General features: G+C 65.5%; 109 protein-coding genes, 1 tRNA gene, 1 pseudogene and 1 riboswitch (2 of these 112 cut by a window edge). Of the genes and pseudogenes, 48 read left to right on the plus strand and 63 right to left on the minus strand.

Annotated elements, in window-relative coordinates:
* The 5 genes from MUG94_RS16355 to gcvP all read right to left on the minus strand — a co-directional run.
* On the minus strand, window positions 1-246 hold the 5' portion of the coding sequence (locus MUG94_RS16355; protein WP_227907175.1) for an L-serine ammonia-lyase. Its footprint begins 1170 nt before the window's first position; the window shows 246 of its 1416 coding nt (coding positions 1-246); it begins with the start codon at window positions 244-246; its stop codon lies off the left edge, out of view.
* A 9-nt stretch (window positions 247-255) separates the two neighbouring features.
* Window positions 256-1557: a serine hydroxymethyltransferase gene (gene glyA, locus MUG94_RS16360; RefSeq protein WP_279324696.1), complete on the minus strand. Its 1302-nt coding sequence runs from the start codon at window positions 1555-1557 to the stop codon at window positions 256-258.
* Window positions 1554-1931 (minus strand): glycine cleavage system protein GcvH, encoded by a 378-nt coding sequence (gcvH, locus tag MUG94_RS16365; protein ID WP_227907176.1) that lies wholly within the window; start codon window positions 1929-1931, stop codon window positions 1554-1556. Before gcvH ends, glyA begins: the two co-directional genes overlap by 4 nt.
* A 118-nt stretch (window positions 1932-2049) precedes the next feature.
* The gene (gene gcvT / locus MUG94_RS16370) at window positions 2050-3171 is read right to left on the minus strand and encodes a glycine cleavage system aminomethyltransferase GcvT (RefSeq protein ID WP_227907177.1); all 1122 of its coding nucleotides are present in this window, start codon (window positions 3169-3171) and stop codon (window positions 2050-2052) included.
* A gap of 19 nt (window positions 3172-3190) precedes the next feature.
* Window positions 3191-6100 (minus strand): aminomethyl-transferring glycine dehydrogenase, encoded by a 2910-nt coding sequence (gene gcvP, locus MUG94_RS16375; protein ID WP_227907178.1) that lies wholly within the window; start codon window positions 6098-6100, stop codon window positions 3191-3193.
* Window positions 6101-6250: 150 nt separating this feature from the next.
* A riboswitch (glycine riboswitch) is annotated at window positions 6251-6370 on the minus strand.
* Window positions 6371-6650: 280 nt separating this feature from the next.
* Between gcvP and cycA the strand changes: the two genes are divergently transcribed.
* Window positions 6651-8147 (plus strand): D-serine/D-alanine/glycine transporter, encoded by a 1497-nt coding sequence (cycA, locus tag MUG94_RS16380; protein ID WP_227907179.1) that lies wholly within the window; start codon window positions 6651-6653, stop codon window positions 8145-8147.
* Window positions 8148-8239: 92 nt separating this feature from the next.
* On the opposite strand, the gene MUG94_RS16385 is transcribed toward cycA, so the two are convergent.
* From MUG94_RS16385 to MUG94_RS16420, 8 genes are all read right to left on the minus strand, one after another.
* On the minus strand, window positions 8240-8755 hold the full coding sequence (locus MUG94_RS16385; protein WP_227890792.1) for a DUF805 domain-containing protein: 516 nt from the start codon (window positions 8753-8755) through the stop codon (window positions 8240-8242).
* A 96-nt stretch (window positions 8756-8851) separates the two neighbouring features.
* Window positions 8852-10219: an MFS transporter gene (locus MUG94_RS16390; protein WP_227907180.1), complete on the minus strand. Its 1368-nt coding sequence runs from the start codon at window positions 10217-10219 to the stop codon at window positions 8852-8854.
* On the minus strand, window positions 10212-11036 hold the full coding sequence (locus MUG94_RS16395) for an MBL fold metallo-hydrolase (RefSeq protein ID WP_227907181.1): 825 nt from the start codon (window positions 11034-11036) through the stop codon (window positions 10212-10214). Before MUG94_RS16395 ends, MUG94_RS16390 begins: the two co-directional genes overlap by 8 nt.
* A 4-nt stretch (window positions 11037-11040) precedes the next feature.
* Window positions 11041-11640, minus strand: a complete 600-nt coding sequence (locus tag MUG94_RS16400) for an alkaline shock response membrane anchor protein AmaP (RefSeq protein ID WP_227890795.1) — start codon at window positions 11638-11640, stop codon at window positions 11041-11043.
* 60 nt (window positions 11641-11700) lie between these two features.
* Complete coding sequence (locus tag MUG94_RS16405) at window positions 11701-12267, minus strand: DUF6286 domain-containing protein (protein WP_227907182.1); 567 nt, start codon at window positions 12265-12267, stop codon at window positions 11701-11703.
* Window positions 12264-12683: an Asp23/Gls24 family envelope stress response protein gene (locus MUG94_RS16410; RefSeq protein WP_227890797.1), complete on the minus strand. Its 420-nt coding sequence runs from the start codon at window positions 12681-12683 to the stop codon at window positions 12264-12266. Before MUG94_RS16410 ends, MUG94_RS16405 begins: the two co-directional genes overlap by 4 nt.
* On the minus strand, window positions 12680-12859 hold the full coding sequence (locus MUG94_RS16415) for a hypothetical protein (protein WP_227890798.1): 180 nt from the start codon (window positions 12857-12859) through the stop codon (window positions 12680-12682). The genes MUG94_RS16410 and MUG94_RS16415 overlap by 4 nt, the downstream gene beginning before the upstream one ends.
* A 70-nt stretch (window positions 12860-12929) precedes the next feature.
* Window positions 12930-13496, minus strand: a complete 567-nt coding sequence (locus MUG94_RS16420; protein ID WP_227890799.1) for an Asp23/Gls24 family envelope stress response protein — start codon at window positions 13494-13496, stop codon at window positions 12930-12932.
* Window positions 13497-13700: 204 nt separating this feature from the next.
* Between MUG94_RS16420 and MUG94_RS16425 the strand changes: the two genes are divergently transcribed.
* From MUG94_RS16425 to aceB, 5 genes are all read left to right on the plus strand, one after another.
* Entirely contained in the window at window positions 13701-14336 is a 636-nt protein-coding gene (locus MUG94_RS16425; protein WP_227890800.1) for an RNA polymerase sigma factor, read from the plus strand.
* Window positions 14327-14887: an Asp23/Gls24 family envelope stress response protein gene (locus tag MUG94_RS16430; RefSeq protein ID WP_227907183.1), complete on the plus strand. Its 561-nt coding sequence runs from the start codon at window positions 14327-14329 to the stop codon at window positions 14885-14887. The genes MUG94_RS16425 and MUG94_RS16430 overlap by 10 nt, the downstream gene beginning before the upstream one ends.
* On the plus strand, window positions 14880-15284 hold the full coding sequence (locus MUG94_RS16435; RefSeq protein ID WP_227890802.1) for an Asp23/Gls24 family envelope stress response protein: 405 nt from the start codon (window positions 14880-14882) through the stop codon (window positions 15282-15284). The genes MUG94_RS16430 and MUG94_RS16435 overlap by 8 nt, the downstream gene beginning before the upstream one ends.
* A 67-nt stretch (window positions 15285-15351) precedes the next feature.
* On the plus strand, window positions 15352-15933 hold the full coding sequence (locus tag MUG94_RS16440; protein WP_227890803.1) for a hypothetical protein: 582 nt from the start codon (window positions 15352-15354) through the stop codon (window positions 15931-15933).
* A 133-nt stretch (window positions 15934-16066) separates the two neighbouring features.
* Window positions 16067-17665: a malate synthase A gene (aceB, locus tag MUG94_RS16445; protein ID WP_227907184.1), complete on the plus strand. Its 1599-nt coding sequence runs from the start codon at window positions 16067-16069 to the stop codon at window positions 17663-17665.
* On the opposite strand, the gene MUG94_RS16450 is transcribed toward aceB, so the two are convergent.
* Complete coding sequence (locus MUG94_RS16450; RefSeq protein WP_227907185.1) at window positions 17647-18711, minus strand: alpha/beta hydrolase; 1065 nt, start codon at window positions 18709-18711, stop codon at window positions 17647-17649. The genes aceB and MUG94_RS16450 overlap by 19 nt on opposite strands.
* A gap of 186 nt (window positions 18712-18897) precedes the next feature.
* Between MUG94_RS16450 and MUG94_RS16455 the strand changes: the two genes are divergently transcribed.
* Both MUG94_RS16455 and ald read left to right on the plus strand, forming a co-directional pair.
* The gene (locus MUG94_RS16455; RefSeq protein ID WP_227890806.1) at window positions 18898-19398 is read left to right on the plus strand and encodes a helix-turn-helix domain-containing protein; all 501 of its coding nucleotides are present in this window, start codon (window positions 18898-18900) and stop codon (window positions 19396-19398) included.
* Window positions 19399-19470: 72 nt separating this feature from the next.
* On the plus strand, window positions 19471-20589 hold the full coding sequence (gene ald / locus MUG94_RS16460; RefSeq protein ID WP_227890807.1) for an alanine dehydrogenase: 1119 nt from the start codon (window positions 19471-19473) through the stop codon (window positions 20587-20589).
* 48 nt (window positions 20590-20637) lie between these two features.
* On the opposite strand, the gene MUG94_RS16465 is transcribed toward ald, so the two are convergent.
* Window positions 20638-21375 (minus strand): GAF and ANTAR domain-containing protein, encoded by a 738-nt coding sequence (locus MUG94_RS16465; RefSeq protein ID WP_227890808.1) that lies wholly within the window; start codon window positions 21373-21375, stop codon window positions 20638-20640.
* 348 nt (window positions 21376-21723) lie between these two features.
* On the opposite strand from MUG94_RS16465, the gene MUG94_RS16470 reads away from it, so the two are divergent.
* Window positions 21724-22128 (plus strand): hypothetical protein, encoded by a 405-nt coding sequence (locus MUG94_RS16470; RefSeq protein WP_227907186.1) that lies wholly within the window; start codon window positions 21724-21726, stop codon window positions 22126-22128.
* A 97-nt stretch (window positions 22129-22225) separates the two neighbouring features.
* Here the strand turns inward: MUG94_RS16470 and MUG94_RS16475 are convergent, their stop codons facing one another.
* Window positions 22226-24445, minus strand: coding sequence for a catalase (locus tag MUG94_RS16475; RefSeq protein WP_227907187.1), 2220 nt, complete (start codon window positions 24443-24445; stop codon window positions 22226-22228).
* Between the two features lie 76 nt (window positions 24446-24521).
* The gene (locus MUG94_RS16480; RefSeq protein WP_227890811.1) at window positions 24522-25127 is read right to left on the minus strand and encodes a TetR/AcrR family transcriptional regulator; all 606 of its coding nucleotides are present in this window, start codon (window positions 25125-25127) and stop codon (window positions 24522-24524) included.
* A gap of 105 nt (window positions 25128-25232) precedes the next feature.
* Here MUG94_RS16480 and MUG94_RS16485 point away from each other — a divergent pair, with 105 nt between their 5' ends.
* Window positions 25233-25793: an NAD(P)H-dependent oxidoreductase gene (locus MUG94_RS16485; protein ID WP_227890812.1), complete on the plus strand. Its 561-nt coding sequence runs from the start codon at window positions 25233-25235 to the stop codon at window positions 25791-25793.
* 100 nt (window positions 25794-25893) lie between these two features.
* On the opposite strand, the gene MUG94_RS16490 is transcribed toward MUG94_RS16485, so the two are convergent.
* Window positions 25894-26085, minus strand: a complete 192-nt coding sequence (locus MUG94_RS16490) for a hypothetical protein (protein ID WP_227890813.1) — start codon at window positions 26083-26085, stop codon at window positions 25894-25896.
* 32 nt (window positions 26086-26117) lie between these two features.
* On the minus strand, window positions 26118-27077 hold the full coding sequence (locus MUG94_RS16495) for a lantibiotic dehydratase C-terminal domain-containing protein (RefSeq protein ID WP_227907188.1): 960 nt from the start codon (window positions 27075-27077) through the stop codon (window positions 26118-26120).
* Window positions 27078-27548: 471 nt separating this feature from the next.
* Between MUG94_RS16495 and MUG94_RS16500 the strand changes: the two genes are divergently transcribed.
* A complete protein-coding gene (locus tag MUG94_RS16500) occupies window positions 27549-28514 on the plus strand; it encodes a helix-turn-helix transcriptional regulator (RefSeq protein WP_227907189.1) in 966 nt (321 codons plus the stop codon).
* 47 nt (window positions 28515-28561) lie between these two features.
* Window positions 28562-29854 (plus strand): aminotransferase-like domain-containing protein, encoded by a 1293-nt coding sequence (locus tag MUG94_RS16505; protein WP_227907190.1) that lies wholly within the window; start codon window positions 28562-28564, stop codon window positions 29852-29854.
* Here the strand turns inward: MUG94_RS16505 and MUG94_RS16510 are convergent.
* From MUG94_RS16510 to MUG94_RS16530, 5 genes are all read right to left on the minus strand, one after another.
* Entirely contained in the window at window positions 29851-30060 is a 210-nt protein-coding gene (locus MUG94_RS16510) for a hypothetical protein (protein ID WP_227890817.1), read from the minus strand. The two genes, MUG94_RS16505 and MUG94_RS16510, sit on opposite strands and share 4 nt — an antisense overlap.
* 69 nt (window positions 30061-30129) lie before the next feature.
* On the minus strand, window positions 30130-31587 hold the full coding sequence (locus MUG94_RS16515; RefSeq protein ID WP_227907191.1) for a dihydrolipoamide acetyltransferase family protein: 1458 nt from the start codon (window positions 31585-31587) through the stop codon (window positions 30130-30132).
* Window positions 31588-31632: 45 nt separating this feature from the next.
* Entirely contained in the window at window positions 31633-32607 is a 975-nt protein-coding gene (locus tag MUG94_RS16520) for an alpha-ketoacid dehydrogenase subunit beta (RefSeq protein ID WP_227907192.1), read from the minus strand.
* Entirely contained in the window at window positions 32604-33809 is a 1206-nt protein-coding gene (gene pdhA, locus MUG94_RS16525) for a pyruvate dehydrogenase (acetyl-transferring) E1 component subunit alpha (protein ID WP_227907193.1), read from the minus strand. The genes MUG94_RS16520 and pdhA overlap by 4 nt, the downstream gene beginning before the upstream one ends.
* Window positions 33810-33951: 142 nt before the next feature.
* Window positions 33952-35091, minus strand: coding sequence for a histidinol-phosphate transaminase (locus MUG94_RS16530; RefSeq protein WP_227907194.1), 1140 nt, complete (start codon window positions 35089-35091; stop codon window positions 33952-33954).
* 106 nt (window positions 35092-35197) lie between these two features.
* Here MUG94_RS16530 and MUG94_RS16535 point away from each other — a divergent pair, with 106 nt between their 5' ends.
* On the plus strand, window positions 35198-35596 hold the full coding sequence (locus MUG94_RS16535; protein ID WP_227907195.1) for a phage holin family protein: 399 nt from the start codon (window positions 35198-35200) through the stop codon (window positions 35594-35596).
* On the opposite strand, the gene MUG94_RS16540 is transcribed toward MUG94_RS16535, so the two are convergent.
* Both MUG94_RS16540 and MUG94_RS16545 read right to left on the minus strand, forming a co-directional pair.
* Entirely contained in the window at window positions 35593-36927 is a 1335-nt protein-coding gene (locus MUG94_RS16540; protein ID WP_227907196.1) for an alpha/beta hydrolase, read from the minus strand. The genes MUG94_RS16535 and MUG94_RS16540 overlap by 4 nt on opposite strands.
* Complete coding sequence (locus MUG94_RS16545) at window positions 36928-37278, minus strand: hypothetical protein (RefSeq protein WP_227907197.1); 351 nt, start codon at window positions 37276-37278, stop codon at window positions 36928-36930.
* 186 nt (window positions 37279-37464) lie between these two features.
* On the opposite strand from MUG94_RS16545, the gene purB reads away from it, so the two are divergent.
* Together purB and MUG94_RS16555 are read left to right on the plus strand one after the other, a co-directional pair.
* On the plus strand, window positions 37465-38886 hold the full coding sequence (gene purB, locus MUG94_RS16550; RefSeq protein WP_227907198.1) for an adenylosuccinate lyase: 1422 nt from the start codon (window positions 37465-37467) through the stop codon (window positions 38884-38886).
* Window positions 38887-38979: 93 nt separating this feature from the next.
* Window positions 38980-39393, plus strand: coding sequence for a VOC family protein (locus tag MUG94_RS16555; protein ID WP_227907199.1), 414 nt, complete (start codon window positions 38980-38982; stop codon window positions 39391-39393).
* Between the two features lie 270 nt (window positions 39394-39663).
* On the opposite strand, the gene rlmN is transcribed toward MUG94_RS16555, so the two are convergent.
* Complete coding sequence (gene rlmN / locus MUG94_RS16560; RefSeq protein ID WP_227890827.1) at window positions 39664-40917, minus strand: dual-specificity RNA methyltransferase RlmN; 1254 nt, start codon at window positions 40915-40917, stop codon at window positions 39664-39666.
* 135 nt (window positions 40918-41052) lie between these two features.
* Here rlmN and MUG94_RS16565 point away from each other — a divergent pair, with 135 nt between their 5' ends.
* Window positions 41053-41583 carry a GNAT family N-acetyltransferase gene (locus MUG94_RS16565; protein WP_227890828.1) on the plus strand — a complete coding sequence of 177 codons (531 nt, stop codon included), beginning with the start codon at window positions 41053-41055 and terminating at the stop codon, window positions 41581-41583.
* 56 nt (window positions 41584-41639) lie between these two features.
* On the opposite strand, the gene MUG94_RS16570 is transcribed toward MUG94_RS16565, so the two are convergent.
* Window positions 41640-42125, minus strand: a complete 486-nt coding sequence (locus tag MUG94_RS16570) for a nucleoside deaminase (RefSeq protein WP_423724314.1) — start codon at window positions 42123-42125, stop codon at window positions 41640-41642.
* 210 nt (window positions 42126-42335) lie between these two features.
* On the opposite strand from MUG94_RS16570, the gene MUG94_RS16575 reads away from it, so the two are divergent.
* The 3 genes from MUG94_RS16575 to MUG94_RS16585 are packed head-to-tail and all read left to right on the plus strand — an operon-like array spanning window position 42336 to window position 45581.
* Complete coding sequence (locus tag MUG94_RS16575) at window positions 42336-42737, plus strand: VOC family protein (protein WP_231704927.1); 402 nt, start codon at window positions 42336-42338, stop codon at window positions 42735-42737.
* A gap of 29 nt (window positions 42738-42766) precedes the next feature.
* Window positions 42767-43138, plus strand: a complete 372-nt coding sequence (locus MUG94_RS16580) for a VOC family protein (RefSeq protein ID WP_227907202.1) — start codon at window positions 42767-42769, stop codon at window positions 43136-43138.
* 43 nt (window positions 43139-43181) lie between these two features.
* A complete protein-coding gene (locus MUG94_RS16585; RefSeq protein WP_227907203.1) occupies window positions 43182-45581 on the plus strand; it encodes an ATP-binding cassette domain-containing protein in 2400 nt (799 codons plus the stop codon).
* A 6-nt stretch (window positions 45582-45587) separates the two neighbouring features.
* On the opposite strand, the gene MUG94_RS16590 is transcribed toward MUG94_RS16585, so the two are convergent.
* Window positions 45588-46469: an alanyl-tRNA editing protein gene (locus MUG94_RS16590; protein ID WP_227907204.1), complete on the minus strand. Its 882-nt coding sequence runs from the start codon at window positions 46467-46469 to the stop codon at window positions 45588-45590.
* Between the two features lie 98 nt (window positions 46470-46567).
* On the opposite strand from MUG94_RS16590, the gene MUG94_RS16595 reads away from it, so the two are divergent.
* The 5 genes from MUG94_RS16595 (at window position 46568) to MUG94_RS16615 (ending at window position 51171) form a co-directional block, all read left to right on the plus strand.
* A tRNA-Met gene (locus MUG94_RS16595) sits at window positions 46568-46644 on the plus strand.
* A gap of 132 nt (window positions 46645-46776) precedes the next feature.
* Entirely contained in the window at window positions 46777-47394 is a 618-nt protein-coding gene (locus tag MUG94_RS16600; RefSeq protein WP_227907205.1) for a (2Fe-2S)-binding protein, read from the plus strand.
* Complete coding sequence (locus MUG94_RS16605; RefSeq protein ID WP_227907206.1) at window positions 47391-48398, plus strand: FAD binding domain-containing protein; 1008 nt, start codon at window positions 47391-47393, stop codon at window positions 48396-48398. The genes MUG94_RS16600 and MUG94_RS16605 overlap by 4 nt, the downstream gene beginning before the upstream one ends.
* On the plus strand, window positions 48395-50479 hold the full coding sequence (locus tag MUG94_RS16610) for a xanthine dehydrogenase family protein molybdopterin-binding subunit (RefSeq protein WP_227907207.1): 2085 nt from the start codon (window positions 48395-48397) through the stop codon (window positions 50477-50479). Before MUG94_RS16605 ends, MUG94_RS16610 begins: the two co-directional genes overlap by 4 nt.
* Window positions 50480-50529: 50 nt before the next feature.
* Window positions 50530-51171: a GNAT family N-acetyltransferase gene (locus MUG94_RS16615; RefSeq protein ID WP_227907208.1), complete on the plus strand. Its 642-nt coding sequence runs from the start codon at window positions 50530-50532 to the stop codon at window positions 51169-51171.
* A 157-nt stretch (window positions 51172-51328) separates the two neighbouring features.
* Here MUG94_RS16615 and MUG94_RS16620 read toward each other — a convergent pair whose 3' ends face one another.
* Together MUG94_RS16620 and MUG94_RS16625 are read right to left on the minus strand one after the other, a co-directional pair.
* Window positions 51329-51955 carry a TetR/AcrR family transcriptional regulator gene (locus tag MUG94_RS16620; protein WP_227907209.1) on the minus strand — a complete coding sequence of 209 codons (627 nt, stop codon included), beginning with the start codon at window positions 51953-51955 and terminating at the stop codon, window positions 51329-51331.
* Between the two features lie 199 nt (window positions 51956-52154).
* Window positions 52155-52979, minus strand: a complete 825-nt coding sequence (locus MUG94_RS16625) for a DUF1295 domain-containing protein (protein WP_227907210.1) — start codon at window positions 52977-52979, stop codon at window positions 52155-52157.
* A gap of 118 nt (window positions 52980-53097) precedes the next feature.
* Here MUG94_RS16625 and MUG94_RS16630 point away from each other — a divergent pair, with 118 nt between their 5' ends.
* A complete protein-coding gene (locus MUG94_RS16630; RefSeq protein WP_227907211.1) occupies window positions 53098-53640 on the plus strand; it encodes a GNAT family N-acetyltransferase in 543 nt (180 codons plus the stop codon).
* 148 nt (window positions 53641-53788) lie between these two features.
* A complete protein-coding gene (locus MUG94_RS16635; RefSeq protein ID WP_227907213.1) occupies window positions 53789-55237 on the plus strand; it encodes a Cpe/LpqF family protein in 1449 nt (482 codons plus the stop codon).
* A 32-nt stretch (window positions 55238-55269) separates the two neighbouring features.
* Here MUG94_RS16635 and MUG94_RS16640 read toward each other — a convergent pair whose 3' ends face one another.
* From MUG94_RS16640 to MUG94_RS16650, 3 genes are read right to left on the minus strand one after another with little or no spacing between them, the layout of a single operon-like run.
* On the minus strand, window positions 55270-55743 hold the full coding sequence (locus MUG94_RS16640; RefSeq protein ID WP_227907216.1) for a hypothetical protein: 474 nt from the start codon (window positions 55741-55743) through the stop codon (window positions 55270-55272).
* A gap of 52 nt (window positions 55744-55795) precedes the next feature.
* Entirely contained in the window at window positions 55796-56659 is an 864-nt protein-coding gene (locus MUG94_RS16645) for a phosphotransferase (protein ID WP_227907218.1), read from the minus strand.
* A gap of 58 nt (window positions 56660-56717) precedes the next feature.
* Window positions 56718-57623 carry a Rieske (2Fe-2S) protein gene (locus MUG94_RS16650; protein WP_227890844.1) on the minus strand — a complete coding sequence of 302 codons (906 nt, stop codon included), beginning with the start codon at window positions 57621-57623 and terminating at the stop codon, window positions 56718-56720.
* 106 nt (window positions 57624-57729) lie between these two features.
* Here MUG94_RS16650 and MUG94_RS16655 point away from each other — a divergent pair, with 106 nt between their 5' ends.
* Together MUG94_RS16655 and MUG94_RS16660 are read left to right on the plus strand one after the other, a co-directional pair.
* Entirely contained in the window at window positions 57730-58224 is a 495-nt protein-coding gene (locus MUG94_RS16655) for an NUDIX domain-containing protein (protein WP_227907220.1), read from the plus strand.
* Between the two features lie 70 nt (window positions 58225-58294).
* Window positions 58295-58789, plus strand: coding sequence for a hypothetical protein (locus MUG94_RS16660; RefSeq protein WP_227907222.1), 495 nt, complete (start codon window positions 58295-58297; stop codon window positions 58787-58789).
* Here MUG94_RS16660 and MUG94_RS16665 read toward each other — a convergent pair.
* From MUG94_RS16665 to MUG94_RS16685, 5 genes are all read right to left on the minus strand, one after another.
* Window positions 58786-59763: an aldo/keto reductase gene (locus MUG94_RS16665; protein WP_227907224.1), complete on the minus strand. Its 978-nt coding sequence runs from the start codon at window positions 59761-59763 to the stop codon at window positions 58786-58788. The two genes, MUG94_RS16660 and MUG94_RS16665, sit on opposite strands and share 4 nt — an antisense overlap.
* Window positions 59764-59958: 195 nt before the next feature.
* A complete protein-coding gene (locus MUG94_RS16670; protein ID WP_227907225.1) occupies window positions 59959-62535 on the minus strand; it encodes an MMPL family transporter in 2577 nt (858 codons plus the stop codon).
* A gap of 40 nt (window positions 62536-62575) precedes the next feature.
* Window positions 62576-63253: a TetR/AcrR family transcriptional regulator gene (locus MUG94_RS16675; RefSeq protein ID WP_227907226.1), complete on the minus strand. Its 678-nt coding sequence runs from the start codon at window positions 63251-63253 to the stop codon at window positions 62576-62578.
* 165 nt (window positions 63254-63418) lie between these two features.
* A complete protein-coding gene (locus MUG94_RS16680) occupies window positions 63419-64999 on the minus strand; it encodes a bifunctional 3-(3-hydroxy-phenyl)propionate/3-hydroxycinnamic acid hydroxylase (RefSeq protein ID WP_227890850.1) in 1581 nt (526 codons plus the stop codon).
* A 38-nt stretch (window positions 65000-65037) separates the two neighbouring features.
* On the minus strand, window positions 65038-65901 hold the full coding sequence (locus MUG94_RS16685) for a fumarylacetoacetate hydrolase family protein (protein WP_227907227.1): 864 nt from the start codon (window positions 65899-65901) through the stop codon (window positions 65038-65040).
* A gap of 205 nt (window positions 65902-66106) precedes the next feature.
* On the opposite strand from MUG94_RS16685, the gene MUG94_RS16690 reads away from it, so the two are divergent.
* On the plus strand, window positions 66107-66787 hold the full coding sequence (locus tag MUG94_RS16690; RefSeq protein WP_227890852.1) for a GntR family transcriptional regulator: 681 nt from the start codon (window positions 66107-66109) through the stop codon (window positions 66785-66787).
* A gap of 64 nt (window positions 66788-66851) precedes the next feature.
* Here MUG94_RS16690 and MUG94_RS16695 read toward each other — a convergent pair whose 3' ends face one another.
* From MUG94_RS16695 to MUG94_RS16715, 5 genes are all read right to left on the minus strand, one after another.
* Window positions 66852-68000 carry a flavin reductase gene (locus MUG94_RS16695; RefSeq protein ID WP_227890853.1) on the minus strand — a complete coding sequence of 383 codons (1149 nt, stop codon included), beginning with the start codon at window positions 67998-68000 and terminating at the stop codon, window positions 66852-66854.
* A gap of 45 nt (window positions 68001-68045) precedes the next feature.
* The gene (locus MUG94_RS16700) at window positions 68046-69449 is read right to left on the minus strand and encodes an MmgE/PrpD family protein (RefSeq protein ID WP_227907228.1); all 1404 of its coding nucleotides are present in this window, start codon (window positions 69447-69449) and stop codon (window positions 68046-68048) included.
* Between the two features lie 7 nt (window positions 69450-69456).
* On the minus strand, window positions 69457-70959 hold the full coding sequence (locus MUG94_RS16705) for a 4-hydroxyphenylacetate 3-hydroxylase N-terminal domain-containing protein (protein WP_227907229.1): 1503 nt from the start codon (window positions 70957-70959) through the stop codon (window positions 69457-69459).
* A gap of 270 nt (window positions 70960-71229) precedes the next feature.
* Window positions 71230-72675: a carboxylesterase family protein gene (locus MUG94_RS16710; RefSeq protein ID WP_227907230.1), complete on the minus strand. Its 1446-nt coding sequence runs from the start codon at window positions 72673-72675 to the stop codon at window positions 71230-71232.
* Window positions 72675-74660 carry a flavin-containing monooxygenase gene (locus MUG94_RS16715; RefSeq protein WP_227907231.1) on the minus strand — a complete coding sequence of 662 codons (1986 nt, stop codon included), beginning with the start codon at window positions 74658-74660 and terminating at the stop codon, window positions 72675-72677. The genes MUG94_RS16710 and MUG94_RS16715 overlap by 1 nt, the downstream gene beginning before the upstream one ends.
* A gap of 181 nt (window positions 74661-74841) precedes the next feature.
* Between MUG94_RS16715 and MUG94_RS16720 the strand changes: the two genes are divergently transcribed.
* The gene (locus MUG94_RS16720) at window positions 74842-75564 is read left to right on the plus strand and encodes a GntR family transcriptional regulator (protein WP_227907234.1); all 723 of its coding nucleotides are present in this window, start codon (window positions 74842-74844) and stop codon (window positions 75562-75564) included.
* A gap of 96 nt (window positions 75565-75660) precedes the next feature.
* On the opposite strand, the gene MUG94_RS16725 is transcribed toward MUG94_RS16720, so the two are convergent.
* Window positions 75661-77232, minus strand: a complete 1572-nt coding sequence (locus tag MUG94_RS16725; RefSeq protein ID WP_227907235.1) for an FAD-binding oxidoreductase — start codon at window positions 77230-77232, stop codon at window positions 75661-75663.
* 134 nt (window positions 77233-77366) lie between these two features.
* On the opposite strand from MUG94_RS16725, the gene MUG94_RS16730 reads away from it, so the two are divergent.
* Window positions 77367-78293, plus strand: a complete 927-nt coding sequence (locus MUG94_RS16730) for a LysR family transcriptional regulator (protein WP_227890860.1) — start codon at window positions 77367-77369, stop codon at window positions 78291-78293.
* 36 nt (window positions 78294-78329) lie between these two features.
* Here the strand turns inward: MUG94_RS16730 and MUG94_RS16735 are convergent, their stop codons facing one another.
* The 5 genes from MUG94_RS16735 to MUG94_RS16755 all read right to left on the minus strand — a co-directional run bounded on the left by MUG94_RS16735 (window position 78330) and on the right by MUG94_RS16755 (window position 83703).
* Window positions 78330-79643 carry an LLM class flavin-dependent oxidoreductase gene (locus MUG94_RS16735; RefSeq protein ID WP_227907236.1) on the minus strand — a complete coding sequence of 438 codons (1314 nt, stop codon included), beginning with the start codon at window positions 79641-79643 and terminating at the stop codon, window positions 78330-78332.
* 201 nt (window positions 79644-79844) lie between these two features.
* Window positions 79845-81212 carry an MFS transporter gene (locus MUG94_RS16740; RefSeq protein ID WP_227907238.1) on the minus strand — a complete coding sequence of 456 codons (1368 nt, stop codon included), beginning with the start codon at window positions 81210-81212 and terminating at the stop codon, window positions 79845-79847.
* Between the two features lie 76 nt (window positions 81213-81288).
* A complete protein-coding gene (locus MUG94_RS16745; protein ID WP_227890863.1) occupies window positions 81289-82131 on the minus strand; it encodes a VOC family protein in 843 nt (280 codons plus the stop codon).
* 198 nt (window positions 82132-82329) lie between these two features.
* Window positions 82330-83214 (minus strand): alpha/beta hydrolase, encoded by an 885-nt coding sequence (locus tag MUG94_RS16750; RefSeq protein ID WP_227907239.1) that lies wholly within the window; start codon window positions 83212-83214, stop codon window positions 82330-82332.
* A 78-nt stretch (window positions 83215-83292) separates the two neighbouring features.
* Complete coding sequence (locus MUG94_RS16755) at window positions 83293-83703, minus strand: ClpX C4-type zinc finger protein (RefSeq protein ID WP_349292298.1); 411 nt, start codon at window positions 83701-83703, stop codon at window positions 83293-83295.
* 88 nt (window positions 83704-83791) lie between these two features.
* Between MUG94_RS16755 and MUG94_RS16760 the strand changes: the two genes are divergently transcribed.
* The 4 genes from MUG94_RS16760 (at window position 83792) to MUG94_RS16775 (ending at window position 86708) form a co-directional block, all read left to right on the plus strand.
* Window positions 83792-85042 (plus strand): MFS transporter, encoded by a 1251-nt coding sequence (locus MUG94_RS16760; protein ID WP_227907241.1) that lies wholly within the window; start codon window positions 83792-83794, stop codon window positions 85040-85042.
* Between the two features lie 88 nt (window positions 85043-85130).
* A complete protein-coding gene (locus MUG94_RS16765; protein ID WP_227907242.1) occupies window positions 85131-85388 on the plus strand; it encodes a hypothetical protein in 258 nt (85 codons plus the stop codon).
* Window positions 85389-85537: 149 nt separating this feature from the next.
* Window positions 85538-86182, plus strand: a complete 645-nt coding sequence (locus MUG94_RS16770; protein WP_227907243.1) for a TIGR04086 family membrane protein — start codon at window positions 85538-85540, stop codon at window positions 86180-86182.
* Window positions 86183-86231: 49 nt separating this feature from the next.
* Window positions 86232-86708: a PGPGW domain-containing protein gene (locus tag MUG94_RS16775; protein WP_227890869.1), complete on the plus strand. Its 477-nt coding sequence runs from the start codon at window positions 86232-86234 to the stop codon at window positions 86706-86708.
* Here MUG94_RS16775 and MUG94_RS16780 read toward each other — a convergent pair.
* Entirely contained in the window at window positions 86701-87183 is a 483-nt protein-coding gene (locus tag MUG94_RS16780; RefSeq protein ID WP_227890870.1) for a MarR family winged helix-turn-helix transcriptional regulator, read from the minus strand. The genes MUG94_RS16775 and MUG94_RS16780 overlap by 8 nt on opposite strands.
* Window positions 87184-87268: 85 nt before the next feature.
* Here MUG94_RS16780 and MUG94_RS16785 point away from each other — a divergent pair, with 85 nt between their 5' ends.
* Complete coding sequence (locus MUG94_RS16785) at window positions 87269-88540, plus strand: multidrug effflux MFS transporter (RefSeq protein ID WP_227907244.1); 1272 nt, start codon at window positions 87269-87271, stop codon at window positions 88538-88540.
* A 47-nt stretch (window positions 88541-88587) separates the two neighbouring features.
* Here MUG94_RS16785 and MUG94_RS16790 read toward each other — a convergent pair whose 3' ends face one another.
* A complete protein-coding gene (locus tag MUG94_RS16790; protein ID WP_227907248.1) occupies window positions 88588-89103 on the minus strand; it encodes a hypothetical protein in 516 nt (171 codons plus the stop codon).
* A 673-nt stretch (window positions 89104-89776) separates the two neighbouring features.
* Here MUG94_RS16790 and MUG94_RS16795 point away from each other — a divergent pair.
* The gene (locus tag MUG94_RS16795) at window positions 89777-90730 is read left to right on the plus strand and encodes a lantibiotic dehydratase C-terminal domain-containing protein (RefSeq protein ID WP_227890873.1); all 954 of its coding nucleotides are present in this window, start codon (window positions 89777-89779) and stop codon (window positions 90728-90730) included.
* 230 nt (window positions 90731-90960) lie between these two features.
* Window positions 90961-91140: a hypothetical protein gene (locus MUG94_RS16800; RefSeq protein WP_227907250.1), complete on the plus strand. Its 180-nt coding sequence runs from the start codon at window positions 90961-90963 to the stop codon at window positions 91138-91140.
* Between the two features lie 19 nt (window positions 91141-91159).
* Here MUG94_RS16800 and MUG94_RS16805 read toward each other — a convergent pair whose 3' ends face one another.
* The 3 genes from MUG94_RS16805 to pstS all read right to left on the minus strand — a co-directional run bounded on the left by MUG94_RS16805 (window position 91160) and on the right by pstS (window position 93883).
* Window positions 91160-92425: an AI-2E family transporter gene (locus MUG94_RS16805; RefSeq protein WP_227907253.1), complete on the minus strand. Its 1266-nt coding sequence runs from the start codon at window positions 92423-92425 to the stop codon at window positions 91160-91162.
* Between the two features lie 31 nt (window positions 92426-92456).
* Window positions 92457-92657: a hypothetical protein gene (locus MUG94_RS16810; RefSeq protein WP_227890875.1), complete on the minus strand. Its 201-nt coding sequence runs from the start codon at window positions 92655-92657 to the stop codon at window positions 92457-92459.
* Between the two features lie 110 nt (window positions 92658-92767).
* Entirely contained in the window at window positions 92768-93883 is a 1116-nt protein-coding gene (gene pstS, locus MUG94_RS16815) for a phosphate ABC transporter substrate-binding protein PstS (RefSeq protein WP_227907254.1), read from the minus strand.
* Between the two features lie 249 nt (window positions 93884-94132).
* On the opposite strand from pstS, the gene MUG94_RS16820 reads away from it, so the two are divergent.
* On the plus strand, window positions 94133-94519 hold the full coding sequence (locus tag MUG94_RS16820; RefSeq protein WP_227907559.1) for a DUF1304 domain-containing protein: 387 nt from the start codon (window positions 94133-94135) through the stop codon (window positions 94517-94519).
* 13 nt (window positions 94520-94532) lie between these two features.
* Here the strand turns inward: MUG94_RS16820 and MUG94_RS16825 are convergent, their stop codons facing one another.
* The 6 genes and pseudogenes from MUG94_RS16825 to MUG94_RS16845 all read right to left on the minus strand — a co-directional run bounded on the left by MUG94_RS16825 (window position 94533) and on the right by MUG94_RS16845 (window position 99149).
* Window positions 94533-95000 carry a DNA-3-methyladenine glycosylase family protein gene (locus MUG94_RS16825; RefSeq protein WP_423724315.1) on the minus strand — a complete coding sequence of 156 codons (468 nt, stop codon included), beginning with the start codon at window positions 94998-95000 and terminating at the stop codon, window positions 94533-94535.
* Between the two features lie 91 nt (window positions 95001-95091).
* Window positions 95092-95445, minus strand: a pseudogene (locus MUG94_RS17370) (AlkA N-terminal domain-containing protein); the annotation flags it as partial.
* Window positions 95445-96137 carry an alpha-ketoglutarate-dependent dioxygenase AlkB family protein gene (locus MUG94_RS16830; RefSeq protein WP_227907258.1) on the minus strand — a complete coding sequence of 231 codons (693 nt, stop codon included), beginning with the start codon at window positions 96135-96137 and terminating at the stop codon, window positions 95445-95447. The gene MUG94_RS16830 and the pseudogene MUG94_RS17370, both read right to left, overlap by 1 nt.
* Window positions 96134-96739 (minus strand): methylated-DNA--[protein]-cysteine S-methyltransferase, encoded by a 606-nt coding sequence (locus tag MUG94_RS16835; RefSeq protein WP_423724316.1) that lies wholly within the window; start codon window positions 96737-96739, stop codon window positions 96134-96136. Before MUG94_RS16835 ends, MUG94_RS16830 begins: the two co-directional genes overlap by 4 nt.
* A 47-nt stretch (window positions 96740-96786) precedes the next feature.
* The gene (locus MUG94_RS16840; protein WP_423724297.1) at window positions 96787-97299 is read right to left on the minus strand and encodes an RNA polymerase sigma factor; all 513 of its coding nucleotides are present in this window, start codon (window positions 97297-97299) and stop codon (window positions 96787-96789) included.
* Window positions 97300-97655: 356 nt separating this feature from the next.
* Window positions 97656-99149: a SulP family inorganic anion transporter gene (locus MUG94_RS16845; protein WP_227907265.1), complete on the minus strand. Its 1494-nt coding sequence runs from the start codon at window positions 99147-99149 to the stop codon at window positions 97656-97658.
* Between the two features lie 216 nt (window positions 99150-99365).
* Between MUG94_RS16845 and MUG94_RS16850 the strand changes: the two genes are divergently transcribed.
* The 5 genes from MUG94_RS16850 (at window position 99366) to MUG94_RS16870 (ending at window position 105114) form a co-directional block, all read left to right on the plus strand.
* Window positions 99366-100481, plus strand: a complete 1116-nt coding sequence (locus tag MUG94_RS16850; protein ID WP_227907267.1) for a glycosyltransferase family protein — start codon at window positions 99366-99368, stop codon at window positions 100479-100481.
* Window positions 100478-101545: a glycosyltransferase gene (locus MUG94_RS16855; protein ID WP_227907270.1), complete on the plus strand. Its 1068-nt coding sequence runs from the start codon at window positions 100478-100480 to the stop codon at window positions 101543-101545. Before MUG94_RS16850 ends, MUG94_RS16855 begins: the two co-directional genes overlap by 4 nt.
* Window positions 101542-102561 carry a glycosyltransferase gene (locus MUG94_RS16860; RefSeq protein WP_227907272.1) on the plus strand — a complete coding sequence of 340 codons (1020 nt, stop codon included), beginning with the start codon at window positions 101542-101544 and terminating at the stop codon, window positions 102559-102561. The genes MUG94_RS16855 and MUG94_RS16860 overlap by 4 nt, the downstream gene beginning before the upstream one ends.
* The gene (locus MUG94_RS16865; RefSeq protein WP_227907273.1) at window positions 102558-103406 is read left to right on the plus strand and encodes a glycosyltransferase family 2 protein; all 849 of its coding nucleotides are present in this window, start codon (window positions 102558-102560) and stop codon (window positions 103404-103406) included. The genes MUG94_RS16860 and MUG94_RS16865 overlap by 4 nt, the downstream gene beginning before the upstream one ends.
* A gap of 154 nt (window positions 103407-103560) precedes the next feature.
* Entirely contained in the window at window positions 103561-105114 is a 1554-nt protein-coding gene (locus tag MUG94_RS16870) for a long-chain-fatty-acid--CoA ligase (RefSeq protein WP_227907275.1), read from the plus strand.
* 41 nt (window positions 105115-105155) lie between these two features.
* Here the strand turns inward: MUG94_RS16870 and MUG94_RS16875 are convergent, their stop codons facing one another.
* Window positions 105156-106124, minus strand: coding sequence for an EamA family transporter (locus tag MUG94_RS16875; RefSeq protein ID WP_423724317.1), 969 nt, complete (start codon window positions 106122-106124; stop codon window positions 105156-105158).
* Between the two features lie 143 nt (window positions 106125-106267).
* Here MUG94_RS16875 and MUG94_RS16880 point away from each other — a divergent pair, with 143 nt between their 5' ends.
* From MUG94_RS16880 to MUG94_RS16895, 4 genes are all read left to right on the plus strand, one after another.
* The gene (locus tag MUG94_RS16880; protein WP_227907277.1) at window positions 106268-106825 is read left to right on the plus strand and encodes a CGNR zinc finger domain-containing protein; all 558 of its coding nucleotides are present in this window, start codon (window positions 106268-106270) and stop codon (window positions 106823-106825) included.
* Window positions 106826-107039: 214 nt separating this feature from the next.
* Window positions 107040-109700 (plus strand): VCBS domain-containing protein, encoded by a 2661-nt coding sequence (locus MUG94_RS16885; protein ID WP_227907279.1) that lies wholly within the window; start codon window positions 107040-107042, stop codon window positions 109698-109700.
* A gap of 92 nt (window positions 109701-109792) precedes the next feature.
* A complete protein-coding gene (locus MUG94_RS16890) occupies window positions 109793-110470 on the plus strand; it encodes a hypothetical protein (RefSeq protein WP_227907281.1) in 678 nt (225 codons plus the stop codon).
* Window positions 110471-110561: 91 nt separating this feature from the next.
* Window positions 110562-110972: a hypothetical protein gene (locus MUG94_RS16895; protein WP_227907283.1), complete on the plus strand. Its 411-nt coding sequence runs from the start codon at window positions 110562-110564 to the stop codon at window positions 110970-110972.
* A 10-nt stretch (window positions 110973-110982) separates the two neighbouring features.
* On the opposite strand, the gene MUG94_RS16900 is transcribed toward MUG94_RS16895, so the two are convergent.
* A protein-coding gene (locus tag MUG94_RS16900; RefSeq protein ID WP_227907285.1) for a hypothetical protein crosses the window boundary here: on the minus strand, window positions 110983-111220 show its 3' portion. Its footprint extends 128 nt past the window's final position; only the last 238 of its 366 coding nucleotides appear in the window; its start codon lies off the right edge, out of view — the gene reads right to left on this strand; the stop codon is at window positions 110983-110985.

Here is a 111220-nt window from a genome sequence, read left to right on the forward strand (position 1 = left end):
TTCGGGCAGGATCTTTTCCGGAGCGAAGCCTTCAAGTCCCAGCAGCACCGCGGTCATGGTGCCGTGGCCGCGGCCGGTCGCCGCGAGTGACCCGTACAGGTCAACGCGGAGACCGGCCACGGACCCCAGGATGCCGGCGTCGACCAGTTCCTCCGCAAACACGGCAGCGGCACGCATCGGGCCGACTGTGTGTGAGCTCGACGGGCCGATGCCCACGGAGAAAAGGTCAAAAACGCCAACAGCCATGTGGATTCCTTAGACGTGCGCAGGTGAGGAGGCCAGGTCGGCCACCTCGGTGTACAGCGGATGCGCTTCGGCCAGCGCGGTAACGCGTGCCTTCAGCTCCGAGAGGTCGTCCTCGGCACCGGCAATCAGTGCCAGCGCAATGATGTCCGCGACTTCACGGAACGCGTCTTCATCGAAGCCGCGCGTGGCCAGGGCCGGGGTGCCGATCCGCAGGCCGGAGGTCACCATCGGCGGCCGCGGGTCGAACGGAACGGCGTTGCGGTTCACGGTGATGTCGATCTGCGCCAGCCGGTCTTCGGCTTCCTGCCCGTTGAGCTCGGCATTGCGCAGGTCCACCAGCACCAGGTGCACGTCGGTGCCGCCGGAGATCACGGAGATGCCCTTGGCGGTGACGTCGTCGGCCAGCAGCCGCTCCGCGAGGAGGCGGGCACCGGCCAGGGTGCGCTCCTGGCGCTCCTTGAACTCAGGCGTGCCGGCGATCTTCAGCGCGGTGGCCTTCCCTGCGATCACGTGTTCCAGCGGGCCTCCCTGCTGCCCGGGGAACACTGCGGAGTTGATCTTCTTGGCAATGTCGGCGTCGTTGGAGAGGATGATGCCGCCGCGCGGACCGGCGAGGGTCTTGTGCGTGGTGGAGGTGACCACATGCGCGTGCGGAACCGGGCTGGGGTGCAGTCCGGCGGCCACCAGGCCGGCGAAGTGGGCCATGTCCACCATCAGATAGGCGCCCACCTCATCGGCGATGCGGCGGAATTCGGCGAAGTCCAGCTGGCGGGCGTACGCGGACCAGCCGGCCACGATCAGCTTGGGCTGGTGCTCGCGGGCCAGGCGCTCCACCTCGGCCATGTCCACCTGGTGGGTGTCTTCGGCAACGTTGTACGGCACCACGTTGTACAGCCGGCCGGAGAAGTTGATCTTCATGCCGTGCGTGAGGTGGCCGCCGTGTGCCAGGGACAGGCCCAGGATGGTGTCGCCCGGACGGATCAGGGCGTGCATCACCGAGGCGTTGGCCTGGGCGCCGGAGTGCGGCTGCACGTTGGCGAAGCCTGCGCCGAAGAGGTTCTTGGCGCGGTCGATGGCCAGCTGCTCAATGACGTCCACGTACTCGCAGCCGCCGTAGTAGCGGCGTCCCGGGTAGCCTTCGGCGTACTTGTTGGTCAGCACGGAGCCCTGGGCTTCCATGATGGCCACGGAGGTGTGGTTTTCCGAGGCGATCATTTCCAGGCCGGACTGCTGGCGGCGGCGCTCGTTGTCGATCTGCTCCGCCACCTCCGGATCAATCTGCGCGAGGTGGGAGTTCAGGTAATCGGTCACAGCTCGCCGCCGTTCTTTTCTGCGTACTCCTCGGCGCTGAGCAGTTCACCCTCGGACGTGGTGTTGACCGTGAAGAGCCAGCCTGCGCCGTACGGGTCCTCGTTCAGCAGGGCCGGGTTGTCGATGGCTTCCTGGTTGATCTCCATGATTTCGCCGGAAACCGGTGCGTACAGGTCTGACACGGACTTGGTGGACTCCACCTCGCCGCATGTCTCGCCGGCGGTGATGACGGCGCCAACCTCGGGCAGGTCAACGTAGACCACGTCGCCCAGCGCGTCGGCGGCGACGGCGGAAATGCCAACCTTCACGGGGCTGGAGCCGTCCACCCACTCGTGTTCGGCCGAGTAGCGGAGTCCTGCGTTCACTTTGCTCATGGGGTTGCCTTTCGGTGCATCTGAAGTCCTGCGGGTTAGTTCAAAGTCTAGGCCGCGCGAGATGGCAGTAAGTGCGCGTCTCAGGGCTGAGACGAGCACTTACTGCCATCTCGGCGGATCAGGAGGGGCGCTTGTAGAACGGCAGCCCGACGACGGTGAACGGTTCGGGCTTGCCGCGAAGATCCACCTGCACTTCGGTGCCGGGCTCCGCGAAGGCGGTATCCACATAGGCCAGGGCGATCGGGTAGCCGAGGGTGGGGCTGGGCGCACCGGAGGTGACATCACCGATCACGGCGCCGTCGGAGAGGACCGGGTAGTGCGAGCGGCCGGCGCGGCGGCCGGCACCTTTCAGCCCTACGAGGCGGCGGGCCGGAGCCTGCTGCTTTTTGGCTTCCAAGGCCGTGCGTCCCACAAAGTCCCCCTCCTTGGAGAGCGCGACGACGGGGCCCAGGCCTGCGGCGTAGGGATCCAGGTCCAGGGAGAGTTCATTGCCGTACAGCGGCATGCCCGCTTCCAGGCGCAGCGAGTCACGGCAGGCCAGGCCGGCGGGGATCAGGCCCCGGTCCGTTCCGGCGTCGAGCAGTGCAGCCCAGAGGATGGGGGCCGCGTCGTTGGGCACGTAGATCTCAAAGCCGTCCTCGCCCGTGTACCCGGTGCGGGCCACCAGCAGTTCCGCGCTCCAGGCACCCAGCGCCATCGGCACCTTGGCTGCGGCGTAGTACTTCATCCCCGTCACAGCGTCCCGGTGTTCGGCGGGAACCAGGGCCAGCAGGATGGCCTCGGCGTTCGGACCCTGCACGGCCACCAGGGACGTGTCGTCGGAGATGTTGTTGACGGTGACGTCAAAACCCTCGGCCCGCGCTGCCAGTTCGGCGGCGACCACCGGTGCGTTGCCGGCGTTGGGCACCACCAGGTAGGTCTCGTCGTCGAGCCGGTAGCTGATCAGGTCATCGATGATCCCGCCGTCGGCATTGGTGATCAGCGAGTACTTGGCCTTGCCCACCTTGACGGCGGACAGCTTGCCCACCAGCGCGTAATCCAGGAAGGCACCGGCGTCCGGGCCGGTGACCTTTATTTCGCCCATGTGGGAAAGATCGAACAGGCCCGCAGCTTTGCGGACGGCGTGGTGTTCGGCCAGCTCGGAGCTGTACTTCAGCGGCATCTGCCAGCCGCCAAAGTCGGTGAAGGAGGCGCCGAGGCGTTTGTGCTCTTCGTAGAGCGCGGTGTATTTCTCAGTCATTGTTCTTAGCCTTTGCGCTCTAGTTTTCGAAGTCTTCGATGGGCGGGCAGGAGCAGATGAGGTTCCGGTCCCCGGCTGCGCCGTCGATCCGTCCCACCGGCGGGAAGTACTTGTCCATCCGCTGGCTGCGCATCGGGAAGGCGGCCTGTTCCCGCGGGTAGGCGCGGTCCCAATCGTTGCCGGCCACCACGACGGCGGTGTGCGGCGCGTTGCGCAGCGGGCTGCCCTCGAGCGTGAAGTCGCCGGCGGCCACCTGGTCGATTTCGGCGCGGATGGCGATCATGGCGTCGATGAAGCGGTCAATTTCGCCCAGGTCCTCGGACTCGGTGGGCTCCACCATCAGGGTGCCGGCCACTGGGAAGGACAGCGTGGGGGCGTGGAAGCCGTAATCCACCAGGCGCTTCGCAACGTCTTCGGCGGTGACGCCGGTTTTCGCGGTCAGGTCCCTCAGGTCCAGGATGCACTCGTGCGCCACGAGTCCACCCTTGCCCGTGTAGAGCACCGGGAAGTAGTCGTTGAGCCGGGCCGCCACGTAGTTGGCGGCCAGCAGCGCGCTCTTGGTGGCTTCGGTCAGGCCTTCGCCGCCCATGAGGTTCACGTAGGCCCAGGAAATGGGCAGCACTCCGGCGGAGCCGAAGCGCGACGCGGACACGGGAATGTCCTCGCCGTCGGTCCAGGTGGCGGCGTCGCCGGGCAGGAACGGTGCCAGGTGGGACTTTACGGCCACCGGGCCGACGCCCGGACCGCCGCCGCCGTGCGGGATGCAGAAGGTCTTGTGCAGGTTCAGGTGCGAGACGTCGCCGCCGAATTCGCCGGGCTGGGCCAGCCCCACCAGGGCGTTAAGGTTGGCGCCGTCAATGTAGACCTGGCCGCCCGCTTCGTGCACCGCGTCGCAGACGTCGCGGACGTCGTCGTCGAACACACCGTGGGTGGAGGGGTAGGTGATCATGATGGCGGCGAGGTTTTCACGGTGCGCGTCGATCTTGGCGCGCAGGTCCGCGTGGTCAATGGCACCGTCGCCGGCGGTGGCCACCACCACCACCTTCATCCCGGCCAGGACGGCGGAGGCGGCATTGGTGCCGTGCGCGGACGCCGGGATGAGGCAGACGGTGCGCTGGTCATCGCCGCGGGAGTGGTGGTAGCCGCGGATGGCCAGCAGGCCGGCCAGTTCGCCCTGCGAGCCGGCGTTGGGCTGGATGGAGACCCGGTCGTAGCCGGTGATGACCGCGAGCTTCGCTTCGAGATCCGCGATCAGTTCGCGCCAGCCCTCGGTCTGGGAATCGGGGGCGAAGGGGTGGATGGAGGCGAACTCGGGCCAGGTCATGGCCTGCATTTCGGCCGTGGCGTTGAGCTTCATGGTGCAGGAGCCCAGCGGAATCATGGTCCGGTCCAGGGCCAGATCACGGTCCGAGAGGCGGCGCAGGTAGCGCAGCATCTGCGTTTCGGAGCGGTAGGAGGAGAACACCGGGTGGGTCATGAAGTCCGAGGTGCGCCGGATGGCCTCCGGCAGTTCGAAGCCTTCGGGCTGGCTGCCCGCTGCATCAACAGAGGCGCCAAAGGCGGCGGCGACGTCGGCGAGGACGGCCGGCGTCGTCGTCTCATCGCAGGAGATGCCCACGGTGTCCGCGTCGATGCTGCGCAGGTTGATGCCGCGGGCTTCGGCGGCGGCAACGATTTCGGCGGCGCGGCCCGGGACGCGGGCGGTGACGGTGTCGAAGAAGCTCTCGTGCATCAGTTCGATGCCGGCTTCCTGCAGGGCGGCGGCCAGGGTGCGGGCGGAGTCGTGCGCACGGCGGGCGATCCGCTTCAGGCCCTCGGGGCCGTGATAGACGGCGTACATGGACGCCACGATGGCCAGCAGCGCCTGGGCGGTGCAGATGTTGGAGGTGGCCTTCTCGCGGCGGATGTGCTGCTCGCGGGTCTGCAGCGCCAGCCGGTACGCCGGGGTTCCGGCGGAATCCTTGGAGACGCCCACCAGGCGGCCCGGCAGCGACCGTTCCAGGCCCTTGCGGACGGCCATGTACGCGGCGTGCGGGCCGCCGAAGAACAGCGGAACCCCGAAACGCTGCACAGAGCCAACGGCAATATCGGCACCCTGCTCGCCGGGAGGAGTGATCAGGGTCAGGGCCAGCAGGTCCGCGGCCACAGTGACGAGCGCGCCGCGTTCCTTGGCCCCGGCAATCAGGGCTGCAGCGTTGCGGACCACGCCGGAAACGCCCGGCTGCTGCAGAACCAGGCCGGTGATCTCGCCGTCGGGCAGTCCGTTGCCCAGATCCGCCACAATCACGTCGAAGCCCAATGCCTTGGCGCGGCCCTTCACCACGGCGATGGTCTGCGGCAGGATCTCCGAGTCCAGCACAATGGCGCCGTTCGCCTTGGACTTGTTGGAGCGGCGCATGAGCAGCACGGCTTCGGCCACTGCGGTGGCTTCATCCAGCAGCGAGGCGTTGGCGATGGGCAGGGCGGTGAGGTCCTGGACCATGGTCTGGAAGTTCAGGAGAGCTTCGAGCCGACCCTGGGAGATCTCGGGCTGGTAAGGGGTGTACGCCGTGTACCAGGCGGGGTCCTCCACGACGTTGCGGAGGATCACCGGCGGGGTGTGCGTGCCGTAGTAGCCCTGGCCGATCATCTGCACGGCCGTCTTGTTCTTTCCGGCGATGGCACGCAGCTGCGCCAGAGTCTCCTCTTCCGAGCGGGCGGGATTCAGCACCAAGGGGCTTCCCTGCCGAATGGCTGCGGGAACAGCCATGTCCGCCAGTGCATCCAGGGAGTCATATCCCACGGCCCGGAGCATGGCTTCGGCTGAGCCGGCGCGCGCACCAATGTGGCGGTCAACAAAACCCTCGGCGACGGGTGCGGCTTCGGCGGACCCAAGGGAGTTCGCGGCGGACGTGGCGGGGGTTTCAGCAGTGGACAGATCAGCAGTCATTCAGGGCTCCTGGAAGGCAGACGGGGTACGCCAACTAACGTTGGGTCCTCCCCGCTCTGTATTGGACCTGAGAGATTCCGCGGGGGTGGCCCCGCTTGCACCGTCGGTGAGTTCCGCACGCAATGGGCGGAAGCTGCTTTCCAGAGTTGCCTCGCTGTGGCGGTACAGGGGCCTGAGAGATTCCCGGGGAGGGTTTGCTCCTACGGCGCCCGCCGGTGCTGGCCCACGAAAAGGAGGCTGCAAAAAGCGGGACTCTCCCGCCACGGCTGATAAAGGCATATTCACTTGTGTATATCCACCTGTGACCCTACCCTCCCGCCGGTACCTCATCAAGACTGTGACGCCTGCCGCATCCTGTTTGACGCAGGTGTGCGGCGTCACGCCGTCTTTTTGCCCGCCGGCGGGCGCCAAATTGACATGGTGCGGGAGCGACTTCCACACTGGAATGTCGGCGGTGGCGCCAACGTCTTTCTTACGGCCCGGGTACGAGCCTTCCGTGCGCGTGGCGGCGTCACGCGCGCCGGCGGGTGCCTAAATAAGAAAGATCCCCATGTCTGACCGCCTGACCCGCCCCACCCCCGCGGAGACTTCTCCCGGGGTAACACGTTCCGCCGAGCCGGAACTCTCCCGCTCCCTCTCCAGCCGCCACATCCAGCTTCTGGCCATCGGCGGTGCCATCGGAACCGGCCTGTTCATGGGCTCCGGCAAAACCATTTCGGTGGCCGGACCGTCGGTGATTTTTGTCTACATGGTCATCGGTTTCATGCTGTTCTTCGTCATGCGGGCCATGGGCGAACTGCTGCTGTCCAACCTCCGGTACAAGTCCTTCACCGACTTCTCCGCTGACCTCCTGGGCCCCTGGGCCGGGTTCTTCACCGGTTGGACCTACTGGTTCTGCTGGGTGGTTACCGGGATTGCCGACGTGGTGGCCATTTCGCACTACGTCACCTTCTGGTGGGCGGACGCGCCGCTGTGGATTCCGGCCCTGGCCTGCATCCTCGTACTGCTGGCGCTGAACCTGCCCACGGTGAAGGCCTTCGGTGAGACCGAGTTCTGGTTTGCCCTGATCAAGATCCTGGCGATCGTCACCCTCATTGTGGTGGGCCTGGTGATGATCTTCACCCGCTTCAGCTCCGGCGACGGCAACGTGGCCGGTTTCAACAACCTCTGGGAGCACGGCGGGCTGTTCCCCACCGGCCCGATGGGCTTTGTGGCCGGGTTCCAGATTGCCGTGTTCGCGTTTGTGGGCATTGAACTGGTGGGCACGGCCGCAGCCGAAACCAAGGATCCGGAAAAGAACCTTCCCCGCGCCATCAATTCCATCCCGCTGCGCATCATGCTCTTCTACGTGGGCGCCCTGGTCGTCCTGATTTCAGTGGTTCCCTGGGACGAGTTCAGTGCGGACGAAAGCCCGTTCGTGGGCATGTTTGCCCTGGCCGGGCTCGGAGCCGCGGCCGCCGTGGTGAATTTTGTGGTCCTGACCTCCGCCGCCAGCTCGGCAAACTCCGGGATATATTCCACGTCGCGCATGGTTTTTGGCCTGGCGCACGACGGCGACGCCCCCAAGGCGTTCGGCCGCCTGTCACGGCGCAAGGTGCCCCAGAACGCACTGTTCTTCTCCTGCACCTTCCTGCTGGCCGGCGTCGTTCTCTTGTACGCCGGCGAATCGGTCAGCGCAGCTTTCACCCTGGTCACCACCATCTCCGCGCTGTGCTTCATGTTTGTCTGGACGATCATCCTGCTCAGCTATTTGGTGTTCCGCAAACGCCGGCCGCAGCTGCACAACGCCTCGACCTTTAAGCTGCCCGGCGGCGTGGTGATGGTCTACGTGGTGCTGGCGTTCTTCGCCTTCATCCTCTGGGCGCTGACCACCCAAGCCGATACCCTGCATGCCCTGCTGGTCACGCCCATCTGGTTTGCCTTGCTCGGCGTTGTCTATGCGTTCCTGCGCCGGACTCCGCTGCACCAGGCCCGGGTGGCGGAGTACAAGGCCATGGCCGCTGCCGAGCGGGCCGCACTGACGACGCACCCGGAAGCGGCCAAGTAACCGGAACCGAAGTCCTTATCCCCCGCTTAAAGCAGCAACGCCGCTGCGCAGTGATGCGCAGCGGCGTTACTAATGACAGGTCTTACCCCGAACTATGCCTGCGGGTAAGGAACGTACTGCCCCTGCCCGGCGCCGGCGTCGAAGCGAGCTCCCTCGGGGTTGCTGGGCATCAGGGCGAACACCAGGAACGCAATCGAGCCCACAAACGGGATCAGGCCAAGCAGAAGGAACCAGGCGCTGAAACCGCCGTCGTGCAGGCGGCGGACCAGCAGCGCCAGCCCCGGCACCAGGATTGCCAGCCCATACAACGACAGCAGGGCATACGGAAGAATGAACGAGTTGCCGGTCAGCTCATTGGTCCAGGGGTCGATGCTGTTGACCAAGGCGGTGAACGCCCAGAACGACAGGAGACCCGTGATGACTCCGTTAAAAAGCATCACCCACCAGTATTCACTGCGGCTCGCACGCCCGGAAAAGGTGGCGTACTTCTTAAAGAACCGCTGAAGAGCCTGACCGAAGCTTGCACCGGGGAGCGGCTGGGCCAAGCCCCCGGAGCTAGCGGGATCCTGGTAGGCGTGCTGCGGATACTGGGCATACTGATTAGACATTGGTCCCCCCATGGGTCGAGTAAAAAACACAAGCCTACTTCCTGATCCGCCGCCGTCCCGACCAAGCTGCGTCGGCGGGTTGCCGAGCAGGAGTTCTCAGGCCTCAACCTGCTGCTGGTCCTCTATCCGCGCGCTCCAAAACCGTGACGCCAGCAGCCCGAGGCCGGCCAGCAGCAGGACACCTCCCGAACACCAAAGGGCCGGGCCAACGCCCCAGGCCGTGGCGAGGTAACCGCCCAGCGGTGCTCCGAGAACGATCATCCCCCGGTTTATTGAACGGAGGGTTGCGCTCATCCGACCCAGCAACCGGTCCGGCGTGACGGCCTGGCGGTACCCCATTTCCAGCGGGCCCTCGATGCCCATTCCCAGCCCGAGCACCAGCTGTCCCGAACACACCAGTGCCATGGCTCCGGCCGCTGACGGCCAGGCACCGAGGCCGTCCAGTCCTTGGTGGTCCGGGGCGCCCATCGCTGCGAGCGCCAGCAGAGCCACAGCAAACGGCTGGAGCAGGCGGGCACCCGTCACTGCACGGCCGGTGCCCCACCGGTCCCCCAGGCGGGCGGACAGCATGGTGCCGAGCACAGCTCCTACACCGGCACAGGCCAGCACCACGCCAAGTCCCGCCGGACCGGCATGCAGGTTGTGCAGCACCAGGGCCGGCAGAACTGCTCCGAGAGCGGAGAATCCCACGAACCAGAGGTGGGTGCTCCAGGCCAACGGCGCCAGCTGCGGATGCCCATAGACCCAGCGCAGGCCTTCTCCGATCTTTTCGCGGAGCTTCAACTCCGGGTTCGGACCGGCAGCTCCCGGGGTTTCAGCGGACTGTCCGGGAAAGCGCCCCAGGGTCAGGAGCACTGCCGCTGAGAGGAGGTAGGAAGCAGCATCCAGAAGGAGTGCGAAAGGTGCCGAGATGAGCGCCACCAGGCCTCCCGCCACGGCTCCGCCTGCTGTCTGCGCCACCGTGTCGCTTTGCTGGAGCCGGGCATTCGCCCGAACGAGCAGAGGTCTGGGTACCAGCTGCGGGAGGTAGCTTTGGTAGGCTGCGTCACCGGTGAGTGCCAGGGCGCCGAACGCGAACAGCAAAACCGCCAAAACCGGCAGGGAAAGCGGTCCCAGGATAGCCGCCGAGCAGATCACAGCGAGGATCAGGGCTCGGCCCAGGTCCGCACCAACCATCACTGCCCGGCGCGGGAACCGGTCGATCCACACTCCGGCAAGCAGCCCGAACACCAAATACGGTGCCCAACGTGCCGCGTTGGCGATGCCCTGGTCCAGGGGCGTTCCCTGCATCGTGACGAGGATGAGGACGGAGAGCGCCACCGTGGTGACGTAGGTGCCAAAATCGGACACGGTGGATGCCAGCCAGAACCGGATAAAGGCCGGCCGGCGACGGAGCCTGTCTGCAGCGGAAGCCGATTCCGCGGCGTCGATCCCCATGGCCCCCTGCACCGTGGGGCTATCCACGGGTGAAGGCAAGGTATCGCCGAGCGGATTCCTGCACAATGCTGTCTGCGCCGTGTGGAATGATCCGGTCCCACCAGCCTCCGTACAACCGGTCATAGCGCAGCGGCTCCAGCCGGGCGGCGGCACGCTCCACCACCTCGGGCCGTTCGGGAATCTGGTTGGGATAGCTGTAGAGAAAGGACACGTGCGTCCGGTCCGGGATGACATTGATGATGTCCGAGCTGAACAATGCTCCGCCGCCGGCCGGATCGCCGGCCCAGTGCAGGACCGTGCCGCCGGGAAAGTGGATCCCTGCGCGGTGAAGGGTCACGTCCTCGGCCAGCTCAAAGCTGTCCCCGCTCCAAAACTCCAGCGCCGGATCGGGCCGTCCCACCCACTGCCGGTCCGCGTCGTGCAGGTACACCGGTGCATTGAATTCGTGCGCCCACTCCACCATGGTGGTGTAGAAGTGCGGGTGGCTGACGGCAATGGCGGATATTCCGCCCTCGGCACGGATCAAGGCGGCAAGCTCGTCGTCCAGATAGGCCTGGCAGTCCCAGAGCACGTTACCGGTGGAGGCCTTGATCAGCAGTGCGCGTTGTCCAATCCCGAAGGACGGTTCACAGCCGATCCCCAGGACACCCGGACCCTGCGCATGGATTGTTCCGCGGTGGGAGGGTCCGCGCAACCGGTCGAGCGTGGTCCAGGCCTGCCCCGTCAGCGGCACGTACTGGCGTTCGTCGTCGCAAATGGGGCAGTCCCGGCGCGCCACACCGTACTGGGTGCCGCAGGTGACGCAGAGGGGAAGGTCTGTTGCGGATGCAGACGCGGAGGGCATGGTGCTAATAAACCACGGTTCCGCTGGAACTGACAGGGCCGCCGGAGAGGGCTTGTTTGTTGCTGGCCTCGAGCTGGACTCCCAGGCTGTGCAGCGGATTCTCCAGGGCCATGGCCAGGTGAGGAACAACGGCACCCTCAATCTGGTCCATGACCTCCCGGATGTCAGCCCAGGAGTTGACCGTGACCTTCAGGGTCAGGTCCGGTTCCTCTGCTGTTCCGCGCAGCAGCGCCGTTGAGCCGACCACACCGGGAATCCGGTCCGTGTCATCCTCGACGGCCGCAGCAAGCACCGAAGGGTTGCAGACGGTAATGCCGCGGGCCGGATTCTCCTGCAGCCTGAAGGTGTCCGCTTCGGCGCGCCGGGGAATCTGGACCAGCATCCACCACAGTCCCAGGACGCCGAGCACCAGGCCGGCGATGAGGACGGCGGCGGGCGCGATGTCGGCTCCGGTGACGTCCTCCGGCGGGCCGGACAGGACGGGACCTTCTGGCGTCCCCACCACCCCGGAAGCCAGCAGCAGGACATAGACGCCTGCCGCCAGGCACAACAGCCCCAGGATGGTCAGCCAAACACGGTTGGCGGTGCCGGCGTGCTGCCGCATGATGTTCCCCTTCTGTCGATGGCCCTGCCACTGTCCCGCCGCTGCCTTAGGCGGCGGGAGTCAGCGGCCGGACCGGATCGAAACGGTAATGTTTGGCACCGGTTCCAGGCCTGTTGCCTGCAGCCGGGAACGTACGCCGTCGGTGACCCAATGCTGCAGGTCGGCGGTGTCGTGCAGCGGCGTGTACACGGACACGTGCACCTCCTTGTCCGAGGCCGTTGCGGAGGCCGAGGCCACGCCGTCCATGTGTTCACAGGTGGCCGCGGCCAAGCGGGCAACAGCGCGCCGGGACATCACCGCGCGGCTGTCTCCGCTGACTTCCCGGACCTGATTCAGACGCAGCGGCAGGGCGTGGAACTTTCCCGGGATCAGGACGGTGAGCAGCAGAACCAGCCCGATCACGGCAAGAACGACGCCGGCAGTCCAGCTGCCGGGGCTGTTCCAGTTCAGCGTGGCAAGCCAGTCGGAGACTGCTGTGAAGAAGGGCGGCCACTGCCCCAGCGTCAGCCGGGAGATGGCGGCCCAGACGAGCACCACTCCGGCGGCCAGCAGCACCAACCCGCAGATGATGGCCGGTACGGCCCGGCTGGGCCGGGGCCGCAGGGACACCGGCAGGCCCCCGTTCACTGCAGCCTCCGGCGACCGTCAAAGGTCTCCTTCGGCCGCAGCCACGAGACGGTGACATCCACCTGGCGCACTTCCACCCCGGTCATTTCGCTTACCCGGCTGGAAATCCTGTCCCGCAGTTGATCCGCGGCCTGACGCAGAGGCACCGGGTACGGCAGACCGACTTCCACCCTGAGCGAGGCTACGTTGCCGGCCAGTTCCACTCTGGCCTGGGGACGGGCAGAGAGATCCGCCCGTGCGCCGATGCCCAGGAAACCGCCTGAGCTGCCGCCGGCAAGCGTTTCGTCCACCACTACCTGGGCGGCAACCTTCTCGAGGACCTTCCGGGCGAGCACGGTGGTGCCGCGGTCTCCAACGTCCAGCCGCGGCTTTCGGGCGGCCGGGGACCGGGCGTCCTGGATTCCAGGTGCGCTCATCTGCTCGACGCTCTGCCGAACATGGCCTGGAGGTCAAGCTTGCCGTCGGCGGCCATGCCCACCAACAGCCCCACCAGGCCGAACAGCACAGCCAGCAGGAAGGCGTACCAACCCCCGAAAGCCAGCACAACTCCGAGGACGAGGCCTACTGCCAAGCACCATTTCGTAGCGGACATGTTGTCCTCCTTCGCTAGGTTGCCGGGGGCGCCGCAGCACCTTTTCCGGCGGGATTACAAATGCCGGGATTTATTCCAACCGGTCCGACGGTTTTTGGCTGGAATCCTGATCGTCGTCGGAGTCGTCTTCCGGCAAGTGCACATCAGTGACGTTGACGTTGACTTCCAGGACTTCCAGCCCGGTGGCGTTTTCCACGGACCGGATCACGTTGCGGCGAATGCCCTGGCTGACCTCCACGATCGAGTAGCCGTAGTCCACCACGATGCTCACGTCGACCGCCGCCTGCCGTTCGCCCTTCTCGACGCTGACGCCGTTGCTGACGTTGGTCTGGGAGCCGGGAATCCGTTCGGTCATTGAACTGAAGACCCGCCGGGCCGTATTGCCCATGGCATAAACGCCGGGCACCTCGCGGGTCGCCAGTCCGGCAAGCTTCTGCACCACTGTTTCCTCAATGGTGGTGTCACCGTGAGGGGTGTGCAGGGGGCCGGATTTACGGGTTGATTCCGAGTCACCGACACTGGTCACCGTGCCGTGCGCTGCGGTTCCGGTCGAGCCGGAGGAGCTGACCCCGCCCGGCGACGGCGAAGCGGACACCGGTCCGGAGGATGGTCCTGACGGTTTCTGGGCATCTGCCATGTCATTCATCTCCTGCTTGGAACTGAATCCCCGGGGGAAGGGGAACGCTTACGGGGTTAATGACGCAGCACGGGGCAAATCGTCACACCGTTTTGCAAAGTTCAGTCCCCGGACCCGGCGGCGGGCACGGGACTGTTCCGCAGGCCGGCAAGCTCTGGGATATTTGAAAGGGACCGGCGTCCGCCGGACCGGACGGGGGCAGCCATGGCCGCGGCTGAAGTGCCGGAGGAGTCCGGCTCCGTTGCACGATTGCGTCCCCCTGCCTCTGCCGGCAGGTTTGAAGGGTACGCCGGGCTCGACGAAGCCACGGTTGTGGCGCTGGCCCAGGACGGGGATCTCTCCGCCTTCGAGCACCTGGTGGAGAGCTACCAGGGGCGCCTGTTCCGTCTGGCTTACCGGCTGCTCAATGACCGGGGTGACGCCGAGGACGTGGTGCAGGACACTCTGACCGCCGGCTGGCGCGCCCTTCCCGGATTGGACCGTTCGAACGCCTTTGGCGGCTGGGTATACCGCACAGCCACCAACCGGTGCTTTGACGTCCTTCGCCGCCGCACGGCCCACCCTGAAGACAGCGTGGACTCAGCCGGCCTGTGGCCGGCGCCGGATGCAATGACCGGTGATCCTCACCGGTCCGCGGAACTGACTGCGCAGTTCGAGTGTCTGTCCCGGGCTCTTTCAGCTCTCCCGCCTGAACAGCGCGCCTGTTGGCTGCTGCGGGAAATGCATGACCAGAGCTATGCCGAGATTGGCGCTGCACTGGGAATCGGGCCGGGCACGGTGCGCGGCCGGCTGGCACGGGCCCGGGAAAAGCTCGCGGAGGCGATGATCCAATGGCACTAGAGAACCGCCTTTACCGGCTTGACTGCGGACGCACCGTCAACCGCATCTGGCAGGACATGTTTCGGCCGCCGGACCCCCACACCCGGTCCTGCCCGGACTGCCAGACGGTCCGAGCCGAGATGGAGGGTCTGTTCAACGCAACGGCCGCGCTTCGGAATCACGACCTCCGGCAGCCCGGCCTCCGCCCTCCCGCCGGACTCAAAGAGCGGGTTCTGGATGCGGCTTTCTCACAGGTTCGGCGGGGTCCGCGGTTCTCCTTGGAAAGCGCCCCGGGCGGAACCGTGGAGGTCAGCGAGACGGCCCTTGCCGCCGTCGTCCGGGGCGCCGCCCGCGGCATAGGAGGGGTTCGTGCGCGCCGCTGCCGCATTGGCCGCGTTGAAGGGGGCGACTCGGGGCTCCTCATTCATCTGCGCACTGCCGTGGCGCCGGGGGTGGACATCTGCGCCGCCATGGCGTTCCTGCGCCTCAATATCCGTGATGCCGTGGAGGCTTCGGTGGGCGTTGTGCCGCAGGCCGTCCACTTGACGGTAGAGGACCTTTACGATGACTGACCGGCTCCTGCGGGGCAAGGTGATTGGCAGTTCGATAATTGCCGGGGTGGCTGCACGGGCAGCGCGCGAGACACCCGGCATCCTCCGGCTGGGCCCCTCGATGGGGCATCTGGCGGTTCGGCTGCGCTCGGCCGCCCGCAACACATTGCGCCGGCTTCCTGATCCGGGTGCCCGGACGAGCAGGGACGGAGTTTTCGCCGCTGTCTCAGAGGGCACGGCAACCATTGACGTGGAAGTGGCAACGGATGCCCGGTTCAATGCCCTGGAGGTTGCCGCCGATCTCCAGGAACGTGTCCGCCGGGCCCTGCGCACCACGGGAATTGCCGCCGGCCCCATCAACGTCACCATCCTCGCCATCGAGGACGTGCCCTCTTTCCCTCCGTTTCGGGAGCGGTGACCTGGGCTTGGGGCCGTGGCAGAGCAATCTTTCGCAGTGGGCACCTGCTTGGGCGGCAGTGCGCGGGGTGGAAAGCATTCCGGACGGGGACGCGGTGCTGATGGCGCCCCGCGGCGGCGGCGCAGCCCAGTATGTGGTCACCTGGCCCGGACGGGATACTCCCCGGGCGGCCGCGGAAGTCGCGGCCACGCTGGGTGCCCGCCTCACCTTGGTGACGGACGATCCGGAAACCGCACGGGAGTTCGCCGCCGGGCAGGGGCTGGTCTCCCTGTCCACTCTGGCACTCATGACCGCCGACCCGGCGGACCTGCCCCAGGTGCCCCAGCTGCCCGAGGGTGCAGATCTCACGCTGGAGGAATTTCCAGACTGTTCGGTGGTGGAAATCAGCGCTTTCGGCTCCCCGGTGGCCCGGGGACGGATCGCACAGGGAGAAGGGTTTGCCGTGTTCGGCGGCATCGATATCCGGCTCGCCGACCCTGACCACACGATGGAAACAGCTGTGCTGGCAGCCCTGGCAGCGGAAGCAGCAGTCCGGGACCTGCCGCTGATCCTGATGCCTGCCCTGCCCAAGTCCGGCTTCTGGTACGCCCGCCAGGGATGGAGTGCAGCCGCGGAAGTCCTGACATTTATGCGCGCCCGGGACACCTAAGACTTGTCACATTTCCACTTAATAGACATTAAAGTCCACCATACGGAAACTCTGTCTTTCAAAGAGTGTAAGCTCCATCGCATCGATGCACCTGCTGGCAACAGCTTCGTCACCACTCGTAGGGAGAGACACCATGGCCATTGATGTGAGCGACATGTCCCCGGCTCCGGGAGCCGAGAAAATCCTGACGCCGGAAGCATTGGCGTTTATTGAAGAGCTGCACAACCGCTTCCGGCCCACCCGGGATGACCTGCTGGAGGCCCGTTCCGAGCGCCGCAGCCGCATAGCCGCCGGCGAAAGCCTGGATTTCCTGCCCGAAACGGCCAGCGTCCGAGAAGGCGACTGGCAGGTGGCCGCTGCCCCCGCCGCCCTGACCGACCGGCGGGTGGAGATGACCGGACCGGCGTCACCGGCCAAGATGGCCATCAACGCACTGAACTCCGGCGCAAAAGTGTGGCTGGCAGACCTTGAGGACGCCCACACCCCCACCTGGCACAACGTGGTGGACGCCGAGTACAACCTCTACCGGGCCGCCCGCGGGGATCTCTCCTTCACCTCTCCGGACGGCAAGGAATACAAACTGCGCACGGATGCGCCGCTCGCCGTTCCCGTCGTGCGGCCGCGCGGCTGGCACCTTCCGGAGAAGCACGTCATGGTTGACGGCGAACCTGCTGTGGGCGCGCTGGTCGACTTTGGCCTGCATTTCTTTCACAACGCCCAGCAGCTCCTGGATAACGGGCAGGGACCGTACTATTACCTGCCCAAGATGGAAAGCCACCTTGAGGCACGGCTCTGGAACGACATCTTTACCTTCTCGGAGGAATACGTGGGGATTCCTCACGGTTCCATCCGCGCCACCGTCCTCATCGAGACCATTCCGGCCGCCTTCGAAATGGATGAAATCCTTTACGAGCTGCGGGATCATGCCTCCGGCCTCAACGCCGGCCGCTGGGATTACCTGTTCAGCATGATTAAGGTCTTCCGCGACTCGGGCAAGGATTTCCTGCTGCCGGACCGCGCCGACGTCGCCATGACCGCACCGTTCATGCGCGCTTACACGGAGCTGCTGGTCAGCACCTGTCACCGCCGCGGCGCTTTTGCCATGGGCGGCATGGCCGCCTTCATTCCGAACCGGCGTGAACCGGAAGTCACCGCCAAGGCCTTCGAAAAGGTCACTGCGGACAAGACCCGGGAAGCCAATGACGGCTTTGACGGCTCCTGGGTGGCCCATCCGGACATGGTGGATACCTGCCGCGAGGTTTTCGATTCCGTCCTCGGGGACAAGCCCAACCAGGTGGACAAGCTGCGCGATGACGTCTCCGTCACGGCCAAGGACCTGCTGGACGTCTCCACGGCGGAAGGCGCCATCACCGAGGCAGGCCTGCGGTCCAACCTGTATGTGGCAGTGGCCTACACGGCCGTCTGGCTCTCCGGCAACGGTGCCGTGGCCATCCACAACCTCATGGAGGACGCTGCCACTGCCGAAATTTCCCGCTCCCAGGTGTGGCAGCAGGTGCATAACGGCGTTGTCCTGGAAGACACCGGAGCCACTGTGACCCCGGAACTGGTGGAACGCCTGCTGTCCGAAGAGACCGAGCGCCTGCGCAGCGAGGTCCCCGAGGAGCAGTTCACCCGCTTCTACGCTCCGGCGAGCCAGCTGATTGCAGACATCAGCCTGGCCGATGACTACGTGGACTTCTTGACCCTGCCCGCCTATGAGCTGATCGACTGAGCTCCTGCCTGCAGCTCCGGTGACGTTTTCGGAGCTGCAGGCAGATAGCCGCGCGCCCACCGGTCCACTGCAGCATAGGCACGCCGGCGCACCGGCTTGGCGGACAGGAAAACATCGTGCAGGGCATCGGGCACCCTCGCCACTGTCACGGAGTTTCCCAGCGACAGGGCCCGGTGGGCCACCACCTCCACGTCGAGGGCGACGTCGGCCTTTCCTGCCTCGGCCGACCAGCGCGGCTGCAGATAACTTTTGTCGGAGAGCAGCACCAGGACGGGAATGCCGAGATCGAGCCCGTCGGCAACGGCCGCCTGCGCGCGGAACACCGCGTTGAGGAATGCGACGGTGCCGGGAAACCCCCTGAGCGGGCGCCACAGAAGGTTGTAGGTCCACTCTCCGCCAAAGGCGGAAAAGACCGCACGTGAATAGTTTCCGGCGTCAACCGGGGGCAGCGTGGCCAGCGGGTGCCGCTGGGCCTCCCTGCCGATCAACGGCGAGATGATCTTCCTGCCCAGCTCCGTAGCCTGGAATTCCAGCCAGGGGCTGTTCAGCACCAGGGCCGAGGCGGCCAAGGGATGCCGGGCCGCCCACAGGCTCAGGGTCAGTCCGCCCGTGGAATGCCCCACCAGGATCAGGGGCCGCGCTGGTTTCGCCTCCTCGGCGGTTTCACCTTTCACTGCCGGGACGGGACGTCCCATCGCGGCGAGCGCGGCGGCGATGTCGTCGTCGTATTCGGTAAGGTCCATGGTGAATCCAGGGCTCTGCCCCGGGCGGAGACTGCGGCCGTAGTTGTGCAGGTCGAGGGCGTAGAACCGCATTCCGGCCTTGGCCCAGTACTGCGCAAGCTCGGTTTGGAAGAAGTAGTCCGACCATCCGTGCACATACAGCACATCGGCAGCGTCCGGTCGGCATCCGCCGGGCGGAGAATAGCGGACCAAGGTTGCGGGGGCTCCGCTGGGCAGCTCCAGTGTCAGCTGCTCATAGCCTTCACCGAGGATGTCGGGCTGCCAAGTGGCGGTGTCCCCGGAATAATGTGTCAGTTCTGGCAAGGCAAGGAGTCCCTTCACGCCGCCTGTCTGGAGGCCGGGCGACATCCGCGGCTACGGTCCATGCTCCCGTGCCGCCGAGTGTCCGGTCAACGCGGGCCGGCCGAAACGCAGCGGCCCACAGCGCGGCTCGGCCGGCAGCACCGTGCAGGTGACACCGACACCGGGGATCTTTGGCAAGATGGCAGCATGACCCTGAGCCCCCGCCATACATCCGCGCTCCCGGCCCCCGAGGTGCGGGCATTGTCCCGCGCACTTTCCGCCGGAGACGTGACCGTTTTTGTCGACGGGACGGCGCTGCGCCTGCCCGCTGCCGCCCGCGATGCGGTGCTGGACCTGCTCGTTCGGCTGGGACGGGGCGAAGGCGTGGTGGTCGGATCCGGCGACGCATCCGAGCCTGCGGCGCCCCGGCCAGAGGTGCCTAGGGCAGAGGTGCCGGCGCCGGCAATCTCCGCGCCCGGAACCCGGAACGGTTCCAACGTTCCCCTCCTGACGACGTCGCAGGCAGCCGCGGCCGCGGGAATTTCCCACACCTACCTGCGAAACCTGACCGACGCCGGAATCATCCCCGTGGAATACCGGGGCACGCACCGCCGCATCCGCCTGTCCGACGTCGAAGCCTGGCTCCGGACTCAGCAGGCGGCGAAAACAACGCGGGCGCAGGACGGTGGCGCACCCGTTCAGGAGTGACCGCTCTACTCCCTTATGCTGGGGAGAAACCCGGCGGTTGCCCGCCTCACCTGCAATGCAACGGAGCTAGCTGTGATTATCGGTATTCCCAAGGAAATCAAGAACAACGAGTTCCGGGTGGCCATTACGGCCTCCGGAGTCCATGAGTTCACGACCCGCGGACACACGGTACTGGTGGAATCCGGAGCAGGCATCGGCTCCAGCATCAGCGATGCTGAATACGCCGGCGCCGGCGCCAAAATCCTGGACTCGGCCGATGACGTCTGGAACCAGGCCGGCCTCATCCTGAAGGTCAAAGAACCGGTGGAGTCGGAATACCGCTTCTTCCGTCCCGACCTGGTGCTGTTCACCTACCTGCACCTGGCCGCAGCGCCTGAGCTGACAAAGGCCCTGCTGGAATCGGGCATGACGGCCATCGCCTACGAAACCGTGCAGGAAGGACGCGTGCTCCCGCTGCTGGCGCCCATGTCCGAGGTGGCCGGCCGTCTCTCCGTCCAGGTGGGCGCACAGTGCCTGACGTCCCCGGCGGGCGGTCCGGGACTGCTTCTCGGCGGTGTGCCCGGCGTTCGGCCGGCAAAGGTGGTGGTGCTCGGTGCCGGAGTGGCCGGCACCAATGCGGTGGCCGGCGCAGTGGGCGCACACGCCGACGTCGCAGTCCTGGACATCAACATCGACCGGCTGCGCCAGCTTGATGCGCAGTACGCCGGCCGGATCCGCACCATCGCCTCCAACGCCTTTGAAATCGAGCGTGCGCTGGCGGATGCCGATCTGGTGATTGGTTCGGTGCTTATTCCAGGCGCCCGGGCACCGAAGCTGGTCAGCAATGCAATGGTCTCGCGGATGAAGCCCGGCAGCGTGCTGGTGGACATCGCGGTGGACCAGGGCGGCTGCTTCGAAGATTCCCGGCCCACCACCCACGAGGATCCGACCTACCGGGTCCACGGTTCCATGTTCTACTGTGTGGCCAATATGCCCGGGGCGGTGCCCAACACCTCCACCTATGCACTGACCAACGTCACGCTGCCCTACGCCGTCGCGCTGGCCGACCGCGGCGTCCGCGGCGCGTTTGACGCGTCTCCGGCACTGGCCCGCGGGCTGAACATTGCCGGCGGGAAGGTGGCGCATGCGTCAGTGTCCACGGCGCTGGGCCTGGAGTTGTCGGAGGATTGGTCCTCCCTCGTGCCGGCCTGATCCGGAAATGCGCGGACGGCTCCCCGGCCGTCCGCGCACCGGCACCCGCTAGCCTTCAGTGAAATGCGGGGCGGCAGGTTCCCCGTTCAGCCGCTCAACAATTTCGGCCGCCAGGACCCGGACCTTGACGTTGCGGCTGTTGGAGGCCCGCCGGAGGGTGTCGAATGCCTCCCGCTGGGTGCAGCGGCTCTGTCCCATGATGATGCCCACGGCCAGATCTATGGTGGTCCGTGAGGCAAGCACACCCTGAAGGTCCTCCACTGTCGTTGCGTGCCGGGCTACCCGCACCGCGAGGAGCAGCGCCTGCGCGGCTTCGGCGGCGTACGTTTGGGCAACGCGCCGGAAGTCGTCGTCGAACACATCCGGAGTCTTGGCGTAAAGATTCATTGCGGCCCTGGCCTGTCCGCCCAGCTTGAGCGGAACCGCGTACATGGAACGGATGCCGTAGTCCCGGATGCAGTCCATGTATTCCGGCCAGCGGGAGTCCGTGGCCGAGTTGGGCACGTGCACCTCGTCCTGGATCCGGATCGCGTGCAGGCACGGCCCGTCGCCGAAAGCGTACTGGATTTCATCCATCTTCAGCGCCTCAGTGCCGCTGCTGGCCACCGTGAAGTGATGGTCGCGCGAGCGCTGGAAGGTGATGCCGCAGTACGTGGTTCCCCGCAGGGAAAGCGACGACGCCGTCAGGACGGCAAGTTCGGAGAGAAAATCCTGCACATCCTCGTGCTGAACGAGAAGATCCTGCAGCTGTGCCCACGGGGCACTTGCGGTGCTTGAGTCGTCCATGATTCCTCTGCTGGCGCATGCCACATCGGATAAGAGGGCGGCAGTATGCGATAACGGACGTGTGCCCGGGCGCGGAATTGTCTGCCGTGCCGTTTGATATTACGATAAAATTTCACGGTCAAGACGCGGCCATGGCTTTCTGCGCACCCTCCAGCAGAGGATATCCATGGATCCTGCAGTTCAACTTCCCTTCTGTCACCAGTGCGGTGTGGACGATTTTCTCATTTTTGAGTCCTTCTCCCCGGCCACGGGCGACACTCCCGCTATGGCCAACTACACATGTTCCGGCTGCGATTCCTTCGCCGGCCACAGCGTTCCGGCCGGTTGGCTGCCCCCGGGGTGGGGCAATTGAGCACTGACCGGACCGCGCCCGGATATGTTCCGCGGCTGCTTTCCGCCGCAGCGTTCCTTACCAACCGGGCCACCGAAGAATCCCTGGTTGAGCTTCGCCTAACCCATGAACGCACCGTCATCCTGCGGCTGCTGTCCGAATCCTCCGCAACTGAGGACCAGCTCTGCGTCAGTTCAGGGCTGGCTTCAGCCTGCGTCCGTGACTGCGTGCTGGCCCTGCAGCACTGCGGATACATCGCTTCCGCACCCGGCGCAGCCTGGATGATCACACCCGCCGGCGCCACGATCTCCGTCACGGCAGACCACACCGAAGCCCGGCTCATGTCCCTCGTCGACAACGACGTCGAAAGCCTGCGGCGGGAGCTGCACGCTTTAATCACCGCGCTGACGCCGCCGCGCTGACCGCACACCGTTAACCGCGGAAGGGGAGTTCCAGCGGTGCTTACCGCCGAAACTCCCCTCCCGGTAACTGCTGCCCGGTTTCGGGCGCCCTGCTTGGTTACGGAATCATCGTCGGGAAACGCTCCCACACGCGGTGGCTTGCCAGCAGTGCGCTGACGCCGGCCGTTACCTCGCCGGGGGTTCCCACGACGACGCCGGGCGCGTCCGCGGGAACGCCGGCGGCCATAAGGACCGAGCTGCCGTCACCCAGGGCGCCAATGGCCTTGGCATGGCGGAAGGCCTCTGCCAGAAGCATGGTGACGCGCGGGTCAAGGGACGGATGACCCTCCGGATTGCCCGCCTTGGCATCCAGGCTGTCGACGGCGTCAGGAGCCGGGGCACCCGTTGCCGCCACCACCACGGCGTCGAACTCGGTGGAACGGGCGGTGAGGTAGGTCCGCTGGATGACAACCTCTCCGCCCAGCTTGCCGCCGTGCGGAGCGATAACCAGCGGAACCATGCCCTCGGCCGCAACCGCGGCGAGCACCTCGTTCAGCGCGGCAAGATCCGTTGCATCGTCGGCAACAACACCCACCAGGCGGCCTGCAACCGGCCAGGTGCCGCCCAGCTGGCTCAGGGCCGGGCTGGGTTCGGCGTCTTCAACGACGACGTCCGGCGCCGGCGCTTCCAGACCAAGTCCGGTCGCCACCTCGGCGGCCAGACGCTCGTCAATGTTCGCGAGGGACTGGAGCTGGCGCAGCCGGATGTTTTCCTCGTAGCACTTGCCGAGTTCAAACGTGTAAGCCTGCACCACATGGTCCTGCTCCACCGGTGTCAGGGAACGGAAAAACATCCGCGTCTGGCTGTAGTGGTCATCGAAAGTGGCCGGGTTCTCGCGGACCTTGCGGGCCGCAGGCACCTCGGTGGGTACATCGATGAAGGCGCCCATGTCCGCGCCGGCCATGAAGGGGCAGCCGCCGTCGAGCGAATTGGGCTGGTAGGGAGCAACGCCCGAGTGGTCTGCGTCCTGGTGGAACCCGTCGCGGAGCATGTCGTTGACCGGGGCGTGCGGACGGTTGATGGGGATCTGGCTGAAGTTCGGGCCGCCCAGGCGGGTCAGCTGGGTGTCAATGTAGGAGAACAGCCGGCCCTGAAGCAGCGGATCATTGGTGACATCGATGCCGGGCACCAGGTGTCCGGGGTGGAAGGCCACCTGCTCGGTTTCCGCAAAGAAGTTCGTGACATTGGCGTTCAGCGTCATGGTGCCGATGATCTGCACCGGAGCAAGCTCCTCGGGAACCAGCTTGGTGGGATCAAGCAGGTCGATGCCCTCGAACATTTCATCTTCGGTGTCCGGGAAAACCTGAATGCCCAGGTCCCACTGCGGGAAAGCGCCGGCTTCAATGGAGTCGGCGAGATCCCGGCGGTGGAAGTCGGGGTCCATGCCGTTGATGATCTGGGCTTCTTCCCAAACCAGGGAGTGCACGCCCTGCCGAGGCTTCCAGTGGAACTTCACCAGAGTGGTTTCGCCCGCGGCGTTGACCAGGCGGAAGGTGTGGACGCCGAAGCCCTCCATCGTGCGGTAGGAGCGCGGGATGCCGCGGTCCGACATGTTCCACATGGTGTGGTGCTGCGCTTCAGTGTGCAGGGAGACGAAGTCCCAGAAGGTGTCATGGGCACTCTGTGCCTGCGGGATTTCCCGGTCCGGGTGCGGCTTGCCGGCGTGGATGACGTCCGGGAACTTGATGGCGTCCTGGATGAAGAACACCGGAATGTTGTTGGCGACCAGGTCATAGTTGCCCTCGTCGGTGTAGAACTTGGTGCTGAAACCGCGGGTGTCACGAACCGTGTCCGCGGAACCGCGGGAACCCAGCACGGTCGAGAACCGGACAAACACCGGCGTCTCAGTGCCCTTGGCGAGGAAGCCTGCCCGGGTGACACCCTCTGCGGCACCGTTGGCAACAAACACGCCGTGGGCAGCTGCACCGCGGGCATGGACTACGCGCTCGGGAATGCGCTCGTGGTCGAAGTGCGTGATTTTCTCGCGCAGGTGGTGGTCCTGCAGAAGGACCGGGCCGCGGGGGCCGGCCTTGAGCGAATGATCGGTGTCGCCGAGGCGGGCTCCCTGTGCGGTGGTCAGGTACCGACCGCTCTGCGCGTTGGAGGCTTTCGGGGCGCCGCTGGGAACGCCTGTGGGCGACACAGTCTCCGGTCCGTCCTGGTCGGGCTTGGGGGGAAGAGGCTCGCGTGGCTCTGTGGGCTCCGCCAGGTCAGGCGCCTGCGGCCCCGGGGCGCCCGGAATCGATGCACCGGGTACGGATGTGCTCTTGTCAGACATGTAGCCTCCATGATTGTTCGGACCAGACAGCCGCCCATGTTCGGCGACTTCTTCCCACCCTACTAAATTAGTAAGCCTACTGACACTTGTTGGCGGTCACGGATTCCACGAGGTCCAGCCATCCTTCGGTAATCCGTTCCAGCGGCATCCCGGCACTGCGGTGCAGATGCAGCAGCAGACCTGCCTCGAGGAACGATTCCAGCTGATAGGCGGTCAACTCCGGATCGCGGATTCCCGGAAGGGCGGACAGGAGCATGGCGAGATGGCTCAATTCGAGCTGCCGGGCCGGATGCCGGTAGTGCGTGAAAACGTCGACGTCGGCGGCCCGCCGGAGTTCCCCGGTTAGCTCCAGTGCTTGGATCCGCGCAGCCCCAAACGCCCGCAGTCGGTCCAACGGCGGCGCTCCCGGCCCCAATGGCGCAGGGCCGCGCATATAGCCTTCCTGGAAGTCACGTTCGGCGTGGTCGAGCAGAGCGCGCATCACACCTGCCCGACTGCCGAACCGCCGAAAGACCGTTCCCTTTCCCACGCCCGCACGCCGGGCCAGATCATCCATGGTGAGTGCTTCCAAGCCCCGCTCGGCGACAATCTCCAGTGCCGTGCGCAGCACCAGGCGACGGTTTCTCGCCGCGTCGAGTCGCTCATAAGCGTTGCCCGTGCGCCCTTCCCTGCCTGCCTCCATGCGCGTCAGTGTAACCCGCAGGGAATAAAACCGGACCACGGTCCACTTACACTTGAAGATGCAACAACTGTGCCGTTACCGGCATGGTCCCCGATAGGAGTTTCCTTGAGCACTAGAGTACTTACCCTGGTCGGCAGCCTTCGAGCCGGTTCAGTCAACCGCCAGCTTGCCGAAACGGCCGCCCTGAACGCCCCCGACGGTGTGGAGGTTGTCATCCACGAGGGCATCGGAACCATCCCGTTCTACAACGAGGACATCGACGTTGAGGGATCCATTCCCGAGGCCGCCGCCGCTCTGCGCAAGGCAGCCGCTTCTTCCGACGCACTGCTGCTGGTCTGCCCGGAGTACAACGGAACGATGCCTGCCGTCCTGAAGAACGCCATTGACTGGCTCTCCCGCCCGTTCGGTGCAGGCGCCATCGCCGGCACTCCCGCCGCCGTGATCGGCTCCGCCTTTGGTCAGTACGGCGGAGTCTGGGCCCATGATGACGCCCGCAAGTCCCTGGGCATTGCCGGTGCCCACCTGGTCGAAGACGTTCGACTGTCCATTGGCGGCTCCGTGACCCGCTTTGCCGACGTTCACCCCAAGGACGATGCCGAGGTGGTGGAACAGGTTCGCGCCGTAGTTTCGACGCTGGCCGGGGCTTCCATCTCCGCCGCTTCCTAGCAGCACCGGCACCACACAGAAGGAAGGGCGGACCTGCTGCTGCAGCAGGTCCGCCCTTCCTTTTCTGCTCTCCGGGGCTTCATCGCCCCTAGTTGTACCCCTAGTCCCAGAAACCGCCCGCCCACGCCGCATCCCGCAGATAGTCGCGGGCGGGGCCCACATCCCACACCTCGCCGCTCGACGCGACTATGCCTTTGTCCCGCAGATCTTCAACAACATCCTCGGTGCATCCCAGGACCTCTGACAGGTCCTGGGAACTGGATGCCACGACCAACTCGTTGCGGTTGGACACAGGTTCCCCTTTCTGGTGGGCCTCACGGTTTCCTAATGCCTATCCAACAGGGCTGCTTCTCGTTCGGTGCTCCAGTTGCGCGCGTACAGACCCAGTGCGGCCTCTTCACGGAGTGAGAGTCCGAGGCGGTTGAGCAGCATGTGCGCCTGATACACCGTCAGGTGCTGTGCACTTCGGCTAAGCCTGGCCTTGTCCGCCCGGTAAAGATAATTGTCAACGCCGCGGAACCAGCGGCGGCGCCAGTTCGCCACGGCGTTTTCGGCAGCAGTGGCGGCCATCAGGCGATGGGTGGGTGTCACCTTTGACGCAACCTGAATTGTCATCGCCTGCCTAACGCTTCCGGCCCGCTGTCCGAAACCCGCCGTGCAGCTGCGGAGATGGCTGTCCCAGTAGTAGTCCCAGGAGATTCGCCGGCGATCCGGCCAGCTTGCGGAATGGGGGCCCTTCATCATGCTGCGTGCGGAATCAAAAAGCAGGAGCGATCCAAGGGCCCACCTGTTTTGGACTTTCGGAAACCGTGCCGTGGCCCAGGCCCCCAATTCCGAGGAGAGCTCAAAAACCTCTTCCGCCAGCGCCAAGCCTTCCGGGCCGCCGTATTTGGCCAGATCGGCCTCCATTCGGGGATTCTGTTGTTCCGCTCCTCCGGGCCCTAAACGGTCCGTCACGGGCTCACTGATCTGCTGGACCATTTCAAGGTGTCCAATGACGCCGCTGGCCTGGTCCCGCAGTGCGCCCAGAAGGTGCGTCAGCCGTTCAAAAATTTCGGGTTCGCCCAAGAACCGGACCCTCACGTGCGCGTTGGTCGGCTCCAGGCACCGTGTGTAGTACCACCGTGTGGCCCCGTAGGCCTGAGCTTGGGCCGCCAGCGGGGTAACCAGTTCTCCAATGATGCCGTCCGCTACATCGAAGCCCCCGGTATAGAAGGAGACTGTCCACCATTGTGCCGTTGGGCGAGTTCGTGAGGCGTTTCGAACTGCTGTCAGCTGTGTCATGGCGTGCGTCCCCTCCGGGGTTTGTTGCTTGGTTACCGCCGCTGAGCGGGTGCTGCTGTTTTATTCGTTGTACATCGAGTTGGCTTCCCCCTGAGGGGGTTTGCTAGATCCAGTCCCAAACTTTGGTCATCTTCATTCCCCTCCTGTACCTGCGGCCGGATGTCCAGCCTGTGCGGTTGGTTGACTCCGAAAGCTTCCCCCGGTGCGCTGCGCCCCGTCTACCCCTTCAGATGCCCGGTTCCTGACATGGCCCGTTTGGCACTTGCCTGCCGAACTTCAGTCCCGGGTCTTGACCGGAAGGCCGCACGCCGGCACGGAATATGCGCCATCTCTGGCCCCGCTGCGACAATTGCGGCATAGTGGCATTAAGCGGCCATGGCAGGTATTCCCACCGCGGCGGTGAGTACGCATCAGGGAACTGAAAGTCCGTTGCTGAGTAATGGTTCTCGGTTGAGTGAAAGGAACGGAGTTGTGGATGACTTGTCCCAGGCTGTCTACCGGTACGCCGTAAGCAGCCCGGGCTGGACCGTCGAAGACGCATCGGAGGCGCTGGGTTTCACTACGCGTTCCATTGAAGCGGCCGTCGCGGTCCTCGTGGAGCACTGCCTGCTGGTGCAGGCCAACGGGGGCCGGCGCAGTTACACGGCAGTCTCCCCCGACGTCGCACTGGCGGAGCTTGTCGATCCGGATGAACGGGCACTCCTTGATCTCCGGTCGCGGATCGGAACAAAACGGCGTGAGCTGGCGGCACTGGTGCCCATCTTTGCCGAAGCCAGCCGGCGGATGTCCACCGATGCCCAGGTGGAGGTCCTGGAGGACCCCGAGCAGGTAATGCGCATTCTGATCGAATACGCCCGTTCCGCATCCGAATGCGTGCTGATGGCACGCCCCGGACAAGGCGCCACAGCTGACACCCAGGAGGAAAGCGTCCAGAAGGATGTGGACATGCTGCAGCAGGGGGTCAAACGCCGCACCCTCTACCACTCCAGCATCCGGGACCACATGCCCACGCGCAGGGCCGTCGAGATTGTCACTGCAGCCGGCGGAGAATTCAGGACGTTGCCCCACCTGCCGCTTCGGGTCGTGGTTTTCGACGGCAAAGTTGCAGTGATACCCCGGGCAGCGCATGCCGAAGACCGTGCAGGGCTGGTCATCCGGGATCCCAACGTAGTGTCCATCTTTGTCCGGCTGTTTGACTTCGCCTGGGAGCAGGCTGAGCCGTTCCTTGCGGAGGAACCGCTTCCACATCAGCTGACCAGCACCCAGCGCTCAATCCTCCGCGCCCTGGCCGCCGGACATCCTGATGAGGTGATCGCCCGGCGGATGGGCATCAGCGTGCGCACCTGCCGGCGCCACATCGCCAAGATGCTGGATGATCTGGGAGCGGAAAGCCGTTTTCAGGCCGGAGTGAAAGCGCACCGCGCCGGGTGGATTTAGGCAACGAATGTTGCCTGGGGGTGAACGTCCAGGGCTAGGATGTGGGGATGACTTCCGAAGAGACCTTCGCCAGAGTCCTGACTGCTGAGACACAGACTGCCCTTGACCGGGCTGCTGCTTCCACGCACCGGCACGAGGCCCTGTTCTCGGACCGGGCTTTCCACATCAAGCAGTCTGCCGTGCGTGATGTCTTTGATATCTCCATCCGGCCGGGGCTGATCTCGCTGGCGGGCGGCAGTCCCTACCTGCGCTCACTTCCCCTTGACGATCTGGGCGTGTCCGCGCAGCGCATCGTCGCCGAGCACGGGCTTGAAGCGCTGCAGTACGGCGCCGGGCAGGGTATGGAGGAACTCCGCATCCAGGCCTGCGAGGTCATGGCCGCCGAAGGAATCACCGACGCCGACCCCGCTGACGTCGTGATCACCACCGGTTCACAGTCCGCACAGGACGTTGCCGCCAAGGTCTTCTGCAACCCCGGTGATGTGGTGCTGTGTGAGGACCCCACCTATGTGGGTGCGCTGAATGCCTTCGAAGCGTACGAGGTGGAGATGCAGGCCCTCCCGGTGGACAGCGAGGGACTGGTGCCCGAAGCGCTGGAGGAAGCCATCGCTTCCCTTCGGGGACAGGGCAAGACCATCAAGATGCTTTACACCATTCCGAGTTTCAACAACCCCAGCGGAGTGACCCTCGCGGCTCGCCGGCGGCAGCGGATTGTCGACATCTGCGCACGGGAAAATATCCTCATCCTCGAAGACAACCCGTACGGAATGCTGCGTTTCGACGGAAACCCCCTGGCTCCCCTGCGGGCGGAAAATCCGCATGACGTCCTGTACCTGGGATCCTTCTCGAAGATCTTCGCTCCGGGCGTCCGGGTGGGCTGGGCACTGGTGCCGCGGCATCTGCACCGCCGCTTCTATCTGGCCTGCGAGGCCGTGGTGCTGTGCCCGTCGCCTCTCACCCAGATGCTGGTGTCCGCTTACCTGCGCGACTACGACTGGAGGCAGCACATCCGCGACTCCCGGGTGCTGTATGCCTCGCGCTGCGCCGCCATGCTCGCGGCACTTTCCGACGAACTGCCCGACGGCGTGACCTGGACGGTGCCCGACGGCGGATTCTTCATCTGGCTGAGTCTGCCCGCGGGCGTGGACACCTATCCCCTGCTGTACGAGGCCATCGACGCGGGCGTTGTGTTCATACCGGGAGCCGCGTTCTCGCCGTCGGACGAGCCGAGCAGCAAACTGCGCCTGGCCTTCAGCGCCGTCTCCGAGGAAGACATCGCCGAGGGCGTGCGGCGGCTGGCCCCGGTCCTGCGCCGGGCGATGGAGCGTGCCGCAGGCTAGCGGCCCCTCCGCCGCCGTTCCAGGAACGGAAACACGACAAGGAACAGGCCCAGGATGATCAGCAGGCGCCAGAAGGTGCCCAGGCCGGGGAACAGCATGATCAGCAGGCTGGAGATGACAAACGCCACCGCCAGCAAAATGAGCGTGCGTTTGAGGTCAATGCGCGGCGGGCCGCCTTGCCCCTGGGGGCTCCGAGGAATAGTCATAGTTCCCCGATCGTATCCGCCGCAGGCCGCGAAAGCAGCGCCGGCGCCCGCCGTTCACCTGCCTGCGGCCTAATCCAGCAGCAGCGCCGGTTCCTCCAGGATGGAGGCGACGTCGGCCATGAAGCGCGCGGACAGATCCCCGTCCACCACCCGGTGGTCGAAAGACCCGCCCAGGGTTGTCACCCAGCGCGGAAGAACTTCACCGTCGAGCACCCAGGGTTTCTGCTTGATGGTTCCGAAGGCCACAATGGCGACCTCACCCGGGTTGATGATGGGCGTTCCGGTGTCGATGCCCAGGGCGCCGATGTTGGTAATGGTGAGCGTCCCGTCCCGCATGTCCGCCGGCGGGGTTTTCCCCGCCCGTGCCGTCGTGGCCAGGGAGTTGAGGGCGATGGCCAGTTCCTTCAGGGACAGGTCCTGTGCATCCTTGATGTTCGGCACCATCAGCCCGCGCGGCGTGGCAGCAGCGATCCCGAGGTTCATGAAGTGCTTGACCAGGATTTCGTTCCCTGCCCAGGTGGCGTTGACCGAGGGATTGCGGGCGGCCGCCCAGATGACGGCCTTGGCCAGGATCAGCAGCGGTGAGACCTTAATGCCTTCAAAGTCCCGCGACGCCTTCAGCCGCTTCACGAACTCCATGGTCCGGGAGGCGTCCACATCCACGAAGATGCTTACGTGCGGTGCCGAGAACGCACTTTCCACCATGGCCTTGGCAGTGGCCCGGCGCACGCCCTTGACCGGAATGCGCTCAATCCGCTGGTCCCGGGATTCTTGCGCGCCGGCCCAAAAGGTGTCGGCGGAGTCCTGCTCGGATTCACGCTGCGCCTGGTAACTGATCAGGTCCTGCTTGGTCACTTCACCGCTGGGACCGGTTGCCGGCACGTCGGCCAGATTGATCCCGAGATCCTTCGCCGCCTTGCGCACCGGAGGCTTTGCCAGCACCCGCTGAATCAGGCGGGTCAGCGTGTCCTGCACCGCCGCACCCGCAGCAGCCACCGCCGGCGTACGGGCATCAAGGGAGCGGCTGGGGGCCGGAGCTGCTTCCTGAGCTGCCGGCGCCGGAGCGGCCGGAGCCGGTGAGCCCTGGGCATGCGAATCAGGGGCAGGGGAATCAGGAGCGCGTGATTCCGGGGCTGTCCTGCTGACCCGCGGCCGCCGCTTCACGGCGTCGGCCTTCGGGCCTGTGCCGGTGAGGGAAGCGCTGGGCTGCTCGTCGTCGTCGGCTGCCGGAACGGGCGCGGGTGTCATGGGCGCCCCCGGCTGCTGTCCGTTCTCCTGAGCGGGCGAACCGGCAGTCACGCTGATGATGGGCGTTCCGACATCCACCGTCTGGCCTTCGTCCACGAGCAAAGCGGACACGGTGCCGGCGTAGGGAGAGGGAAGTTCCACCAGCGATTTTGCGGTCTCAATTTCCACGATGACGTCATTGACGGCCACCGTATCTCCGGCTTGAACCTTCCACTGGACAATGTCGGCCTCGGTCAGGCCCTCGCCCACGTCGGGAAGGTGGAACGTTCTTTCAGTCATGGTTTCTCAATCTTTGTGTGCGGCAAGCTGCTTGGTGGCCGGTGGTCAGTAGGCGAAGGACCGGTCCAAGGCGTCCATCAGCTTGTCAATGTCCGGCAGGTAGTGCTCTTCGACCTTGGCGACCGGATACGGCATGTGGAAACCGCCGACACGGATCACCGGCGCCTCCAGGGACAGGAACGCCCGTTCCGCCACCCGGGCCGCGATCTCGCCGCCGATTCCGCCGAAGGTGGGGGCTTCATGGGTGACGATAAGGCGGCCGGTCTTGCGGACCGAGTCGGTGATGGTGTCGAAATCAATCGGCGAGATGGAACGCAGATCCACCACCTCGATGCTGCGTCCGTCGTCCTCCGCGGCCTTCGCTGCGGCGAGGGCCACCGGCACCAGCGGGCCGTACGCCACGATGGTGGCATCGGTGCCCTCGCGCAGCACATGGGCGGCAAACGGATCACCCGAGGGCTTCTCCGTGTCAACATCGCCCTTCAGCCAGTAGCGGCGCTTGGGCTCGAAAACGATGACCGGATCAAGGCAGGTCATGGCCTGCTGGATCATCCAGTACGCGTCCTGCGGGTTGGACGGGGTGAGGATCCGCAGTCCCGCCGTATGGGCAAAAAGCGCTTCCGGTGATTCCGAGTGGTGCTCGATGGATCCGATGCCGCCGCCGTACGGGATCCGGATAACCACCGGTGCGCTGAGGGTCCCCTCGCTGCGCGAGTGCATCTTGGCCAGCTGGGTGGTGATCTGGTTGAAGCCGGGGAAGACGAAGCCGTCGAACTGAATCTCGCAGACGGGCCGGTAGCCGCGCAGTGCAAGACCGATGGCCGTGCCGATGATGCCGGATTCCGCCAGCGGCGTGTCCATCACGCGGTCGGCGCCGAAGTCCGCTTTGAGTCCTTCGGTCACGCGGTATACGCCGCCAAGGTCGCCAATGTCTTCACCCATCAGCAGCGTTTTTGGATTCTGCTCCAGCCCTGCCCGCAGGCCTGCGTTGATGGCCTTGGCCATGGTCATGGTGCTCATTCGGTGGGCTCCTCGGGGTCCGCAAAGCCGGCTTCATACCGGCGGTGGAATTCCAGTTCCTCCTGGATCAGCGGATGCGCTTCGGCGTAGACGTCGGTGAAGGCGTCAGCGAATCCGGGCGATGACATGCCCAGCACATCTTCCCGCAACTTGTCCGCCATGGCCTGGCCGTCCGCTTCGAGCCCCTCGAAGAACTCATCGTCTGCAAGGCCTGCGGCACGGAGGTGCTTCTCCAGCCGGCTCAGCGGATCACGTGAGATCCAGGCTTCTTCGTCGGCGCTGAGACGGTACTTCGTGGGGTCGTCGGCGGTCGTGTGGGCACTCATCCGGTAAGTGAACGCCTCGATCAATACGGGTCCTTTGCCGGAACGGGCGTGTTCCAGGGCCCAGCTGGTGACGGCCCGGACGGCGATGACGTCATTGCCGTCCACCCGGATGCCCGGGAACCCATAGCCCTTGGCGCGGTTGGCGAGGGGAATGCGTGACTGCACTTCAGTGGGCACGGAGATGGCCCAGTGGTTGTTCTGGCAGAAGAAGACCACGGGCGCGTCATAGGAGGCCGCGAAAACCATGGCCTCGTGGACATCCCCCTCGGAGCTGGCCCCGTCGCCGAAGTAAGCCACGGTGGCGGCTTCCGGCAGCTGCGGATCCATCTTCCGGTCCCGCGCCATGCCCATGGCGTACCCCACGGCGTGCGGAACCTGCGCAGCCAGGACCAGGGTGTAGAGATGGAAGTTGGCCTCGGCGGGGTTCCATCCGCCGTGGGACACACCGCGGAACCGGCGCAGGAGAGAGGACAGTTCCAGACCTCGGGTCAGCGCAACGCCGTGCTCCCGGTACGTGGGAAAGACGTAGTCCTGGGGCTGCAGGGCACGGCCGGAACCGATTTGCGCCCCTTCCTGCCCCGTCATCGGCACCCACATCACCAGCTCCCCCTGACGCTGCAGGGCCGTGGCTTCCTGATCGAACCGGCGGATGGTGAACATGTCGCGGTACAGGCCGCGAAGCTCCTCGGCGCCCAGTTCAGCGGCGTAGGCGCCATAGGGTCCGTGCAGGAGAAGCTCACCCTCGGGGCTGAGCATCTGCACCATCTCCGGGGCGGCCTCCCTGTCCAGGGAGCCGCGGCCCGCGTTGCCGGCCTCGTCTTCGGGCAGGCGCGAAGAATCGGCCTCCGCCCGGACAGCCAGGTCCTTCAGATCCATGCTTACTCCTCGCCGGCGGTCCGCGACCTGCCCCGCGCTAGATATATGCCGCACAAGGAATAGATCACGGGTGCGGCATATATGTGGAACATCCTCCACTTAGCCTAACGAGGGACGGGTCCCGGTCCGCACTTAGGACACGCTAGGAAACCCGTGGTCCCTTTGTATAAGTCGCACAGAGGGCAAGGAATCTTGTGTTGGCTTCGTCTTCGCCGATCGTGACCCGGATCCCCTCGCTGCCGAACGCCCTCACAGCCAGCGCCTGCTGCTCGGCCAGCGCTGCAAACCCGGGGGTATCCTCCCCAAGCTCAAGCCAGACGAAGTTCCCCTGCGCGTCGGGAATGCGCCATCCGAGTTCCCTCAAACCGTCGACGACGCGTGTCCGCTCCTGAACCAGCCCTTGTATTCTTTCCACAAGTTCCCCGTGGTGCCGCAGGGAAGCCACGGCGGCCGTTTCGGCAAGCTGGGAGACCGCAAACGGCACAGCGGCCACCCGCAGATACTGGGTTACGGGCGGGTGCGACACGGAGTAGCCGACACGCAGCCCCGCCAGCCCGGCACCCTTGGAGAAGGTCCGCAGCACCACCACGTTGGGGTGTCTCCGGTACATGTCGATGCCGTTGACGGCGTCGGGATCCCGGACAAAGTCCTCATACGCTTCGTCGATCACCACCAGCACGTCCGACGGCACCTTGGCCAGGAAGTCCTCAACCTGTACGGATGTCAGGGCGGGGCCGGTGGGGTTGTTGGGCGTGCACAGCAGGATGACGCGGGTCCGGGAGGTGACAACGGCCGCCATGGCTTCCAGGTCATGGGTGCCGTCTGCACGCAGCGGCACCTGTACGCTGTCCGCTCCGGACAGTCCCACACTGATGGGGTAGGCCTCGAAGGAGCGCCACGGGTAAATGACCTCATCCGGAACGCCGTATTCGTCCTGTCCGGCGAAGGTGGCAAGGATCTGGTTCAGCGCTCCCAGGCTGCCGGCACCGGTGACGATGTCCTCGGCCGGCACATCCAGAAAAGCCGAGAGTTCGGTCCGCAGGGCCGTGGACAACGGATCCGGGTACCGGTTGATGTCCTGCCGGTTGCCGAGAGCTTCAAGCACGGCCGGCAGCGGCGGAAACGAATTCTCGTTGGAGGACAGCTTGTAGCTCTGCAGTCCGTCGATGACCGCCGGCGGTTTGCCCGCAGTGTAGCGGGGCAGCTTCCCCATCACAGTGCGGGGGCGGATCTCGGGTGCCCGGACGTCGGCGGCGTTGGTGTCCTTTTCGGTGGTGGTCATGGGCTTAACCCTAATCGCCTTCCGGCAATGGGTGATCTGGAACACTGGAACCAGTCGCCGCCGCACGCTCCGCGTCTTGGGCGTGCGGATATGTCAGCATGGAGCCATGCGCTTCCTGATTCAGATCATCATCAATGCCCTCGCCCTGTATGTCGCGGCATGGCTGCTCCCCGGCATCACGATCATCGAAACGGGCGGCGCCGTGACGGGCAGCCCCACCGTCGATCTTGTGCTGGCTTTCCTGTTCATTGGACTGCTGTTCGGCATTGTCAACGCGCTCATTCGGCCAATCGTCAAACTGCTGGCGCTGCCGCTGACCATTCTGACGCTTGGGCTTTTCACGATCATCATCAACGCGGGAATGCTCATGCTGACTTCCTGGCTGAGCAGTTACACCCCGGTTGATTTCAGCGTGGATTCCTTTTTCTGGACCGCGATCCTCGCGTCAATCATCATCAGCCTGGTGTCCATGGTGGCCGGTGCACTGACGGGGACCCGCCGCTAGCGGGGGGGTGCCTGCAGCGAGGGCGACGGCGTTGGCCCGGTGCGAACGGACGGTGTCTTCGAAGGTTTCGCCGGAGGTTTCCTCGAGAACCTGAAGAGGCCCCTCGCAGCAATTGACGAGGGCGGGATGATTTCTTGCAGATATCCCAGGGATTCCTGCAAGGACGGGTCTTTACTGACATCCGCCTGATCGGCCAGCCCCAGATAGACGTCCAGGTCATGTGCCGGCCCGAGTCCGTCGAGGGCGGCATCCTCAGGAACCGGAGTCCGGCCGGTCACCGTGATCCGGTCGGGGGTGTCGGGGTTCAGCGTTCCATCCGCGCCGGGAACCCAATCCTGGTAGTGCTCCAGATGGAGGACTGAAATCCCGGCCGGCGTGTTCCTGCCCCCCGCGGGGGCGCCTGCCGTCACCACCATCTCAACGGAGAATTCTCCCGACTCTGCCAGCCGTGCTCCGGTATTCACGGCATGGATCCCGCCTTGGCTGTAACCCACCAAAATGACCGCATCCCCTGCCGAGGCTCCCGCCTGCCGCAGAGCCTCCGCGACGGCATCGGCCACATATTGGCTGTCCTGCGCACGGCCCTCCGCGTTCCCATAGATGTCAAAGGGATTCGGTCCCACCGTCATGTTGCCGCTGTCCTGCATGCCGGGCAGGGTGACAATCCGGACGCGTCGTTCCCCCTCCTCCACGGTCAGGATTTCAACCACGCCCCGGTCGGATCCATCCAGCAGGCGTTTTGACCGTTCCAGCAGACCCCGGGCTGATCCCGTAAGCGGAACCGGCTCCCCGGTGGCCCCCAGCTCGGTAACGTTGATGGGGCGAAGTTCTCCGAATCTGCCGTCCGCGAGCCGCTCCAGCAACTTCTCGATGAGGAACCCGTCAAACGGCGGCACCACCAATTCGCTGACACTTCGCTCGGGAAAACCGCCTCCGCCTCGCCGCCAAAGTTCAATTCCGGTCGGAACTCCCACCGCCAGCCAGGAAATTGCCTTTTCCACCCGCCCCTCCGCCTCCAGATAGTTTCGGGCGGCACAGCGAAGATCAACGGCGGCTTCCGCCAGCTCGTGCCGGTTCCGGGCGAGGCCTTGGATGACGAGCTCCGCAGCCCCGGCGGCATGACGGGCATGGGAGTGCCCCGCCCCCGTTCCGCTCAGCAGCAGATACATTTCCATGCACCTGGACCGCAGGGAGGTGAGCTGCGTGACCGTTTCCTCCAAGGCACCGGCCACCGATTCCAATTCCCGATACTCCACCGTGAGTCCGTGGGTGCCGCCCCGGACATGGATTCCGGCCGCGGAATTGTCCTCCGGGGACCACCGAGACGGCACCTACGGCACCTCATAACCCTGGGCCCGGATTTCTTCCACATGCCGTGCAACGGCTTCAGCACAGACTCTCAGATCCTCCAGCGTCGTTGAGACGTATTTGATGTGCTGCCCCAGGAGTGCCGTAAATTCGCTGGCAGCCGGGGAATACCAGTCCATCCGGATGAGTGCCGGCAGGCCCTGTTCGATTCCAGCCAAATCCTCCACCGCCTTGGTGACGTATGCGGCGGCCTGCCCTGCAGCGTAGACATCGCGCGGATTAACGACCATCAATTCCACAGACATCGCGATCAACTGCCTCCATTCGTGCCGTGCCGAACATTCGTCCGGCAGTCGCCGCTCCAGTTCTTTCATGTTCCGGCCGCCAAACGGTGTTGCCGGATTTGGCTGGGGAGAGTGTCCCCCGTCGTCACTGTGCAACGGTCCTGTGGAGGACAAGCGAAGGCGCCACCGGACGGGGTGCATGGACGGGACACGGCCTGCGGCCCGTAGCCATGTCACAGAGCGGGACGGTCCACCGGAACATGAAAGAATTAGCGCATGGCTGAAACCGCTGCTCCCCGCGTCCCCCTTGCCTCCGTCACTCCCGCCATTGCCCTTGGCCCGCTGGACGGCCGCTACCGCGGCGTCACGGCACCGCTGGTGGACTACCTGTCTGAAGCGGCCCTGAACCGCGACCGCACGCACGTGGAAGTGGAGTGGCTGATCCACCTCACCTCCAACTCCGTGCTGCCGGGCACCTCCCCGCTCAGCGAAGGGCAGCAGGCACAGCTGCGCGAAATCGTCACCGGCTTCGACGGCGCCTCCATCACGGAACTGGCCGAGATTGAGCAGGTCACCGTCCATGACGTGAAGGCCGTGGAATACTACATCGGCCGCCGGCTGGCAGCGATCGGCATCGAGAACCTGACCGCCCTGGTGCACTTCGGCTGCACCTCCGAGGACGTCAACAACCTCTCCTACGCGCTGGGCGTCAAGGGTGCCGTGGAAAACGTGTGGCTGCCCGCCGCCCATGACCTGGTGGACCGGATCACCGTCATGGCCGAAGAAACCCGCTCCGTGCCGATGCTCTCGCGCACCCACGGCCAGCCGGCTACGCCCACCACGCTGGGCAAGGAACTGGCCGTCACTGCGCACCGCCTCACCCGCCAGTTGCGCCGGATCGAAAAGACCGAGTACCTGGGCAAGATCAACGGTGCCACCGGCACCTATGCCGCGCATTACGCTTCAGTGCCCGACGCCGACTGGCAGCAGGTGGCCCGCAGCTTCGTGGAGGGGCTGGGCCTGACCTGGAACCCGCTCACCACGCAGATTGAGTCCCACGACTGGCAGGCCGAGCTCTACGCGGACATGGCCCGCTTCAACCGGATCCTGCACAACTTCTGCACGGATGTGTGGAGCTACATCTCCATTGGCTACTTCAAGCAGATTCCGGTGGCCGGCGCCACGGGTTCGTCCACCATGCCGCATAAGGTCAATCCGATCCGCTTCGAAAACGCCGAGGCCAACCTGGAGATTTCCAACGGCCTGCTGGACACCCTGGCCTCCACCCTGGTGACGTCCCGCTGGCAGCGCGACCTCACGGACTCCTCCTCGCAGCGCAACATCGGCGTGGCCTTTGGCCACTCCGTGCTGGCCATCTCCAACGTGGCCAAGGGTCTGGAGCGCCTGGATGTGGCCGACGATGTCCTCGCCGCGGATCTGGATACCAACTGGGAGGTGCTCGGCGAAGCCATCCAGATGGTGATGCGCGCCGAGGCCATCGCCGGCGCCCCCGGCATGGAGAACCCGTACGAGCGGCTGAAGGACCTGACCCGCGGCCACCGCGTGGACGCGGAACGGATGCGCGAATTCGTCACCGGCCTGGGCCTGCCCGCCGAGGCAGAAGCACGCCTGCTGGACCTCACCCCTGGCAAGTACATCGGCATTGCCGATTCCCTGGTGGACCACGTCACCAAGTAGTCAAAGAACGCACGACGACGGCGGGAGGCCGGGTTGCGAAACCCGGCCTCCCGCCGTCGTCGTTTTACGGTCCGGCGCCGTTATTGTTGGCCCATGACCGGTTTCCCGCAGCTGCTCCACACGGTTTTGGACACTACCGATGTGCGGGCGCTGGCGGAGTTCTACCGTCGGCTTCTCGGACTCCGGTACCGGCCCGGCGACGAGCCCGCGCCGGAAGACGCCCCCGACGACGTCGACTGGCTGGTGCTGACCGACGCGCACGGCAACCGCAAACTCGCTTTTCAGCACGTGGAACAGCTTGGACGGACCACCTGGCCCAGGCCTGATGTGCCCATGCAGATGCACCTTGACCTCACCGTTCCCGACCGTCAGGCGCTCGAAGACCAGCACTCCAGGGCAATGGCGCTGGGTGCTGAACTCCTTTTCGACCGTACGGATGATCCCGATGAGCCGTTATACGTCTACGCCGACCCGGCCGGGCACCCGTTCTGCATCTTTGTAGCCTGAAACGGACTCAAGGCCCCGCATTTGGGCGGCGGGCCCGTGAAAGGCAGACTGGGCGTCATGGGGTTCACGACAAAGATTCAGCGATACCTCGGCGTGGAGCCGGTAAAGGTACTCGACCAGTATGAGAAAGCATCACGCGCAGCACATTTAACGTGCCGGAGTTGCGGGGCCTTCGTCGCAGCTGAGAACCAGACGTTGCACAACAACTGGCACGCGGCCCACGACGGGTAGGGGGCTGATGCCCCTACCCGATTCGGGGTACCGGGGTTCCTAGTCCGCAGCAGCCAGCTGCCCGCAGGCGCCGTCGATCTCCTTGCCGCGGGTGTCGCGCAGGGTGGTGGGGATGCCGGCGTCGATCAGGTGGTTGATGAACTCGCGGGTCACGTGCGGTTCCGGCGAGGTCCAGATGGAACCCGGCGTGGGGTTCAGCGGAATCGGATTCACGTGCACCCAGCCGCGGCCGCGGGCGTTGAGCTTCTTGGCCAGCAGGTCCGCGCGCCACGGATGATCGTTCATGTCCTTGATCAGCGCATATTCGATCGAGACGCGGCGGCCGGTGACGCGGTAGTAGTTGTACGCGGCGTCCAGGGCCTCGTCCACCTTCCAGCGGCTGTTCACCGGAATCAGCTCGTCACGCAGTTCGTCATCCGGAGCGTGCAGGCTCAGAGCGAACGTCACCGGGATGTTCTCCTCGGCCAGCTTGTTGATTGCCGGCACCAGGCCCACGGTGGAAACGGTGATGTTCCGGGCGCTCATGCCCAGGCCCTCGGGAACCTCGGCGGCCATCCGGTGCACGGCATTCATCACGCGCTTGTAGTTGGCCAGCGGCTCGCCCATGCCCATGAAGACAATGTTCGTGACGCGCTCGGCGTCGTGCCCGCCGTCGCGGCGCTTGCCGCCGAGGCCGCCTTCCTTGATCACCCGGTTGGCCTGGACAATCTGGTCCAGGATTTCCGCGGTGGACATGTTCCGGGTCAGACCGGCCTGGCCGGTGGCGCAGAACGGGCAGTTCATGCCGCAGCCGCACTGGCTGGACACGCACAGCGTGATGCGGCCGGGGTAACGCATCAGGACGGACTCCACGAGGGAACCGTCGAAGAGCCGCCACAGGAACTTGATGGTGTCGCCGTTGTCGGTGGTGAGTCGTTTGACCTCGGTGAGCAGCGTCGGGAACATTTCCTTCACCAGGTCATCACGGCGCTCCTTGGGGAGGTCGCTCATGGCCTCGGGGTCCGTGGTGTAGTGCTGGAAATAATGCACCGACAGCTGCTTGGCGCGGAAGGCCGGAAGGCCCAGCTCCTTGAGCTTGGCCTGACGTTCGGGCAGGGTCAGGTCAGCCAGGTGGACCGGCGGCTGCGACACCCGCGGGGACTTGAACTGAAGCAGCGGGCGGCCGTCGGGTTCCTTGGCCTGTTCCCAGCCCTCGGTGGCGGGCCGCACCTGCGTCTTCCGTGCCTGCAGCTGGGCCTTGGAGGTGCCAACCGGCTTGGACGGGTTTGCGGGGGAAGTATCGAGGGAAGTCATCCCTTCCATTTTTGCATGCATCCGGATTCTCTGCTTCTCTTAGCCAACTTGCCATGCAGCTGAAACACCGTTGAAACGGCACGCCCCTAGATTGAAGGAAATTCCCGTTCCGGAGCACCTTCAGCAGGAGGCCCCATGCTTGCCGACCAGCCACCGCACCTCACCATCCGCGAAGTGCCCTGGAGCAACCCTGTGGGCGCTGACTTGCGCGCCGCCCAGCAGGCAGAACTGAACAGCCGCTTTGGAACATCCACACCCGAGCCGGCGCCGCCCACCGCCGAAGACGTGGCCGTTTTCCTCGTTGCGTATGAGAAGAGCTCCGGCCAGCCGCTTGGCTGCGGCGGGTTGCGGCGGCTGAACGACTCAACGGCTGAAATCAAACGGATCTACGTACTTCCCTACGCCCGGGGATCCGGGGTGGCCACCGCCGTGCTGACCGCCCTGGAGTACCGGGCCCGGGCCGCCGGATACGCAGTCATCACCGCCGAATCCGGGTCGGCCCAGCCCGATGGGCAGCGCTTTTACCGGCACGGCGGCTACACCGTGGTGCCCAACTTCGGCCCCTACGCCGAGGTGGCGGACTCGGTATGCTTCGCGAAGACCATCGGCCCGGGCGTCAGGCCGCCGGTCCCTCCGGCTTCGGCCCCCGGGGGCAGGCTCGGCTGAGGCTTAACCGGGGCCCCCGGGTCAGGATGATCGGCTGCCTCACCCCCCGCCCAACCTCAGTAGTCGACGCGGTTCTCCGCGGCGGTCCAGGCCTCAAACGGGGTGGTCGCCGAAACCTCGTCCGCAGCACCCTGCACCACTTGGAGCGAGCGCTCCGCAACCGGCGTCTCAAAGTACTCGTAGAACACTGCGTCATCGAAGCCGGCGCGGGCCGCGTCATGCCGGTCCGCAGCGAAAACCACGCGGTCCACCCGGGCCCAGAGTGAGGATGCCAGGCACATGGGGCAGGGTTCGCAGCTGGTGTACAGCACGGCGCCGCTGAGGTCGTGCGTTCCGGTGCCGGCACCTGCCGCGCGGATGGCCGTCACTTCGGCGTGCGCGGTGGGATCGTTGTTGGCCGTAACCCGGTTGACGCCCTCAAAAACCGAACCGTCGGCCGTGACGACGATGGCGCCGAAGGGGCCGCCGCCGGCGGCAACGTTGGCGGTGGCCAGGTTGATGGCACGGGCAAGGTACTGAGCGTCATTGGTGGTCATGGATATCTCCTTGAATGCGGATGGCGGCAACAGCTGCCGGATCTGCCAGGTAGATAGCACCGTGCGGTGCCCGCCTTCGGCAGCACAAGGCTAACATCGCAGGCCGGTAAACGGGCTGCACCGTGATCCGACTCTGGACGGGGCAGCGCAGCTGTGACAGCGTTCTTAGAGGGGGACGGACTGCTGCACCTTCGAGAGGACATGGCCGTGGAGCGCATGATTTTCCCCAATCTCCCTGTTGCTGACCTTCGCAGATCCACAGAGTTTTACCTGGGTTTGGGATTCAAGCAGAGCCCTCAATTCAGCAACGAGGACTGCGCCGCCGTGATCATTTCCGACACCATTGTTGTCATGCTGCTTCACCAGGAGTTCTTCTCGGGGTTCCTTCCCGAAGGCGACACCCCGCACCTGCGCGCGGCGGGCAAGGAAGTGGTGAACTGCCTGAGCTGCGACACCCGTGAAGAAGTGGACACTTTCCTGGCGAACGCCGCGCAGAACGGCGGAGCTGTGTTTCAACCCGCGCGCGAACAGATGCCGGGCATGTATTCCGGCGCTGCCACCGACCCGGACGGGCACGTCTGGGAGTTCATGTGGATGGATCCGTCCATTCCCGAGTAGAGACCCGGCAGGGCCTGGGAGGGCTGCGCTTGTATCCCGTCATCTATCCGCGTCTCCCGGTGGCCGATCTGGACCGGTCCACCGGCTTTTACATGGGCCTGGGGTTTTCCCTCAATGAGCGGCTCAGCACCGTTGATCTCTCGGCCATAAACATCTCTGCCGCCATTGTGCTGGTCTTGCTGCCAAGGCCGTTCAGCCAGGAGAGCCGCACCGCGCTGGCCTTTCCCACCCGCAGCGACGTGGATGAGATCCTGGCCGCCTGCGCACCGAGCGGCGGCAGGGTGGTTTCCCGTGCCCGGCTGAGGGGCAAGGGCGTCTACCTGGGAACGGCTGCGGATCCGGACGGGCACTTGTGGGATTTCCTGTGCCGGGACGGCGAGCCGTGGGAGGGGAACCTGTAACCTCGGGCAGAAGTACTGACACTTACCGAAGGAACCCACGGGCATGGCCATCAGTTCAGGAGCCGCAGCGCAGACCGGCTCCCCCTCTGCGCATGCAGCCGACAGCCAGGACATGATCCGGGTCTCGGGAGCACGGGAAAACAACCTCCGGGGGATCAGCGTTGAGATCCCCAAGCGCCGCCTCACTGCCTTTACCGGCGTCTCCGGCTCCGGCAAGAGCTCGCTGGTCTTCGGCACGATTGCCGCCGAGTCTCAGCGGCTGATCAACGAAACCTACAGCGCCTTTGTGCAGGGCTTCATGCCCAACCTGGCCCGCCCCGATGTTGATTTGCTGGAGGGGCTGACCACGGCCATCATCGTGGACCAGGAGCGGATGGGAGCCAACCCGCGGTCCACCGTGGGCACCGCCACAGACGCCAACGCCATGCTGCGGATCATCTTCAGCCGGCTCGGCCAGCCGCAGATCGGCTCCCCCAACGCCTACTCGTTCAATGTCCCCTCGGTGAAGGCCAGCGGTGCCATCACGGTGGAGCGCGGCGGCCGGACCAAGGCAGAGAAGGCCACCTTCAATCGGCTCGGCGGCATGTGCCCGCGCTGCGAAGGAATGGGGTCCGTGACTGACTTCGACCTGACGGCGCTCTACGATGACAGCAAATCCCTGAATGAAGGCGCGCTCACCATCCCCGGCTACAGCATGGACGGCTGGTACGGCCGCATTTACAGCGGCACCGGCTTCTTCGATCCGGACAAGCCGATCGCCAAGTTCACGAAGCGGGAACTGCACGACCTGCTGTACAAGGAACCCACCAAGATCAAGGTGGACGGCATCAACCTGACGTACGAAGGGCTGATTCCCAAAATACAGAAGTCCATGCTGTCCAAGGACCCGGAGGCCATGCAGCCGCACATCCGCGCGTTTGTGGATAGGGCCATCACGTTCACCATCTGCCCCGAGTGCGACGGCACCCGGCTCAGCGCCGAGGCCCGTTCCTCGAAAATCAATGGCAAGAGCATCGCCGACGCGTGCGCCCTGCAGATTTCCGACCTCGCGGAATGGGTCCGTACCCTCAACGAGCCGTCAGTGGCACCGCTGCTGGCCGGGCTGCAGCACCTGCTGGACTCCTTCGCCGAAATTGGCCTGGGCTACCTCAGCCTGGACCGGCCCGCGGGAACCCTGTCCGGCGGAGAGTCTCAGCGGACCAAGATGATCCGCCACCTCGGCTCCTCCCTGACGGACGTTACGTACGTCTTTGACGAACCGACCATTGGCCTGCACCCGCATGACATCGAGCGGATGAACGGCCTCCTCCTGCAGTTGCGGGACAAGGGCAACACGGTGCTGGTCGTGGAGCACAAACCCGAAACCATCGCCATCGCCGACCATGTGATCGATTTGGGTCCCGGGGCTGGCAGCGGCGGCGGAACGGTCTGTTTTGAAGGCACCGTCGCGGATCTGCGCACCAGCGGCACCGTCACCGGAGATCACCTTGACGACCGCGCGCGGCTGAAGGCCTCGGTCCGCACCTCCGACGGCGTGCTGGAGGTCCGCGGCGCCGGAACGAACAACCTCCAGGACGTCGACGTCGACATCCCCCTGGGCGTGTTCTGCGTGCTCACCGGGGTTGCCGGCTCGGGAAAAAGCTCCCTGATCTCCGGGTCGGTGGCCCGCCGGGACGGGGTCGTCGTGATTGACCAGGGGGCTATCAAGGGTTCGCGGCGCAGCAACCCGGCCACCTACACCGGACTGCTGGAACCGATCCGCAAGGCCTTCGCGAAGGCCAACAACGTCAAACCCGCGTTGTTCAGTTCCAACTCCGAGGGGGCCTGCCCCGTCTGCAACGGAGCCGGCGTGATCTTCACCGATCTGGGCGTGATGGCCACGGTGGAATCCACCTGTGAAGAATGCGGCGGCAAGCGGTTCCAGGCGGCCGTGCTGGAATACACTTTGGGCGGCAAAAACATTTCCGAAGTGCTCGGCATGTCCGTCACCGACGCCGAGGTCTTCTTCGGCGGCAGCGGGGAAGCACCCACCCCGGCAGCGCACAAGGTCCTGGTCCGACTTGCCGACGTCGGCCTGGGCTACCTGCATCTGGGCCAGCCGCTCACCACCCTCTCCGGCGGCGAGCGGCAGCGGCTGAAGCTGGCCGCCCAAATGGCGGAAAAGGGCACCGTCTATGTCCTGGACGAGCCCACCACCGGGCTGCATCTGGCGGACGTGGAGCAGCTGCTGGGGCTGCTGGACCGGCTGGTTGATTCCGGTAAGTCGGTGATCATCATTGAGCACCACCAGGCGGTGATGGCCCACGCGGACTGGATCATCGATCTGGGTCCGGGCGCCGGGCACGACGGCGGCCGGATAGTTTTCGAGGGCACCCCGGCGGACCTTGTGGCCGGCAGATCCACGCTGACCGGCCGGCATTTGGCCGCGTACGTGGGCGCCTGAGCCGGTTTAGCCGGCCGGCTGCACGCAGATGGTGTCCATGGTGACGGTCACCGCGCCGTCCCCCTCTTCTGCGGTGAGCGTGACCTGGATGCCGCCGGTTTCCTTCAGGGACGCGGCGTGTGTTCCGCCGCAGGGAATCCGAACCGTGCCCTCCGGCAGGTCAACGGCCCAGCGGCGCATGTCGGTGAGGCCGTCACCGTCGCACTCGATCCTCACCTCCGCCCCGGTGGCGGTCCAGTCCGCCAAGATCGCGTTGATGCCGGCCTCGGCGGCGACCAGGTCAGCGAGCAGGGCGTCCGGGACAAAGCCCTTGCGGCGCAGGGATTTGCCGAGCCGGTACACATCAGTGGAGCCGTGCTCGGTGATGGTGGAGGTCTCGATGGCCAGGGCGTCGAAGTTGGGGTTGCCGGCGGCGTCAGGCAACACGTCTTTTTTCCATGCCCCGGCAAGCTGCCGGTTCAAGGCCAGGGACGCCAAGTGGCAGGCAGTATGTCCCGTGGAGAGGGCGCTCCGGTAGGCTTCGTCCACCTCGACCCGGACGGAGTCCCCTTCCTGCACGGCCGCACCGGCCGGGAGCAGGTGCGCCACAGTGAAGACCCAGCCTTCGGTGCCCTTTTTCACCGGAATATCGGCGCCGAGGAACAGGTCGGTTCCGTCGGTGGCGGCCACCACGGCGTCGCGGATTTCATGAGAGGTGCCGTCGGCCGTGGTCAGCGCCGCCCGGTCCGCGCCCTGGTCCGGCCAGCCGGCATCCACCGGATGCACGGCGGTGGTGTCCAGCAGGACCACGCGGGCGCCGTCGGCGTCTGAAACGTGCAGCACGGTGCCGGAAGACTCCACGGCGCCGGCGGGATAGGTGACAGTCGTATCTACGGTAGGCAGGCTCACAGCCCCCACACTACCGAGGAAACTTTGGCGACTCGAGCGTGACGGCGGTCACTGGATTCTTCGTCCCGGCTCACATGGGGGTAGAGTTCTAAGTACGACGCGGGGTGGAGCAGTTCGGTAGCTCGCTGGGCTCATAACCCAGAGGTCGCAAGTTCAAATCTTGCCCCCGCAACCAAGAAGATGGTCCTCATCGGTGAAAACCGATGGGGACCGTTTTGTTTAAAGCGAAGCATGGGCGGTTGTCCGCATCACAGCGCCTCCGGTAGGTTTCAGCACCAATGGGACTTTACTGAAGGGCGGCGCCTAAGTGGATGCTGAAATAACCCTGCAGGTGGACGGCAGCGAACGGACGCTGACCGTGGACACCCGCACCACCGTGCTGGACGCGCTGCGGGACCGGCTCGGGGTGACATCCCCCAAGAAGGGCTGCGACCACGGGCAGTGCGGCGCGTGCACCGTGCTGCTGGACGGCCGCCGCGCCAATTCCTGCCTGACCCTGGCAGTGGCGCACGACGGCGCGGAGGTCATCACCGCCGAAGGACTGGCCGACGTGGTCCCGGACGGCCATCTGCATCCGGTGCAGCAGGCTTTCCTGGAACAGGACGGTTTCCAGTGCGGTTACTGCACCCCGGGGCAGATCTGCTCCGCCGCCGGCATCATTGAGGAGGCCGCCGCAGGGCATCCCTCCACCGCTACAGATCCGGCAGCCGAGGGCGGCATCGACCTCTCCGACGACGAGATCCGCGAGCGCATGAGCGGAAACCTCTGCCGCTGCGGCGCCTACGTGAACATCGTGGCCGCTGTGCGGCAGGCGGCCGAAGCGGCGGCTTCCCTCCGCAAAGGGCTGCCCGATCCGGCGGAAGCAGCGGTCCCGGACTCCCCCACCGCCGCCTCGATGCCCTCCCATCCGGAGGACCGGTCATGATCCCCTTCGACTACCGCCGCGCTGAAGACGCCGCCTCCGCCGTTGCCCTGGTCTCCGCCAATCCCAACGCCGCGTTCCTGGCCGGCGGCACCAACCTCGTGGACCGGATGAAACTCGGGATTGCCTCCCCCACGCTGCTGGTGGACGTCAGCAGGCTGCCGCTGGACACCGTGGACGTACTCGACGACGGCCGGGTGCGGATTGGCACCAATGTCCGCAACGCCGACCTCGCCGCCAACACCCACATCCGCCGCCGCTATTCCGCCCTGTCCGCCGCGTTGCTGGCCGGAGCCTCCGGACAGCTGCGCAACCTGGCCACCACCGGCGGCAACCTGCTGCAGCGCACCCGCTGCGTGTACTTCCAGGACCCCACCACCCCCTGCAACAAGCGCGAACCCGGGACCGGTTGCTCCGCCGTCGACGGTTATACCCGCTACCACGCCATCCTCGGCGCCTCGGAGGCCTGCGTGGCGACGCATCCCTCGGACATGGCGGTGGCCCTGGCCGCACTGGACGCCGCCGTGGTGGTCCTTGGGCCGGCAGGGGAACGGATTATTCCGGTGAGCGACTTCCACCGGCTGCCCGGCAACGAGCCGCAGCGGGACACCGTGCTGGAGCACGGCGAACTGATCACCGCCGTCGAACTTCCCCCGGCTCCGGCCCGCTCCGCCTACCGCAAGGTCCGCGACCGCGCGTCGTACGCCTTTGCGCTGATCTCCGTGGCGGCCGCGCTGGAACTGGAGGACGACGGCGCCAGTCCGCCGGTGATCCGTGACGTGCGCATTGCCCTGGGAGGAGTGGCGCACAAACCGTGGCGCGCCCTGCAGGCCGAAGCCGCGCTGCGCGGTGCCGAGGCGACCGAGGAGAATTTCCGGGCTGCCGCGGACCTCGAGCTGGCGACGGCTGAACCGCTGCGCGAGAACGGCTTCAAGATCCCCATGGTCCGCAATACTCTGTCCGCGGTGCTGCGGGACCTGGCCGGCAGAGAGGACACCAACTCATGAGCCACCTGATGCCCGGGCGGGCCATTGGCACGCCCTACGAACGCCTCGACGGCGAACTCAAAGTTAAGGGCACCGCTCCGTACGCGTACGAGCAGCCCGTGGAGAACCCGCTGTATCTGTATCCCGTGCTCTCCACCATTGCCCGGGGCACGGTGGAACGGGTGGACACAGCCGCCGCCGAAGCCATCGGCGGCGTCTTCACGGTCCTCACCTCCGAAACAACGCCCCGCCTGGAGGACCAGTCCGACCGGGAGCTGGCAGTCCTGCAGGACAGGGCCGTCGGTTACCGGGGGCAGATTGTTGCCGCGGTCCTGGCCGAAACCCCCGAAATTGCCCGGGAAGCCGCTGCTGCCGTCACCGTAACCTACGCCGAAGAGCCGTTCTCCGCCCAGCTTCGCGCGGACGGTCCGGAGCTGTATGCGCCCGAGGAACTCAATGCCGGCACGCCTACGGACAGCAGCGAGGGGGACGTGGACGCCGCCTTTGACGCTGCTGCGCTGAGAATCGAACAGACCTATTCCACTCCGGCCGAGCACAACAACCCGCTGGAGCCCCATGCCACGGTGGCGCAGTGGGACGGCGCCGTGCTGACCCTGTGGGACTCCACCCAAGGCGTACACGCCGTCAAGGGCACGCTGGCGCAGGTGCTCGGGCTGGAGGAAGAACAGGTGCACGTCATCGCCCCGCACGTGGGCGGCGGTTTCGGCTCCAAGGGCATGCCGCACGTCCAAGTTGTGATGGCTGCGCTGGCGGCGCAGGTCACCGACGGGCGGCCGGTGAAGTTTCCGGTCAGCCGCCAGCAGATGTACACGCTGACCAGCCACCGGACCCCCACCCTCCAGCGCATCCGGCTGGGAGCCGCCGACGACGGCCGTCTCACCGCCATGTCACTGGACATCGTGGAACACACCTCCCGGATCAAGGAATTCGCCGAGCAAACCCCGGCGCCGTTCCGGATGATGTATGCCTCCCCCAACCGGAGCACCACCACCCGCCTGGCACCGCTGGACATCCCGGTTCCTTCATGGATGCGGGCACCGGGTGAGTGTCCGGGCATGTTCGGTCCCGAAGTCGCGATGGATGAACTCGCCGCCGCAGCCGGGCTGGACCCCATTGAACTGCGGCGCCGGAACGAGCCGGAGGTGGATCCGGAGACCGGGAATCCCTGGTCCAGCCGGCATTTAATGGAATGCTTTGACCTTGGCGCCGAACGCTTTGGCTGGGATCGGCGGGTCACCCGCCCCGGCTCCGTTCAGGAGGACGGCTGGCTGGTGGGCCTGGGCACGGCCAGCGCCGTCTACCCGTTTATGCGCCAGCCATCCAACACGGCGCGGATCCGTTATGAACAGGACGGCATCCACTCGGTGCAGATTGGTGCGGCGGACATCGGCACGGGTGCCTGGACGGCCCTGACGCAGATCGCCGCCGACGCCCTGGACGTGCCCATCGACCGGATCCGGCTGGGGATCGGAGACACGGTGTTCCCTGCCGCGTCGGTGGCCGGCGGTTCCTCCGGCACGGCCAGCTGGGGCGGTACGATCATTGCCGCCGCCCGTGCGTTCCGGGCCGACCACGGAGAGCATCCTTCCCCGGGCGCGCAGACCGAGGCGCAGGCGCCGGAGGATCCGGAGGCGGAAAACCTGGCCCTGTATTCATTTGGTGCCCATTTCGCCGAAGTCCGGATTTCTGCGGACACCGGGGAAATCCGGGTATCCCGCATGCTGGGGGTGTTTTCGGCCGGACGCATCATTAATCCGCGCACCGCCCGGTCGCAGTTCCTCGGCGGCATGACCATGGGCCTGGGCATGGCGCTGCATGAGCAGAGTGTGCTGGATCCGCGGTTCGGGATCTTCGTGAACCACGACCTGGCCGAGTACCACATTCCCACCAACGCCGATGTCCTGGAGATGGAGGCCCTGTGGATTGAGGACGTGGATGAGCATGCCGGGCCGCTGGGCGCCCGCGGGGTCGGAGAGATCGGGATTGTGGGCAGTGCGGCGGCCATCGCCAACGCCGCGTACAACGCCTCCGGGATCCGGGTCCGGGACCTGCCGCTGACGCCGGACAAGTTTCTGGTCTGACGGCCCGTCATAAACGGTGCCGGGAGACGCCGGCGTCTTAGGCTGGCTGCATGACTGCCGTGCGCCCCGCCGCCTCCGTGCTCACCGGCCGGTTTGTCCGGCTTGAACCGCTCACAACCGGCCTGCTTCCGGAGCTGCACCGTGCCATCGCCGTTCCGGAAGTCTTCGCCGGAGGCTACGGCGGCGGGCCGGCGGGACTGCACCCGGAGCCCGATGCCTTCGCCGCCTGGGCAAACACCTACTACCGATGGGATGCCCTGCCGTTCGCAGTGCGGCTGCTTCAAGACGGCGTGCCCGGTCCCGTGGTGGGTACCAGCACCCTCGCGGACCTGGACCTGCGTCAGGAGACGGCGCAGCTGGGGTGGACTGCGTACAGCCCAGCTGTCTGGGGCACTGCCGTCAACGCCGAGACCAAGCTCCTGCTTCTGGGACATGCGTTCGGCGCTGGATTTGGCCGTGTCAGCCTTCAAGCCGATTCCCGCAATGCCCGCTCAAGGGCCGCCATCGAGAAACTCGGCGGAACGTTCGAAGGCATCCTGCGGCGGGACAGGCTCCGCGCGGACGGCAGCTGGCGGGACACGGCGGTTTACTCGATCCTCGCGCCGGAGTGGCCCGGAGTGCGGGCCGGCCTGGTGGACAGGATTAACCGCCTCTCCGGCGTTGCGGGCCGCGGTCCGGGCGCGCAGGGGTAGCCTTCCCCGCGGCACATCAGGGCTGATGATTCTCCCGACGGTCCTCCACAGCTCTCTTTCTATGAGCGGAAACTTCGGCGACTACCAGCTGGGCATCTATCTGAAAAATGCGCGGGGCACCCTTCCTGACCTGCCCATGGGGAACCGTCCAACGGGTTTAGACCCCTGGAAAGCCGTCCCGGGGCCACCATCCGGGCAACAGGTCCGGCAGGGACGCCAGCCAGGCTTCGACGTCGTCGTCCTCACCGGCAACCCACTGCTCAATCCACGAGGCATACGCCCCGCCCAGAAACGCAGCGGCGACCTCGCAATCCATGGCGGGCACCAGCCCGTAGGCCTGCCAGGCATACAGGGCCAGAAGGAACCTCGGCCGCAGCCCGTCCGCCAGAACCGCGTGGAACGTTCCGGTGTGAAACAGTGCCCGATAGACGCGCCGCTCCGCGAACGTGTGAACCAGGATCCGGCGCAGGGCCTCGGCATACAGGACACCGACCTCCTCTTGGGTGCGGCCCGTTCCCCGCTGGTCCACGTTCACAGCCCCGAGCCCGTTCACCACGTCCGCGTAGACCGAGGCAGCGAAGTCCAAAATGTTGCGGTAGTGGCCGTAGAACGTGGTGCGGTGCACCCCGGCCTGCCGGCACAGGGCGGCAACGGTGATGTCCGCCAGTTCATTCTCCTGCAGCAGCTCCCACAGGCCAGACGCCAGGGCCTCGCGGGTACGCGCGATGCGCGGCTCTTCCGCGGAGGGACGCCGCTGCTCACGGGGTGTTTCCGGTGCAGACATAGGACTTATCTTCTCAGACACACTGAAGGGCCCCGCCGAAGCGAGGCCCTTCCATGCCGCAGCGCTGGGGGACGCCGCAAACTTGTGATGATGTTATTCAACACCTGTCGAAAAGATTCTAGTCTCAAAAAGGCGGGACCGTGGCAACGGCGGGCCGGTCGGCGTGTTGGCGCTTGTCGTGCAGCCCGTTGCCCGTCCTCTAACCCGCCTCCGCCGCGGGCCGCAACCCTTGCCGCGGGGGCAGGGGAATGATCGCCGACGTCCGGTGCTGATACTGCACGTAATCCGGATAGCGCGACCGCGAAATACTCTCCGTGAACACGGTGGATCCGATGAAGAGCAGGGTCAGCAGCGCCGCGCCCACGACGGTCCAATGCAGCCACTCCCCCGTGGCCGCCACGGCAAAGCCGTAGAACAGCCACCACTGCGCCTGCTCGAAGAAGAAATTCGGATGGCGGGAATACCGGAAGAGCCCGGTTTGCAGGAAGCCCGGCTGCGGAGTGCGCCCTGCCCTGCGCTCGGCGCCCTTCCACTGCTGAAAGGCCCACTGCTGCTGGTCGGCCATGGTTTCCCCCGCCAGGGCGCCCACAAACAGCACCGCCAGAATCCAGTCCCCCGCGTTGAGCGGACCGGGGTTCTCATACGCGGTGAGGGCCGGCAGAGTCATCAGGAAGATGATGATGTTCTGGTAAACACTGATGAACAAGAGGTTGAAGACGGCAAACTGCCACGGCTTCAGGCGCTGGCGCAGGATCGCCCACCGGTAGTCCTCCCCGCCGGGAGCGTAGCCTCCCTTGCGGGCAAAGTTGAACGTCAACCGGGCACCCCACAGCGTCACAAGCACTGCCATCAAGACCAGACGCCCGTCGAAGCCGGACGCCGCGGCAAACACCCAGACATAGGCGATGGGAACCAGGGACCAGATGCGGTCAGTCCAGGAATATTCACGGGTGATGAGCGAGAGCACCCAGGTGCCCGCACAGACGGCGGCAAAAATCCACAGACACACCATGACCGGATTCATCTTTGGAGAATACGCGCGGGAGCAGCAGCGGGGGAACGGTGGATACCCGTTCACGAGGCGACGGCAGACGGTCCGTTCCGCACGGACCCCTAACGACGGCGGCTGGTAGCCTCGGCGCATGACCTCACTTTTGCTGCGGCCCTGGCGGCAATCCGACGGCGGTGCGCTGGCAGCCGCCTACCGCGCAAGCTCCGACTTGGACCGGCAGCTGGACCCGGACGCGGGAACACCCGCCGGCGCGGAACGGGTCATCGGGGAGGATTTGGGCTGGGATTCACAGACGGCCTGCAATCTGGCCATCGTGGCCGACGGTACGGCGGTGGGCAATGTGGGCCTCAGCCGTATCGATCCTCGTCACGGCACGGCATGGACCTATTACTGGTTGGCGGCACCGGCCCGGGGACAGGGATTAGCGGCACGCGCAACGGCAACCCTTGCCCACTGGGCAGCGGAGGAACTGCAGCTTCACCGGGTGGAGCTCGGACACCGCACCAACAACCCTGCGTCCTGTCGAGTCGCCCGGTCCGCTGGGTTTGCCGCCGAGGGAATTCAGCGGGAAAAGCTGCACTATGACGGGGAACGGTTTGATGTGGAGATCCACGCCCGGCTGGCGACCGATCCGGTTCCGGCGCTTCAGCTGCTCGAGTTGAGGCTGCCGTGAGCAAGGAACCACGAACCGAGCCCTCGTCCCGGACAGCGCCGCAGTGCAGCTGACGCAGGGCGGACCTGTTAGCCTGTCCGGACCGGCGGCTGGGGAACTGCACGGAGCACCGTCCCGCTGCTTACACACACAGCAGCGAAAGGGCAGCATGCAGACAGGAATTTTCCGTTCCACCCGCAGGAGCACCAACCGGCGGTATCGCCGGCACGGACTCATGGCCGGACTGGCTGCCGTACTGGCACTCTCGGTGACTGCCTGTTCCAGTACCGGGGCGCAGGCAGAACCGGAATCCCAACCCACCGAAACCGAAAACGCCACTGAAGCAGCGCCGCAGCCTGCGGTGGGGCTTCCCGACACGCCTGCGGGTCTGCAGGCGCAGTGGGTCCTAACCGTCATCAATGCCGAAACGCCCGTGGCAACCGATGGCTTCACGGACACGTTCGCGGACGTGATCCTGTCCGAACTGCCTGCGGAACAACTGGCGGAGGTACTGGAACAGGTGCGCTCAGAACGCCCCTGGACTCCGATCAACGTGAACGCAGCCGGCACCCAGGGCATCTTCACCCTGCAAAGTGGCACCGGTGAGCTCGTGGACCTGCAGCTCTCGGTCGATGAGGCGGGGATGATCAACGGCATCTTCTTCGGTCCCGGAACCCCTGTCCGCACACCCGCCGCCAGCTGGGACGAGGTGGAAACCGGCGTGGCATCCCTGCCGGACGGCTCCGGCCTGGCGGTTTACCGGGTTGCGGACGGCACGGCGATCCTGGACGTCGATGCGGACACGGCCAAGCCCGTCGGCTCCATCTTCAAGCTCTACGTGCTGGTGGCGGTCAGCGACGCGGTGACTGCGGGAACACTGTCCTGGGGTGCCAAGCTCACCGTCACCGATGACTTGCGCAGCCTGCCTTCCGGAGAGTTGCAGGACGCTCCGGCGGGTACCTCCGTCACGGTCCGGGAGGCGGCGCAGAAAATGATCGCGATCAGCGACAACACCGCCACCGATCTGCTGATGAACGCCGTCGGCCGCCCCGCCGTCGAACAGGCCCTCAGCGACGCCGGGCACGCGGATCCGGACCGGAACACCCCGTTCCTGAGCACCCGTGAACTGTTCCAGCTGGGCTGGGGCGTGGAGGAATCCGTGCGGGGACAGTGGGAGGAGGCCGACGACGACGGCCGCCGGGCGCTTCTGCAGACCCTGCCGGACGGCGTGCTGGACATTCCCGCCGCAGCGGTCACCACCCCGGTGTGGCAGCAGGACCTGGACTGGTTCGCCACCGCGGAGGATCTGATGCGGGCGCACCTTGCCCTGCAGGATCGGGCCGCAACCGACGCGGGTGAGCCGCTGCGGGACATCCTGGGCGCCAACAACGGACTCAATCTGGAGATCGGCGGCGACTGGAGCTACATCGGGTTCAAGGGAGGCAGCGCGCCGGGCGTGATGGCCGGGTCCTGGTACCTGGAGCGCAGCGACGGCGAGCGCTTTGTCGTGGTGCAGCAGGGTGCTTCGGCATCGCCGGAGGAGGTGGCGGACCCGATGGCCTTCTTCGGCCCGGCGCAGGACGCGATCGCCCTGTTGGCCTCGGAGGGCAGGGACTGATCCGGGTTTAGGTGCCCCCGCAGGCGGCGGAGTCAGCGCCGATGGCGGGCCGGCCGGCCGGCGCACACCACTTCAACGTCCCCGCGCACGGAGAACCGGCCCAGCGCTGCCGCCGCACCGACGCTGAGGATAAATGCCAGTACCGGCAGGTCGGTGCTGAATTCGGACCAAGGCCACAGGATGGCCGCAGGCGCTGCGAAGAACACGGCCACGTGGATCCACTGCCGGCGCACCGGGCGCAGCAGAAGGCCAAGCACCACGGCCAGGGGACCGCCCAGCAACAAGGCGCCGGCTCCGCCCCAGATCATCAGCATCAGCCAGAACCCCAAGGCGTTGATGTCCGATGCCTGTTCACTCCGTGCCGCGAAAGGGTCCAGACTCGTCAGGAGGTAAACGACCGTTACCGCCCCCAGCCATAGGGCGGTGGCAACGAACCAGCCCTTGATCAGGGCAAGGTTGCCCAGCGCAATCCGGGATTTCTCCGCCGGCAGGTTCTCTTCGCCCATCGTTGCCCCGTTCCGCCGCATCCAGTTCACCCTGAACCTACACGGGCGCTTCCTACACGATGCGCTGCGGACCGGGGTCATAGAGGGTTCCGCTGCGAAACCGGTCACTGAAATTGCCCAGGGCAAAGTCGCGCAGCTCGCCGTCACCGGACAGTTCCGCCGCCGCGGCCACCTGGAGCGAGAGCGACGCGCGGTGCAGCTGTGCCCGGGCCACCAGGTCCGCATCGGCAATGTCCGCCACCGCGGCGGCACCGAAGGCTCCGACCAGCGGAGCCAGATCCATCGCCGGATCCCCGAGGCACGCATTGTCGAAGTCCACCAGGCCGGAGAGTGCGGTACCGTCCCACAGCACGTTGTGCAGCCCCAGATCACCGTGCACGACGGCGGGAATCACCCACTCCTCCGCCGCCAGGACATCCGCCACCACCCGCGCGGCTGCCTTGGCTTCACCGCGGGGCAGGGCCACGGTAATACCGGCGACGACGGTGGGCCAATTCTCCGCACCGCACCACGCCCGGACCGGACGAAGTCCGCCTCCGGACAACGGATCAAGGGCGGCCAGCTCCGCCAAAACCAGCGCCAGGGGCTCACGAACCGCGGCCCATGCCTCAAGCGGCCGGTGGTCGCCGGGCACATAGCTGTTGATCTGAGCGGACCAGTCCGGGCCGTGAAACAGGTCCTGCAGCACGGCCGGAATCCGAAACGGCAGCCCTGCATGGGTGAAGGCGGCCAGGTTTCCCGCTTCACCCTCGGTGCTCTGAACGTGGTGCGGCCCGTAGACCACGCGGACGACGGCGTCCTCCCCCAGCACGGCCACGTGGTGAAAGGCTCCGCGCCGAAACTGCGCCTTGTCCCACGCCAGAGCCGGCCAAACGGACCGGAGGGCTTTCCAGGTTTCGGTCGGACTGGTCGCCATACCGGCGACGCCGGGCACCCCGGCCTCCGCGCTGTCCACGGGACAGGAGCCCGGGGTACTAATCTTCGGAGCCGGTCAGGTTTACTTCAAGGTGCCCATCACGGATCCGGGTCCGGAACACCGGCTGCGGCGCGGTGGCTGGACCGCGCATCACTTCGCCGCTCTCCACCGAGAATGCGCTGCCATGCCAGGGACACACCACGCACAGCTGGCCCCGGGTCTCCTGCAGATGCCCTTCGTGCAGCGGGCCGCCCAGATGGGAGCAGGTATCGGCCAGCACCGAGACGCCGTCGTCGTTTGCGTCCTGGCCTTCCATGCCCTCCCGACGCAGGACCATCACCGGGACGCTGCCCAGTTGTGCCGTGCGCGGCCGCCCGGCGGGGAATGCCTCAACCGGACCCAGCGAATGCCAGCCGGCGGGAACCTCCTCAGGGAGGTCTTCATTGCGGTTTACGCCCGCTCCCTGCCGGTAGGAGAGGTGCCCGCCCAGGAAGCCGCCGATGCCTGCGACCGCCAGTCCGGCGAACCCGAGCAGCTTTCCGCTGCCGTGGTTGCCCCGCTTCCTCGCCAGCCACGATGCTGCGTACAGCACGGTGGCAACGGCGGTGCTGGCCTCGTGGACCACGCCCGTCCGCTGCTGCAGCGTGTCGAGCTGCGAGAAGTCGGTGACGCCGGTCAGCGCGGTGGGCATCGCCGACAGCACGCCCAGGGCAACCAGGGTTTTGGCGGCCCGTTCGTTGCCTGGCAGCACATCCAGGACGGCCGCCGAGACCCAGGCCCCCAGCGGCACGGTCACCATCAGCGGATGCACCGGGTGCCCCAGCGGAACGCCGTGAAGCGCATCGGTGACGCTCCCTTGCGGCAGCACCTTCTTCACGATGCGGGACACCGTGCCGGCGGCGGGATCCAGCCAGGCTGCGCCTTCCAGCTTGTCTACGGTACTGACCAAAGGCAGACGCGGCATGTTTTTCTCCTCAGACGTGCTGGCGGAATGGTCATCAGGCTAGCCACCACACCGGCCGGGCACCACCCGTAGTCTGGATTTCATCCTCGACAGGACAGGAGCAGGAATGGGACACATTGGATCCTATGTATGGGAGCTGCGGCAGAAAGTGGGAAACCGGCAGCTTCTGCTGCCGGGGGCGCAGGTCCTGGTGTTGCGCACCGACGGCACAGCCCTGCTTCAGCGGCGTGTGGACAACGGCGTCTGGGAACTTCCCGCGGGAGCCTGCGAGCCGGGCCAGAGTTTCGTCGGAGCAGCTGTCGCCGAACTTTTTGAAGAGACCGGCATCCGCGCGGACCCCGGCGATTTGGTGGCCTTTGCCAGTCTTTCCGATCCGGACCTGCATCAGCTGGAGTATCCCAACGGTGACCGGGTGCATGCCTTTGCGCTCTGCTTCTGCCTGACCGGCTGGGAAGGATCCGTAATCCCTGAACAGTCCGAGGTGGCTGAGATTGGCTTCTTTCCGCTGACCCGGATTCCGGAGCCGGTCCACCCGCCCACGCGCGAAGTCCTCCAGCTCTACGCGCAGTACCTGCGGACGGGAGCATTTCAGGCCCGGTGACTGCGGGAACATGGGAATTCGCCACCACTTTGGGCATTCAAACCGGTCGCCTATCCGGCAGACTGGTCCCATGACCACGGGGGAAGAGACGCAACCAAGAACGTTCCGCGCTGCAATGCCCCTGCGCTACCGGCTGGTCCTGGGCGTCCTGGGGTTCACCGGCGCGGCCGGCTGTGTGCTGGCCGTCGCCGAGGGCGGACGGGCCGGCCTCATCACCGGTGCGGCCGTGGCCGGCCTCTTTCTCGCCGTCATCATGATCACCGTTCGCCTCCACGTCGGTGAAGACAGCCTGCGGATCCGTGTGGCCGGAGTTTTCTCAACCGAGGTTCCCTACCGGGAGATGACCGCCGTCTCCCGGGGTCCCGTGACCGGCATGCGTTACGGCATGGGGCTGCGGATCCTGCCTGATGGCACCGGCTACCTGGTGGGCGGCCCGTCGGTCCTGATCGAATGCCGGACCGGAAACGTGCTCGTGTCCTGCAGCCATCCTGATCAGTTGCTCGCCGCCCTCGCTCCGAGGCTTTCCGCCAATCAGGCGGCGAAGTTCAGACGGCGGCGAAGCTAGTAGCGGCCGCCCGACGGCGCCGGGGCGCTGTTCAGCATCATCAGGTCTTCGCCGCTGAGCATCAAATCCCCGGCGGCTACGTTGTCCCGCAGATACTTGGGCGTTTTGGTGCCCGGAATGGGAATGATCCGCTGTCCCTGGGCCACCACCCAGGCGAGTGCCACCTGGGCGGGCGTCGCGCCCACCCATTCGGCGACGTCGTGCACCCGCTGCACAATGGCCAGGTTTGCCCGAAGGTTGTCCTGCTGGAAGCGCGGAAGCCTCCGGCGCATGTCATCGGCCGGCAACTGGTCAAAGGAGGTGAACCGGCCCGTGAGGAAGCCGCGGCCCAGCGGTGAGAACGGCAGGAACGCCATCCCGTGCTCGTCACAGTAAGGCACGACGTCGGACAGCCGGTCACGCGTCCAGAGCGAGAGTTCGGATTGCACCGCGGTCACCGGATGCACCGCCTGCGCCAGTTCAATCTCCTCCACGCTCGCCTCCGAGATTCCGATCGCGCGGGCTTTGCCGTCCGTGACCGTCTGCGCCATGGCCGCCCAGGAATCCTCCAGCGGCACCTCAGGATCCACCCGGTGCAGGATGTACAGGTCAACGTGGTCGGTGCCCAGCCGGCGCAGACTGGCATCAATGGACGTGCGGATGTGCTCGGGACGGCCGTTCTTCACCAGACCGGGCATGGTGCCGGCGGCGGGAGCGGCGTTGCTGATTTCCAAACCAACTTTTGTGGAAAGCACCGCCCGCTCCCGGTAGCCGCCGCCCAGCGCCCGGCCCACCAGCTCCTCATTGGTGTACGGCCCGTACACATCCGCCGTGTCGATCAGCGTGGCACCCAGGTCAATGGACTCGCGGATCACCGAGATGGAGGTCTCCTCGTCCCGTTTGGCCTCCATGTCGTAGGCGTAAGTCATGCCCATGCAGCCCAGGCCAATGACACCGACCTCCGGTCCGTTGGTTCCCAGCGTGGTGGTGCGCATAGCAGGCTCCTCTGATGGTTCGGCGTCGGCCGGTCAGCCCTCAAACACGGGCCATCTCAAGGCTAGGAGGCCGGGCCTGTCTGCGGGAAGGGCTCGCGGACCGGCAGCGCGGGAGAGGGGAGCTTAAAGCGAAGGTGCCGCCCTCCTCCGCTCGGAGAAGGACGGCACCTTTGGTGCTGCGGCAGGTGAGGCAGATCAGCCGCGGGCAGTCACGCCGTTGGCCGCATCCGTTTCAGCCGAAGCGGAACCTGCTGTTCCGCCGGAACCCTCAGCGATCTCCCCCGTCTCGTGCGGGTGGCGTCGCTCCAGGGAGGCACCCTCGACGTCGACGTCGGGCAGGATCTTGTCCAGCCACTTCGGCAGCCACCAGGCCTTGTCTCCGACCAGGTGCATCAGCGCCGGAATCAGCAGCATGCGGACCACAAAGGCATCCAGCAGGACGCCGAACGCCAGCGCAAAGCCGATGGGCCGGATCATGGTGCTGTGCGAGAAGATGAAGCCACCGAACACTGACGCCATGATGATCGCGGCGGCCGTGACCACCGAGCGTCCCGCACGGACGCCCTGGGCGACGGCGAGGCGCGCCGGCGCTCCGTGGGCGTAGGCCTCGCGCATGCCCGAGCCAAGGAAGAGCATGTAGTCCATGGCCAGCCCAAACAGGATGCCCACCAGGATGGTCGGCAGGAAGCTCAGGACTGGACCGGGAGTCTCCACGCCGAAGACCGCGGAGAGCCAGCCCCACTGGTAGATCGCGACGACTCCGCCGAGGGCAGCGAAGTAGGACAGGATGAAGCCGAGCGTGGCGATCACCGGAACAAAGATGGACCGGAACACCAGGATCAGAATCAGCAGCGAGAGTCCCACCACAACGCCGAGGTAGATCGGCAGCGCGTCGGACAGCTTGTCCGAAATGTCGATGTTGCCGCTGGCGGAGCCGGCCACGCCGATCTCGTATTCACCGTTCAGCGGTGACATGTCCCGCAGCGTGTGCACGAGGGTCTCTGTCGATTCGCTGGTGGGGCCTTCTTTCGGAACAACCTGGAAGGCGGACACGGTCCGGTCCTCCGAGGAACCGATCGGAGCAACCGCAGCCACGTCGTCCTGGTCAAAGATCGTGCGGGCAATTTCGGCCTGCGCGGACAGTTCCTCTTCCTCGGTGGGCTCACCCGGCAGCTCGGCTACCACCAGCAGGGTGCCGTTCTGTCCCTCGCCGAACTTTTCGGAGACGGCGGCGTAGGCCTGGTACTGGCTGGAGTCATGCGCCTCGGCTGAGCCGTCCGGCAGATTCTGCCGCAGGTCCAGCGCCGGGATGGCGATGAGCAGCAGGGCTGCAATCGAGGCCACCACGGTAAGGACGGCACGGCCGGTTCCCATGACCTTGGCCGTGACCGTTTCCGGACGGCCGCTTCCGGCGGCGTCGGAAGCGGAGCCGGCAGGGGCCGTGTGGGAGGCAAGGGCCGTACGTTCCTTGCGGCTGAGGACGCGCATTCCGGCGATCTTCAGCAGTGCCGGGGTCAGCGTGACGGCAATCAGCACGGCGATGGCCACGCATGCTGCGCCCACGGTGCCCATCAGGCCCAGGAACGGAATGCCGGTGACGTTCAGGGCCAGCAGTGCAATGAACACGGTGGCTCCGGCGAACACCACCGCGTTGCCGGAGGTGCCGTTGGCCAGGGCGATGGACTCCTGCAGGGTATAACCGGCCTTCAGCTGGCGCCGGTGACGGTTGACGATGAACAGGGCGTAGTCAATGCCCACGGCCAGGCCGAGCATCAGCCCGAGCACGGGGGTAATCGACGCCATTTCGACGACGCCGGAGAAGGCCAGCGCGCCCAGGGCGCCAATACCGACGCCGATCAGTGCAGTCAGCAGTGGCAGACCGGCGGCGATGAAGCTGCCAAGCATGACCACCAGAACGACGGCGGCGACCACCAGGCCCACCACCTCGCCAATACCGAAGAGGCTGGGGACGGCGGCGGCGATGTCGGCGGAGAAGTTCACCTTCACACCGTCAATCGGGGAGTCTTCGAAGGCCGCCACGAGGGCGTCCTTGGTCTCCTGCGTGATTTCCATCTGGGTGTCGCTGAAGACCACGTTCACCACGGCCGCACTGCCGTCTTCGGATACCGTGCGGATTTCGCGGGCCATCTCCAGCAGCTCGGCGCCCTGCTCGGCCGGCAGCGCCTGCGCTTCAAGCTCTGCGGCTCCGGCATCCAGTTCCGTCCGGCTGGCGTCCAGCTGAGCCTGCTGCGCGTCGAGTCCGGCGAGCATTTCCGCCGGGGCTCCGGCAGCTTCAGCCTGGGCACGCGCTTCATCCAGCTGCGCCTGGCCGGCGTCCAGCTGGTCCCGTGCTTCTTCCAGCTGGGCGCGCCCGGCATCGATCTGTGCCTGCCCCTCGGCCAGCTGCTGTCCCTGTGCGGCCCGCTCAGCCTCGGTGGCAAAGGGGTCGACGACGGTTTCCACGCCGTCGAGGTCTGCCGCCTTGGTGACCAGCGCTGAAATTTCCTGCCGCTGTTCGTCGGTGAAGGAAGAGTCGTCCTCGGTTTGGACAATGACCGAGCCCGAGCCGCCGGAGGCCTGCGGGAGCTTTTCCTGAAGGCGCTCGGTGACCTGCGTGGTGGGGGTGTTCGGGATGGAAAACGAGGTCGCGAGCGTACCGCCGAAGAGCGCGAACGCTCCTCCGGCGATCACGAGCACAGCGATCCAGGCCGCTAGCACGGTGCGGGCTCGGCGCGCGGCCGCCCGACCGAGTCGGTAGAGGAATTCAGCCATGAGAGTCCTAACAGGGGGTGGAAAGGGAAGAGGGCGGGATTTAGGCCATAAGTCTGGGTGGCTTGGTGTGGCTGGGTGGTGCTGATTCGGCGCCGTGGCCGTCCCGGACTGCTCCGATGAGCTGCTCCAGGTGCCGTGCCCAGACGCGCCGGGAGTCGGGTGTGTCCACGGCGCCGGTTTCTGCAGCCCAGTGCTGGTAAAGCACTGCCACTCCACCGGCGACGGATCCCACCAGGAGGTGGACGGCAAGCTTGTCTGCATCCGGACGGCGGCGAAGCATGGCAGCAAGAAGCCTGTTGCTCACCTCGGTGAACACACGGATTATCATCAGTGCCTGACGGGGTGACGGATCTTCAGTGGGACCGCCCAGCATCCGGGTCAGGTATGCCAGGGGGGTCACCAGATCAGTGGAGCGGAACGCGGCCGCCACTTCCTCCATCATGGAACCTTCGGTGCCATCGCCGTTGGGCGGCACCGCGGCCAAAGTCTCTACGACGGCATTAAGTGCGTCACCGCAGACCTTCGTGACTACTTCATCGACGGACGAAAAGTGGTTGAAGACGGTACGCCGGGAAAGGTCAGCGCGCTCCGCCAGCTCGTCTACGGTGAAGTCCGTGCCGGACCGCTCCTCCATCAGGGCCGCAGCGGCATCGACAATGGCTTGCCGGTGGCGGGTCTTGAGGGCAGCACGGCGGTCGGGAGAAGCTTCTGGAGACACATTTCTACACTAAGTGCACTGATGCACTTAGTGCAATTTCCGCCGGCCGGCTTTTATAGGGGGCGTGAATGCCTTAGAACGGGAGCTCGGCAGCCACTGCTGAGGTCGCAGCAGAAAGGTTCCGCGGGTCGGGAGCCATGCTGCTGCCGACCCGCGGGGAAAGGTTTAGGAAACCTGTACGGGAGACAGGCTCAGCCTTGGCAGATAGGCCTGCAGGCCGTCAATCGCCTGGGACTCATCGCCGGCCGGAACAGCAGCTGCCACGTACCGGTCGGGGCGCACGATCAGGGAGATGCCGCTTCCTGCGAGGGCGGTGAAAGCACCTGCAGTGTCCGTGACCGTGACCGGAGCACTGTTTTCTCCGGACGGTCCGGCGAACGGCTGCACTTCGAAGCTGCCTGCCTGTCCGGCGGGGAAGCGCAGCACCGCCCAGCCGGCGCCGAGCAGCGCGTCGAGTGCGGCGGTTTCTCCGGACCGAAGGCGCACCTCGGGCTGTGAGAGCGAACGCCCGACCAGTGCCGCGGCCGACTTGGACAACCCGGCCGCGGGGGCAACCACGCAGCCGCTGCGGAAATAGGGCTGCTTCAGGAACTTCATGCCGGTCAGCCACCGCTTGGCTGCGGGAACGATGCCCGACGCCGTGACCACCGCATCCCGGACCGCTGTCAGGACCGGGTGGACGTTCATGACTACTGCGCCGATCCGCTGGGAAAGCCGGACCATGTCCACGGCATGCGGGCGGCGTTCGGCCTGGTAGGTGTCCACGAGTGCGTCGGTTCCCTCCCCGCGGACCGTGGCGGCGAGCTTCCAGGCCAGGTTGGCGACGTCGCGCACACCCGCGTTGAGCGCCTGCCCGGCGAAGGGCGGCATCATATGGGCGGCGTCTCCCGCCAGCAGCACATGGCCCGCCCGGTAATTCAGGGCAACCCGTGAATGAGCCACGTAAACCGCGGCGCGGCGGATGTCCTCCTCCTCGATGCGGCGGAACGGTGCAATCAGCGCCTGGATGGCCGCCGGTGTGGTGACCTGGGCGGCCTCCTCGCCCGGCAACAGCATGAACTCATAACGGCGGCGACCCTGAACCCCGGGGACCACAACCACCGGCCGGCTGCCGTTGCAGTGGAACTCGGCGAACTTCTCCGGCTCCCCCGGGTTGTTGACGGTATCCACGACGATCCATTTCTGGACCTGAGTGGAGCCTTCCATGGGAATGCCCAGCTGTGAGCGCACGGGGCTGCGGCCGCCGTCGCAGGCCACCACCCACTTGGCGCGGACGGTGGACTTTCCGGCGTCGTCGATAAGAACGGTGTCCACATAGTCGGGGCCGTCGCTGATGCGGAAAGCCTCGGTGTTGAACCGCAGATCGATCAGCGGGCGCTGCCGGGCAGCCTCGAGCAGAAGACTCTCCAGCACCGGCTGATCAAACTGCGACTTGCCTGGTTGACCGAGCCGGGGTGCCGCCGGCCGCACCGCGGCCAGCAACTGTCCCCGGCGGCCAAAGTAACGGGCACCCGTGTCCATGAGCATTTCGGGTGCCAGACGGTCCATGATGCCGATTTCCGCCATGACCCGCAGCGACTCATCGGTGATGCTGATGGCGCGCGGCTCGTCGCTGGTGCCGGGATGCCGCTCCGCGAGAAGCACCCGCAGGCCCTGGTCCGCGAGCAGGTTCGCCGCGGTCAAGCCCACGGGGCCGGCTCCGATAACGAGTACGTCGGTCTCGATCATGCTGTTCCATCCATCCATAGTCGTGGCAGGCAGGCCGTGCGGCGGGGCTCCGCGGATTAGTCGACCAGTTCAACCGTGTTGCGCAGGGTGCCCAGCCCGGTGATTTCCACTTCAACGACGTCGCCGGCGGAAAGCAGCCCGGAAGGAACCATGAAGCGTCCCACTCCGCCGGGGGTGCCCGTGACGATGACATCGCCCGGAGAGAGCCGGGTAAAACCGGTGACGTAGGAGATCAGCTGCGGGATGGTGAAGTAGAGGTCGGCAACGGAGGCTTTCTGCCGGACATCGCCGTTGACCCGGGTCTCCAGCGTGAGCTCGTTGACGTCACCGAGGTCTGCTGCCGGAACCAGGTAGGGCCCGAACCCGCCGGTGCCGGGGAAGTTCTTGCCCGGAGTCCACTGCGTGGCGGCCAGCTGCCAGTCCCGCGCGCTGAAGTCGTTGTATGCCGCGTAGCCAGCGACGTGGTCAAAGGCGTCCGCTTCGGCAACGTGGAACCCTTCCTTGCCGATCACGAGCGCCATTTCACCCTCATAGTCGAATTCATTCGTCGACGCGGGCATCTGGGCCGGCTGCAGGTGGCCCATCTGCGAGTCCGCGAAGCGGGTGAAGATGGTCGGAGCCTTCTGCTCCTTCTGGTGCTCGGCCTTGCCGGTTTCCTTCTGGTGGCTGCGGTAGTTCACGCCGATGCAGATGATCTTGCCGGGGTGGGTGATGGAGGGAAGGAATTCGATCTCTGCTTCCGGACGAGCCGGGGCGTTCCGGAATTCTTCACCGACGGTGCCAAAAATTCCGCGTTCGACGGCGGCACCCAGTGAGGGGGCGAGGTTCAGGCCGGAGGGTCCGAGATCGTAGGCGGTTCCCTCACTCACGATGCCCCAGGTGTGCGATCCGTCGGCTGCAACATAGCTTGCGTAATTCATGGTCTTCCTTTCATTGCGGCGGAACCGCCGCTGGTCGCCTGCTTCACCCGGAAGATCCGTGGGCTGGTCGGCGGAGTTTGCGGGCAGGTGAGATGTAGAACACATTATTTTATGGATAGTAGATAAGTCAAACTAGAATATATTCTTTGTTGTCTTCATGCGTTTATGGTTAAGGCCGCAGTCAACACAAGGAGTTAGGGCAGACATGTCGGAAGCCGGATCGCGGATCATCAGTTCCATTCGGCGCGCCATTCTCAACGGAGAATGGGTGCCGGGCGGCAAACTTCAGCCTGCCGCCCTGGCAGCGCAGTTCGGCACGAGCACCACGGTTGTTCGTGAAGCCTTGGCCCGGCTGGCGGGCGACGGCCTGGTGACGTCCGAGCGCAACCGCGGGTTCTTCGTCCAGCAGCTGGATCTCCGCCAGCTCCGGGACATCACCGAACTGCGGTGTGTCTCGGAGGGGCTCGCCGCCGGCCTGTCCGTGGAACGGGGGGACCTGCAGTGGGAGTCGGACCTGATCGCCGCTCACCACCAGCTTTCGCGCGCACCGCGCCGGGCCCCCTCGGACCCGGCCCGCATCACCGATGAATGGGCGTACGCCCACAAGCAGTTCCATGCCAAACTCCTCCACGCCTGTGACTGCCCGCCCATGACCAAGCTGGCCGCTGACCTGGCAGACTCCACCGAGCTCTACCGGCGCTGGGCCGCCCCTTCAACAGCGGCCGCCGTCCGCGACGTCGAGCAGGAACACCGCGACATCCTCGAAGCGGCGCTTGACCGGGATGCCGCAAAACTGGCGGCCCTGCTGCGCTCCCATTACGAGGCCACGGTGCAGGTGGTGCTGGACGCGGGCCTGGTGGCCGACGTTGCTCCGGTGGGCAGCTAGACCACCGGCACCAATCATCAACAACGCCGGACGGCCTGAAATCCCCCGGCCCCGGTGCCGCCGCTTAGACGGCGCCGCCGTTGCCGGCGATCACTTCGCTGGCCAGTTTCTTGGCAAAGTCGGTGTGTTCCCGAACCGCCCGGGATGCCTTCGCCGCATCGCGGCTGCGCAGGGCATCGGTCAGTGCGACGACGTGACTGTGGTCCATCTGCCGCGCCCAGTCAGCGTCGGTGAGCGCCTGGCGCCACACAGTGCCGATTCCGAGGCGGCGGAAGGCATCGGTCAGCTGCACGGACCCGGCGATGGATACGAGGCGGTTGTGGAACTTCGCGTTCAGCTTCAGGAACTCGTCAAGGGAGTCCACCCCGCGCTCGCGCAGTTCACCGAGTTTTTCCGTCATTGCGCAAAGCTCGACGACGTCGGCGTCGGTGATCTTCTCGAAGTGGCTGGCCAGGACTCCGAGCTCGATCGTGGCCCGCCCCTCGTATGCCGAGTTGATCAGGTCCTCGGTCATCGGAGTCGGGGTGAACTGCCCGCTCCCATCCCGGGTCACCAGTGCTTCGGCGGAGAGCTTGACCAGGGCATTGTGCACGTTGTTGGCATCCGAGCGGATTTCGGCGGCAATCTCCTCGGGAACCAGCGCCTCATTGACCGGGGTGCGGCGGTGAAGCACCCAGTCCCGAACGGCGTCGTACGCCGCCAGTTCCTTGACCCGCTCGAGGCGGCCGAAGGTTCCGCGGTAGTAGGCCAGGGGTTCGGCGCCTTCGCGTGCGGAGGCCTCCTGCACCAGCCCGAAGAACACGGTATGCGTTCCGCCGGCAGGGGTCTCATCGACCCTGCAGACCACGTGGGCGAGAGCGCCGTCGAGCAACGGCACATTGCCGTGTTCGCTCAAGCTGACCGCCACCGAATCGAATTTGTCGGCTCCTTTGCGGCCGAACTTCATGGCGAGGTCGCCCTGGTCCTCGGCAAGGATGTTGATGCCGAAGTACCCCGACCTGACCACGGCGTCGTGCGTTGAACTTGACCGGTTCAGGCAGGCGAGCATCATGGGCGGCTCCATGGAAAGGGAAGAAACCGCGGACGCCGTGGTGCCGAACAGTTCACCGTCCACATTGGTGGTGATCACGGTGACGCCGCTGGCGAAGTGGCCGACGACGTCACGGAAGACCATGGGGTCGAGGACTGATCCGGGGATGGTCTGAGTAGTCATGAGTGCCTCCTGTGGAGGTGCGGCGCCGGTGCGGGCCGCACTGTCTTAGTGGGTGTCGGGAGTAAAGAGAGCGACGAGGGTGGAAACGTCCTCTAGGGATTCAAGGCGGTCGACGGTGTCGGCAGCGCGTTCTGCGCTGCTGCGCGAAATGCGGCCGCCGAACTCGACGTTGGCGTAGTACTTGTCGCTGATGTCCCGTGCGCTCAGGGGATTCTTGTGGATGTCACCCAGCGGGTCATCGACCCGGCAGTGCAACCGGGAGCCGTCGCTCAGCGTCAGCTCGACCTCGGCGGTCAGGATCTCACCGGGCGCCAGCGAATCCACCAGGGAGATCTTGTCCAGCAGCCTGAGCAGCCGCGGGTCATTCATGTGGTTGGCGTTGAGGTGTTCGGGGCGGACTGTTCGGTACATCAGGGCAGTGGCCGCCGTGAACCTGATGCTGAAGGCTCCCGATACTTCCGGGGAATCTCCGGGCCGGAATTCCTGCCCGACAAAGCCGCGCAGCGTCCGCGGGGTGACATGGATGCGGATCTGTTCAATCTGGTCCGGGTCAATGTTGTGTCCCGTTGCCAGTCGCACGCAGGCGTCGAGTGACGGATGGCTGGCCCGGCAGGCGGACCACGGCTTGATCACGCAGTCACCGTAGAAGTCCTCCCCCAGGCCGGCGGTGATGCCCTCGGCGTTGGCATTGGAGCCAAAGACCTCCAAGAACCCGTGCTTTCCCCCGATGGCGTCAACAGGTCCGGTGAAGCCCAGTTCCGCCAGCTCCGCCGAGACGATCGCGTTCCGTGCCGCAAAGGCCATGGGCAGCTTGAACGCCGGGGACTGGTCATTGATGTTGGCAACGGTGCCGGCCAGCTGGTTTTCAACGATGCCGAACCCATGGCGCAGCGCAGCCGCATCCAGGCCTCGGAGCTTGCCAGCAACGGCAGTTCCGCCCAGGCCGTTGATGGTTCCGGTGTTGTCCTGCCCGGAATAAACGTCAAAGCCCTGGGCCATCCCGAGCCGGGCCGTCAGGTCGTCGCCAAGGATCAGCGCCGTGAGCAGGTCCCGGCCGCCGGCGTGCCGCTGTTCGGCAACGGCGAGGGCAACAGGCACCGTGGTACCCGAGATATGCGCCGGGGCCTGGGTCTGCCCCGGGCCTTCCGCACCGATCGCCTCGAAGTCATAGGAACGCATCATGGCGGCGTTGACCATCGCCGCGGCGTGGGCCGGAACCCGCAACCCGTGCACGAGCACTGTGGCTTCGGGCCGGCCGCCCCAGCGCCCGGCGAGCGTAAGGAGCGCATCGTTGCCCTGCGCACGGTGTCCGGCGGCGATGTTGCCCAGCGAATCCAGGATCCGCACTTTCGCCCGCTCCACCGTCCGGGTGTCGAATGCCTCGAACTCCGTATCCGCAATATGGTTGCTCACCGTTTCGGTGATGGTCGCCGTCGTCGTGATGCCCATGGGGAATCTAGGCCCGAGGTCCTGTGCCCTGCAGGGACAGGAGGTCCTGCTGCTCCGGCGCAGGCACCGGGTCGATGCCGGCTTCCTCGAACAAGGCGCGGTAGGCACCGGTTTCGCCCTTCGCCTGCGCCTTGCGGTGGTCCAGCCCGCGGGCCCGGCCGACGGAGCCGAGGTAGAAGCGCTCGTACAGTTCGTTCCGGCTGCCCAGGGCGGATCCGGCGAAGTCCCATGCGGTGCGGAAGATACGTGCCCGCTCCTGGGCAGGAATCCCGTTGGCTCCCGGAAGGTACTTTTCCAGCAGCGGCCCCAGCCGTGTGTCCTGGAACGCGGCCGCCGTGGGGGTGGCCAGGAGATTGTGGGAACCCATCGACTTGATGATGTCGTTCACCCGGGCCATCCACAGCGGCATCATGGTGCGCAGCGACGAAATGTCATCGTGGCAGAAGAACGCCCCGTTGCCCCAGTCCGAGGCATTGACCTCGGCCGAATGCACCACGGCGCGGGCAATACGCAGGTAGGAGTAAATCTCGCCCAGGATTGATGCCGTCTCGGGCTTGGTGTCCGTGGCGGTGGCCTTGGCCATCTGGACGCAGAGGTCATAGGCGAATTCGAGTTTTACGCAGGCCCGGATTGCCGTCTGCTGCTGCGTGTTTCCGGTGGCGGTTCCGGCATTCAGGGCGTTGTAGACGCTCAGGTTGCCGTCGATGAACACGCGTTCCCACGGGATCAGGACGTCGTCGAAAATGATGACGGCGTCCTGCTCGTCGAAGCGTGAGGAGAACGGCTTGTCCACGATTTCCGCGTCGACCCCGTAGTGGTCGCGGCAGACGGAGACGACGCCCGGCGTCGCTACGGGGATGGCGAACGAGAGCGCGTATTCCTCGTAGCCGGGCTGGATCGGCACTGCCGGGTAAACGTAGAGTTCATCGGCGATGGGGCCGAGGGTGGCGAGCATCTTGGCACCGCGGACGATGAGGCCTTCCTCGGTGCGGTCGACGACCCGCAGCGTCAGCTCCTCGTTCATGCCCTGGAGCTCGCCCACGCTCTTATCGATGGCGGCGTGGACAATGGTGTGGGTCAGCGCCAGGTCCTTTTCAATGACTTCCCGGTGGTACGCCGCGATGCGTTCATGGAACACCGGGTCACCGGACTTGTCGAAGATGTCCTTGCGCGACACATGGCCGGCCAGAACCACGTTGACGTAGTCCGGCGTGCGGCCGAGCATTCCGTTGGAGTAGCGGGCCAGCCGGTCGAAGGCCCGGTGCCGGCGGGCGATGTCTTCGGCGCTCTTAGGCAGTGAGAGGCTGACGTTCATGGCGGATCCGGTCTCCGGATCGGTCATGAGGCAATCGGCGGCGTACTTGTTCTGGTAATCGAAATAGCCCGCCATCCCCTCGATCGATCCCTTGAAGGCCGGATGCTCCAGGACGTTGATGCGCTGGTCCCCCAGCCACACCTCCCGGTTGTCGGCGAGGCCCGCTTTGTACTCTGCTCCGGTGCGTGCAGTCACTGTCTGCTCCTTGAACGGGCTGTCTTTGCGACCCGCGTTGTTTCACATTGTTGATTGGAAAATATAATCTGCTCTACAGATTATTTACTTTATGTGATCTTGGCAACACCTTTCGGAGGTCTGGTTCAAAAACCCGTGAAGTGCTGGGGGTGCTGCCGGATCCTTATAAAGAAGGCGCCACGGAGACCGGGCGCGTGGCGCTCATGGCGCTGCGGAATTCGCCCGCGGAAATTTCCACTTCCGCGGCCCCATGAGTCCGGCGGCATGTGTTCAGCGGCGCAGGAAGAGCCTCTCCGGCCCTACCAGCTCTGCCTCCGCCGCGGAGAGCCGGAGCATCTGCGGAAGGGCTGGATCGTAGGCTGGCACCGCGGTCCCGTCCGGCCTGCGTGCCACCCCGCCGGATGCAAAGCCGAGGAGAACAGCACGCAGTTCGGCACTGACGGCCTCAAAACCGGCGGGGTCGAAGCCATCCAGCATGGGAGCGTCCGACCAATCTTCCCGGTTGCCAAAGAGGAACGGCAGATCAAAGTTGTGCGGGCTGCCGATGCCGTCCAGCGGGCTGGGAACGGCAAATCGAACAAGCGTGGCGGGAACCCCCGCCGCGGAGGCGGCCGCCGCCAGTTCGGTGGCCGCCAACCGGAATTCATACAGGCTCATGGCCTCCACCATGCGGGCATGGTGCGTGGCGCCGGGTATCCGGCCATCAATGAACGCCTCGACAGCCTGCGGGTCCTGGAACCGTTCGGCGATAAAGCCTGCGGCCATTTCGGGGGACACCGCCGGCACCGGTAGGCCGCGGAGCATGGCCGCGGCCTCGTCCTGCGTGGCGCTGAGCAGGATCGACTCCACATGCAGGCGTTCGGCCGCAACGGAGAAGTCCGCCAGATCCGCAGGGACCAGCACGCCGTCGGCCGCCGGCTGCAACCCCAGCCCGCGTCCCGCGTAGGCCCGTTCCACTTCGCGCTGGGCCGCCAGGACTTGGTCCACTCCGGCGGTGGCCGGATCGGCAGCAAGCGCACCGTTGAAGATCTCCGCGCGCTGCCCCGCCGCTGAGGCGGTGAGCGGCGGCTGGAAGGGAAGACTGAAAAAGGCTGCCCTCCCGAACAATCCGCGGGCCGGCTCCGCACAGGCCAGCGCAAAGGCGAGCCAGGCGCCGGCCGACTGACCGGCCAGGGTGACGTCGTCGGGATTTCCGCCGAAAGCGGCCACGTTGTCCTGGATCCAGCGCAGCGCCTGCAGCACATCATCGAGGACCCTGTTCTCGACACCGTCCGCACCCATGAGCCCTGCGGCCCCGAGGCGGTAGTTGACGGTGATGACAACCATCCCGCCCTGACCACAGAGCCGTTGCCCGTCGTACCAGTCGGCGGTTCCCGCGCCGCTGATGTAAGCACCGCCGGGCAGGAAGACCAGCACCGGAGCGTTCCGGGCGCCGACGGGCGCCCAAATGTTCACCTGAAAGGCATCCTCGTCCCGGGGCAACCGGGCCAGTGCGGGCCCGAGCAGCCAATCCATCGATCCGGGATTCTGCGGGAACGCCGCCGGAATGCCCTGCGGATCGGCCGGATCCGGTCCGATCAGTGCGGAGAACCGGTCCGCGGGATCCGCGCGCTTCCCGTAGCGGACACCGCGGGTGTGCACGACGCCGTCGCGGACCTGGGATTTATAGGCTGCAGGCGTGGTGACGGCGGGAGCCGTGTGGGAGGACCCCATCATCAGGACAACTTGTTGTAGTCATCGAGATTCACCCGGCGCGTGATCTTCCAGTAATCCAGCACAGGGTAGGGCCAGATCTGCGACACCCTGCCGAACTTGTTCTTGTACCAGGTATTCACGCTCGGATGCCCCCAGGCCTTCTTGGAATTGGCGGCATCCAAATCCCGCACAAACGCATCCAGGACTTCCTGCTTGAGATCGAGCGCCTTGAGGTTCTCCTCCAGCAGATGGCGGAAGGCCTCCAGAGTGTACTCAATGGCGCTTTCCATCATGGTGAACAGGCTGCCGTTGACGACATGTCCCGTATTGGGCCCGGTCAGGATGAACAGGTTCGGGAAGTTGGGAACGGTAATACCGGCAAAGGCCTTGGCATCGCCACCCCAGTACTCATGCAGGTCCCGACCGTTGCGGCCGGTGATCTGCAGCGGTTCCAGAAACTCCGAGGCATGGAATCCTGTGGCGTAAATGATCATGTCCAGCTCATGGAAAACGCCGTCCGCGTCAATGATGCCGTTCTCCGTCATCCGCTCCATGCCGCTGGTGACCAGCGTGGTCTGCGGCTTCTTGAGGGATTCAGCCCAGACACCGTTGTCGCGCAGCATGCGCTTGCCGCCGACGATGTAGTCGGGAGTGACCTTGGCGAGCAGGTCCGGGCGGTCCTGGTACTGGACCTCCAGCAGACGCGTGAGTTCCTGCCGCACCCGCTCGTTGATGGCGGAAACACTTCCCGGAGTGTTCCACCCGTCCTCGACGTTCATGGTGTGCTGCCGGCCCTCAACGCCCAGCCAGTACTGCCAGAACCGCATCCACTGACCGTAATGGGGCAGGTGCTCCACCAGCCACTTCACGGAATCGGGCATGTCATCGTAGTAACCGTTGGTGGGCAGCATCCAGGGCGAGCTGCGCTGGAAGACCGTGAGGGATTCCACCTGGTCCACGACGGCCGGAACGATCTGGTAGGCACTGGCACCGGTGCCGATGACGGCAACACGCTTGCCCGTAACATCGACGTCGTTGTCCCATTCCGCTGAATGCATGTGGATGCCGGCAAAGTCCGTGCGGCCGGGGACGTCGGGGAACTTCGGCCGATCCAGCTGGCCGACGGCGGAAACCACAGCATTGAACCGGCGGCTGACCTGCTCCCCGTCGACGATCATCTCCACGGTCCAGAGTCCGGTGGCCTCGTCGTAGGCAGCGGACGTGACCTCGGTCCCGAACTGGATATTCTCTTCAATACCGCCGCGGCGTGCCACTTCACAGGTATAGGCGTGGATTTCTGGCCCCTCGGAGAACTGCTGTGGCCAGTCGTCCCGCTGCGCGAAAGAGAAGCTGTAGGCGTAGTTGGGCGTATCCAGACGCACCCCGGGATAGGTGTTCTTCCACCAGGTCCCCCCTACGGCATTGCCCTTCTCGAAGACGGTGTAGGGAATATTGGCCTGCCCAAACCGGTAGGCGGCAGCCATCCCGGACACGCCCGAACCGATGATGGCTACGCTGAACTCCCGGCCTGCGGAAATGTCCTCATAGTTCCAGCGGGGCTTTCCGCTCTTGCCCTCCGCCAGTGCCATGTCGTGCATCAGGAACGGGTGGTACTCGGGGGAGGCCGCGTTGGTGATCCACTCCAGGATGGAGGTCGCCTGATCCTCGTCAAGTGTCTCGACGCGTGTGAGCTGCTCATCGCGTACGCGCCGCAATGCCTGGAAGGCCAGCTCCCTCGCCTCCATCTGTGCTTCCTGGGACATCCCCCCGTGCGGCTGCCCAATGGTGTCGGCCGGCGGCTGGGGCGGACGAAGATTGGGGCGAAGGAGTGAAAAGTCCCTGGTAACGGCAGCCAGGGCCACCAGCAGTGCCGGAAGGTCGCTGGTCTCCACAATGTTGCGCAGAAACGCGTCATCCTCGGTGATCTGACTGTACTCGTCTCGCCAGTACAGGTCGTCGACCACGCTGTCCTGGGGCGCCTGCACGGCGGCGGGGGAATAGGTCACGGCGGTTCTCCTTTGGCGGATCTCAGCGGACGCAGCCGGTCGCCCGAACCCTGCCGCCGGACAGCTTCCGGGGCGGGAACAGCAGATGTGACCGGGGTCTCATTTCTCCCTGCCAGTCTAACCGTGATCTTGCATAAGTCAATGAACAATACATTCTGTGCTCGTCGCTACAATTATGCACATGTCAAAAAGAATCGATGCGGAGACGCTCAGCACCCACGTCCGCAGTGCGCTCCGCAGCGATATCCTCTCGGGCAAATGGGCGCCGGGCGAGAAGCTGCAGCTCACTGACCTCTCCGGCCACTACCAGACCAGCAGCACCGTCGTCCGGGAGGCCCTCACCCGGCTCGTCGGTGACCGGTTGGTGCTGCTGAAGGCAAACCGCGGGTTCTTCGTTCCCGTGCTTTCACTGGCGGAACTGAAGGACATCACCGAGCTGCGCTGCGTCAATGAGGAGTTCGGCATCCGCCTCGCCGTCGAGCGCGGCGACCTGGCCTGGGAGTCAGAGCTCATGGCAGCCCACCACACCCTGGAACGGACCCCCTACCGCACCGAGGGTGATGATGCACAGCTGACGGATGACTGGGTGCGCGCCCACCAGGCCTTCCACGAGAAACTCCTGCAGGCGTGCGCGGTGCCCACCCTGATCGATTTGACCTGCACCCTTTCCGACCTCACGCAGCTCTATAACCGCTGGGCGGGAAGAGCGACCCGGTTCGTCAACCGCGATGTGGCCCAGGAACACCGCGAAATCCTCGCCGCCGCGCTGAACCGCGATGCCAAAGAAGCATCCAAGTTGCTTCGCTCCCACTATGAGACGACGCTGAAGGCCATTGAAAAGGCCGGTTTCTCGGAGGACTCCCCGACGTCCTCCAGCCCGGCGGCCAGCGGTTCGGCCAGATAAGGATCCGGGCAGCGGCAACACCCAACGGGAGATCTCCGGCCTCCCTGCCGGACCCGCGGGCAGCACCTGCTGCCCGCGGTCCGCGGTCCGGGCCCCCTAGGAACGTACAGCCGCTCCATCCACGGCCGGACGGAATTTGGCCGGCCAGACCCCCTGCTTGCCCGGGGACAGGATGCCCTTCGGATCCACGGCGTCCTTCAGGACCTCTTGGAATCGGCGGAGCGCGTTGTTGTTGAAGTCAAAGCCGTCGGCGATGGTGTCCATGTAGTCCACATGGCTGCGGTACGGCGCATAGCCGCGGCGGCGGGCGGCTTGGAGCAGCTTGGCGTACAGTTCACGCGCCCGGGCCAGCATCTCCTCGTTGCCGTTCTCGAAGAAAATCATGGTCACGTGGACCATGTGCCGCGGATAGAGGTGGTATCCGATGTACAGGTCGAATCCGTACTCCCGGTACAGGGCCTTGGCCTCCTGGTAGAAGTCCCAGACATCCTGGCCTCGGGCCGGAAGGATCGGAGCGGCGTCGATATGGCCGCCGTTTTCCGCCGCCCAGGCCACTGTCGACAGCGGTTTCAGCGTGGGCACGCCCGCCATCTGCGTGCGGTCCATTGGGGCGATGTCCTCATAGGCAACCTGTGCCCCGTCGGATCCCTCGTAGGTGCGGGCCTTGACCGTGAACCCCTCAAGCCCGGCGAACCGTTCGCGGATAATTTCCAGCCGACGCTCGGCCAGTCCCTTGTCGCCGTAAATGGCAAACTTCGCGTTCCACTGTCCGACGCCCATTTCGTGGCGCATTTCCTCGAGCCGCTCGTCCGGAATCGACCCTTCGCCGGTGTACCAGCGCGACCGCGGGCCGTTCATGGTGGCCGCCCGGACCACATTTCCGCAGAGTGCGTTGTTCTGGATGATGTCCTCGCGCCGGAGCTGGGTGAGGATGTCCACCAGCTTGGGCATGTCCTCCTCGCGTTCCACCACAACGTCGCCGTTGATGTAGACGTCGGGCCAGGGCATCAGCCACAGGCCGACCTTCGTCGCCACGCCCAGGTTGGACTGGGTGAACAGTCCGTCGAGCGTGGGACCGAAGCCGCCCTGGAAAAGCGGTCCGAGGTCAGTGCCCTCCATGGCCCACATGCCCGTGCGGAGCAGCTCGCCGTCGGGCAGCACCACCTCCATGCCGCAGAGGCTTTTGACGTGGTCGCCCATGGGCGTCATGCCGTAGCCGCGGTCCAGCATGTTCCCCAGCACCGACCCCCAGCCCAGTGCCGGAACGGACATCCAGAGCTTGAGGCCCTTGGCCTTGATGTGCTCGAACAGGTCAAAGAAGGTGACACCGGGCTCGACGACGGCGTAGTTCAGTTCGTCGTTGACCTCCAGGATGCGGTTCATCCGGCTCAGGTCCAGCGCCACCATTTCAGTCCCGCGGGGCTCCGGCCCTCCGTAGCCGAGATTCTTCCCCCGGGAGAAGGTCCAGAGCGGTACCTCGAGTTCGCCCGCCAGGCGCACCAGCTCCTGCACTTCTTCCACGCACCCGGGCATGACGCCCGGCCATTTCCCGCGTCCGGCGTTCAACGGGTACGGGTCAATATAACCGGCCTCGGCGTTCGGACGGATTACGTTTTCGGCACCGACAATTTCAGCGGCACGGTCCAGGAATGCACTGCGGCTGTCCATATCAACACGTCACTTTCAAGATTTCCTCCGGCAGGCGCCGGAGCATGGGGTTGGTTTCTGGTGTCACCGCGGCAACGGCAGAATCACTGCTCATTGGCCGTGTGACGGAATGTCTGTTCAGTTATATTGACAATATGAATTTCGCGCCCAATCCGAGCATCACTCTGCGGCAGGCACTGCACTTCGTTGTGGCGGCGGAGGCCGGAACCATGAGCGAGGCTGCCCGCCGCCTGCACATGGCACCTTCGGCAATCTCCATGTCCATTGCCGAACTGGAGCGGATTGTCGGCGCCCAGCTGTGCATCAAGCGCAAGTCGAAGGGCCTGACCCTGACCTCCACCGGCGTCGCGGTGTTCCGGCAGGCCCGCCAGCTGCTGGAGCTTGCCGACGAGATCGCTGCCCTCTCCCGCGGTGACCGGGCAGATATCCGCGGCCCCCTGACGGTTGGCTGCTTCATGACCCTGGCGCCGACCACCATTCCGCCCATGCTGGCCGAGTTCGCCCGGCAGTGCCCGCACGTGGACGTGGACTTCGTTGAGGCCTACCACGAAGATCTGCAGGACCGGCTGCTGGCCGGCTCCCTCGACGCGGCCTTCGTGTACGACATGGACCTCTCCCCCGCACTCAAATCGGCACCGCTGTTTTCGGTTGACCCGTATATCCTGCTGCCCCAGGACCATGCGTTGGCTGCCTCCGCGTCGGTGTCACTTCGCGATATCGCGGCCGAACCGTTCATCTTCTTCGACGCACCGCCGATCTCCAGGCGCGTGCTGGAGATGTTCAGCGACTCCGGTCTGGAGCCGCCCCGGATCCAGCATCGGTCACGAAGCTATGCGACGGTGCGCTCCCTGGTGGCTGCGGGGCGTGGGGTCTCGGTCCTGTTCCAGCATCCCGAATTCGAAGCGCCCTATGAGTCACTCGGCGTTGTGCTCAAGGCGGTCACCGATCCAATCGTCACCACCAGGGCCCAGGCAACCGTTTCGCTCGCCTGGGCCCGCAGCGTACCGCTGAATGCAAGGGCCCAGGCCTGGGTTGACGTCGCCGCCCGCCATTTCGGCTAGCCCTGACCGGCCGGCCGGGACTAATCACCGGGCGAGCTAGGCGCCGGGCCGGGACAGACCGAGATTGTCGCGAAGCGTCGTGCCCTCGTACTCCGAGCGGAAGTAACCCCGGTTCTGCAGCTCCGGCACCAGCTTGTCGCAGATCAGCTTGAAGCCTCCCGGGTTGAACGGGGCGTTCAGGTTGAAGCCGTCGCACGCTTTGGAATCGAACCAGTCCACCATGCGGTCCGCCACTTGGCTGGGAGTCCCCGCCATCCACTGGTGGCCGGTGGACCGGGCCAGATCGACGATGAGCTCGCGCAGCGTCATCCCCATGTCCACGCTCTTCTTGCGGTAGATCTGGTAGCGGCTGCCCAGCTTGGGATCGTCAGAGAACCAGGCCGCGGGAATCCGGTCGCTGAAGTCGAGCTCGCTGAGGTCCATTTTCAGGTCGGCCGCAACCTGGCTGCGCCCGTTTTCCAGATGCACGTAGTTGGCCAGCTCGTCCGCCAGATCATTGGCTTCTTTTTCCGTGTCGCCCAGGATGGGCAGGATGCCCGGTATGACCTTGACGTCGTCGGGGTTGCGCCCCTTCTCGGCCGCCATTGCCTTGAACTTGGCATAGAACTCCACGGAGGGTTCCTTGAATGGCTGGGCCGTATAGATACCGTCGGCAACCGAGGAGCCAAGGTCCATGCCGGGACCTGAAGACCCCGCCTGCACCAGGACCGGACGGCCCTGGGGGGATCGCGGCATGTTGATGGGCCCCTGGACGTTGAAGAACTCGCCCTGGTGGTTGATGGCCCGCAGCTTGGAGCGGTCCACGTACTCGCTGTTCTCCTTGTCCACGATGACGGCGTCGTCGCCCCAGCTGTCCCACAGTTTCTGCACCACGTCGACAAACTCGGTGGCCCGGCGGTAGCGAACCACGGGGTTGGGAACATCAGCGACACCGTAGTTTTGAAAACCGTCGGAGGACGTCACGATGTTCCAGCCGGCGCGGCCGTTGGACATATGGTCCAGGCCGCAGAGCTGGCGCGCAACGTTGTAGGGCTCGGAGAAAGAGGTTGACATGGTGCCGATGAGGCCAATGTTCTTCGTCCGGGCCGCCAGTGCGGACAAGACGGTCATGGGCTCGTAGAAGCCGTTCATTTTGATGTCTCCGCGCAGCACCGTATTCGCGTGCACGATATCGCCGAAGAAGACCGCGTCCAGCTTTGCCTCTTCAGCCATCAACGTAAGGTCGGCGACGAAATCCAGGTTTCCCAACTCGTCAGCGCGGCTGCCGGGCATGCGCCAGCTGTCTTTGTGGTAACCGGCCGGCAGCATAAATGTGGTCAGCACCATGTGCTTCTTGGACTTCGAGATCATTGCGTGGAGATTCCTTTCGGGACGCACGCCGCAAAAATGCGACGCCGGAGGTGTAACCATCATCACACTCTTTGCTTATCCAGTAAATAAGCAGTTTCTGTACTGACACATCAATAAAATTGATAATGCTCATGCGGGCACGCAAACGGCCCGTCCACCCCTGCCGGGGTGGACGGGCCGCCGTGCCGCACAAAGGACTTGCTATGCGTTCTGCTTCTGCCGGCTGCGAAGCTGCATTTTGGCCTGCTGGGAATCGGCTCCCTCCCGGCTCATCAGGACTGCCACCAGGCCAAGGACCAGAATGGCAACCCAGAATATGCCGACCAGTCCGTAACCGCCGCCACCCAGGACGACCAGCCCGGTGGCGATCATCGGGGTGAATCCGGCACCGAGCGTTGCGGCTCCCTGGTAGGCCAGCGAAGCCCCGGTGTAGCGCACCTCGGGCGGGAACTGCTCGGAGATGTAAGCCCCGATGGGGCCGGCCAGGATGCCCTGGATCAGGCCGTTTCCGACTATCACCGCCAAGGCGAAGTCCCACGGGTTTCCCGAGTGCATCAACTGGAGTGCGGGAAATGCCCACAACGCACCGGCCACGCCGCCGACGGCCAGAACCGCTCGCCGGCCGAAACGGTCACTCAGGCGGGCGGCGGCAAAGCAGGCGGCAATGGTGACCACCGCTGCCACACCCTTGATGTTGAGGACGAAGGAACGGTCCACGCCTTCTCCCACCGCCACGGAGACCCCCCAGCTGGTGAGGATGCCCTGCATCGTGTAGAAACCCAGCGATGCAATGAGGGTGATGATGACGAGGCGGGGGTATCCCGTGATGACCTTCAGCAGCGGCGTCTTCTGCTTCTTCTGCTTGTCCGCCGCCTTGGACTCAAGCGCTTGGAAGACGGGAGTCTCGGCAACCTTGAGCCGGACCACCATTCCGACAAGGATGAGGACCGCCGACAACAGGAACGGAATGCGCCAGCCCCAGACCAGGAACTGGTCTCCTGTCAGGGACGAAACCAAGGAAACCACGAGGGTGGCCAGGAGGCCGCCGGCAGGACCCCCCGCATTGGCGAAGGCTGCGGCAAATCCGCGCTTGCTGGCTGGTGCGTGTTCCAGCGCCATCAGGGTTGCTCCGCCCCATTCCCCACCCACAGAGATGCCCTGAATGAAGCGCAGCATGACCAGAATGACGGGCGCCGCGATGCCGATTTGCTCGGTGGTGGGCAGCAGGCCAATGGCGATGGTAGCGAACCCCATCATGAGCATCGAAATCACGAGCATCTTCTTGCGCCCAATGATGTCCCCGTAGTGACCGAAGATGATGCCGCCCAGCGGCCGGGCCACGTACCCAACAGCCAAGGTTCCGAAGGAGGCAAAGAGCGCAACCGCCGGAGACAGGTTCGAAAAGAACACCTTGTCAAAGACGAGTGCGGCGGCCGTCGCGTAGAGGATGAAGTCGTAGTACTCAATGATGCTGCCCATAAGGCTTGACCCGAGGACGCGGCGCAGGTCCTTCGTATTGAGGGACTGATTGGCGGTCACATCGGGACCGGCGGTGTCATGCAAAGCCATACTGTGCTCTCTCTTCATTGGGAGGATCACGCCTTCGGCGAAAGGTCACGGCGCCCGTGGGGGGTCCCGGACAGGCCTAGCGTCGGTTGGACACGGGCGGAATGCCGTAGGTACGGAATCCGTCGGGGCGGAACGGGCTCCACATGTTCCACCAGTTGTCGTCGGCCCCCCAGATCACGGGAGGACGTTCGTCGTCGTAAATCTGTTCCAGGTCGGTGTAAAGCTCGACGACGGCGCCGGATGTTTCCACGTAATAGGCGGCGATATTGTGGCCGGCCCCGTGCCGCACGGGCCCCCAGATGAGGTCCCTTCCCAGCTTGTTCAGCCGGTCGCCGAGCTTGCCGAGGTCTGCAATGGACTGGGTCTGCCATGCGTGGTGGTGGAATGTTCCGCGGCCGGCAATCAAAGCGATTCCGTGATGGTCCGGGTTGCACCGCATGAAGTAGGCGTAGTCATCACCGATGACATCGGAGAGCCGGAAATCCAGCACTCGTTCCAGGAAGTTCTTCATGCCCAGGACGTCCACCGGGTGAAAGTTCATGTGGCCGTAACGGTCCGGACCGAAACTCTGAAGGGGCGCTGTGTCGGGCTGCATGTCGATGTAAATCTCGAAGATCCAGCCTTCCGGCCCGATAAACGAGAAACCGTCCTGGACGCCGGCGCTGACGGATTTTTCACTGATGATCGGCAGGTTTTCCGCTTCCACCCGTCGCCGGATGGTGCGCAGTGCGTCCCCGTCCCGCGCCACCAGGCCGATACTGTGAATACCGTTGGTGTCGGAGTCCAGGTAGACAAGTTCATGGTGAACATTCCCGGCAGCAAGGTAGATTTCGCTTGCCGTGCGTTCGGTGACCCTCAGCCCCAGGATTTGGGTGGCATCGAAAACCGAACCTTCCACGTCCGTGGTTTGGATAGCCACATGACCCATCTCACGTATCAGGCCCCAAGACATCCGGTCTCCAATCAGTTCTGCAATTCCCTTGGTATGGTGCAGATCACATCCAACCGAAATAAAACACTATCCGCAAATCATCTATTCTTCAACGGATTCAAGATAATCCCTGTGAAAATATCAGCTGAAGCCGGATGTGATACCGACGGCCGCCCCGCAGCAGCGTCACTGGAGCGCGTCGTTGATTCGCTGCGCCACCCGGGCGAGCGCCCGGCGGGATTCCGGCGTAAAGGTGGCGGCAACATAGACATGGAATCCATCCGGGGCCACATGCAGCTCCACCGGCGATGACGTCGCGGCCGCCTTGGCAGCCAGGCGTTCGGCGTCGGGGAACAGAATGTCCCTTCCACCCTGGAACAGGCACACCGGCGGCAGATCTTTCAAAGTGTCGTTGATCGGGCTGACCTGCCAGGAGTCCAGGGGGCGGCCCCGGGCCCACAGATTTGCGCAGTAGATGAGCCCGGGGACGTCCAGCATAGGGTCCTGCCGGACCAGCGGCGGTATGGCGGGGTTGGACATGGTGCAGTCCAGCCACGGCGCGAAGAGGAACACCGCCTCGGGCTGGCTTTCCCTCCGGTTCCGGCGGTCGATCACGTGCGCCAGGGCCAGGCCGCCGCCGGCCGAATCACCAGCCAGAAACAGAGGTGCGCCGGGCGAGCGCCGGGCCACGGCTTTACTCACCGCATCGACAAACGGCAGGGCTTCGGCCACCGAGTGCTCCGGTGCCAGTCCGTACAGCGGAACCGTGACCGTGGCGCCGGTACGGCGGATGAGGGCTGAGATGATCCACCAGTGGGCCTCCCGCAGCGGGAAGACGTAGGCACCGCCGTGAAGGTACACCAGCTCCCTGCCGGACGAACGCCTGGGGGTCAGCGTGATCACCGGAAATCCGGCCACGTCATCCTCCCGCACCCGGCACAGGCAGCGGAGGGTGAGCGGCACGGAGTGCCGGCGCCGCCGCGCAGCGGTGCGCCGGACCGCCTCCGGTGTTCGGAAGGTCCGCGGCACTGCCCGCAGGGCGAGCCCGGCGAGCCGCATTGAGAGTGACATGGACACACTCCGGTCTTACCGTTGCCGGCCTGGGTGGCTTCAGCCTAGGGTACCGGCAGGGAAACCCCATCGCGGCAGCTAATGGAACCTTTCCCAGGCGGACTGCCGGGACATCCCCAGGGCCGAACCAATGCTTGCCCAGCTGATTCCGCGCCCCCGGGCTGCTTCGACCCAGCGCCGGAGATGCGCGTCGACCTGCTCCCGCGCCTCTGCAACCTGCGGCAGCCGGGCCATCAGTTCGTCGTCGTCGAGGCCGTCCCAAGGAGTATCCGGAAGCATTTCCCCGGGAGTCGGAGCGGCATCGAGCAGAGCTGCGGCACGGACTGCGCAGTCACGGCAGATGGAGGCCGCAGGTGCCCCGGCCAGCAAGCCTGTTTCCTCCCTGGAACGCAGACAGAAAGAACACATGAACGGCACCGCCGTGAGTGCCGGCACTGATGCGTCTCTGGAGGCCTCGGGCATAGTGGCCAGTCTATTCGCTTGCCGCATGCTGAAAACCAACCCTTACCCTGTCAGGGTTTGCCTGACAGAATATCGCCCGTCAGGAATTCCCTGACAGAACGCTTCCGGGGGCACCATGGCACGTGAACAACTGATCAGCACCGGACTGCAGAGCGGACGGAAGGCTTCCTTCCGGTTCCTGCTCGGGTCAAACACCATCGAGGGGTTCGCGGACTCCCTCACCCGAACCCTGCTGCCAATCCTCGCGGTGACCGTTCTGGGGCTGGGCTCGGAATTTCTGGGTGCGCTCAACGCAGCAGGGCTGGCAGCCTTTCTGCTGCTGGGCGTGCCCGCAGGTGCCGTCATCGACAGGTTGAAGAACCGCCGGCGCGTCATGACAGCCGCCACGTGCCTGCGCATCCTTGTCGCGGCAGCGTTGGCCATCTCCACTTTCACCGGCTGGCTCAGCGGCCCCCTGCTGCTCGGCGCGGCCATCCTGGTGGGGATCTCCGATGTTGTCTTTACCACCGCTCTGAGCACCGTGATTCCGCGGGTGGCATCCACCGGCAACCTGAAACACGCCTACTCGCAACTGGCTGTTGCCACTCAGACCGCGTCAACGGTGGCAGCAGCCGCCGCCGGTGCGCTGCTGGGCGTCCTGGGGATGGGTGCGGCTCTGGTGGCCGCCGCCGTTTCCTACGGCATGTCCGCAGTGCTGCAACTTGGCATTAGGCTCGGCTCCGCCCCGGCTCCCGCGACCGGAGCAGCGGCAGAAACCGGGCGGGATTTGAGCAGCGGCTTCCGGGCGCTTCGCTCCTCGCCCGCACTTTGGGCGCTTACAGTTTCCGGGGCGCTTACCAACGCCGGAGCAATGCTCGGCAACACCGTGTTGCCGGTGTTTATTCTTCGGGACTTGGAAATAGCTCCTCCCCTATTTGCGGGGTTGGGCGCACTGGGTGCCGCAGGAGCCATCGGCGGTGCCGCGGCGGCACCGTTTCTGACCGCGGCATGGGGTTTGCGGAACCTGCGGACAGGTGCCGCGGCGGCTTCGGGGCTCTGCGTCGCTGCAGCCGCTCTCTGCCCCTGGCTTCCCGGGCCAACCCTGGCCTGGCTGGCGGTTCAGTCCCTGGGCTGGAGTTTTCTCGTGTCGGTGTCAGGCGTGGCAGGAGCCGAGGTACTTCCGCGGAGCGTTGCGCCCGGCAAACTGGCATCTGTGGCAGCGGCGCAACGGACGTTCACCCTGGGAGTGATGCCGGTGGCTGCCCTGCTGGGAGGAGCCGCGGCCGGGCTGGCGGGTCCCGTCCCGCTCCTGATTGTGTGGATCGTGCTCGCCTGCGCCGCCGCGGTCCCGGTGATGCGTTCACGGGAACTGGCAGAGTTTCGGTGAGCGCCGCCGTCGCCCGATGTGCAAGGGTGGAAGGTACTGAACGACTCATCCCTAAACTTCACGATCGAACCATCGGCAGGAGAACACCATGAGCAACCAGGAACAGCCCATCAATTTCGGCGCCGACGCCACCGAGAACAACCTCGCCGGCACGCGGGACGAGTTTAATGACGAGGTGACTGCTCAGCTTCTCGACGAAGTGAAGGCGGAGAAGCAGGCGAAGGCGAAGGACAACAACGAGCAATCCGAGAGCCGGGAGGCGGAAGAGCGCGAAGAACGCGAAGAGCAGCCGGCTCTCGAGGTTGATGAGGAAAGCCCGGCTTCCGAGGCGGAGCCGGCCTCCTGACTTCCGGTTTCTGAGGTTTGGACGCCCTGAGGCTTCGCAGAGAAAATTAAGCACCCTGTGTTTTTGGCCGTATTCTCCCTAGTCTTGGAGGAGGGGTTCTCGGAGGCATTGACACCAGCAGCGCCAAAAGGCAGTGAAGGGAGTCCCCCATGAGTACCAGCGCAGGAGCAACAGGGCAGCCAGCCCGCAAACCAAACCGCGCAGCCACGGGTAAGGGTGCCGCGAACGCGGCTGCCCGCGACGGCGGCACCGACAGCCGCGAACAGGTGGTCGGCCGGGAGAAGGAACAGTTTGGCGGCGTCAAAATCGGCTCTGCCTTCTTCGGTTGGCTCGCCGCCGCGGGAACCACGGTACTGCTGAGCGCCATTGCCACCGCTTTCGGAGCGGCACTGCTGGCCAACAATGTAGACGCCGGGGAAGCCGCGGCAGATCCCCAGGGTGCGGGCGTGGCCGGAGTCATCCTCCTCATGGTCATCCTGTTTGTGGCCTACTTCTGCGGCGGCTACGTCGCCGGACGAATGGCCCGGTTTAACGGGCTCATGCAGGGGGTGGCCGTCTGGATCTGGGGAATTGTGATCGCCCTCGTGCTGGCCCTCATCGGAGCTATTGCCAGCAGCGAGCTGGACATCAACGCCCAGCTCAACACTTATCCCCAGCTCTCCGGGGACAACACGACAGCAGCCATCATTTCCGCTGTCATCGCTGCCCTCGTTGCCCTGGGTGGCGCCATCCTCGGAGGTCTCGCCGGCATGCGCTTTCACCGCCGCGTCGACAGGGCCGGTTTGGGCGATTGAACACGATGCACCCAGCTCAGTACCGAAAGCCACAGGCGGAGTGCCGCACTTGAACTCGGAGCGCTTTCCGCCCTGGATGCGACGGACCGGGATCGAAGTTGCCGGCTGGATGTTGATCGTTTTCGGGCTTGCCGCCCTGGTTCTTCCCGGTCCCGGACTTTTGGGACTCGTCGCGGGGCTGGCAGTCTTATCGCTGCGATACCGGTGGGCCAACCGGCTCCTGCGTCCGGTGAAGGCCAAGGCGTTTGAAGCGGCGGAACAAGGAGTACAGACCTGGCTGCGGATCAGCGCCAGTGTCACCGGCGCCATCCTGGTCATGGCCACCGGCGTTGTCTGGGGCGTATGGGACAAGGCGCCGCAATGGTGGCCTTACAGCCAGAGCCTGTGGCTGCCCGGCGGCTGGGGCACCGGGACGGGGCTGATCATTTCAGGGCTCATTGCCCTGGCGCTGATTGTGTACAGCTACCGCAGATTCCGCCGCGGGACGGGCTCCCGACACCCGGCAAAATCCGACGGCCTCAGGTAGAAGCGGAACCGGAGAAGGCCTGGTCAGACCGAAGCCGGGAGTTGAGTGCCTGAAGCGCCCTAACCGCATTATCCAAAGCGGCGGCCTCCTCAGCATCCAGGCCCGCCAGCGCCTTCCGGATGGGCCCGGCCCACGCATCCCCGATCGCCTCATCTTGGGCCAGAGCTTTCTCTGTCGGAAACAACCGGCTGATGCGCCGGTCGCTGGCGCTGCTCTCCCTGGCCACCAGTCCGCGATCGGCGAGCGTGCGGATGGCTGCGCTGGTATTGCTCTGCTTCAGCGCCATGTGCCGTGACAACTCCGTCACGGTCATGCCCGGCGCCTCCAGCACATGCTTTAGGACAGCAAGATCCGTCGATGTGAGGGGATCGATCCCCGTCAGATCGGGAACCCGCCGGTGAATGGTCCATGTGAGGTCCCGCAGGAGCATGGCCAATTCGCGCCGCCGCGCCGCAGCCTCCGTGTTGTCCACCATGCGCCAATCCTAACTTATATTTTGGCATATATATGTAGAGATATGTATAGTGAGACGCTTCCCCGCCGCATTCCAGAAAGCAACCATGCCTGACTCCAGTCCGACTCCCCCATCCACCGTGCGCCGCATGAGCGGACAACTCATTCTCCTCCTGGCCCTGCTGACTGCACTGGGCCCGCTGTCCATTGACCTGTATCTTCCGGCATTCCCGGGGATGGCCAGTGATCTGGACACCACTGCCGCCGGCGTCCAGCTGACCATGACGACGTTCCTGGTGGGCCTTGGGCTCGGGCAGCTGTTCATTGGCCCGCTCTCTGACGGCATTGGGCGGCGCAGGCCGCTGCTGGTGGGAACCTTTGTCTGCGCTGCGGCGAGCGTCGTCTGTGCGGTAGCCCCAAACGCAGAAATCCTGGCCGGGGCACGGTTCCTGCAGGGGCTGGGCGGGGCAGCCGGCGTCGTCCTGGCCCGCGCCATTGTCTCCGACACCGCCCGCGGTGCTGCCGCCGCCAAGCTGCTGGGCGTGCTGACCATCATCTGCGTCATTGCCCCCGTGATTGCCCCTCTGGCCGGCGGTGCAATCATTGCCGCCGCGGGATGGCGCGCGGTGTTCTGGACCCTGGCCGGCCTGATCCTGCTGCTCTCTGTCTGGGGACTGTTCGGGGTCCGGGAAACCCTCGCTGCCGAAGACCGCAACCGCGGCGGAATCAGGACCACGCTGCACGTTGCAGGCGTAGTCCTGAGCAACCGCAACTACACCGGCTACCTGCTGACCTTCTGCTTCGGCTTTGCCGGACTGTTTGCCTACATTTCCGCCTCCCCGTTCATCATCCAGAACATCATGGGCCTGTCCGAAACCCGGTTCTCCCTGATCTTCGCCATGAACGCCCTGTGCATCACGGTTGTCAGCGTCATTGCCGCCGCTCTTGCCGGCAAAGTCGCCTACCGCACCATGATCTCGATCGGTCTGGTGGTTGCCGTGCTGGCCGCCGCGGGACTGCTGACTTTCGCACTTTCCGGAACCCCCATGGTTCCGATGCTGGTGCTGTTTGCGGTGTTCCAGGGATCACTGGGCTTTATCTTCGGCAATGCCACAACACTGGCTCTCGAAGAAGCGGGTCACCATGCCGGAACCGGCTCGGCCTTCCTGGGCTGCCTGCAGTACGTGCTGGCAGCTGCCGTGGCGCCGCTGGTGGGGCTTGGCGGCGAAGACACCGCTGTACCCATGGGCATGGCCATGGTCAGCTTTGCCCTGCTGGCGGCGGTCTCCTACGTAACGCTGACCCGAAAGACCCGCACAGCTCCCGCTGCCGCCGAATCCGACCTGCCGGTCAAGGATGCCGTACGGTCCCTCGCCTAGGGACTCGGCTGTCACTTCGGCTGAAAACCTTCAGCGGGTCAAAGCGGTCATGCACACAGGACGCAACGGCACAGAAGCGTGTCCGTTCCGCCGCCTCCCCCGGACAGTCCCCCCACAGCGCTGATGCTTGTTGATTCAAACAGCAGGTCCAGGAATTCACCCACCAAGCCGTTGGCACAGCATTGGGACGACGCCAGAACGGGCGGCAGTGGATACATCCGCTCCATGTCGAGACGTTCCACGTCAGTATTCAGCTCAGCTGCCAGCACATTGAGCAACCTGCTCTCGACTGCGGGACTCATGGTTCTGCGCTTGGAGATCCTGTCGATCCTGGTGCCCGCTCCGCTGGCTGGGCTCCCGGTGTCCAGCTGCAGGTGCAGGATGTACTCCAGTGCGAGCAGGTCCACTTCATGGAGCGCCGGTCCGTCGATCCATGCCACATCGATGGTGGCAACGTCATAGGCAACGAGCGGGAGAACATCGAACCGCACTCCGGTGAAGGCACCGGCCAGAAACGCGCCGAGCCGGTCGGACACTTTCGCTGGCCACAAATGGTCTGTCATGTGCCCTTCGCCGATCCGTAGTCCTTCGCGGAGTACTGGCTGCCCCGGCTTGCTCCGCACCGGCGGGGAGATTGTCGTCGTCGACAACGTTTTGGAGTGTAATGCCTTCCGCATGCCGTGCGCCAGAGATTACCCCGAGTTGGGGGAGTTTTCTTTTCTGTCCTTCCGCAGGTGCGAGGCTGCCGTCCGGATCCGCTGAAACCGTGGTTCTCGGCGTCGGTCCGGCCCGCCGCGCCGGGTGCTTTTCAACGCCGCTTTACTCCCTTTTTTGGCAGGCGCAACTAGTTTCTCGGTTTTCGAGAGGTTTTCCAAAAGTCTCTGGTGGATACGGCGTGGCTGCTGGAAGGATGTGAGCCTGACGGCATCTCTTATCTCCACAGCCGGAAGACGGCAAGCAAGCGCATCCCCAGCATTCATCCATTTTCCAACCTCAGGGCCGGCGCAGCGATGGACACGATTCGTTCTTCATGGTGCAGAGGCCCATTCCCACCAGACGGCGAACTCCTATCAACGTGGTTCAAACACGCCACCACTGTGCCCGCAGCACAGCTCTTCCGCAGTTCCGTCGGGACCCCCGTCCCGCCTGGCCGCAGCGCCAGGGCACCGAACTTTGAATTTATTCTCCATGGCCGGAAAGTCATCTTCGGCCTGACATCAACGGGAGGACCCTCCAATGAGCCAGTTAGCAGCAACACACCAGGCTAAGCCGCTGACCAACGGAGCCGAATGGTGGTCATTGACCATCCAGCCCACCGATGCTGACCTCTGCGACGCAGTCCTCGGCGACGTCGTCATCCCTTTGGCTGCCCAGGGACGATCGTGGGGCGCACAGCGGTGGTTCCATACCCGGTGCATGGATCCGGCCCACCCGTTTATCCAGGTTCGCATCCTTGGTTCTCCCCGCGTTCTGGACCGCTTGGAATCCTTGATGCGTGCCTTGGTTGATCAGGCGGCTCCCCGCCTGGGGGACCTGCAGACGTCCGAGTACAGGGAGGAAGCCATTCCCACCCGCTGGGACTACGGGCCGGTTTCCCCCCGCGCCGAATCAGATCTGGCGAAGTACGGCGGAGCCGAAGGACTGGCCCTCGCGGAAGAGGTCTTCGAGCTGTCCTCGGATCTGGCCGCTTGGGCAACCTCCCGCTTTCCGAAGGTGAACAGCCGCTCGTCACTGGCCGCACTGCTTCTCTTTGATGCCAGCTACGCCATGATGCGGGGACCGCGGTCCCCGGTTTGGGCGGACCGCCGGGCCATTTCGTGGGACTATTACTGGGACAGCCATCTTCGCAGCTGCACCGCGGGATCGGGACCCCAGGCCGCCCATATGCGCAACGCTCTGACGTCCCAGCTGGCACCGCGGATCCTTCCGGCCCACCGGCTGATGGCCGCTACGGCTTCGGAGCCGGCCGTGGACAACTGGCGCAAGCGCTGGTCCCGGGCCATCGACACCTATTTGTACCGGGCGGACAAGGTAAGGGCCAGCCGCAGCGCCCAGCAGCTGACCGTGTACCAGAGCCGCCTGATGCTGAACCGGCTCGGCATTTCTGTTCGGGACGAGGCCGGCCTGGGATTGTATGCGCGTTCCTGGAGCAAGGAACGCGAAGCGGAGTTCCTGCGGATGGCTCCCTAAGGCGCAAATCCGGGCCATGTGCGGATTGGCTGCCAGCGTTTTCCAGCTTCCTCACAGGTCAATTGGTAATACTATTAAGGTAACGCGAGGGGCGCTTCCGGAAGTGAGACCACCGGAGGCGCCCCGTCTTTTAACCTTGGTCCTCCGCTCCCGGCCCGGATTTCAAACGCTGCAGCCGATTTGGAAAAATATGGACTGATGGTGCGCGCGCCATAAGAGGCACGCGTCCCATGGCAAGGCGGAATCCGAAAGGCGGCTTCGGCGTGCAGTTCTCCTGTACCTGCATTTACCATCCACATCCGGCCACTGCCCGGCTGGAAATCATGCTCTACGACCCCTTCTGCGGCCAGCGGGCACACCGGCTTTCCGGCTCCACCAAGTTTGAGCCCGGCTACCTTTTCCGCCGCTAGCTGTACTGAGACAGGCAGTTCACGAACCGTCGCGCTCAGCGGATTCCGGGGCCATCCCCGCGGACACCGGCTGCGGAGCTTCCGGCTGTGCGTGGACCTCGTCAACCCCGGCTGCTTCGGGCACCGCGCCCGAGACAGCGGCGTTGGCCGGAGACAGCGACTGGTCCCGCAGATACCGCAGCACCACAATGGCGACGGCGGTGGCCGGGACGGCCAGGAACGCGCCGACAATGCCAAAGAGCGTGCTGCCCACGGTGACGGCTCCGAGCACGACGGCGGGATGCAGCTTCAGGGTTTTGCCCACCAGGAAGGGCTGCAGGATGTTGGATTCAAGCTGCTGCACCACCAGCACCAGGCCCAGGACAATCAGCGCCGTCACCCAGCCGTGGGCCACAAGAGTGACCATGGTGGCTAGGATTCCGGTGGCAACGGCTCCGACAATGGGTATGAAACTGGCAAAGAAGATAAGGACCATCAGGGCCAGGGCCAGCGGAACATCCAGGAACCAAAGACCCAGGCCAATGAACACGGCGTCTGCCAGCGCGACGGTAGCCTGCGCCAGGATGTAGGCGGACAGGGTCTTCCATGCCTCTTCGGACACCCGCACGGCGTGCACAAACGCCCGGTTGTTGGTCCAGCGGCTGGCCCAGGGCAGGAATTTGTCTCCGTCCTTCAGACAGAAAAAGGTGAACACCAGGGTCAGCAGGAACACCACGGTGACGGACGTGACGGTGCCCAGCCCTGCGGTGATTCCGGAAATGATGTCGCTGCTGTGTTCCCGGAGCTGGGCTACTCCGGCGTCGAGCAGTTCATTGAAATCAATCGTCTGGACGGCGAAGGGAAGGCCTGCCACGAAGTCGCTGAGATCCCGCAGATTCTCGCCGGCGCGCCGGACCAGTTCCTTGGAGCCTGAGGAGATTGACGGGAGTACCAGCATGGCGACCCCGGCGACGGCACCCAGGAGTCCCAGGAGGGACAGCAGCGCAGCAATCCCCTTGGGCAGCACTTTGCGCAGCACCCGATTCAGCGGCCACAGAATGGAGGACAGCAGCAGCGCCAGCAGGCCGGGAAGGACAATGGACCACAGCGACCGGATTCCGAACCAGAGCACCACGAGGCCGGCCAGGACAATCAGTCCCCGGGCAACCCATACCGAGGCCGCAGTGAGCCCCCGGGCAAACGTGCCTCGCGGCTTCAACCCGCGGGATCCCGAACCGCCGGCTGAGGATGACTCTTCGGCTGGGAGGTTTTGGGGCGGCGAGGCTGAGGCATCGGTCGTAGTCACCATTCCATCTTGCCTCACCCCTTGGGCTGAGTTATTCCATCAGCAGGGGCTGGGCCTCAATAAACACCCAGTCCCGTTCCCCCAGGATCGGCTCAATGACCGGGCCGCCGGCTTCGGCAATGCGGTCCTGCACCTTTCTCGGGAGACCCTCATCACGGAGGTTCTCCCGCAGCCAGGTTTTGGCCGTTCCATCCAGGTACGGCCACCAGCGTTCAATCTGGATCGGTTGCATTTCTGCCCCCTTTAACTCGCGGTGAATCAACGGTGCCACCGCTGTCCGGAGCGCGCAAGGGGGCTCCGCCAGTCGCAGGTGCCCACTGGCCGGGCGCCCGGATTCCCCGGCTACGGCAGGGTACTGATGCTCTCGATGGACTCGCGGGCTTGTTGCGCCAGAGTTGCCGGGATGGGCGCGCTCTTGGCGGCGTCCTCGGAGGCAGCCTGTCCTTCGTCGCTGACAACGTACAGCCCGAACGTCTTCACCAGGTCCACCGTGTTCTGATCCTCATAGCCGCTGCAGTAGATCTGGTAGGAAACAAGGACCAGCGGATAGGCGCCGGGGACCGTGGTGGTGCGGTCCAGATGGAGGGCAATGTCATGGGGTCCGCGGTCCGGAACGCGGCTTGCCTGCGCGACGGCGATGGACGCGCCGTCGGCACTGATCGGGACGTATTCCTCACCGACCAGCAGATTCACTGTGCCCATCGAGTCGTCGATGACGGAGTCATCCGCATACGTGACGGCGCCCTCGGTGCGGGTCACGGTGCTGACCACGCCCGCGTTGCCCTGGGCGTTCTCGCCGCCCAAGCCACCCGGCCATGTTCCCGAGGGGCTGTCCTGCCAGGCATCGGGAGCGGCCTCGTGCAGATACTCCGTGAAGTTCTCGGTGGTGCCTGAATCATCAGCCCGGCTGACCGGAGTGACCGGGAGGTCGGGGAGATCGATTCCGGGGTTTTGTGCCGCAATCGCGGGATCGTTCCACGAGTCGATATCACCGCGGAAAATCCCCGCGATGGTCGCGGCGTCCATGTTCAGGGAATCAATGCCGGGCAGATTGAAAGCCACGGCAATGGGCGAAATGTAGGCCGGAATGTCCAAGGCTCCTCCGGGACCGCAGACTTCGCGGGCCCGGTCCATTTCCTCCTCCTGCAGGTAGGCGTCCGAGCCGGCAAAATCCACCGCACCGGCCAGGAGGGCGCTGCGTCCGGCTCCGGAGCCGTCCGGGGAATACTGCAGCTGCACCTTCGGGTGCAGGATGCCGAAGCCTGCAATCCAGGCATCCATGGCGGGTCCCTGCGCGCTGGAACCGGAGCCGGAGAGAATGCCGGAGAGGGTGGAGGTGCTGTTTTCCGCCGCCTCGCGCTGCGCGTCGCCCAGGGGATAGTCAGAACCACAGGCGGACAACGCCAGCGCGGCGGCGGCAACCAAGGCAAGAGTTCGGGCGGGACGGGGTTTCGGCACGGAGGCTGTCCTTCCGGGGACTGTAGCTGTGGGCTGGTGTGGCTGCCCGGGGAACGCCCGGAGAAACACCGGGCACCAGTTCAAGGCTAGCGGTCGTTCCCGCTCCTCCGCCAACCGAAAGACCCTCCCGGCCTTGGCCGCCCACCCGACCGGTGGAAGGATTAAGGAACCGCCGCAGCTGCCCTCCTTCGGTCCCGGGCTCAAACCGGGCCCCGGAGACCAGCTGCCATCGGCCGAGGAGGAGTGAGAGTGCTCGTTACCGCAGCCGTTTTCGCCGTGATTGCCGCGGCAATCCACCTGTACATCTTTGTTCTGGAATCCCTGCGCTGGACCGCCCCGGCCACCATGGCCGTCTTTCGAATATCAAGCCCGCAGGAAGCCGCCTACACTCAGTCGCTGGCCTACAATCAGGGCTTCTACAACCTGTTCCTCGCCGTTGGGGCAATGCTCGGCGTTGTGCTGCTCGGCGCCGGCAGCAGAGTTGCGGGGCTGACCCTGATGAGTTTCACCTCCGCCTCGATGGTGCTGGCGGCCCTGGTGCTGGTGATCAGCAACCGCCGCATGATCCGGCCGGCCCTCATCCAAGGCGGTCCGGCGCTGATTTGCCTGGCGTTCACGCTGCTTGGCGCCTCATAATTCAACTGCTCCCTTAGCTGCGGGCGGCCCCGTAAGCGGCACCGGTCCACAGGTGGAACAGCGCGTACGCCCGCCACGGCCGCCAGGGTTCGGAAAGGGCTGCCGCTGCACGGGCTGTCGTCACACCCAGCGCACGCTTAAGCACCAGATCATCGGCGGCATAGGCGTCGCGATCTCCGAAAACCCGCACGGCCAGATAGTCAGCCGTCCAGGGGCCGATGCCGGGAAGCGCCAGCAGTGCAGCCCGGGTTGCACCCGGATCGGATGCACTCCCAATCGACAGCCCCGAGGCCGCCGCTTCCGCCAGCGCGGTGACGGTGCGGGCACGGGCATGTGTCAGGCCCACCGCTGCCTGCAGGTCCGGCGTCGGCACTGCCGCGAGCCGGTCCGCTGCGGGAAAGGAACGCAGTCCATTCCGTTCTTCCCCGCCGCAGGCCACAACCAGCCGGGCGCCGAAGGTACGCGCGGCAGCCAGGGACACCTGCTGGCCCAGGACGGTCTGTTTCGAAGCCGTCCACTGCTCCGGGCACGCGCAGGCCCGGAGCTGCGGCCACCAGCGGAGCGAGAAGGTCAAAGCCGGAGAGGAACGGATCAATGACTGCGGGGTCCGCGTCCAAATCCAGCCAGCGCCGCATCAGTGCCAGGACTGCGGCTTCCTCCTGCGCCAGGGTTTCCGCCGGGGCCTCCGGAGCCAGGGACAGGTCCACTTCCACCATTCCCGGGCGGCCGAACCGGACCCGGACCAAGGCCGGTCCGGACAAAGCCGGCACCAGCCGCTCCACCCAGGCACCGCCGTCGCCGTCGTACTCCGCCCGCTCCAAACCGGGCACGGCGTGGGCGGCCAGGGCACGGAACAGCGGCTGCCACGCGAACGGTTCGGCGCAGGACAGTTCATGCCGGACGGTCTGGTTCACCCGGCCCTGCACTATGACATTCCGGTCATGCGAAGGGTGATGTTAATGCGGCCCTGGGCCAGTCCGCAATCGGGATCAGCCGTGCCGGGGAGGGTTTTGGGCACGCCGTGGTAGGCGAAGCGCGAGGGGCCGCCGAAGACAAAGAGGTCTCCGGATCCCAGCTCAATATCGGTGTACGGTTTGGTCCGGGTGGAAGTATTCCCGAAACGGAATATGCACGTGTCGCCGATGCTCAGGGACACTACCGGGGCGCTGGACTTCTCATCTTTGTCCTGATGCATGCCCATGTGTGCGCCGTGGGCGTAGTAGTTGATCAGTGCCGTGTCCGGGGTGTAATCCTCGGGTTTCCACAGCTCCGGAGCATAGCCGGGCTGCCCGGGAGCGCCGTAGGCCTCGGCCAGTGCGCGCCTGCCGAGGGTGATTAGCCAGTCGGGCACCTCTGCGACCCGTCCGCCGCCGACGTCGTCGGCGGTCCGGGTGTATTTGTACGGCTGCCAGTGCCAGCCCAGACAGACCGTCTGCACGGACATGGGATGCCCGCCGGGCAGGACGGCGGCACGCATCGGCACCGGACCGATTGCCCACTGCCGGCAGGCCTCGACAATCCCGCGCTGGGCATCGAAATCCAGCCATCCGGGCACGTGGACGGCGCCGGTGCCCAGCTCGGCACGGTCACGGTCACGGGGAAAGAGCGAGCCCGTCATGCGGCTGCCTCCAAATTCAGCAGAAGCCTCTTGGCTGCGGGACCGCCGCGGTACCCGCCGGTGCTGCCGTCCGAGCGCACCACCCGGTGACAGGGAACCACCACGGGCAGCGGATTCAGGGCACAGGCCGTGCCGACGGCGCGGACCGCGCCGGGACTCCCCGCCAGCGCGGCGACGGCGGAGTACGTTGCCGTGGAGCCGTAGCCGATGTTCCGCAGATTCTCGACGACGGAGCGCCGGAAGCCGGCGGTCAGCCGCAGGTCCAGAGGCAGATCGAAGGACCGGCGGGCGCCCGCGAAGTACTCGTCGATCTGCGCGGCGGCTTGCTGCAGCCGGTCCGGCGCCTTCAGGATCCGGGGGCTGATTCGTTCGGCGAGGACGGCCAGCACGGCGTCGTGGTCTTCGCAGGCGAAGGACACCCGCACCAGGCCTGCCGGGGTGGCCGCCAGCAGCAGTTCGCCCACCGGCGTGCCAACCACCGTGTAGGCCACGTCCAGCACGCCGGTGTCCGCGGCGGCGGCCGCCAGCCGGACGTGCAGGTGCTGCAGGACGGCGTCTTCGGCGGCCTCTTGTTCCGTCAACAACTGCAGCTCGTGCGGCATCTTCTGTGCCGTTTCTTTCTCCGGCACCGGTTTTTCAAACGGCGGGATCATCGGGACTCCTCCAGGTTCAGGCTGCGCAGTTTTTTCATGCCGTCCGCTGCCGACCGGCGGCAGGCTGCCTCGGTGCCGCCCAGCAGCACGGCCACTTCCGCATAGGACAGCCCCGCCAGATGGTGATAGGCGAGGGCCTCGCGCTGACGCTGCGGAAGGGTTTTCAGTGCCGCCCAAAGCGGATTGAAGTTCTCCGTACCGCCGGGTCCCGGATTCCCGGGGCCGCCGGTTTGGTGGCCGGAGCGGCCCGACGGCTCGGGCAGTTCCCCCAGCGGCACCGGCCGGCGTCCGGCGGCACGATGAACGTCAATGGCCTTGTGCTTGGCGATGGTCACCAGCCAGGCCTGGATGTTGGCTCCGGGAGCCAGTGCAGGATAAGCCCGCAGCGCCGCGAGGAAGGTTTCAGACCAGGCATCCTCGGCGTCCTGCGGACCCAGGACGGCACGGCAGACCCGCAGCACGGCCGGCCCGTGCTCCCTGACAATGGTTTCAAACGGTTTCACTTCCACACCCGGTAGACGTTGGCGAAGCGGCTTTTGTGAACTCTTTCCGAAAGACGTTTCCATCGTCTCACCCGTCGGACAGCGCACTGGAACATCGCCGCCGGCACTTCCGCCTGCACCGACGCAGCCACGGGGCCGCGATGTCTGCCGCTTTCTGCATCGAGTGCGCAGGTCTGGTGGGTTCTAGGGCCGGCCAATGCCACGTGTGTGCAGATCTGCCGATCTGGAGGAAGGTGAGCCCACCATACGTGCGCACACGTTCCGGCAGACCCGCCATACCTGAGCACACATTCGCGGGTGGCCGCTGGGCGTTCAGTCCCAAGGGGGGGCATGGACGGCGCTCATGAGCCGAGCGTAGCGCCTCAGCCGCCCAGCTGGCCGCTGAGCCGGGAGCGGATGGCATCGGAGGAGTCATTCAGGCCTGCGATGCGGACGGTCTTGCCCCTGGTCCGGTACTTTTCCGTGATGGCGTCGAGCGCCGCAACGGTCGAGGCGTCCCATACGTGCGAGGCGCTGAGATCAATCAGCACGTCAGCCGGATCCAAGGCGTACTCAAACTGGGTGTAAAGGTCATTGGAGGAGGCAAAGAAAAGCTCGCCCTGCACACGGTAGGTGACCGTGCCGCCGTCGTCCGCCGCCTCGCGCTGCACGGTGACGAAGTGCGCCACCCGGCGCGCGAAGAGCACCATGGCTGCCAGGGTTCCCGCGCCGACGCCGATGGCCAGGTTGTGCGTGAACACCGTGGCCAGGACGGTGATTCCCATGACTGCCGTTTCGGACTTGGGCATGCGGCGCAGGGTGGAGGGCCGGATGCTGTGCCAGTCGAAGGCCGCCCAGGCCACGAAAATCATCACGGCCACCAGCGCCGCCATGGGAATCAGCGCCACGATGTCTCCCAGCACCACCACCAGGATGAGCAGGAAAACGCCGGCGAGGAACGTGGAGATGCGGGTGCGGGCACCCGAGGCCTTGACGTTCATCATGGTCTGCCCGACGACTGCGCAGCCGCCCATGCCGCCGAAGAACCCGGTGACGATGTTCGCGATGCCCTGCCCGGCGGCCTCACGCGGTTTGGAGGACCGGGTGTCGGTGATGTCATCGACCAGCTTGGCGGTCAGGAGGGATTCCAGCAGGCCTACGAAAGCCATCGCCAGGGCGTACGGAGCGATGATCTGCAGCGTCTCTGCGGTCAGCGGCACGTCGGGAAAGAGCAGGGCGGGCAGACTGTCGGGCAGCGCCCCCTTGTCCCCCACCGTGGGGATCTTCCAGCCGGCGGCCACGGCGGCAACTGTCAGCACCACGATCGCCACCAGCGGCGCCGGCACCGCCGTCGTCAGCCGCGGCAGGCCAAATACAATAACCAGCCCGACGGCGACAATCGGGTAGACCAGCCACGGCACACCGATCAGTTCGGGCAGCTGGGAGGAGAACACCAGGATGGCCAGCGCGTTGACGAACCCCACCATCACGGAGCGCGGAATGAAGCGCATGAGCTTGGCCACGCCGGCGAGCGCCAGCAGGATCTGCAGTATGCCGGCCAGGATCACCGTCGGGACCAGGTACTGCACACCGTGGCTTGCCACCACCGGGGCGATGACCAGGGCGACGGCGCCGGTGGCGGCGGAGATCATGGCGGGGCGGCCGCCCACAAACGCGATGGTGACCGCCATGGTGAAGGAGGCAAACAGGCCCATCCGCGGATCCACGCCGGCAATCACTGAAAACGCGATGGCTTCGGGGATCAACGCCAGGGCCACCACCAGGCCCGCCAGGACTTCGGTTTTCAGCAGCCGCGGCGAGCGCAGGGTGGACAGGACAGTCTGCGCGACGGCCGGGGCAGGTGTCTTTGATCTCATAGCGGGCAAGGTTCCGTTCGGGTGCACTGGGAGGATCCGGCGCCGGGACGGGTGTGCGGGGCCGTGCGTCTGATCTGTTTCCAGATTACCGCCGACGAAGTTTGCCCTCTTTCAAGATTCATATGCTATTGATTACTAACGGTACTTACTATTTCACCACCCGTGCCCTCGGTTCCCCTCCGGAACCTTGGGGGCCTTGACGAGGAGGGCCACAGATTGCAGCCGCGGGACTCTATTCGGGTTGCCAGCGTCCCTTCCGGACACGTTTATATCCGCCATCTGGACCCGCTGCCGGGGACCGCACAGGGGATCCCCGGCGTTGTCCGCCTACCCGATCCCGACCCGGACTCGCCGGACAACCCGGCCACCGGCAAGTGGTGGCCACCGGTGATGCTCTCGGCGGAATGGGTTGACGCCAATGCAGAGAGCTTCGATGTGTTCCACATCCATTTCGGCTTCGATGCCCTTGACCCCCGGGACCTGCAGGAGGTGGTGACAGCACTTCGCCGGCACGGCAAGCCCTTGATCTACACCGTGCATGACCTGCGCAACCCCCACCATGAATCCCCCGCCGCCCACGACGCGCACCTGGATGTCCTGATTCCGGGCGCTGATGCGCTGATTACCCTGACCGAGGGTGCCGCGGCGGAAATTGAACGCCGCTGGGGCCGCCGCCCTCACGTCATTGCCCACCCGCACGTCGTCGAGCTCGACACCATGGCGGACTACGCACACCGACCTCGTGCCACCGGAGCTCCCTACCGAGTGGGCGTGCATGTGAAGAGCCTGCGGGCCAGCATGGAACCGCTGCCGGTCATCCGCGCTCTCTTGGAAGTCGCCCGGGAAGACGGCGGCATGGTGGTCCAGGTCAACGGGCACTGCGATGTCCTGCAGCCTGACGGCGCCCGGTACGACGCCGAACTGGCACAGTTCCTGGACAGGGAGGCAGGCTCGGCCGAGCTTGAGCTGCATGTCCACGACTTCCTGCCGGACGATGAACTCTGGAAGTATCTCGCCGGACTGGATCTGTCGGTACTCCCCTACCGCTTCGGCACCCATTCGGGCTGGCTGGAAGCGTGCCGGGACCTTGGCACCGCCGTGGCCGCGCCCGACTGCGGTTTCTATGCCGACCAGGGTCCGGTGTTCAGTTATTCGCACAGTGAGGACGGACTGGATGCCGAATCCCTGAAGGCCGCGGTTCGGGCCGCCAGAAACGCTGGTCCTCCCCGGCCCCTTGAGCCCCGGGTCCGGGCTGAGCAGCGGGCCGGCATTGCCTCCCGCCACGCAGAGCTGTATGCCGGGCTTCTCCAACGCAGCGGAGTGCTGCAATGAGGCTCTGCATCATCGGCCCCTCCCGCTTTCCCATCAGCGAGCCGTTCGCCGGCGGCCTGGAGGCGCACACCCACGCCCTGGTCTCCGCACTGACGGCCCGCGGGCATGACATCACCCTTTTCGCCGCCGCCGGTTCCGATCCGGAGCTGCGGGTGAACTTCCTCGACGTTCCGGCCTTTGAAATGAGCCGGGCGGCACGGAACGATGTGGGCGCCCATCCGGAACAGTGGATGGCCGAGCACCACGCCTACCTCTCACTCATGCTCGATCTGGCCGAACACGGTCATGAAAACTACGATGCCGTCCTGAACACCAGCATCCACCACCTCCCCATTGCCATGTCCCGGATGCTCCGGGTGCCCCTGATCACCACCCTGCACACCCCTCCCGTGGGCTGGATCGAATCCGCCATCCGCGTCCGTGGTGCTGCCACCCGGTTCATCGCCGTCAGCTCCCACACCCGGAACGCCTGGGCGGACCTGGTGGACGCCACGGCCATCCTGAACGGCGTGGACACCCGGAGCTGGCAGCAGGGCCCCGGCGGAGACTCAGCCATCTGGTTTGGCCGGATCGTGCCGGAGAAGGGCACTGACCTTGCCATCCAGGCCGCCAAAGCGGCCGGAATCCCCCTGGATCTGGCCGGGCCCGTCCATGACAACCATTACTTCGACACCGAGATCCGGCCGCACCTGGGCGCGGACGTGCGCTATTTGGGCCATCTGGACCATTCGCAGCTGCGCCGGGCCGTCCAGGGAGCATCCTCGGCGCTCGTGACTCCTCGCTGGGATGAGCCGTACGGGCTGGTGGCGGCGGAAGCGCTGGCGGCAGGCACTCCGGTGGCCGCTTTCGACCGCGGTGCCCTGCCCGAGATCCTCACCCCGGACTGCGGCCGGCTGGCGCGGGCGGACGACGTCGGCGCCCTTGCGGTGGCGCTGCGCGAGGCGTCCGTCCTGGACCGGAACGCCGCGCGGCGGCGCGCGGAGACGTTCTGCTCTCATGAGCGGATGGTTGACGAATACGAGGCACTGCTCCTGGAAGCCTCCCAGCGGATGGCCGCCGCGTGATCGGGTACTACATCCATCATCAGGGCATGGGGCATCTTCGCCGGGCGCAGGCCATCGCCGCCCATCTGCCGGCCGGAAGCGTGACTGCCCTTTCCTCCCTTACGCGGCCTCACGGCTGGAACAATCCCTGGATCCGGTTGGACCGGGATGACACCGGTTCGGAGCCCGCGTCGGTGGATGCCAACGGACGCCTGCACTGGGTTCCGCTGCACGACGCCGGACTGCGCGAACGCATGGGGCAGCTGTCCGCCTGGCTAAGGGACGCTGCCCCGGGTGCCCTCGTGGCCGACGTCTCGGTTGAAGCAGCCGTCCTGGCACGGCTGCACGGCGTTCCTGTGGTCTCCGTGGCACTGCCCGGGCTGCGCAGCGACCCCGCCCACACGCTGGGGTTTGGCATCTCGGACGCCGTGGTGGCAGCCTGGCCGCCCGAGGCGCCTGACATGCTCACCACCGCTGATGACTGCGTCCGCGGGAAGCTGGTTCCTGTCGGCGCCATCTCCGGCATCCCGGTACTGCCCGGCCGCCCATCCGGTCCCGTCACCCGGGTCCTGGTGCTGGGCGGTGCCGGCGGCGGGGGCATGAACGACGCCGACATCGAGGACGCCCGGCGCCAGACACCCGGCGTGGACTGGGTTTCCCTGGGCACCAACCCCGGAAACCGCACCGCGGATCCTCTCCCGCACCTGAGGGACGCCTCCCTGGTGGTCACCCATGCCGGGCAGGGCGCCGTGGCGGATGCGGCGGCAGCCGGTGTGCCCGCAGTGATTGTCCCGTTGGAACGGCCGCATCAGGAACAGTTCACCACCGGCCGGGCACTGTCCCGGATGCCCGGACTCCCCGCCATCGTCTCGCCCGGTTTTGCCCGGAGCGACTGGGCCCAGGTACTCTCAGCCGCCGAGAAGCTGGACGGCCGCGGCTGGGCCGTCTGGAATGACGGCCAGGGAGCTGTCCGCGCAGCGCAGGTCATCGTGGATGTGGCAGCATCAAAGCCCGTTGCGGCGGGAACAACCTCGTGAAAGTCAGCGTCATCACCCTGGTGCACGGCCGGCACGCCCACCTGGCCGCCCAGCAGCAGGCACTGTTTCGCTCGTCCCGGCTGCCCGATGACTATGTCATCGTCGCCATGGATGACCCCGGAGTTGCCGCTTCCTTTCCGGACCCGCGCCTGCCCGGAACCGTCGTCGAGCTGCCCCGGACGGGCACGGCGCTGCCGCTGGCCAAGGCCCGGAATGCCGGGGCCCGTGCGGCACTGCAGCGCGGCGCTGACCTGCTGCTCTTCCTGGATGTCGACTGCCTTCCCGGCCCGGACCTGGTGGCCGGCTACGTTGCCGCAGCCACAGATTACGCCGCCTCGGCCCGGCTGCTCTGCGGGCCGGTCACCTATCTGGACCCGCCGGGACCTCAGGGCTACTGCCTGGACCGGCTCAGCGACCTGGATTCGCCGCACCCGGCGCGCCCCGCTCCGCTCCCCGGAGAGATATTTCCTGACGACAACCCGGATCTGTTCTGGTCCCTGTCCTTCGCTGTCACGGCGGAAACCTGGAACCGGATCGGCGGTTTTTGCGAGGACTACACCGGCTACGGCGGGGAGGACACCGACTTCGCACGCCTGGCCGGCCGCGCCGGTGCGGGCCTGGCCTGGGTCGGGGCGGCACGGGCGTATCACCAGTTCCATCCCACGCAGGATCCGCCGGTGCAGCATGTGGCGGACATTGTCCGGAACGCCAACCTGTTCCACGCACGCTGGGGCAGCTGGCCCATGGGCGGCTGGCTGCAGGGCTTCCGCGACCGCGGCCTCATTGAAGGCGGGCACGGGACAACGCCCTGCACCCTTGCCGACCATGTTGGACGGCCCGCCTGAACAAAGGATTTCGGGTCGGCGGAAAGGAGCACCGCAGCAAAACACTCGAAGATTCGTTGCTGACTACACTGCAAACATACCGCTCAGTATGTGATGCTAGTCACCATCAGCTGGATGCCGCTCCACGCCTCATGTGTGATCAAAGGAGATCTTCATGCAAAACCTCGCCGGAATTCTCACCGATACGGCTGCCCGGGTTCCGGACCGCCCGGTCCTGAAGCTTGATGACACCACGGTCACATACGCCGCGCTTGACGCGATGAGCGCCAAAGTGGCCGGTGTCCTCGCGGCCCGCGGAGTTGAACCGGGCGACCGCGTAGCCCTGATCATGCCGAACATTCCGCAGATGGCGTTCGTGTATTACGGGGTGCTTCGCTACGGGGCGGTGGTGGTGCCCATGAATCCGCTGCTCAAGGCGCGCGAAGTGGCCTACCACCTGCAGGATTCCGGCGCCAGGCTGGTTTTCGCCTGGGAAGGCATTCTGGCTGAGGCGCTGGCCGGCGCCGAGGAAGCCGGCGGCGTGGAGGTTATCCCGGTCAACGCCGGTGCCTTCCTGCAACTGCTGGCCGAAGCCGATTCGGTGAACGAGGTCCGCGAAGTGGACGGCGAGGACATTGCCGTCATTCTCTACACCTCCGGCACCACCGGACGACCCAAGGGTGCCGCCCTGACCCACAACAACCTGGTGACCAATGCCGACATTTCACGGAACCTTCTGCACACCGTGGAATCAGACGTCATCTTCGGCGGACTGCCGTTCTTCCACGTGTTCGGGCAAACATCGGCGCTGAACTCGGCCGTGATGGCGGGAGCCTCAATCAGCCTGCTCCCGAAATTCGATGCCGGAAAAGCCCTCGAAATCATCGGACGTGACGGCGTCACCATCTTTGAGGGCGTTCCCACCATGTATGTGGGCATGCTGCGCCATCCGGACCTGGCCGACACGGATGTCTCCACGCTCCGCGGAGCCATCACGGGAGGCTCGGCCATGCCGCTGGAAGTGCTGCACGAGTTTGAACGCGTTTTCGGCACCCAGCTGCTGGAAGGCTACGGACTCTCGGAAACCTCGCCCGTGGTCTCCTTCAATCTGCCGGGGCCGGACCGGATGGCCGGTTCCATCGGCAAGGCGGTGGACGGCATGTTTGTCCGCGTGGTCGACCCGGACGGCGCTGATGTGCCCGTGGGTGAAGTAGGCGAGCTGGCCGTCCAGGGCACCGGGGTAATGAAGGGGTACTGGAACAACCCGGAGGCAACCGAGGCCGCCATTCCGGACGACTGGTTCCGCACCGGAGACCTGGGGCGGCTCGACGACGCCGGAAACATCTACATCGTGGACCGCAAGAAGGACGTCATCCTGCGCGGAGGCTACAACGTATATCCCCGCGAGGTTGAGGAAGTGCTGTACGAGCATCCCGCCGTCGCCGAGGCCGCCGTTATCGGTGTGCCCGATGACTTGCACGGCGAGGAGATCGTGGCAGTGGTTGGCCTGAAGGACGATGTCCAGCCCGCCGACGACGACGCCCGCCAGGCGCTGCTCGCGGAAATCCGCGAGTTCGCCAAGGACCGGCTGGCCGCCTACAAGTATCCGCGTCGTGTCGTCCTGACGGACGCTCTTCCCAAGGGGCCGACAGGAAAGATCCTCAAGCGCGAGATCCGGGTGGATGCCCAAGAGGGGCAAGACGAGCCGCAGGTTGAACCGCAGACCTAACCTCCGGGCCCGCCGCGCCCCGCAGGCGCGCGGCGGGCCTTTCAGGCGTATGGCTCAGGCTCTTCAAGGGCCTCCCCGGGCAGGCCTGCGGTTTTGTCCGAACGCACCAGTACCACGCCCAGCACAATCAGGGCCCCGCCGATCAGCTGCACGGTGCCGGGCAGTTCGGACAGGAACAGCCAGGCCCACAGCACCGCAAACAGCACCTCCGTCAGGGACACGAAAGAGGCGATGCGGGAGCCGAGGGTCCGGGCCGCCACGATCCCTGTGACGTACGCCAGCACCGTGGAAAAAAGCACCAGTCCCGCCAGTGGCACCCACCAGGGCATGACCCGGCCTGCCAGCAGCACGTCATGGGTGTTGAAACCGGTGGGAAGGATGCCCACGGCACCAAGCGTCACCATGGTGGCTGCGCCCACGAGCATCCCGCCAGTGGCCAGCACCAGCGGCGGCAGGGAGTCGTTCGCCTTGGCGGTAATAAAGAAATAGATCGCAAGGCACACCGCGGCTGCGAGACCCCACAGAACTCCCACCGGATCGATGCGTATCTCCCCGCCGATATCCAGTACGAGCACCAGCCCGGCAATCGCAGCCAGGGCACCGCCCATGGTCCTCAGTCCCGGCCGCCGTCGCGTGGCGGCCCAGATCCACAACACCATGAGCACCGGTGCCAGGAACTCCAGCAGCAGCGCCACACCTACCGTCAACCGCTCCACGGCGTTGAAGTAGAAAAACTGGCAGCCGGCCACGCCGATAAACCCAAAGGCGACGATGGTCTTCCAGTTCTCACGGACCTGATGCCAGCGGCCGTGCAGTACGAGCAGCGCAGGGATAAGCAACACCAGGGCGGCACCGCCCATGCGGACGGCGACGGCCGACGTGGATGTCCACCCTGTCTCCAGCAGCGATTTGGCGAAAGAACCCGAGAGTCCAAACACGGCGGAGGACAGGAGGGCAACGGCAATGCCGGTGCTGCCCGAACTCCTCCCGGCGGTGCGGTGAGTCTCCACCGTCGTCGACCCCTTGCCTGCTTTACGTTTCACGATGCCTCCAAAGAGCACAAAAATGAGTGGCCCCCGGGACCTGTCAGGTTCATTCTTACCCCTAGACCATTACACTGGGAAGTCCCAGCACTCGGATGTCAGGATTCACAATGCCGTTAGGTCATGACACAGCGGACTCGCTCAACACAGTGGCAGCCCTTATCAACACAGCAGCAACGGCTTCCGATGCGCTGCTGACCCCGGCCGATTTGGACGTCTTCCTGGCACGGGAGCGTTTCAGCGGGTCCCGCACCCACACTGCTGCCGAACTGCGTGCGGTGCGGCATCTGCGGACCATCCTGCGCCAGCTGTGGACCGCGGACGAAGACCAGCTGGCAGGGGGCGTGAACCAGCTGCTGCGCAATTCCCGCGCGCTGCCGCAGGTGGTTCGCCACGACGAGTGGGGGTGGCACCTGCACTGCACCTCCCCCGCGGCACCCTTGGAGCAACGGTTGGCCACGGAGGCAGCCATGGCACTGGCGGACGTTCTGCGCGGCGGTGAGCTGGACCGGCTGGGAACCTGTGCCGCTCCGGACTGTGCGGCCGTCATCCTCGATCTGACGCGCAACCGGTCCAAGCGGTACTGCGACACGGGGAACTGCGGAAACCGGGAACACGTGCGCTCCTACCGCAGCCGGCGGTCAGCCAAGCAGGACACCAGCCCCTAGCCGGTGGGATGCAGCGGATTCCTGCAGGGCGGCAAAATTACTAAGTGCTCTTGTTACTTTGCTCACCTCCCGCTATGATCACGGTGAGCTTCGTCCGCCGTCACGGCGAACGGCTATTCCACACAGTCTCGATTCCGCGTTGTTCCGGCCAGGGGTTACCCCTGTGTCCGCTACCGGGGGTGCGGTCTGTGCCAGCACAAAATGGGGGTTTCAATTGCAGGACAATTCGAGCGCGTTCTACAAACGCGTCGGCGCTCTGGGCGCCGCAACAGCACTGGCGGTGAGCGGGGCGTTTATCGCTTCGCCCGCCCTCGCCGCACCGGCAGCGGAGCCGGAAGCAACCGCACCAGCCACGGCAACCACTGAAGCTCCGGTCGACGAGACCGTCGCAGAAGAAACGGTTGCCGAAGAGACCGTCACCGACGAGGCAACGCCCGTTGAAGAAGCTCCCGCGGAAGAGGCAGGAGCCCTGGCTCCCGGCCTGGCTGAAGCTCTTCTGCGCGACCTTGGCATGACGGTCGAAGAGTTCGAGGCAGCCGGCGAGCTGGGCCAGAAGGCAGCGGATGCCCTTCCCGAGCTCCAGGCCACCGAAGGCTTCGTGGGCATCGCCATCGAAGACAAAAAGATCGTCATCACCGGTTCCGGTGAGGCCCTCGAGGCCCTGACCCTCGAGCTGGACGCCACTCTGGTGGCTCCTGCCGCCGAAGAAGCTGACGTACCGGAGGAAGCACCCGTTGCCGCCGAAGCCACCGAGGCTCCGAGCGCCGAGGCTACCGAAGAGCCGGCAGCAGATGAAGAAACCGCAGCACCGGTGACCCTTGCGGGTGAGCCCCGCGAAGTTATCAAGAAACTCCGCGCAGAATACATTTCCAGCGTCGGCCTGGAAGGCCTGCAGTCCATCATGCTGACGGCTGACGGTTACGTTATCAAGGCGAAAAAAGCTGCAAGTGTTACTGATGGTTCAGTGCTCGCCGAGCGTCTGGCCGAAGTAGCGGGAACCACTCCGGCCGATGCCTTTGCCAAGAACAATCCGAGCGTGACTGTCATTGACGCATCAGGTCCGGCAAACGCCCTCGAGGACGTCGTCAACGGTCAGGGCTACGCCACCTTCACCGGCAACAGCGGCGGGGCGTGCTCCATTGGCTTCAACGGTTTCAACGCCGAAGGTGCCCCCGCGGTGATCAGCGCAGGACACTGCGCCGATGACGGCCAGGCAACAGACACCATCCTTTCCATTCCGGCAGACGACCCCGCCGCGGGCGGCACGCAGCCGTCTTTGGGGTCCGATCTGGGCACCTGGGGCTTCTCCCAGTTCGGTGGCGAGAACAATTCGCCCACCGAGCTCGGATCGACTGAAAACATCGGCACGGACATTGGTGTCATCAACGGGATCAACAATGAGCTTGATCTGCTGCCCGAGGTTACTCAGTGGGAAGATGCCAAGGATCTCACTACTGCGACCACAAAGATCACCGGAACCACCGACGCTGTTATCGGAGCTCCGATGTGCAAGTCCGGCCGTACCACCGGCTGGAGCTGCGGCGACGTTAGCGCAATCGGTGAATTCTATGTAGGCGCCCCGGACGGCGTCCGCGGAGTCTGGGGCTTCGAATCCACGCTGGAGAAGAATGCCGCACCCGGTGACTCCGGCGGATCCGTCATCTCCGGTTCCAACGCCATGGGCCTGGTCAGTGCCGGCCCCGAGGGTGGAAACTACTTCTTCTCCACCATGCTCTCCGATGGCATGAAGCGCCTGGACGGCTACACTGTTGCCGTCTTCGTTGAGGCCCCGGTCCTGACTTCCCATAAGAACGAAGGAACCGTCCTGACGGACGAAGCCATCCGCGGCACGGCCACCACCAGCACGGTCAAGCTCACGCGCGGCGACAAGACCATTGACGTCGACGTCGTGGACGGCTTCTGGAGCTTCCCGGCTCCGTCCACGGTTCCGACTGATGGAAAGCTCGAGTTCAAGGTCCAGGCAGTCAACGGCTTCAACGAGTCCAAGACCGTCTCCTACGACTTGACCGTCCAGGAAGCCAAGCTTGACGCACCGGTCATCACGAACCCGGCTGCCGACGCCCAGATCGCCGACTCGCTGACGACCATCACGGGCACCGGCATTGCCGACGCCAAGCTTTCCCTCAAGGTCTCCGGCAACAAGATTGTTGAAGACGCCAAGGAATCAGACGCCGGAACACAGGCGGTCGAACCCGTCGAGGAGACCGGCACTGCCACTGTCGATGCCGACGGCAACTGGGAATGGAAGCTCGACAACGCACTTGCCTACGGCGAGTACACCGTGAGCGCAACCCATGACGCCATCGAAAACAGCAAGCTTGAATCGGCTGCGGCTACCTCCAAGTTCTCCGTCATCCTGAACAAGCCGATCATCACCTCGATCACTGAAGGTGACGACTTCGCCGAGGGCTCCAGCCCTCGCGACATGTCCGGCACCGGCACCGCAGGTGCAGAGATCGACGTAACCATTGGAGAGACCACTCTCTCCGCCACTGTCGGCGACGAAGGCAACTGGAGCGTCAGCGGTTTCCCGACAGATCTGACTCCGGGAACCTACACGGTTTCCGCTGTGCAGAGCCTCTCCGGTGCAACTTCTGAAGCTGAAGCAACCTTCACGGTCACCGCCGTCGAGATTGCCCCCCAGGCTCCTCCCGTAGTGCCGCCGGCTCCCCAGCCGGGCGACCCCGCACCGACCACTCCGGCGCCTACCCCGGCACCGGACAACAACGGTGACGGCCTGCCCGACACCGGTGCTGCCGGCATGGGTCTGTTCGCCGGAGCAGGCGCACTGCTCACGGTGGGTGGTATCAGCGCACTGCTGATCAACCGCCGCCGCCAGCTGCAGGATGCCTAATCTGCCACTAGCGTGACACCACTAAAGCGGGTCCCGGCCTTGTGCCGGGGCCCGCTTTGGTATTTCTTACTTGAAAGACCCCAGGAGGATTGATGTCCATCCCGAAAAATACGTCGAACCTGGCGAAGGCTCCGGTGGCGGTTTTTGCCGCCGCCGCGCTGTTATTCCTCAGCGGTTGCGGCCAGGACGCACAGTCCCCGCAACCCCGTCCGTCCGCATCCTCAACATCCCCGGATACGGAGCCATCAGCGAACCCCCACGTCTCCGGCGCTCCCGCCGCGCAGGACAGCACCACCGCCGGAACAACAGGGGCCGTTCCCGCTACGCCCTCCGACCCCGACACCGCAACGGATGAGAACATGACCCAGCTCCTGCAGCTGCACACCCAGCTGAAAACCGATCTCGGTTCCGCCTATTCCGACGCCTGGATCGAGAACAACCAGCTCCATGTGGCCGTGACCACCCCGGAGGCCGAAGCTGCCGTGGCGGAAGCCGGAGCTGTTCCCTACCGGGCCGAATTCACCGATGCGCAGCTCCAGGACGCAACTGCGGCGTTCAAGGCCTGGCTGGGCACGGATTCGGCCCCGCAGGTCCAGCTGCACTGGCTCAGCACCAGCGGACGAACGGGCAGCATCACGGTCCGCGTGCCGGCAGAGCAGGTGCAGCCCCTCACGGATGCCGTCACTGAACAGCAGCCCACCGGCGCAGTGCAGGTCATTGTGGAGGAGTCCAGCGGCCCTGCAACCCCTCTGGGCACAAACGGCCCCTAAACGGGCAACAGGCTGTTCGGGTCCGGAAGAGGCTCCCTAGACTTGATGGCGTCGAGCAGACGGCATCACGGCCTCTTCCTAGGACCTGTTCATGGATCAGAAGCTGCAGAACCTGTTGTACTCACTACCGACCCGAACCGCCTGGATCATTCTGGGCAGCTGCGCCGCGTACTGGCTCATCTGCTTCACCGGTCTTTTGACTCCGCCGGTCTCGGCGCCCGCGAGCATCGCACTTTTTTGGTTTTACGCCATGCTGATGCTGGCCCTGGCATCCGGACTTGCCGCCGTCGCGCTCGGAGCCCTGCTCATCCTGCGGCGGCAGCGCGGTGCGCTCGTCTCCGTTCCCGCGCCGTCGAGCCCGGCGGCAACCAATGACGAGGACCTGGACCAGCTGGCCGGACTGGGCCGCATGCTTGACGGTCCGGAAAGCCTTCCGGCGCCTGCACGGCCAATGCCCCCGGCCAAAGGGCCGAAACGCAAGCAGCGCAAGCGCCGCCGCTAGCTGACTGCTGCTAGGCCGAGGGGTCGACGGGCCGGGAACCGGCGTCGTTCGCTGCGGGCGTTTCGTTAGCCGAGGGTGTGCCGTCGCCCGCCGGGGCCGAGCTGCTGCCGCCCGGCGCTCCGACAGAACCCGCGCCGCCGGGGATCTTGGCTGCGCTGCGGTGAATGCCGGATCCTTCGCTGAGGTGGTCCGGGTTGGGCTTTTCCGTCATGAGGAGCAGGGAGCAGATCAGGAGCGAGGCGATGAAG

The organism is Arthrobacter gengyunqii (assembly GCF_023022985.1).
Taxonomy (GTDB): Bacteria; Actinomycetota; Actinomycetes; order Actinomycetales; family Micrococcaceae; genus Arthrobacter_B; species Arthrobacter_B gengyunqii.

What these genes read in the sequence shown, in the direction of transcription:
- gcvH (WP_227907176.1), bottom strand. Translation starts at nt 1,931, where the DNA reads ATGAGCAAAGTGAACGCAGGACTCCGCTACTCGGCCGAACACGAGTGG.
- gcvT (WP_227907177.1), bottom strand. Translation starts at nt 3,171, where the DNA reads ATGACTGAGAAATACACCGCGCTCTACGAAGAGCACAAACGCCTCGGC.
- gcvP (WP_227907178.1), bottom strand. Translation starts at nt 6,100, where the DNA reads ATGACTGCTGATCTGTCCACTGCTGAAACCCCCGCCACGTCCGCCGCG.
- cycA (WP_227907179.1), top strand. Translation starts at nt 6,651, where the DNA reads ATGTCTGACCGCCTGACCCGCCCCACCCCCGCGGAGACTTCTCCCGGG.
- MUG94_RS16385 (WP_227890792.1), bottom strand. Translation starts at nt 8,755, where the DNA reads ATGTCTAATCAGTATGCCCAGTATCCGCAGCACGCCTACCAGGATCCC.
- MUG94_RS16395 (WP_227907181.1), bottom strand. Translation starts at nt 11,036, where the DNA reads ATGCCCTCCGCGTCTGCATCCGCAACAGACCTTCCCCTCTGCGTCACC.
- MUG94_RS16400 (WP_227890795.1), bottom strand. Translation starts at nt 11,640, where the DNA reads ATGCGGCAGCACGCCGGCACCGCCAACCGTGTTTGGCTGACCATCCTG.
- MUG94_RS16410 (WP_227890797.1), bottom strand. Translation starts at nt 12,683, where the DNA reads ATGAGCGCACCTGGAATCCAGGACGCCCGGTCCCCGGCCGCCCGAAAG.
- MUG94_RS16415 (WP_227890798.1), bottom strand. Translation starts at nt 12,859, where the DNA reads ATGTCCGCTACGAAATGGTGCTTGGCAGTAGGCCTCGTCCTCGGAGTT.
- MUG94_RS16420 (WP_227890799.1), bottom strand. Translation starts at nt 13,496, where the DNA reads ATGGCAGATGCCCAGAAACCGTCAGGACCATCCTCCGGACCGGTGTCC.
- MUG94_RS16425 (WP_227890800.1), top strand. Translation starts at nt 13,701, where the DNA reads ATGGCCGCGGCTGAAGTGCCGGAGGAGTCCGGCTCCGTTGCACGATTG.
- MUG94_RS16430 (WP_227907183.1), top strand. Translation starts at nt 14,327, where the DNA reads ATGGCACTAGAGAACCGCCTTTACCGGCTTGACTGCGGACGCACCGTC.
- MUG94_RS16435 (WP_227890802.1), top strand. Translation starts at nt 14,880, where the DNA reads ATGACTGACCGGCTCCTGCGGGGCAAGGTGATTGGCAGTTCGATAATT.
- aceB (WP_227907184.1), top strand. Translation starts at nt 16,067, where the DNA reads ATGGCCATTGATGTGAGCGACATGTCCCCGGCTCCGGGAGCCGAGAAA.
- MUG94_RS16455 (WP_227890806.1), top strand. Translation starts at nt 18,898, where the DNA reads ATGACCCTGAGCCCCCGCCATACATCCGCGCTCCCGGCCCCCGAGGTG.
- MUG94_RS16465 (WP_227890808.1), bottom strand. Translation starts at nt 21,375, where the DNA reads ATGGACGACTCAAGCACCGCAAGTGCCCCGTGGGCACAGCTGCAGGAT.
- MUG94_RS16475 (WP_227907187.1), bottom strand. Translation starts at nt 24,445, where the DNA reads ATGTCTGACAAGAGCACATCCGTACCCGGTGCATCGATTCCGGGCGCC.
- MUG94_RS16480 (WP_227890811.1), bottom strand. Translation starts at nt 25,127, where the DNA reads ATGGAGGCAGGCAGGGAAGGGCGCACGGGCAACGCTTATGAGCGACTC.
- MUG94_RS16495 (WP_227907188.1), bottom strand. Translation starts at nt 27,077, where the DNA reads ATGACACAGCTGACAGCAGTTCGAAACGCCTCACGAACTCGCCCAACG.
- MUG94_RS16505 (WP_227907190.1), top strand. Translation starts at nt 28,562, where the DNA reads ATGACTTCCGAAGAGACCTTCGCCAGAGTCCTGACTGCTGAGACACAG.
- MUG94_RS16510 (WP_227890817.1), bottom strand. Translation starts at nt 30,060, where the DNA reads ATGACTATTCCTCGGAGCCCCCAGGGGCAAGGCGGCCCGCCGCGCATT.
- MUG94_RS16515 (WP_227907191.1), bottom strand. Translation starts at nt 31,587, where the DNA reads ATGACTGAAAGAACGTTCCACCTTCCCGACGTGGGCGAGGGCCTGACC.
- MUG94_RS16520 (WP_227907192.1), bottom strand. Translation starts at nt 32,607, where the DNA reads ATGAGCACCATGACCATGGCCAAGGCCATCAACGCAGGCCTGCGGGCA.
- pdhA (WP_227907193.1), bottom strand. Translation starts at nt 33,809, where the DNA reads ATGGATCTGAAGGACCTGGCTGTCCGGGCGGAGGCCGATTCTTCGCGC.
- MUG94_RS16530 (WP_227907194.1), bottom strand. Translation starts at nt 35,091, where the DNA reads ATGACCACCACCGAAAAGGACACCAACGCCGCCGACGTCCGGGCACCC.
- MUG94_RS16535 (WP_227907195.1), top strand. Translation starts at nt 35,198, where the DNA reads ATGCGCTTCCTGATTCAGATCATCATCAATGCCCTCGCCCTGTATGTC.
- MUG94_RS16545 (WP_227907197.1), bottom strand. Translation starts at nt 37,278, where the DNA reads ATGAAAGAACTGGAGCGGCGACTGCCGGACGAATGTTCGGCACGGCAC.
- purB (WP_227907198.1), top strand. Translation starts at nt 37,465, where the DNA reads ATGGCTGAAACCGCTGCTCCCCGCGTCCCCCTTGCCTCCGTCACTCCC.
- MUG94_RS16555 (WP_227907199.1), top strand. Translation starts at nt 38,980, where the DNA reads ATGACCGGTTTCCCGCAGCTGCTCCACACGGTTTTGGACACTACCGAT.
- rlmN (WP_227890827.1), bottom strand. Translation starts at nt 40,917, where the DNA reads ATGACTTCCCTCGATACTTCCCCCGCAAACCCGTCCAAGCCGGTTGGC.
- MUG94_RS16565 (WP_227890828.1), top strand. Translation starts at nt 41,053, where the DNA reads ATGCTTGCCGACCAGCCACCGCACCTCACCATCCGCGAAGTGCCCTGG.
- MUG94_RS16575 (WP_231704927.1), top strand. Translation starts at nt 42,336, where the DNA reads ATGATTTTCCCCAATCTCCCTGTTGCTGACCTTCGCAGATCCACAGAG.
- MUG94_RS16585 (WP_227907203.1), top strand. Translation starts at nt 43,182, where the DNA reads ATGGCCATCAGTTCAGGAGCCGCAGCGCAGACCGGCTCCCCCTCTGCG.
- MUG94_RS16605 (WP_227907206.1), top strand. Translation starts at nt 47,391, where the DNA reads ATGATCCCCTTCGACTACCGCCGCGCTGAAGACGCCGCCTCCGCCGTT.
- MUG94_RS16610 (WP_227907207.1), top strand. Translation starts at nt 48,395, where the DNA reads ATGAGCCACCTGATGCCCGGGCGGGCCATTGGCACGCCCTACGAACGC.
- MUG94_RS16615 (WP_227907208.1), top strand. Translation starts at nt 50,530, where the DNA reads ATGACTGCCGTGCGCCCCGCCGCCTCCGTGCTCACCGGCCGGTTTGTC.
- MUG94_RS16620 (WP_227907209.1), bottom strand. Translation starts at nt 51,955, where the DNA reads ATGTCTGCACCGGAAACACCCCGTGAGCAGCGGCGTCCCTCCGCGGAA.
- MUG94_RS16625 (WP_227907210.1), bottom strand. Translation starts at nt 52,979, where the DNA reads ATGAATCCGGTCATGGTGTGTCTGTGGATTTTTGCCGCCGTCTGTGCG.
- MUG94_RS16630 (WP_227907211.1), top strand. Translation starts at nt 53,098, where the DNA reads ATGACCTCACTTTTGCTGCGGCCCTGGCGGCAATCCGACGGCGGTGCG.
- MUG94_RS16635 (WP_227907213.1), top strand. Translation starts at nt 53,789, where the DNA reads ATGCAGACAGGAATTTTCCGTTCCACCCGCAGGAGCACCAACCGGCGG.
- MUG94_RS16640 (WP_227907216.1), bottom strand. Translation starts at nt 55,743, where the DNA reads ATGGGCGAAGAGAACCTGCCGGCGGAGAAATCCCGGATTGCGCTGGGC.
- MUG94_RS16645 (WP_227907218.1), bottom strand. Translation starts at nt 56,659, where the DNA reads ATGGCGACCAGTCCGACCGAAACCTGGAAAGCCCTCCGGTCCGTTTGG.
- MUG94_RS16650 (WP_227890844.1), bottom strand. Translation starts at nt 57,623, where the DNA reads ATGCCGCGTCTGCCTTTGGTCAGTACCGTAGACAAGCTGGAAGGCGCA.
- MUG94_RS16655 (WP_227907220.1), top strand. Translation starts at nt 57,730, where the DNA reads ATGGGACACATTGGATCCTATGTATGGGAGCTGCGGCAGAAAGTGGGA.
- MUG94_RS16660 (WP_227907222.1), top strand. Translation starts at nt 58,295, where the DNA reads ATGACCACGGGGGAAGAGACGCAACCAAGAACGTTCCGCGCTGCAATG.
- MUG94_RS16665 (WP_227907224.1), bottom strand. Translation starts at nt 59,763, where the DNA reads ATGCGCACCACCACGCTGGGAACCAACGGACCGGAGGTCGGTGTCATT.
- MUG94_RS16670 (WP_227907225.1), bottom strand. Translation starts at nt 62,535, where the DNA reads ATGGCTGAATTCCTCTACCGACTCGGTCGGGCGGCCGCGCGCCGAGCC.
- MUG94_RS16680 (WP_227890850.1), bottom strand. Translation starts at nt 64,999, where the DNA reads ATGGATGGATGGAACAGCATGATCGAGACCGACGTACTCGTTATCGGA.
- MUG94_RS16685 (WP_227907227.1), bottom strand. Translation starts at nt 65,901, where the DNA reads ATGAATTACGCAAGCTATGTTGCAGCCGACGGATCGCACACCTGGGGC.
- MUG94_RS16690 (WP_227890852.1), top strand. Translation starts at nt 66,107, where the DNA reads ATGTCGGAAGCCGGATCGCGGATCATCAGTTCCATTCGGCGCGCCATT.
- MUG94_RS16695 (WP_227890853.1), bottom strand. Translation starts at nt 68,000, where the DNA reads ATGACTACTCAGACCATCCCCGGATCAGTCCTCGACCCCATGGTCTTC.
- MUG94_RS16700 (WP_227907228.1), bottom strand. Translation starts at nt 69,449, where the DNA reads ATGGGCATCACGACGACGGCGACCATCACCGAAACGGTGAGCAACCAT.
- MUG94_RS16710 (WP_227907230.1), bottom strand. Translation starts at nt 72,675, where the DNA reads ATGATGGGGTCCTCCCACACGGCTCCCGCCGTCACCACGCCTGCAGCC.
- MUG94_RS16720 (WP_227907234.1), top strand. Translation starts at nt 74,842, where the DNA reads ATGTCAAAAAGAATCGATGCGGAGACGCTCAGCACCCACGTCCGCAGT.
- MUG94_RS16725 (WP_227907235.1), bottom strand. Translation starts at nt 77,232, where the DNA reads ATGGACAGCCGCAGTGCATTCCTGGACCGTGCCGCTGAAATTGTCGGT.
- MUG94_RS16730 (WP_227890860.1), top strand. Translation starts at nt 77,367, where the DNA reads ATGAATTTCGCGCCCAATCCGAGCATCACTCTGCGGCAGGCACTGCAC.
- MUG94_RS16735 (WP_227907236.1), bottom strand. Translation starts at nt 79,643, where the DNA reads ATGATCTCGAAGTCCAAGAAGCACATGGTGCTGACCACATTTATGCTG.
- MUG94_RS16740 (WP_227907238.1), bottom strand. Translation starts at nt 81,212, where the DNA reads ATGGCTTTGCATGACACCGCCGGTCCCGATGTGACCGCCAATCAGTCC.
- MUG94_RS16750 (WP_227907239.1), bottom strand. Translation starts at nt 83,214, where the DNA reads ATGTCACTCTCAATGCGGCTCGCCGGGCTCGCCCTGCGGGCAGTGCCG.
- MUG94_RS16755 (WP_349292298.1), bottom strand. Translation starts at nt 83,703, where the DNA reads ATGCGGCAAGCGAATAGACTGGCCACTATGCCCGAGGCCTCCAGAGAC.
- MUG94_RS16760 (WP_227907241.1), top strand. Translation starts at nt 83,792, where the DNA reads ATGGCACGTGAACAACTGATCAGCACCGGACTGCAGAGCGGACGGAAG.
- MUG94_RS16765 (WP_227907242.1), top strand. Translation starts at nt 85,131, where the DNA reads ATGAGCAACCAGGAACAGCCCATCAATTTCGGCGCCGACGCCACCGAG.
- MUG94_RS16770 (WP_227907243.1), top strand. Translation starts at nt 85,538, where the DNA reads ATGAGTACCAGCGCAGGAGCAACAGGGCAGCCAGCCCGCAAACCAAAC.
- MUG94_RS16780 (WP_227890870.1), bottom strand. Translation starts at nt 87,183, where the DNA reads ATGGTGGACAACACGGAGGCTGCGGCGCGGCGGCGCGAATTGGCCATG.
- MUG94_RS16785 (WP_227907244.1), top strand. Translation starts at nt 87,269, where the DNA reads ATGCCTGACTCCAGTCCGACTCCCCCATCCACCGTGCGCCGCATGAGC.
- MUG94_RS16790 (WP_227907248.1), bottom strand. Translation starts at nt 89,103, where the DNA reads ATGACAGACCATTTGTGGCCAGCGAAAGTGTCCGACCGGCTCGGCGCG.
- MUG94_RS16795 (WP_227890873.1), top strand. Translation starts at nt 89,777, where the DNA reads ATGAGCCAGTTAGCAGCAACACACCAGGCTAAGCCGCTGACCAACGGA.
- MUG94_RS16800 (WP_227907250.1), top strand. Translation starts at nt 90,961, where the DNA reads ATGGCAAGGCGGAATCCGAAAGGCGGCTTCGGCGTGCAGTTCTCCTGT.
- MUG94_RS16810 (WP_227890875.1), bottom strand. Translation starts at nt 92,657, where the DNA reads ATGCAACCGATCCAGATTGAACGCTGGTGGCCGTACCTGGATGGAACG.
- MUG94_RS16830 (WP_227907258.1), bottom strand. Translation starts at nt 96,137, where the DNA reads ATGACGGGCTCGCTCTTTCCCCGTGACCGTGACCGTGCCGAGCTGGGC.
- MUG94_RS16835 (WP_423724316.1), bottom strand. Translation starts at nt 96,739, where the DNA reads ATGCCGCACGAGCTGCAGTTGTTGACGGAACAAGAGGCCGCCGAAGAC.
- MUG94_RS16845 (WP_227907265.1), bottom strand. Translation starts at nt 99,149, where the DNA reads ATGAGATCAAAGACACCTGCCCCGGCCGTCGCGCAGACTGTCCTGTCC.
- MUG94_RS16855 (WP_227907270.1), top strand. Translation starts at nt 100,478, where the DNA reads ATGAGGCTCTGCATCATCGGCCCCTCCCGCTTTCCCATCAGCGAGCCG.
- MUG94_RS16870 (WP_227907275.1), top strand. Translation starts at nt 103,561, where the DNA reads ATGCAAAACCTCGCCGGAATTCTCACCGATACGGCTGCCCGGGTTCCG.
- MUG94_RS16880 (WP_227907277.1), top strand. Translation starts at nt 106,268, where the DNA reads ATGCCGTTAGGTCATGACACAGCGGACTCGCTCAACACAGTGGCAGCC.
- MUG94_RS16890 (WP_227907281.1), top strand. Translation starts at nt 109,793, where the DNA reads ATGTCCATCCCGAAAAATACGTCGAACCTGGCGAAGGCTCCGGTGGCG.
- MUG94_RS16895 (WP_227907283.1), top strand. Translation starts at nt 110,562, where the DNA reads ATGGATCAGAAGCTGCAGAACCTGTTGTACTCACTACCGACCCGAACC.